Here is a 96,261-nt window from a genome sequence, read left to right as displayed (position 1 = left end):
CCCGCCCGTCGCCCCGCCCCCGCCCCCTCCGCGCGACAACATGCCGATGGGTGGCTACGGCGACCCCTACGCCTCCCCCGACCTGGAGCATGACGACCCGCCCCGGCGGACCCCCGTCCTCCTCGTCGCCGCCGGTGGCGTGCTCGCGGCCCTCGGCGTCATCGCCGCCGTGCTCTTCTGGCCCCAGAGCAACCCCCAGAGCGCCGCCAACACCCGCATCGTCCCCACCGAGGCCGTCACCACGACGGAAGCGGCCCCGGCCACCACCGAGGCCCCTCCGGAGCCCCAGCCCACGCACAACCAGCCCCCACCCCCCCCCCCGCCGGTCCGCACGACGACGACAACGCCGGTGCAGCCGACGACCCCCACCACCACGACGCCGACCACCACCCCGAAGCCGACCACCACGACGTCGCCGAAGCCGACCACACCCACCACGACCACCTCGGTGGTTGCGCAGCCGACGACCCCGTGACCCTGTGAGTGGCGATAGTCGCTATAGCGACTATCGCCACTCACGACCCCGCCGCCGTGCCTGGCACCAGCCGGCCGCACGTCTCGCGCCCTCCACGCGCTCCGCCGAGACCAACAGGAGTGCTGCCGGCGCGAAGCAGCACTCACGTAGGTCTCGGCGCGCGGCGGCCGGCGTTTCGCCGACGTCGGGACCAGGCCGCGTCGATCGTGAACGCAGCCAGTCCGTTGTCGAGCTCGGCGGCGGCCGGGGCATCGTCGCGGGCGCGCACTGCAACGTCCCCGCGTGAGTACTGCGCTCGTCGAGCAGCCTGCGGCACGTCCGCTGATCAGCGAAGGTGCGTGCCGGTCCCGGAAGGCACACGACAGGCCCGGCCGAACCTCTCGTCGACGCGGAGCAGCCCGAGCGCGATGCCCCGGCACCGCCAGGCGCGACCGGCGCGCACGCTTCAGCGTCACCGCGTGGGTTCCGACCTCGTCGGACAGCCTGCAGGACGATCGCTGACCCGCGAAGGTGCGCGCCGATCGTGCGACGCACGTGACGTGCCTCGATGCACGCCCCGGCCGGAGCACACGCATGTCGGCCCGCCTCGGGGCCCATCCCGACCCCGCGGAACCCTGAGCGACCCGCAGCACGGGCGCACACACTGCAGCGTCGCCACGCAGGTTCCGGGGTCGTCACGCAGCCTGCGGGACAGCCGCTGCCCCTCGAAGGTGCGCGACGATCGTGACACCCATGGCGGGCCCCGGCCGAACAAGCTGCAAACCGCCCCGAGGCTCACGCGCGAGCGGTGAGTCTCGTGGCCCGATCTCGCGGCGCCGGCTCGTGCGCGCACCTTGCAGCGTCACCACGCAGGTTCTGCAGTCGTCAAGCAGGCTGCAGGACGGCCGCTGACAAGCAAAAACGTGCCGGGCGTTGGAAGGCACGCGGTGCGCCCTGCAGAGGGGCCTGACCTGAGGTCGCACATTGGCATCGAAGCACGACGGCCTCTCGCCTCGCCGCACTCGGCGCGGACCAGCTCGGCACCGGCCAAATCCGGCCAGCTCGGCGCGGCCCAGCTCGGGCCGGCACTTCGCGGATGCGGCAGTCCGCCCGGTGCAACCTCACTGCTGCCCGACCCCGGAGGAGAGCAGCGTGGTTGCGCTGGAGTGGTGGGGCGATGCCTCGATCCGGGGCCCACTTTCGCCGAGGTCGGCACTGCGTCGATCAAGGTCGGCAGCAGTCTCGGGTCGAACTCGGCGAGAATTGTCCACCGCCGCGTGGGCCGAACACGAAAAAGGCTCTCGCACCGGAGTGCGAGAGCCTTTTTGTTGTAGCCCCGACGGGATTTGAACCCGCGCTACCGCCTTGAGAGGGCGGCGTCCTAGGCCGCTAGACGACGGGGCCAGGAACTTTCTCAGTATACATCTGGAAACTTCGGCGTTTCCGCTGGGGTACCAGGACTCGAACCTAGACTAACTGAACCAGAATCAGTCGTGCTGCCAATTACACCATACCCCAATGGGTCCGGTTCTCCGGGCCTTGCGGTTTCCCGCCGGCCCGGTTTCCCGTGCCCTGCGCAGAGAACTCTAGACCACGCCCCGAGCCCGCTCCAAACCGGCCCCCAGTCGCCGCATCGACCGCTCGCGCCCCAGCAGTTCCATGCTCTCGTAGAGCGGCGGGGAGACGGTCCGGCCGGAGACGGCGACCCGTACCGGGCCGAACGCCTTGCGCGGTTTGAGGCCCAGCCCGTCGACGAGTGAGGTCTTGAGGGACTCCTCGATCGCGGTGGCGGACCAGTCGTCGAGGGCGTTCAGGCCGGTCAGGGCCGCGTCGAGGACGGGGGCGGCGTCGGCACCGAGGTTCTTGGCGGCAGCGTCGTCGTCGACCGTGAAGCCGTCCTCGTCGACGAAGAGGAAGCGGAGCATGCGCGCGGCGTCGGACAGGACGACGCTGCGCTCCTGGACGAGCGGGGCGGCCGCGGCGAGCAGTTCGGCCTGGGCCGCGGTGGGCGTGCCACTGATCACACCCTCGGCCTCGAGGTAGGGAACGACGCGGGCGGCGAAGTCGTCGACGGCGAGAAGTCGCATGTGCGCGGAATTGATCGCCTCGGCCTTCTTCAGGTCGAAGCGGGCCGCATTCGAGGAGACGCGTGACACGTCGAATGCGGCGACCATCTGGTCGAGGGAGAAGACGTCGCGGTCCTCGGCGATGGACCAACCCAACAATGCGAGGTAGTTGAGCAGGCCTTCGGGCAGGAATCCGCGGTCGCGGTAGTGGAAGAGGTTCGACTCGGGGTCGCGCTTGGAGAGCTTGCGGGCGCCCTCCCCGGTGACGAGCGGCAGGTGCGCGTAGGTGGGGGCGCCGTTGCCGATGCCGACGCGCTGGAACGCCTCGAAGAGCGCGATCTGGCGTGGGGTGGACGAGAGGAGGTCCTCGCCGCGCAGGACGTGGGTGATGCCCATGAGGGCGTCGTCGAGCGGGTTTGTGAGGGGGTAGAGCGGGCTGCCGTCGCCGCGGGCGAGCACGAAGTCGGGGACGGTGCCGGCCTTGAACGTGACGTCGCCGCGGATGAGGTCGGAGAACGTGATGTCGCGGTCGGGCATCCGCAGCCGGTACACGGGCTTGCGACCCTCGGCGCGGAACGCCGCCTTCTGCTCCTCGGTCAGGTCGCGGTCGGCGTTGTCGTAGCCCAGCTTGGGGTCGCGGCCGGCGGCGCGGTGGCGGGCCTCGATCTCCTCGGCCGACGAGTAGGACTCGTAGACCTCACCGGCCTGGGTGAGGCGGCCGAGGGCGTCGCGGTAGAGGTCGTGGCGCTCGCTCTGCCGGTAGGGGCCGTGCTCGCCGCCGACCTCGGGGCCCTCGTCCCAGTCGAGCCCGAGCCAGCGCAGCGCGTCGAGCAGCGCGTTGTAGGACTCGACGCTGTCGCGTGCGGCGTCGGTGTCCTCGATCCGGAACACGAACGCGCCGCCGTGGTGGCGGGCGTGCGCCCAGTTGAACAGCGCGGTGCGGATGAGGCCGACGTGCGGCGTGCCGGTGGGCGACGGGCAGAACCGCACCCGGACCTGGGAGGGAGAGCTCACGAGGCCATCGTCTCGCACCCCTCGCGCCGACGCGGAACCGGGGATACAATTCAACGCATGGGGAAAAAAACGACCGTCGCCGTCGTCGGCGGCGGCCCCGCGGGAATGGTCCTGGGGCTGCTGCTCGCCCGCGCCGGGATCGAGGTCACCGTCCTGGAGAAGCACGCCGACTTCCTGCGCGACTTCCGCGGCGACACCGTCCACGCCTCCACGCTGACCCTGCTCGACGACCTCGGGCTCGGTGAGCGGTTCGCCGCGCTCCCCCAGCGCCGCCTCGACCGGGTCGCCGCCCAGCTCGACGGCGGGCTCGTCCAGATCGCCGACATGAGCCGGCTGCCCGGCGCCCACAAGCACGTCGCGCTGGTCCCGCAGTGGGACTTCCTCGACCTGCTCGCCGACGCCGCGGCCGAGGAGCCGTCGTTCACACTCGTCCGCGAGGCCGACGTCACGGGCCTGCTCGCCGAGCAGGGCCGGGTCACCGGGGTCCGGTGGACCGACCGCGCCACCGGGCAGGAGCAGGAGCTCACCGCAGCGCTGACCGTCGCCTGCGACGGCCGGCACTCGGCCGTGCGCGCCGCTGCAGGGCTGCGTACGCGCGGCTTCGGCGTCCCCATGGACGTCTGGTGGTTCCGGCTCCCCCGCCGTGCCGACGACGTCCCGGGCGGGCTGGGCCGTTTCACCGCCGGGCACTTCTGCGTCCTCATCGACCGCGGCGACTACTGGCAGTGCGCCTACATGATCCGCAAGGGCAGTGACGCGCAGCTGCGCGCCCAGGGCATCGGCGAGCTGCGTCGGCGGATGGTGGCGCTGGTGCCGTGGCTGGGCGACCGGGTCGACACCCTGGAGTCGTGGGACGAGGTCAAGCTGCTCGACGTGCGGCTCGACCGGCTGCGCCGCTGGTACGCGCGCGGCCTGCTGCTGATCGGCGACGCGGCGCACGCGATGTCGCCGGTCGGGGGCGTCGGCATCAACCTGGCGGTGGCCGACGCGGTGGCCGCGGCCCGGATCCTGGCGCCGGAGCTGCGCCGCGACGGGACGGCGTCGACGAGGGCGCTGCGGCGCGTCCAGCTGCGGCGCTGGTGGCCGACGGCGTTGGTGCAGGGCGGGCAGCGGCTCGCGCACCGCGCGGTGCTGGGCAAAGCACTCGACGCCGACCCGGCCACGCCTCCCCCGTCGACGGGACGGCTCCCGTTCCTGGTCCGGGTCGCGCAGCGGTTCCCGGTGCTGCAGGCCGTCCCGGCCCGCCTCGTGGCGATCGGTCCGCTGCCCGAGCGTGCTCCCGGGTGGGCACGGCGCGCGCCGGCCCGGGAGGCAGCCCGTTCTCTCCCCGACGGGGAAAGGACGGTCGGCGGGGACGGCGGCCGGTCGGCATGATGGCCGTGGAGCCCGCGGACACCGGAGTGCGCGGGTCGGTCCCAGGAGGTCTCGTGTCGTTCCAGCTCACCGCGCTCTACAACCATCCTGCCGACGCAGCAGCCTTCGACAGGCACTACGACGACGTGCACGCGCCGCTCGCGACGAAGCTCCCCGACCTGCGGAGCTTCACGGTGACCCGGCCGCAGCCCGGTCCCGACGGCGCCAAGCCCGACTACCACCTGGTCGCGGTGCTGGTGTGGGACTCGGCGGAGGCGATGGGCGCGTCCATGGCCAGCGACGCGGGCAAGGCCGCGGTCGCCGACCTGGAGAACTTCGCGGGCGCCGGCGTCACGATGCTGACCGGACCCTCCAGCACCGTGGTCTAGAGAACCGTCGACGGCGGCGGCACCCCGTACACGGGGTGCCGCCGCCGTCGTGTGTGCGGTCGGTCAGGCGGGCGCGGAGGCCTGGCGGCTGACGAGCGCGGCGAGCCGGTCGCCGATGGAACGGGTGTGGCTGTTGGCGCCGTGGTCGCGCGTCGCCAGGTCGAAGGCGACTGCGGCCTCGATGCGGCGGGCGGCGTCGCGGTTGCCGAGGTGGTCGAGCAGCAGCGCGACGGACAGGATCGCGGCCGTCGGGTCGGCGATGCCCTGCCCCGCGATGTCGGGGGCGCTGCCGTGGACGGGCTCGAACATGCTCGGGTTCTTGCCGCTGGCGTCGATGTTGCCGCTGGCCGCGAGCCCGATGCCACCGGTGACGGCGGCGGCCAGGTCGGTGAGGATGTCGCCGAACAGGTTGTCGGTGACGATCACGTCGTAGCGCGACGGGTCGGTGACGAGGTGGATCGTCGTCGAGTCGACGTGCTGGTAGGCGACGGTGACGTCGGGGTGCTCGAGCGAGACCTCCTCGACGATCCGCGACCACAGGGCGCCGGCGAAGGCCAGCACGTTGGTCTTGTGGACGAGCGTGAGGTGCTTGCGGGGGCGGCGCTCGGCGCGGGCGAAGGCGTCGCGCACGACGCGCTCGATGCCGAACGCGGTGTTGGTGCTGACCTCGGTGGCCACCTCGTGCGGGGTGTCCTTGCGCAGGATGCCGCCGGTGCCGACGTAGGGGCCCTCGGTGCCCTCGCGGACGACGACGAGGTCGATCTCCGGGTTGCCGGCGAGCGGGCCGCGGACTCCCGGGTAGAGCCGCGCGGGGCGCAGGTTCACGTGGTGGTCGAGCTCGAACCGCAGGCGCAGGAGCAGGCCGCGCTCGAGGATGCCGCTGGGCACCGAGGGGTCGCCGACGGCGCCGAGCAGGATCGCGTCGTGGCCGCGGAGCTCGGTGAGGACGGACTCGGGCAGCAGCTCGCCGGTGGAGTGCCACCGGGCGGCGCCCAGGTCGTACTGGGTCGTCTCCACTCCGGGGGAGACCTCGTCGAGGACCTTGAGCGCCTCGTCGATGACCTCCGGTCCGATGCCGTCGCCGGGAATGACCGCAAGGCGCATGTCAAAGGATCCTCTCTGCTTGGGGAGTCGCAGAACGCTACCCGTTGCGACACCGCCGGCCGGCCGTCGGCCACTCTTCCGGGGTCACCCGGGACGGTGATTCGGGCGCCCGCTGGGCGGCCGAACCGCGTAACCGGGCGCGCGACACGCCCCGAGCGGGTCTGATTGTCCGCCCGACGCATCGGACGGCGGCGACCGGGGTATCCCGGCCGCCGCCGTCCGTGGGTGTGCGCCCGCCCGTGGCGGGTCGGGCTCAGTCGAGCGAGATGAGCTTGATCGTCTGCGCGCCCACCGAGGCGCCGATCGGGTCGAGCACGGCCTGGTCGACGGAGCGGTCGATGCGCAGCAGCATGATCGCGTCGGCGCCGTCGGTGGTCTGGCTGATCTGGGCGGCCTCGATGTTCACCGCGGCCTCGCCGAGCAGCGACCCGACGCGGCCCATGACGCCCGGGCGGTCGGCGTACTCGAGCGCCAGGATCTCGCCCTCGGCGCGCAGGTCGAAGTGCCGTCCGTTGATCTCGACGAGCTTCTCGACCTGGCCGCGCCCGGTGAGCGTGCCGGAGACCGTGATGGCCTCGCCGTCGGGCATGGCGGCGCGCAGCTGGACGACGCTGCGGTGGTTGGCGCTCTCCGGGGCGGTGGTGAGCTCGACGGTGACGCCGCGCTCCGCCGCCAGGGCCGGCACGTTGACGAACGTGACCTGGTCGTCGACGACGCGGGTGAACACCCCGCGCAGCGCGGCCAGCGGCAGGACCGAGACGTCCTCGGACGACAGCTCGCCCGCGACGTCGACGGTGATCGACGTGGGCACGCGGCCCGCGAGGGCGTGCAGGACCGTGCCCATCTTCTGCACGAGCGGCAGGTATGGGCGGACCTCCTCGCCGACGGCGCCGTCGATCTGGACGTTGACGGCGTCGGGGACGAACTCGCCGGCCAGGGCGAGCTGGACCGACTTCGCGACGTCGGTGCCCGCGCGGTCCTGCGCCTCGTCGGTCGAGGCACCGAGGTGCGGGGTGACGACGACGTTCTCCAGCTCGAACAGCGGGCTGGAGGTCGTGGGCTCGGTGACGTAGACGTCGACGCCGGCGCCGCCGACGTGCCCGGAGCGGACGGCCTCGGCGAGGGCGGTCTCGTCGATCAGCCCACCGCGGGCCGCGTTGACGATGATCACGCCCTTCTTGGTGATCGCGAGCTGGTCCTTGCCGATGAGGCCCAGGGTCTCGGGGGTCTTCGGCAGGTGGATGGAGATGACGTCGGCGCGGCGGAGCACGTCGTCGAGCGACGCGAGCTCGATGCCGAGCTGGGCGGCGCGGGCGGGCGCGACGTAGGGGTCGTACGCGATGAGCGTGACGCCGAACGCGGCGAGGCGCTGCGCGACGAGCTGCCCGATCTTGCCCAGGCCGACGATGCCGACGGTCTTGCCGTTGAGCTCGACGCCGGTGTAGGCGCTGCGCTTCCACTGGCCCTGGCGCAGGGCGGCGTCGGCCGGCGGGATGTGGCGGGCCGCGGCGAACAGCAGCGCGATGGCGTGCTCGGCGGCGGACACGATGTTCGACGTCGGCGCGTTGACGACCATGACGCCGCGCGCGGTGGCGGCGGGGACGTCGACGTTGTCGAGTCCGACGCCCGCGCGGGCCACGACCTTCAGCCGGGTGGACGCGGCGAGGACCTCGGCGTCGACCTTCGTGGCGGAGCGGACGAGGAGCGCGTCGGCGTCGGCGACCGCGGACAGCAGCGCGGGCCGGTCCGTTCCGTCGACGTGGCGGATCTCGACGTCATCTCCGAGCAGCTCCACCGCGGACGGTGCGAGCTTCTCGGCGAGCAGAACGACTGGACGGGTGGCGGCGGTGCTCACGACGCTGCAGGTCTCCAAGATCGGTGTCGGTGGGCTACGGTGCCGATCCTAGATGCGCAGCTCGGCGCGGGTCTCCCCACCGTGAGCGGCGCGATAGACGGGTGCGCCGGAACCGGACGAAAAGGACCGCGGAGCGGAGCTCGCCGGAACCGTGGTTCCGGAGAACGGCAACCCGGCCGGCGGCGCTCAGACCGCGACGGCCGCCGCCCGGCCGGCGAGCAGCTCGAACGAGCGGTACCACGCCCCCCGGGCGACGACGGGGCTCGCGACGACCAGCTCGTCGATGCCCACGCGCGCGGCGAACTCCGTGAGGTAGTCCTCGACGACGTCCGGGGTGCCGACGGCGGTGTAGCGCATCATGTCCAGGATCTGGCGGCCCTGGGGCATGTCGATGGCCAGGGCGGCCTCCTCGTCGGTCAGCTCGTGGCCGCCACGGGACAGGAAGCGCTTGACCCGGTCGAGGCGGGCCACCCGCATCAGCTCGTCGGCGGTGGCGATGTCGTCGGCGGCGACGACGTTGACCCCGGCGAGCACGAGCGGCTCGGCCAGCTGCGCCGACGGGCGGAACTTCTCCCGGTACATCTCGACGGCCCGTTCCAGCTGCTCGGGCGCGAAGTGCGAGGCGAACGCGTAGGGCAGGCCGAGGATCGCGGCGACCTGCGCGCCGTAGAGCGAGGAGCCCAGCACGTACAGCGGGACGTTCGTGCCCTTGCCGGGGTAGGCGTCGACACCCGGGACCAGCGAGTGCTCACCGAGGAAACCCTGCAGCTCCTGGACGTCCTGCGGGAACGTCTCGGACGCGCCCGGGTCGCGGCGCAGCGCGCGGAACGTCGTCTGGTCGGTGCCGGGGGCGCGACCCAGGCCGAGCTCGATGCGGCCGGGGAACAGCTCGGCGAGGGTGCCGAACTGCTCGGCGACCTGCAGGGGCGAGTGGTTGGGCAGCATGATGCCGCCGGCGCCGAGGGTGATCCGCTCGGTGTGCGCGGCGACGTGCCCGATCAGCACACTCGTCGCCGACGACGCGATGGCGCGCATGTTGTGGTGCTCGGCGTACCAGATCCGCCGGTAGCCCCACGTCTCCGCCTTGCGGGCCAGCTCGACGCTCGCGTCCAGGCCGGCGCGGACCGACTCGCCCTGGGAGACGAGGGCGAGGTCGAGGATGGACAGGGGCGGCAGGGAGACGTCAGGCACACCGTGCCCAACGCCGCCCGGCGCGCATCTCTTCCGGGTGAGCCTCGTGAGTGGCGATGGTCGCTATGACGACCATCGCCACTCACAGGTCACTTGGCCTTCTCGCCGACCCAGCTCATCAGGCCGCGCAGCTTCTCGCCGACGACCTCGATGGGGTGCTCGGCACCCTCCTGCTGCAGGCGGGTGTAGTTCGGGCGGCCCGCCTCGTCCTCGGCGACCCACTCGGACGCGAAACGGCCGTCCTGGATCTCGGCGAGGATCTTCTTCATCTCCTCCTTGGTCGCGGCGTTGACGACGCGCGGACCGCGGGTGAGGTCGCCGTACTCGGCGGTGTCGGAGATGGAGAAGCGCTCGTTGGCGATGCCGCCCTCGTACATGAGGTCGACGATCAGCTTGAGCTCGTGCAGGCACTCGAAGTAGGCGATCTCCGGGGCGTAGCCCGCCTCGGTGAGCACCTCGAAACCGGTCTGGACCAGGGCGGCCGCGCCACCGCAGAGGACGGCCTGCTCACCGAACAGGTCGGTCTCGGTCTCCTCCTTGAAGGTGGTCTCGATGACGCCCGCGCGGGCGCCGCCGATCCCGGCCGCGTAGGACAGGGCGAGCGCCTTGGCGTTGCCGGTGGAGTCCTGCTCGACCGCGATCAGCGCGGGAACACCCTTGCCGTCGACGAACTGGCGGCGGACCAGGTGGCCCGGGCCCTTCGGGGCGACCATCGCGACGTCGACGTCGGCCGGCGGCTTGATCAGGTCGTAGCGGATGTTGAAGCCGTGCCCGAAGAAGATGGCGTCGCCGCTCTTCAGGTTGGGCGCGATGTCCTCGGCGTAGATGAAGCGCTGCTTCGTGTCCGGCGCCAGGATCATGATGAGGTCGGCCCACGCCGACGCCTCGGCCGGGGTGAGCACCTCCAGGCCCTCGTCGGCGGCCTTCTGCCGGCTCTTCGACCCCTCGGGCAGCCCGATCTTCACCTCGACGCCGGAGTCGCGCAGCGACAGCGCGTGCGCGTGCCCCTGGGAGCCGTAGCCGATCACGGCGACCTTGCGGCCCTGGATGATCGACAGGTCGGCGTCGTCGTCGTAGTAGATGTTCACGCTCATGACGGGTGGTACGTCCTCTCCGAGGGTGGGTTCGGGCAAGTCTCTAACGGACCGCGGCTGCGGTGATGGACCGGGGTCCGCGGCCGACCGCGACCATCCCCGACTTGACCATCTCGCGGATGCCGTACGGCTCCAGGATCCGAAGCAGCGCGGCGAGCTTGTCGACGGTGCCGGTGGCCTCGATGGTGAGCGCCTCGGGCGCCACGTCGACGACCTTGGCCCGGAACAGCTCGGCGGCCTCGAGCACCTGGCTGCGGATCGCGGCGTCGGCCCGCACCTTGACCAGCAGCAGCTCGCGCTGGACCGAGGCGCCGGGATCGAGCTCGACGATCTTGATGACGTTGACCAGCTTGTTGAGCTGCTTGGTCACCTGCTCCAGCGGCAGGTCCTCGACGGCGACGACGATCGTCATCCGCGAGACGCCCTCCTGCTCGGTCGGGCCGACCGCCAGGGAGATGATGTTGAAGCCGCGCCGGGAGAACAGGCCCGAGACGCGGGCCAGGACGCCGGGCTTGTCCTCGACGAGGACCGACAGCGTGTGGGTGTGCATCATCGCGCGTCGCCGCCGTTCGCGTCGTGGTCCTCGCCGTGCTCCAGGGCCCGCTCCACGACCTCGTCGATCGCGTCGACGCCCGCCGCGAGCTCGTCGCCCTCGAACAGGGGCCGGATGCCGCGGGCCGACATGACCTCGTCGTTGGACGTGCCGGCGGCGACCATCGGCCACACCTGCGCGTCGGCACCGACGGTGAAGTCGATGACGACGGGCCGGTCGTTGATCTCCATGGCCTGCTGGATGACCCGGTCGACCTCCTCCTTGGACTCCGCGCGCAGCCCGACGCAGCCCATGGCCTCGGCGAGCAGCTTGAAGTCGGGAATGCGGTGCTTGTGGGTGCCCAGGTCGGTGTTGGAGTACCGCTGCGAGTAGAAGAGGTTCTGCCACTGCCGGACCATGCCGAGGTTGCCGTTGTTGATCACGGCGACCTTGATCGGGATGTTCTCGATGGCGCAGGTGGCGAGCTCCTGGTTGGTCATCTGGAAGCAGCCGTCACCGTCGATGCACCACACGACGTCGTCGGGGCGGGCCATCTTCGCGCCCATCGCCGCGGGGACCGCGAAACCCATCGTCCCGAGGCCGCCCGAGTTGAGCCACGAACGCGGCTTCTCGTACTTGACGAACTGCGCCGCCCACATCTGGTGCTGGCCGACGCCCGCCGCGTACACGGCGTCGGGGCCGGCGATGGCGCCGATCCGCTCGATGACGTACTGCGGCGACAGCGAACCGTCGTCGGGCCAGTCGTAGCCCAGCGGGAACGTCTCGCGCAGCTGGTTCAGCCGCGCCCACCACGCGTCGAGATCGGCCCCGCCGTCGGCACCGCCGCCCTCGCGCTCGGCCCGCACCGCCTCCAGGAGGTCGACGATGACCTCCTTGCAGTCGCCGACGATCGGCACGTCCGCGCGGCGGTTCTTGGAGATCTCCGCCGGGTCGATGTCGGCGTGCACGACCGCGGCGTGCGGCGCGAACGACGACAGCTGACCGGTGACGCGGTCGTCGAACCGCGAGCCCAGCGCGACCAGCAGGTCGGCCTCCTGCAGCGCGGCGACGGCCGAGACCGTGCCGTGCATACCGGGCATCCCGACGTGCTGCGGGTGGCTGTCGGGGAACGCCCCGCGCGCCATCAGCGTCGTCACCACCGGGATGTTGGTCAGCTCGGCGAGCTCCAGCAGCTCGTCGGACGCCTCGGCCTTGAGCACGCCGCCACCGACGTAGAGCACGGGCCGCGACGCCGACGTCATCAGCTTGGCGGCCTCACGGATCTGCTTGCCGTGCGGCCGGGTCGTCGGCCGGTAACCGGGCAAGTTCATCTCCGGGGGCCACGAGAACGTCGTGTGCTCCTGCAGGACGTCCTTGGGGATGTCCACCAGCACCGGGCCGGGTCGGCCCGTCGACGCCAGGTGGAAGGCCTCGGCGATCGCGCGCGGGATCTCCGTCGCGTCGGTCACCAGCATGTTGTGCTTGGTCACCGGCATGGTGATGCCGGTGATGTCGGCCTCCTGGAAGGCATCCGTACCGATCAGCGGGCGGGACTGCTGACCGGTGATCGCCACCATCGGGATCGAGTCCATGTAGGCGTCGGCGATGGGGGTGACGAGGTTGGTCGCGCCCGGGCCCGACGTCGCCATGCAGACGCCCACACGGCCGGTGGCCTGCGCGTACCCGGTGGCCGCGTGCCCCGCGCCCTGCTCGTGACGGACCAGGACGTGCCGCACGCGCGTCGAGTCGAGCAGCGGGTCGTACGCGGGCAGGATCGTCCCGCCCGGGATACCGAACACGACGTCGCAGCCGATCTCCTCGAGCGAACGCACGAGCGACTGGGCCCCGGTCATCGGCTCCGGCCCGATGCGCGGGCCGGGCACCTCGGTGCGCACGCCGTCGGTCCGGGCCGGGGCGCCGGGACGTCCGGGTGGCGGCGCCGGTTTGGGTCCGGTGGCGCCGGAGCGGGGGGTGGCGGTGGTCATCGGTCAGCCTCGCTGCGTCGTGGTCTGGTCACTGCGGCTACTGCGGTCCGGACATGAAAAAACCCTCGCCGCCGTAGCGGAACGAGGGTGGCGCGTCGTCGTCCGAGAACTCGTGAGGAACTCAGGCGAGAACGCGCCTGCGAATTACGAGTACTCCGGAAACGAACATGTGCCGACGCTAGCACGGTGCGGCTGCGCATCGTGAGGCGCATCGTCAACCCGGGGCGAGCGTCACCCCGCCGGGTGCGACGATGGGGTGCGTGAACAGCACTCCCACGGAGGTGCCCGCGCGGGCGGTCTTCCGACCGGCACGGCTGGCCTACCTGTTCCCGGTGGCCCTCGCGGTGTTCGCGATCCCGGCCGCGTTCGGCGCGCCCTGGTTCTGGCTCATCTACCTGGTGCCGGTCGCGATCGTGTACTGGCTCGCCCGCACCCGCACGGTCGTCGACGCCGAGGCCGTGACCGTGCGGACGGCCTTCGGCGGCCGCCGCGTACCGTGGGAGTCGATCAGCTCCCTGCGTCTGCAGCCCGCCACCCGGTCCCGGGGTGCCCGCGTCAGCGCGGTGCTGGCCAGCGGCGGGGAGCTCCCGTTGCCCGCCGTGAACGTCCGTGACCTGTCCCAGCTCGCCGCCGTCAGCGGCGGCAGGCTGCCCGATCCGGCTGGAGAGTGAGCCGATGCCGGCCCTGCGTTCCCGTGTCACCACCCATGGCCGCAATGCCGCCGGTGCGCGTTCCCTGTGGCGCGCCACGGGGATGACCGACAGCGACTTCGGCAAGCCGATCGTCGCGATCGCCAACAGCTACACACAGTTCGTCCCCGGCCACGTCCACCTCAAGGACCTGGGCGACATCGTCGCCGAGGCCGTCCAGCAGGCCGGGGGCATCGCGCGCGAGTTCCACACGATCGCCGTCGACGACGGCATCGCGATGGGCCACGGCGGCATGCTCTACTCGCTGCCCAGCCGCGAGGTCATCTCCGACGCCGTCGAGTACATGGTCAACGGCCACGCCGCCGACGCGCTCGTCTGCATCTCCAACTGCGACAAGATCACCCCGGGCATGCTCAACGCCGCGATGCGGCTCAACATCCCCACGGTGTTCGTCTCGGGCGGGCCGATGGAGGCCGGCAAGGCCGTCGTCGTCGGTGGTGTCGCGCAGGCCCCGACCGACCTCATCACCGCCATCTCCGCGTCCGCCTCGTCCGAGGTCGACGAGGAGGGGCTGTCCGAGGTCGAGCGCTCCGCCTGCCCGACGTGCGGCTCCTGCTCGGGCATGTTCACCGCCAACTCCATGAACTGTCTCACCGAGGCCCTCGGACTTTCGTTGCCCGGCAACGGATCCACCCTCGCCACGCACGCCGCCCGGCGCGCGCTGTTCGAGCAGGCCGGGCGCACCGTCATGGAGCTGGCCACCCGCTGGTACCGCGACGACGACGCCTCCGCGCTGCCCCGCAACATCGCCACCCGCGCCGCGTTCGAGAACGCGATGGCCCTCGACGTCGCCATGGGCGGCTCCACCAACACGGTGCTGCACATCCTCGCCGCCGCGCAGGAGGGCGAGGTCGACTTCACCCTCGCCGACATCGACGCCATCTCCCGGCGCGTCCCCTGCCTGGCCAAGGTGTCGCCGAACTCCAGCTACCACATGGAGGACGTGCACCGCGCCGGCGGAATCCCCGCCATCCTGGGCGAGCTGTGGCGCGCAGGACTGCTCCAGGACGACGTGCACACCGTCCACTCCCCGTCGCTGCAGGAGTGGCTCGGCGAGTGGGACATCCGCGCCGAGTCCCCGTCCGAGCAGGCCGTCGAGCTCTACCACGCCGCCCCCGGCGGCGTCCGGACCACGACGGCGTTCTCCACGTCGAACCGCTGGTCCTCGCTCGACACCGACGCCGCGGGCGGCTGCATCCGCGACAAGGAGCACGCCTACACCGCCGACGGCGGTCTCGCCGTGCTCCGCGGCAACCTCGCGGAGAAGGGTGCCGTCATCAAGACCGCCGGCATCCCCGAGGACATCTGGCGCTTCGAGGGGCCCGCGCGGGTCGTCGAGAGCCAGGAGGAGGCCGTCTCGGTCATCCTCAACAAGGAGATCCAGCCCGGCGACGTCCTCGTCGTCCGCTACGAGGGTCCCGCCGGCGGGCCGGGGATGCAGGAGATGCTGCACCCCACCGCGTTCCTCAAGGGCGCGGGCCTGGGCGCCAAGTGCGCGCTGATCACCGACGGCCGGTTCTCCGGCGGGTCGAGCGGCATCTCCGTCGGCCACGTCTCCCCCGAGGCCGCCGCCGGCGGCACGATCGGGCTGGTCGAGAACGGCGACACGATCCTTCTCGACGTCCGCTCCCGCACCGTGGCGCTGCTCGTCGACGACGAGGTCCTCGCCGCCCGGCGGGCGAAGATGGAGGCGTCGGAGCGGCCGTGGCAGCCGGCCGACCGGCAGCGCCCGGTCTCGCAGGCCCTGCGCGCCTACGCCGCCCTGGCCACCTCGGCCGACACGGGCGCCGTCCGCTCGGTGCGCTGACCCCACTGCCCCTGTGAGCGGCGATAGTCGCTATAGCGACTATCGCCGCTCACAAGGCCTGTAGGCCGTTCGACGCCATCTCCGCCAGTTCCCGGACGCGGGCCGCACCCAGGTGGTCGGCCGCGAAGCCCAGGTAGGCGACGCCCATCGCGAGGTCGGACCAGCCGTCCTCGACCGGATCGCCCGTCGCGACGTCGGTGCCCTGCGCGCGCAGCACCGCGAGGTCGAAGCCGCAGGGCGCGACGCGTGCGTTGCCCCAGTCGATCAGCCTGCCGCCCACCACGTTCCCGCGGTGCGGGTCGCCGTGGGTGAGCGTGCGCGACACGGCGGTGGCGGCCCGGAGGGCGCGGGGGTCGTCGGCCCAGTCACGGACCTCCACGGCGAGTGATGCGAACGCGTGGTCCACGGCCGGGGCGATGCGCTGCAGGCACAGCTCACGCCACCACGCCGCATCGGCCACCGGAACCGTGCGGGGGCGCTTGCCGCGCCAGTGCGTGTGGACGCGGTCGAGCATCGTCAGGACGGCGGCGGGGACCGGCTCGTCGTCGGCGAGGGGTGGTCCGTCGTGGAACGGGACCACGACCCAGCCCGGGCCGGCGGCGATCAGGACGGGCTCGTCGAGGGTCGGGACGACCGCGACGGCCCGCAGCGCCGCCACCTCCCGCGCCGCGGCCGCCTTGACGACGACCGACGTGCCGTCGGAGAGGTCGACACGCTCCGCGCCGCGTTCCGACGCGTAGCCGCCGGCCAGCGCCCGGCGTGCGGTGACGGACACCGGCCCGCGCCGCCGGGCCAGGGCGGCGAGCCACGCCTCGTCGGCCGGGTGAGTCACCGACGCAGCGTCAGCATCACCACGAGGACGATCGCGACCGTGACGATCAGGCAGACGACCGCGTAGGGCATGGGGCGCCGCAACCAGGTCCGGCCGTTGTCGAGGGAGATCCGGCCGGCGCCGGCGAACATCAGCGTCGCCGCGCCCGCGCCCAGCAGGATGTCGAGCTCGATCGCGTCGGGCGCCTGCGCCGCGAAGAAGTAGACGGCGGGCACCTTGACCAGCAGCGCCACGACCTTGATGGCGAGCAGGCCCGCCGCCGCGAGCGGCGTGAACAGGCCGAGGACGACGAACGCGCCTGCGGCCAGCTCCACGATGCCCAGCGCCCAGGCGAGGCTGGTCTGCTGCGCGACGAACCCGTACGCCGCGAGGTTCTCCGCGGTCCGGGTGATGCCCAGACCGCCCCACATCCCGAAGACCTTCTGCGCGCCGTGGGCGAGGAACAGCCCACCGACGGCGAAACGCAGGATCAACAGCCCGATGTCCGCGGCGCCGTTCGAGGGGACCGGCCGCCGCTCGGGGCGGGTCGTCGACGTCGAGGGTTCGGAGTCGAAGGTCCCGTAGTCGATCGACCGGGTCGGTTCGCTCATGTGGCGCAACACTAGTCGCCGCAGGTCACCGGGGGGTCGAGCCGCGGCGGCGTGTCAGTAACCGTTCTCCACGAGGTTCGGCGGCCGCTCCCCGCGGACGAACGCCGCGATCTGCTCGACGGCGATCCCGTAGGCCCGGCGCATCGCGCCAGGGACGCTGCCGCCGACGTGCGGGGTGAGCAGCAGCCCGGGCGCCGACCACAGCGGGTGCCCCTCCGGCAGCGGCTCCGGGTCGGTGACGTCGACCGCCGCGCGGATGCGGCCCGTCGACAGCTCCGCGACGAGCGCATCGGTGTCGGCCACCGGGCCGCGCGCAGCGTTGACGAGGATCGCGCCGTCGGGCATCGCCGCGAGGAAGCGGGCGTCGATCAGGCCGCGGGTGTCGTCGGTCAGCGGGACGATGACGACGCAGGCGTCGAACCCCGGCAACAGGTCGTACACCTCGTCGATGCCGTGGACGCCGTCGCGGGCCCGGCGCCCGACGAGCGTCGTCGACACCCCGAACGGGGTCAGCCGGCTCACGGTCTGCGCCGCGACGTCACCTGCGCCGACGATCAGCACGCTCTTGCCGTCGAGCTCGTCGGTGCGGTGGTAGTCCCAGCGACCCTCGTCCTGCGCGCGCTGGAACACCGGGAAGTCGCGGTAGATCGCGAGCAGCACCCCGACGATCCACTCCGCCGTCGCGCCGCCGTGCGCGCCCTTGCAGTCCGACAGCGCCACACCCTCGGCCAGGTTGCCGACCCAGATCTCGGCGCCGGCCGTGAGGAGCTGCACCAGCCGCAGCTCGGGCATCTGCTCCGCCAGGCGCACGCCGCTGGCCGGGGAGAGGAAGGGCGGGATCAGGATCTCGGCCGTCGCGGCCTCGGGAGGGAGCGGGGCGTCGGGGTCGTAGTGGACCGGCCGCACGCCGGGCAGCTGCTCGAGGGCGGCGTGGCCCTCCTCGTCACAGACCAGGACGTCGATGTCAGGCACCTCGCCACGCTAAACCGCCGCGCCCCGTCGGTGGTCGGGCGGTGGCCGCACTCACGGGGGGATCACCGGTGCCGCCCTAACCTGGAGCCGTGTGGAGCAGGCGAGTCGTCGGTGGGCTGTTCCTCGCCGTGCTGCTCGCGTTCGTCGCCGGCTGCGCCGACTTCCCCGACGACGGGCAGCGCACGTGGCAGGACCAGGTCGAGAACTCCGGCGAGCTCGGCGGGCCACCGTCGGTGCAGCAGCCGCCCCCGCCCGGCGGGCCCGGCGGCGGCCAGAGCCCGCCGCCGCAGAGCGGCGCGCCGCAGCAGCCGGCGGGATGTGTCGACGCGGACCCGCAGGTCGTCGCCACCTGCCTCGCCCCCGTCTCCGCGATCGCGGTGCTCCCCGACGCCACCTCCGCGCTCGTCGCCGAACGCGACACCGGCCGGGTCCTGCGGGTCCAGCGCGGCACCGCTCCCCAGCTGATCGCGACGGTGCCCGTCGACGCCGCCGCCGGCGGGCTGTCCGGGCTCGTGCTCTCCCCCAGCTACGCCGAGGACGAGCTCGTCTACGCCCTCGCCTCGACCGGGTCCGACCAGCGGGTCGTGCGCATCGTCGCCGGTGAGGGGCCCAAACCTGTGCTCACCGGTATCCCCCGCGGCCCGGGCGGCGCGCTCGGGGTCGACCCGACGTCGGGGTACCTGCTGGTCGCCACGGGCGGCGCGAACTCCGACCCGGCCTCGCTCGCGGGCAAGGTCCTGCGTGTCGACACCCTCGGCCGCCCGGCCCCCGGCAACCCCGGCGGCAGCCCCGTCTACGCCTCCGGGCTGACCGACCCCCAGGGCATGTGCGCCGGCCCCGACGGCACCACCTGGGTCACCGACCGGGCCGCGGGCCGCGACGTCCTGCACCGCGTCGCGCCCGGTGCCCTCCCCGCCCCCGCGTGGACGTGGCCCGACCGGCCCGGTGTCGCCGGCTGCTCGGTCAACGCCGGGGTCCTCGTGGTGGCGCTCACCGGCGGCAAGTCGCTCTTCGCGCTGCGGCCCGGGGAGAACGGCACCTTCACCGGCGACCCGCAGACCCTGCTCGTCGACACCTACGGCCGCCTCTCCGCCGCCGCCCCGGGCCCCGACGGGCTGCTGTGGCTGGGGACCACCAACAAGGACGGCGGCGCGGGCGCGACCCCCAAGGCCGCCGACGACCGGGTGATCCGCATCCAGCCCCCGACAGGCGGCGGGGCGAGCCGGGCCTGATCCGCCCCGTCGGCCTCCTTTTTCGAACGAACGGCACAGTCGCGCAACTGAGTTGCGCGACTGTGCCGTTCGTTCGGGGTGGGAGGCTGCCCGGGTGACCCTTCCGCTCGTCGCCAACATCTCCCTGCTGTTCGCCGAGGTCCCCTACGAGCAGCGGTTCGCCCGCGCCGCGGCGGCCGGGTTCACCGCCGTCGAGACCTGGTGGCCGTGGCCGACGCCCGTCCCCCCGCCCGGGGGCGAGGACTTCCTCGTCGACGCACTGGAGTCCGCGGGGCTGCGGCTCGCCGGGCTCAACCTCTACGGCGGCGACCTCGGCGCGGGGGTCCGCGGCATCGCGTCCGACCCCTCGCTGCGAGCCGAGTTCGACGCCAACCTCGACGCCGTCGTCGCGATCGCCCGGCGCACCGGCTGCCCGGTGTTCAACACCCTCTACGGCCAGCGCCGACCCGACCTGCCCGACGCCGACCAGGACGCGGTCGCCGTCACCAACCTGACGACGGCCGCGCGCCGGCTCGGGGAGGTCGGCGGCACGTCGCTCGTCGAGGCCCTGGGCCGGGGGCTCAACGGCGCCTACCCGGTCGAGACGGCCGCCGACGCCGCGCGGGTCGTCGAGACCGTCCGTGGTGGCGGCGAGGAGGCGATCGGGTTCCTCTACGACACCTTCCACCTGACCACGAGCGGCGACGACCTGCTCGCCGCGATCGACGCGTACGCCGGGCTGATCGCGCACGTCCAGATCGCCGACGCCCCGGGCCGCGGGGAGCCCGGCACCGGGACCGTCGACGTCGCGGCCGTCGTGGACCGCTTGTGGGACAAGGGCTACCGGGGCGCGGTCGCCGCGGAGTACAAGCCCACGGTGCCGACGGAGGAGTCGCTGGGCTGGTTGGCCGGGGTGCGGCACCTGCAGCCGCTCGCGTAGCGCCGCCCCGGGCTGCACGCGGGAGCTGCGCGCCAGGTCAGGGGTCGTGAGTGGCAATAGTCGCGATAGCGACTATTGCCACTCACAGGGTTACGCGCCGCAGCGCTCGATGATCAGCTCGCGGACCCGCTTGGCGTCGGCCTGGCCCTTGGTGGCCTTCATGACCGCGCCGACGATCGCGCCGGCCGCCGCGACCTTGCCGCCGCGGATCTTCTCCGCGACGTCGGGCTGGGCGGCCAGCGCCTCGTCGACCGCGGCGATCAGCGCGCCGTCGTCGGAGACCACCGCGAGCCCTCGGGACGCGACGACCTCGTCCGGCTCGCCCTCACCCTCCAGGACACCGTCGACGACCTGGCGGGCCAGCTTGTTGTTCAGCTCCCCCGTCGTCACCAGCTCGATGACCCGGGCCAGCTGGGCCGGCGTGATCGGCAGCGCGTCGAGAGCGACACCGCGGGTGTTGGCCTGCTGCGACAGGTAGGACACCCACCACGAGCGGGCGTCGCCCGACGGCGCCCCGGCGTCGACGGTCGCGGCGACGAGGTCGAGCGCGTCGGCGTTGACCAGGTCGCGCAGCTCGGCGTCGGAGAGCTGCCACTCCTGCTGGATGCGGGCGCGCCGCTCCCACGGCAGCTCCGGCAGGGTGCCGCGCAGCTCCTCGACCCACTCGGCCGACGGCGCGATCGGGACCAGGTCGGGCTCCGGGAAGTACCGGTAGTCCTCGGAGGTCTCCTTGATCCGCCCCGACCGGGTGGTGGCGGTGTCCTCCTGGAAGTGGCGCGTCTCCTGGACGACCTTCTCCCCCGCGTCGAGGACGCCGGCGTGCCGGCTCATCTCGTAGCGGACGGCCCGCTCGACCGAGCGCAGCGAGTTCACGTTCTTCGTCTCGCTGCGGGTGCCCAGGATGCCGGACCCCTTGGGCGACAACGACAGGTTCACGTCGCAGCGCATCGAGCCCTGGTCCATGCGGACGTCGGACACGCCGAGCGAACGGATCAGGTCGCGCAGCGCGGTGACGTAGGCGCGGGCCACCTCGGGGGCGCGGGCGCCGGTGCCGGGGATCATCTTCGTGACGATCTCGATCAGCGGGACGCCGGCGCGGTTGTAGTCGAGCAGCGAGTACTCGGCGCCGTGGATGCGACCGGTCGCGCCGCCGACGTGCAGCGACTTCCCGGTGTCCTCCTCCATGTGCGCGCGCTCGATCTCGACGCGCACGCTCGTGCCGTCCTCCAGCGTCACGTCGAGGTGCCCGTCGACGGCGATGGGCTCGTCGTACTGCGACGTCTGGAAGTTCTTGGGCATGTCCGGGTAGAAGTAGTTCTTCCGCGCGAACCGGCCCCACGGCGCGATGCTGCAGTTGAGCGCGAGCCCGATGCGGATCGCGGCCTCGACCGCGGCCCGGTTGACCACCGGCAGCGAGCCGGGCAGACCCAGGCACGTCGGGCAGACCTGGGTGTTGGGCTCGGCGCCGAACGTCGTCGGGCAGCCGCAGAACATCTTGGTGTTCGTCGACAGCTCGACGTGCACCTCGAGCCCGAGCGTCGGGTCGTAGCGGTCGACGACGTCGTCGAAGTCGACCAGCGTCGGGGCGGTCATGGCTTCACCTCCGGGGTGCGGCTCGCGAACGGGCTGCCGTCGGCGGCGTCGCGGGCCGCCTCGTAGGCCGCGCCCACCCGGTACATGACGGCCTCGCCGAGGGCGGGGGCCATGATCTGCAGCCCCGTCGGCAGGCCGTCCTCGGCGGCGACGCCGCTGGGGACGGACATGGCGGCGGTCCCGGCCAGGTTGGTGGGGATCGTCGCCAGGTCGTTGAGGTACATGGCCAGCGGGTCGTCGACCTTGTCCCCGATGGGGAACGCCGTGGTCGGCGCGGTCGGCGACACGAGCACGTCGGCCTGGGCGAACGCGGCGGCGAAGTCGCGGCCGATCAGCGTCCGCACCTTCTGGGCCTGGCCGTAGTAGGCGTCGTAGTAGCCCGACGACAGCGCGTACGTGCCGAGGATGATGCGGCGCTTCACCTCGGGGCCGAAACCGGCCTCACGGGTGGCGGCCATGACCTCCTCCGCGGAGGCACCCTTGTCGACGCGCAGGCCGTAGCGCATGGCGTCGAACCGCGCGAGGTTCGACGACACCTCGCTCGGCAGGATCAGGTAGTACGCGGCGAGCCCGTACTGGAAGTGGGGCGCGCTGACCTCGACGACCTCCGCGCCCAGCTTCTCCAGCTCGCGCAGCGCCGCGTCGAAGTTCTCCTGCACACCGGCCTGGTAGCCCTCACCGGTCAGCTCGCGGACCACGCCGACGCGCACACCGCTCAGGTCGCCCTTCGCGCCGAGGCGGGCGGCCTCGACCACTGCCGGGACGGGGGCGTCGATCGACGTGGAGTCCATCGGGTCGTGCCCGCCGATGATCTCGTGCAGCAACGCCGCGTCGAGAACGGTGCGGGCGCACGGGCCGGCCTGGTCCAGCGACGACGCGCACGCCACCAACCCGTACCGCGACACCCCGCCGTAGGTGGGCTTCACACCGACCGTGCCGGTCATCGCCGCAGGCTGGCGGATCGAGCCGCCGGTGTCGGTACCGATCGCGAGCGGGGCCTCGAACGCCGCCAGCGCCGCCGCCGAACCACCGCCCGAGCCACCCGGGATGCGGTCGAGATCCCACGGGTTGCGCGTCGGGCCGTAAGCCGAGTACTCCGTCGACGAGCCCATGGCGAACTCGTCCATGTTCGTCTTGCCGAGGATCGTGATGCCCGCGGCGCGCAGCTTCGACGTGACCGTCGCGTCGTACGGCGGGCGCCAGCCCTCGAGGATCTTCGAGCCGACCGTCGTGGGCATGTCCGTCGTGGTCAGGACGTCCTTGAGCGCCAGCGGCACACCGGCCAGCGCCGACGCGGGAGCGGTCCCGGCGGCGAGCGACTCGTCGACCAGCGTGGCCGACGCCAGCGCCGCCTCCGCACCGACGTGCAGGAACGCGTGCACGTCCCCGTCGACCGCGGCGATCCGGTCGAGATGCGCCTGCGCGGCCTCGACGGCCGACACCTCGCGCACGTGGATCTTCTCCGCGAGCTCCGCCGCGGAGAGACGCGTCAGATCGTCGCTCATCGCTCCCCCTCGCTGACGCTCGGTCGGCACTGCGCGCAGGCGCTGTGTCGATGGTTCGCTCGCGTACGCTCGCTCACTGCTCCTCCCCGAGGATCTGCGGGACGCGGAAGCGGCCGTCCTCCGCCGCCGGGGCGCCGGACAGCGCCTGCTCCTGCGTGAGGCTGGGGCGGAGCTCGTCGGGCCGGAACACGTTCTCCAACGGCACGGAGTGCGACGTCGGCGGGATGTCCTCGGCCGCGACCTCACCCACCCGGGCGACCGCGCCGAGGATCACGTCGAGCTGACCGGCGAAGACGCCGAGCTCGTCGTCGGTCACGGCGAGGCGGGCCAGCCGCGCGAGGTGCGCGACCTCGTCACGGGTGATGGCCCCGCCCGACGACGGGGATTCGGGAGACATGTCCCTCCAGGGGTGAAGCGGTGGACGGCGCCCACGCGGGCTGCTCACGACGGCCGGCCCGCGGGCCGGCGCGCGGCGTCACGACCGGGCCTGATGCCGAGTCTAGGACCCCCGGTCGACGGGGCTTCCGCGCACCCGTGACCACCCGATCCACACACCCCGCGGTCACGACGACACGCTCGGTCACACGCGTCATGTCACGGTGGGTGCTGTGGGACCTCGCCGCGCCTGGCAGGATCGCCGGTGTGCCGCGTCGGCCGCCAACGGGGCACTGCTCCTCGGCGCGCGCGGCGTCCGCCCGGCCACCGGGGTCGTGCGGGCCAGGTGAGGAGGCGTGGCCGGGTGACGTTCTTGCTCCGCGTGGTACTGCCGGATCGACCGGGCAGTCTCGGAGCGGTCGCCTCCGCACTGGGTGAGGCCGGCGCCGACATACTCGGCGTCGACGTCGTCGAGCGCGTCGACGGGATCGCCGTCGACGACCTCACCGTCGAGCTCCCCTCCAGCCGACCGCCGGACGTACTCATCACCGCCGCCGAGTCGGTACGCGACGTGCAGGTCGAGTCGGTCCGCCCCTACTCCGGGCGGCTCGACACCCATCGCGAGCTGGAGCTCGTCGACCGCATCGCCGCCGAACCCGCCCACGGCCTGCAGCTGCTCGCCGAGGAGGTGCCGCGGCTGTTCCGCGCAGGCTGGTCGCTCGTCGCCGTCCGGGAGGGCACGCGGTCGTGGCGGCTCGCCGAGTCGTCGGCCGCCCCCGAGACCCGCGCGGGCGACCTGCCGTGGCTGCCGCTGGCCAAGGCCATCGTCATCGACCCCGACGAGCACTGGGTCCCCGAGCCCTGGCGCGCGCTCGACACCGAGCTCGCCGCCGCCCCTCTCGGGCCCGCCTCCGTGCAGCAGGTGCTCGTCGTCGGCAGGCCCGGCGGGCCCGCGTTCCGCCCGTCCGAGCTGGCGCGGCTGAGCCACCTCGCGGGCATCGTCACCTCGGTGCTGGGCGGCTAGGTGGACCGGCCCTGGGCGCACGTGCCCGGATGGGTCGGTCCGGCGCTGGCCCCCGACCTGCTCGCGGCCACCGACTCCATCATCGCCGCCGTCCGCGCCCAGGTCCCCGAGTACGCCCGCCCCCTCGAGGGTCGTTTCGGCGAACGCATCACCCGCGGCGTCACCGTCGCGCTGCGGCAGTTCGTCGCCCTCCTCGGCTCCGAGGCCGACCTGCCCGACACCCGCACCTACCACGACCTGGGCATCGTCGAGCACCGCGAGGGGCGCACCCTCGCCGCGCTGCAGGCGGCCTACCAGGTCGGCGCCCGGACCGTCTGGCAGGCCATCACCGCGGGCGAGAACGCCCGACGCCTCGAGCCCGACGTCGTGTTCGCCCTGGCCGAGGCCCTGTTCGGGTTCATCGAGCAGCTGTCCGCGGCCTCGGTCGTCGGGTGGGCGCACGCCGAGGCCACCGTCGCCGGGTCGCTGCGCGCACGCCGCCAGGAGCTCGTCGAACTGCTGCTGCAGACCCCGCCGCCCGCCTCCGCCGAGGTCGACCGCGCCGCCGCCGCCGCGAACTGGGCACTGCCCGCCGCGGTCGTCGCGATCGTCGTCGACGACGACGCCGTCGAGATCGCGGGCCGGCTGCCCGGGGCCGTCGGCGCCAGGATCGAACCCGGCGGAGTCGTCCTGCACGGCGCCCGCGACGACCTCGCCGACGTCGTGGCGCGGGCCGTCCGCGGCCGCCGCGCCGTCCTCGGACCCGCGGTCGCACCCGGCGACGTCGCCCGGTCCGTCGCCCGCGCCCGCGCCGCCTGGCCCCTGCACGCCGCGGGCGCCCTCGGCGACGCGCCCGTCGTCCGTGCCGACGACCATCTCGTCACGCTGCTGCTCACCGCCGACGCCGGCCTCACCGCCGACCTCTGCGACCGCGCCCTCGCCCCGCTGCGCGCCCTGCCCGCCGGGGCCGGCTCGCGGGCCGAGGAGACGCTGCGGGCGTGGCTCGACGCGCACGGCGACGTCACCGCCACCGCCGCGGCCCTGCACGTGCACCCGCAGACGGTCCGCTACCGGCTCGCGGGCCTGCGCGACGCGTTCGGCGACGCCCTCGACGACCCCCTGCGCCGCCTGGAGCTCACCCTCGCCCTGCGCGCCGTCCCTCCCCTGTGAGCTCCGGTCGCACCGACGTCGTTGCACGAACGGCACAGTCGCGCCATTGAGTTGCGCGACTGTGCCGTTCGTTCGCTTCCCCGGGCGGCCCCCCCGTTGTACGAACGGCCCTTTCCCGCAACTGAGTTGCGGGAAAGGGCCGTTCGTGCGATTCGAAGCTGAGGGGGTCAGGCCGCGCGGCGCGCCACCGCGGGCAGGCGGACGCCCGTGCGCGGGCGCAGCCTCCGGACCGGGGCGGGCGAGCCACCGTAGCGCTTGTGCCCACCCGGGAACGCGAGCCGGGCCAGGCGCCGCAACACCGTGGCGTACTGCCGCGGCAGCGACCCCGCGCTGTAGGGCAGCCCGTAGCGTCGGCACACGTCCTGGACCTGCGGCGCGATCTCCGCGTACCGGTTGCTCGGCACGTCCGGGAACAGATGGTGCTCGATCTGGTGGCTCAGGTTGCCGGTCATGATGTGGAACAACGGACCACCCGTGAGGTTCGCCGAGCCCAGCAGCTGCCGGATGTACCACTGCCCGCGGCTCTCGTTCTCCAGCCGCGCCTCGTCGAAGGTCTCGACGCCGTCCGGGAAGTGCCCGCAGAAGATCACCGCGTGCGACCACACGTTGCGCACCAGCGCAGCGGCGGCGTTCGCGGTCAGCGTCGACACCGCGCCGCGCCCCGACAGCAGCGGGAACAGGACGTAGTCCTTCGCGAGCTGTGTGCGGGCCTTTCGCCAGATCGTCTTCATCTCGGCCTTCGCGTCGTCCCAGGACTTGGTGCCCTCCTGGACGCGGTCGAACTCGATGTCGTAGATCGCGATGGCCCACTCGAAGAACGCCGAGAGCCCGATGTTGTAGATCGGCTGCAGCAGGTAGGCGGGATGCCACGGCTGCTCCGGGGTGACGCGCATGATCGCGTAGCCCAGGTCGCGGTCCTTGCCACGGACGTTGGTGAAGGTGTGGTGCTCGTAGTTGTGCGAGCGCTTCCACATCTGCGACGGCGACGCGTGGTCCCACTCCCACGTCGTGGAGTGGATGTCGGGGTCACGCATCCAGTCCCACTGTCCGTGCAGGATGTTGTGGCCAAGCTCCATGTTCTCCAGGATCTTGGCGACGGACAGCGCCGCCGTCCCGGCCACCCATGCCGCGGGGACGCGCGAGAACAGCAGCAGCGTCCGGCCCCCGGCCTCCAGGCCGCGCTGGACCCGTACGACGGTGCGGATGTAGTGGGCGTCGGCCTCGCCGAGACTGTCGACGACGCTCGCCCGGATCGCGTCGAGCTCGGCACCGAGGGCGTCGACCTGCTCCTCGGTCAGATGGGCGTCGGCGACGCCGGTCGTCGTGCGCACGGTGCTCCTACAGATCGATGGTGACGTCGCCGAGCGGGGCGGAGACGCAGGTGCGGACGGGTTGACCCGCCGTGTCGTGGGTGTCGCCGGTGAGCAGGTCGCGCACGGCGCCCGAGCGCAGCGGCCCGACGCACGTGTGGCAGATGCCCATCCGGCAACCCGCCGGCAGCAGCGCCCCCGCGGCCTCGCCCGCGGCCATCAACGGCTCGCCCTCGCCGGCGTCGGCGGTGATCCCGCTGGTCGCGAACGTGACGCGGCCACCGGTGCCGGTGGCGTCGTCCCAGGTCGGCGGGCGGAAACGTTCGACGTGCAGCGCCGACGGGTCGCCCACCCGCTCCCAGTGGTCGGTGAGGTCGTCGAGCATGTCGGCGGGCCCGCAGGCCCACGTGTGGCGGGCCGTCCAGTCGGGCACCAGGTCGGTGAGCGCGTCGGGGCACACCCGCCCCTGCGTCGCGGTGTGCCGTTCGACGAGCCGCATCCCGGTCCGCGCCGCGAGCGTCCGCAACTCGGGACCGAACACGACGTCGGCGGCGGTGCGGTCGCTGTGCACGTGCACGGCGCCGTCGAGCGCCGCCGGGTTGCGGGCAGCCAGCGTGCGCAGCATCCCCATGACCGGGGTGATGCCGCTACCGGCCGTCACGAACAGCAGCTTCTCGGGGGTGGCAGCGGGCAGCAGGAACTCACCCGACGGCTCCGAGATGCGCACCAGCGTCCCGGGCCTCGTCTGGTGCGCGAGTCGTGTCGAGACCAGGCCGCCCGGCACCGCCGTCACCGTGACCGCGAGCAGCGGGTCACCCGGGCGCGACGTGATCGAGTAGCTGCGCCACGTCCACACCCCGTCGACCTGCACACCCAGGCCCACGAACTGGCCGGGCCGGTGGGCCGGCAGGCGCGTCCCGGAGCGCAGCAGCAGCGTCGTGGCGTCCGCGGTCTCCCGGCGGACGTCGACGACCCGGGCCCCCGGCGCACGCCTCGACCGCAGCGGCCGCCACACCGACACGAAGTCCTCCGGCAGCAGCGGCGTCGTCAGCGCGCGGGCCGCGGCGAGCACACGCCGTGCGAGGGGAGCCATGTGACCGACGGTAGGGAGGCACGTCGGGCGGGGACCACGCCGTAGGCAACGGGGAGGTAACGGAAACTGTTGCAGGACCCACAACCCGCATTCCCGGCCGTGACGCAGCTCATCCATGCAGACGGGAACTACCGCCCTGACCTGCGGAAACCGTTCAGGGCCGGAAAGCCAGCGCGGAGCGGACCAGATCGTCGTTACCGGTCGCCAGCCACCCGTCGGGGCGCACCAGCACGTCCTCGAAGCCGATCCGCGTGTCCTTGCCCATCCGCAACGCGTACTCCAGGACGGGCCACGCCCCGTCCTCCTCGCCGTGCAGCATCACCGGCACCGGCAACGACCCGAGCGCCCGCAGAATCCGCACCGCCTCCGCGACCGCCGTCGCCGGATCCGACACCGTCGACTCCGCCAGCACCCGCACCGTCGACGGCGGGACCCCGTTCTGGCGCAGCGTCACCGCGTCGCCCATCGTCCAGACGCCGAGCTCCACGCCGATCCCCACCGACGCCGCCGCCTTGCAGACGTCCACCCAGCCCTTCTCGTGGACGTTCACCGAGCACACGTCCGGCCTGCCGTGGTCGAGCCGTCCCCAGGCCAGGACCGCGTCGATCCGCTTCTTGGGGTCGGGCTGGATCCAGCGGCCCGTCGTCACCCCGATCTCCATGTTCGGGACCTCGTGCCGGATCAGCGCCACCGCGTCGCCGACGTGCACCGGGTCGAGGGTCTCCTCGCCGTCGGGGTCGCGAGGATGCACATGCACGGCGGTGAGTCCGAGGCGGGCGACCGCGCGGGCGTCGCGCGCGAGGTGTCGGGCCTGGATGGGCAGCGCGGGGTGCGCGTCGGCCGGACGCGAGCCGTTGAGAACCGCCTGCAACACCCTGGACCCTCCCTCGTCAGCGCGAGCCTAGCGAGTGCCGGGCCGCCCGCGACGTGATCGAGCCGCGGCCCGACAGTCGATCACATCCCGGTGCCGCCGTCGCCGGGCCGCGCCGGGACGTTCGTGGACGTAACCGAACCGGTTCAGTCGCTGCGCCGGTTCGGGTGTGCGCTCCACCGACGCACGCGGCAACCCCACCGCGGCCGGGTCCCGTCCCGCCTGTCCTCCCGGACGGCCCGGCGCAACCTCACTGCTGTGTCCGCGCCCGCGGACGACCGTGGGGTTGCGCGCGAAGAACCGGCCGCAACCTCACTGCTGTCCCGGAGCCGTCCGAGGACCGTCAGGTTGCGCGCGGATCATCGGCCGCAACCTCACTGCTCCCCCCGGGCCGTGCAAGGACCGTCAGGTTGCGCGCGAAGAACCGGGCGCAACCTCACCGCTGTCCGCCCGCCCGTTCACGACCCTGAGGTTGCGGGTCAGTCGCTGGAGTCCGCCCTCGTCGCGACCTTCTCCGCTTCCTCCGGACCCGAGGCCAGCAGCACCCCGAGACCGGCCTCGTCGAGGATCGGGACGCCGAGTTCGAGGGCCTTGTCGTACTTCGAGCCGGGGGCGTCGCCCGCGACGAGGAAGGCCGTCTTCTTCGACACCGACCCGGCGGCGCGGCCGCCGCGGGCGGCGATGGCCTCCTTGGCCTCGTCGCGCGACCAGCCGGCCATCGACCCGGTGATGACGATCGACAAGCCTTCGAGGGTACGCGGGATGGACTCGTCGACCTCGTCGACGGTGCGCACGCCGGCCGCCCGCCACTTGGCGACGACGTCGCGGTGCCAGTCGACGGTGAACCAGTCGCGCAGGGCGGCCGCGATGGTCGGGCCCACGCCCTCTCCCCCGGCGATGGGGGCGAGCGCGGCGGCGACGGCCTTGGCCTTGGCGCGGGCGGCGTCGCGTTCGGCCTTGGCCGCTGCGACGGCGGCTTCCTCCTGCGCATCGGCCTGGTCCTCGGGAGAGACATCAGGCTCAGCCACGGGGACCTCGGGGTCGGCGTCGTCGGCCGAGCCGTCGGAGGTGATCTCCACCCCGGCCTTCTCGGTCTCCTCCGCCGCCCGGGCGGCGGCCTCCTCGATCGCCTCGAGTGATCCGAACTCACGCGCGAGGGCCTGCGCGGCGGTGGGCCCGACATGTCGGATCGACAGGCCCACGAGCACCCGCCACAGCGGTTGGTCCTTGGCCTTCTCGAGGTTCTCCAGCAGCTTGCGGCCGTTGGCGCTGAGCACGCCCGCCTTGGTGCGGAAGAGGTCGACCTGCAGCAGGTCCTCCTCCGTCAGCGAGAACACGTCGCCCTCGTCGGTGACCACACCCGCCTCGAGCAGTGCGGTCGCCGCCTTGTAGCCGAGCGCCTCGATGTCGAACGCGCCACGGCCCGCGATGTGGAACAGCCGCTCGCGCAGCTGGGCGGGGCAGGACCGGGCGTTGGGGCAGCGGATGTCGACGTCGCCGGCCTTCTGTCGGGCCAGCTCGGTGCCGCACTCGGGGCAGTGCGTCGGCATGACGAACTCGCGTTCGGTGCCGTCGCGGACGTCGATGATCGGGCCGAGGACCTCTGGGATGACGTCGCCCGCCTTGCGGATGACGACGCGGTCGCCGATGAGCACGCCCTTGCGCCGCACCTCGTCGGCGTTGTGCAGCGTCGCCAGGGAGACGGTCGATCCCGCGACGGTGACGGGCTCCATGAGCGCGAACGGCGTGACGCGCCCGGTGCGCCCGACGTTCACCTCGATCTTGAGGAGCTTCGTCGTGACCTCCTCGGGCGGGTACTTGAACGCGATCGCCCAGCGCGGCGCCCGCGAGGTGGAGCCGAGCCTGCGCTGCAGGGCCACCTCGTCGACCTTGACGACGACGCCGTCGATCTCGTGCTCGATGTCGTGGCGGTGCTCGCCCCAGTACTGGACGTGGGCGACGACCTGGTCGATCCCCTGCACGATCGTGGTGCGTTCGGAGACCGGCAACCCCCAGGTGCGCAACGCCTCGTAGGCGTGGGAGAGGCGGTCGGGGGCGAAGCCCTCGCGCTTGCCGAGGCCGTGGCAGATCAACCGCAGGTTTCGCGACGCGGTGACGCGCGGGTCCTTCTGCCGCAACGAGCCGGCGGCGGTGTTGCGCGGGTTGGCGAACGGCGGCTTGCCCGCCTCCACGAGGGAGGCGTTGAGCGCCTGGAAGTCCTCGAGGCGGAAGTACACCTCGCCGCGCACCTCGATCAGCTCCGGTACGGGGAACTCCGCGGTGCCGGTGAGCTGTTCGGGCACCTCGACGAGCGTGCGCATGTTGAGCGTGACGTCCTCGCCGGTGCGCCCGTCGCCGCGGGTGAGAGCCCGGACGAGCTTGCCCTGCTCGTACAACAGGTTCACGGCGAGCCCGTCGATCTTCAGCTCGCACAGGTAGTGGACGGCGTCGCCGACCTCCCGGCCGACGCGCTCGGCCCACGTGCGCAGGTCCTCGTCGCTGAACGCGTTGTCGAGGCTCTGCATGCGTTCGAGGTGGTCGTGCGCGGCGAACTCGGTGGCGAACCGGCTGCCGACCTTCTGCGTCGGCGAGTCGGGCGTGACCAGGTCCGGGTACTGCTCCTCCAGCGCCACCAGCTCACGCCACAGCTCGTCGAACTGGCCGTCGGACACCACCGGCGTGTCGAGCACGTAGTACCGGAACTGGTGGTCGGCGACCTCGGTGGCGAGCGCGGAGTGCCGCTCCCGGACCGCGTCGGGCGCGGGCTCGGGAGCGGTCCCGGCGGGGCTGTCGGTGCTCACCCGGGAGAGGTTAGTGGCGGGCACCGACAGTGGCGCGCATCAGAGCCCCAGGTCCGCGAGCCGATCCACCTGATCGGGGTCGGTCGCCCAGCAGTGACGGACGAGCGCGTCGACGCCGAGGTCCGCGAACGCCTTCGCCGCGCCCCGAACCGCCTCCGGCGACGTGGGCAGCCCCGCGGCCATCCGGTCGCCGTCCCCGGTGAACTCGTACTGGGCCGGCATCGACGACCGGGCAGCGTCGACGACGGCGGGAGGGCCGAGCGCGACGTCGACCTGCGCGACGTTGCGGGGCTCGCCCGACCGTCCCGCCGCCTCCCAGGAACGGGCGACCGTCTCGAACAACGGTCCCGCCCACGACTGCGGTGCAGCGCAGAGCAGCCCGTCGCCGAAGCGGGCGACCCGCGCGAGGGCGGCAGACATGAAGGCACCGAGAAGGATCTCGGGACGACGGCGCCGGGAGCGGCCCGACCGCCGTCTCCCCCGCCCCCGGCGCGCGCAGGTCAGGCCAGGAGCTCCCGGACGGCACCGATCAGGGTGACGACCGACCGCTCCGTGGCGGCGTGGCCCATCATGCCGATGCGCCAGGCGCGGCCGGCGAAGGCACCCAGCCCGCCGCCGACCTCGATGCCGTACTCGGCCAGCAGCCGCTTGCGCAGCGAGCCCTCGTCGAGACCGTTGGGCAGCGTCGTGGCCGTGAGCTGCGGCAGCCGGTTCGACTCGGGCGCGATCAGCCCGAAACCCAGCTCCGGCAGCGCCGACTGCAGCAGCCGGCCGATGCGGTCGTGGCGCGCCCACACCTGCTCGACGCCCTCCTCGAGCAGCCGGCCCAGGCCCGCGTGCAGCGAGTAGGCCAGCGTCGAGGACGCCGTGTGGTGGTAGGTGGGCGGGCTGGCGAGGAAGTACTCGTGCAGCAGACCGAGGTCGAGGTAGAACGACCGGACCGGGGTCTTGCGGGCCTTCATCCGGGCTACCGCGCGGGCGCCGAGCGTGACCGGCGCGAGGCCGGGAGGGGCGCCGAGGCACTTCTGCGACGCGGAGTACGACGCGTCGATCTGCCAGGCGTCGACCTCCAGCTGCGTGCCGCCGAGCGCGGTCACGGCGTCGACCAGCAGCAGCGTGTCGGTCGGCGCCAGGGCCGCGCCGACGGGCGCGACGTCGTTGCGCACACCCGTCGACGTCTCCGCGGCGACGACCGCGAGGACCGCGGCGTGCGGGGCGGCCTGTTGGGCGGCGATGAGGTCGGCCGGGTCGATCGGGGTGCCCCACGGGGCCTCCACCCGGACGACCTCTGCTCCGCCGCGGCGCGCGACCTCGCACAGCCGCTCGCCGAAGTAGCCGTTGACGCCGACGATGATCGTGTCGCCGACCTCCAGCAGCGAGGCGAGGCACGCCTCCATGCCGGAGGAGCCGGTGCCCGACACGGGCAGTGTCAGCTCGTTGGTGGTGCGGAAGACCTGTTGGAGCCGCTCGCGGATCTCGGCGATGACCGCGAGGTACTCGGGGTCGAGGTGACCGAGCACGGGGCGGGTGAGGGCTTCCATGGCCTCGGGGTACGGCTCGGAGGGGCCCGGGCCGAGCAGCAACCGATCTTCGTGCATGTGGCGGACGATACTCTCCGGCGAGCGGGGCCCGAGCCCCCGGAGCGTGGGAGCCGACGGGTGGTGTGCATGGTCGTGAGCTGCGACGACGGGCTCGTCCTGACCGGTGTGCACCACGAGAAACTTCTCGACGGGGAGCCGCTCGACGTGCCTGGTGTCGAGGACGAGCTCGCCGGCTGCCGCACGGTCGCCCACCTCGGGCTCGCCGTGTCCGCGAGCCGGGAACTCGCCTTCGACCTGCGCACGGCGATCCGCCTCTACGAGCGCGTCCCCCTCGGCGACGACGACGTGGCCCTCACCCTCGACGACCCCGTCCTCCTGGCGTGGCTGCTTCACCGCGGCGGAGCGGTGGAGGTCCTGGCCCCCTGATCCGACCCCTGTGAGCGGCGATAGCCGCTATGGCGACTATCGCCGCTCACGACCGTTCGTCGACGTCCTTGTCCCCCGTCGGGTCGAGGAAGGCCTCGCCCAGCTGCCGGCAGAGGCCGAGCGCGGTGCGGGCCCAGTCGGGGGTGGCGCCGGCGAGGCCGCAGGTGGGCGTCGGGACGGCCAGCTCGGCGAGGCGGTGGCGGGCGAAGCCGAGGCGGTCGGCGAGATCGAAGGCGCGCTGGGCGAGCGCGGGGATCTCGGGCGTCCGCGCAGGCGCGGTGGTCCGGACGAGCCCCAGCATGATCGGTGTGCCCGCGTCCCAGACCTCACCGACGGCGTCGAGCGCCGCCGGGAGCGCGGTGTCACCGGAGATGGCGCGGCGGGTGCCGTCGATCCCGACGGCCGCCGCACCCACCCCGGCCAACAACCGGAGGGGCGGGTCGTCGGCGCAGCAGTGCAGGACCACCGGCGACCCGAGCCCGGAGAAGGTGTCGACGAACTCGCGCAGCAGGTCGGCGGCGTCGATCTCGTCGATCGCCCGGACGGTGCCGTAGCCGGAGGCGGTGGGCAGGGAGCCGCGCAGGACGGCGGGCAGGGCGGGCTCGTCGAGCTGCACGACGACGCGAGCTCCGGACCGGGCGGCCACTTCGGCGACGTGACCGCGAAGGCCCTCGAGGAGGCTCGCGGCGAACTCGCGGACGGCGCCGCGGTCGGTGAGGACGCGGTGCCCGGCGTGGAGCTCGACGGTCGCGGCGAGCGTCCACGGGCCCGCGGCCTGCACCTTGACCCAGCCGGGGCGGATGGGGTCGCAGGCCTCGTCGAAGGCGTCGAGGTCGCCGCGCAGGAGGTCGACGGCACGGCGGTGGTCGCGGCCCGGGCGCTGGGTGACGCGGTAGCCGGTCGGGACGGTCTCGACGGCGAGGTCGACGAGCATCCCCGCGGTCCGCCCGACGATGTCGGCCCCGACGCCGCGTGCGGGCAGCTCTGGCACGAACGGCATGGCCCCGACCTCGCCGGCGACGATCGCGGCGGCCTCGCGGATGTCGGTGCCCGGCATGGAGCCGACGCCCGTCGCGATGCCGAGCGGCCAGTGCGGGAGGTCCTCGGGTTCGGCGTCCTCCTCCGGCGTGGTGACGACGATCCCGCCCCCGACCTGCGGCGGAGCCGGTGCACCGGGCACGGAGTCGGCCAACCCGGCGGCGGCGAGGGCGGCGGAGAGCGGGTCGGCGGGGGCGGGTGGGGCGACGCCGCCCAGTCCGGCCTTCGCCAGCGCCTCGGCGAGCGCGTCGGCGGCGGGGTCGCTCTCGGAAGTCATGGCCGACGGTCTATCAGATGGGCCCAGCTCAGGGCTCGTGAGTGGCGATAGTCGCGATAGCGACTATCGCCACTCACAGGAGGTGCAGCAGTTGGTCCGCCACGTGCTCGGCCAGCTCTTCCGCGGACAGGGACCCCGACGGGTCGTACCAGCGGCGCAGGTAGGCCAACGAGCCGAGAGCCAGGTATGTCCCGATCCGGGACCCGCCGCCGACCTCCGCCGCCACCTCGCGGAAGACCGCGGCGTGCTCGCGGGACAGCTCGCGGACGCGGGCGTCGAGAACGGGGTCGGGCAGGTGCATGAGGAACAGCGGGGCGAACGACGGGTAGTCGCGCAGCTCGACCAGCGCCTGGGAGACGAACAGCCGGCGCAGGCGGTCGACCGCAGGTCCGTCGGACGACGCGACCTCGCGCAGCCGGGCCACGACCTCGGCCGTCGCGTTCTGCACCGCCGCGAGGAAGAGGTCCTCCTTGGACGGGTAGTAGTGGTAGAGGCTGGCGCCGCGCATGTCGAGGCGCGCGGCGATCTCCTCCAGGCTCGCGCGTTCGTAGCCGCGCTCGGCGAACACCTCGGCGGCGACGCGCTCCATGAGTCGCTGCCGCTCGGCGCGCTTGCGGGCGACCCGCCCCACCGAAGCGGTCACACCGGCAGCCCCAGGCCGCGCGCGATCAGCATCCGCTGCACCTCCGAGGTCCCCTCGCCCACGGTGAGGATTCTCGCGTCCTGGTGGTGCCGTGTCGACGCGGTCTCCTCCATGAACCCGTACCCGCCGGCGAGCTGGGTCGCGGTGTAGCCGGCGGCGTTCGCGAGCTCGGACGCGACGAGCTTCGCGATCGCGGCCTCGCGCTCGATCGGGAGCCCGCGGTCGTACTTCCAGGCGCCGTCGTAGGTGAGCACGGTCGCGGTGCCGACGGCGGCCGCGATGTCCGCGACCTGGAACGCGACCCCCTGGTGCCCGCCCAGCGGCTTGCCCATCGAGGCGCGTTCCCCCACGAACCGCATGCTGTCGACGAGGCAGCCGCGCGCGACGCCGATGCTCATCGCGGCGATCGGCAGCCGCGCCCACGTCAGGAAGCGCAGCGCCTCCCGGTAGCCGCGGCCCTCGTCGCCGAGCAGGGCGTCGGCGGGCAGCCGGACGTCGTCAAAGTAGAGCGGATGGGTGTCCGACGAGCGCCACCCCTGCTTGGCGTACGCGGGCCCGACGGTGACGCCGGGGGCGTCGAGCGGGACGAGGAACGCCGAGACGGGCGGGCGGCCGGTGCCGGGGTCGTCGTCGGTGGCGGCGAACAGGATCACGTGGCGCGAGAACGGCGTGCCGGAGTTGGTGATGAACTGCTTGGCGCCGTTGATCACCCAGTCGTCGCCGACGCGGCGGGCCCGGGTGCCGATGTTGCCGGCGTCGGAGCCGCCGGAGGGTTCGGTGAGCCCGAAGGAGATGAAGGTCCGACCGGCGGCGGCGCCGGGGACGATCTCCTCGAGCAGGTCGGTGCGGTCGGCGGCCAGGTGCACGAGCAGCGCGACGCTGATGGCCTGGACGTGGACGGTGACGGCGAGGGAGGAGTCGACGGTGGCGATCTCCTCGGCGGCGAGGCAGGCGGAGCGGAGGTCGGCACCGGCGCCGCCGTACTCCTCGGGGGCGAGGAGCCCGAAGGCGCCGAGCTCCCCGGCGGCCTCCACGAGCTCAGGAGAGAAACGCGCCTCGACGTGGCGTTGCGCCGCGCCCGGGGCGACGACGTCGGAGCAGAACCGGCGGATCGTCTGCTGCCACTCGCGGTGCTCGTCGTCGAAGGCCCAGGGCACGTCGTAGATCGCGCCGGTCCGGAGCTCGTCCGTCATGAAGGTCCCCCCAGTACATGGACGACGGCACACGCCACGTCCGTCCCGACGATCCCGCCGAGGTTCTGTGCCATCGCGATCCGGGCGCCGTCGACCTGCCGGGCCCCGGCGCGGCCGGTGAGCTGGGTGTGCAGCTCGACCAGCTGTGCGACGCCCGTCGCGCCGATCGGGTGCCCGCGCGCGAGCAGCCCGCCGCTGGTGTTGACGGGCCGCGCGCCGCCGAGCCGGGTCGTCCCACCCTTCACCAGCGCGTCTTCGCTGCCCGGGTCGCACAGCTGCAGCTGCGCGTACAGCTCCAGCTCGCCGACGGCGGTGGCGTCGTGCAGCTCGACGAGATCGAGGTCGTCGGGTCCGAGCCCGGCCCGCTCGTAGGCGGACGCCGCCGCACGCGAGACCGCCGTCGGCATGGAGGCGTCGTCGCCGCGGCCGCTGGTCATGACCGACGCGTCGATGTGGACGGGCCCCGGGGTGGAGGACAGCACCACAGCCGCTGCCCCGTCCCCCATCGGCGCGCACATCCGCAGCCGCAGCGGCCCGACGATCGGCCGCGACGCCAGCACGTCGGCCGCGCCGAGCGGGGTCCGGTGCTGCGCCAAGGGGTTCAGCGCGCCGTGCGTGTGGTTCTTGGCCGCGATCTCGGCGAGCACGTCCTCGTCGAGATCGGAACGGTCGGCGTAGTGGTCCATGAAGATCGTGCGATCCGCGGGCGGCGAGGGGTGCAGGGCGTGCATCTCGGCGAGGTCCATCGAGGCGTCGAAGGCGCGGAAGGCCTTCTCGCGGTCGGGGTGCACGAGCTTCTCGTAGCCGACGACGAGCACCCGCCGGTACAGCCCGGCGACGATCGACTGCCACCCGAGATGCGCGGCCACCGCCCCGGAGGCGCACGCGTTCTCCGTGTTGACGACGGGCACCCCGCGGATCCCGGTGCCGCGCAACACGACCTGTCCGCGGACGGACTCCTGGCCGGTCATCAGCCCGTCGACCGCGTTGCCGACGACGACCGCGTCGACGTCCCGGGGTTCGAGGCCGGCGTCGTCGAGGGCGGCGGCGACGGCTTCCTCGACGAGGTCGCGCGGGGTGCGGTCGGGGTGGCGGCCGAACCGCGTCATGCCCGAGCCCTGGACCGAGACAGCGGTCATGCGCCGTGCACCCGCCGGTCGTGGCCGGCCCAGTGCGGCTCGCGCAGCACCTTGCGCTGCACCTTCCCGACGGGGCTCTTGGGCAGCGGCTCGGTCGTGACCTCGACGCGGCCGGGCTTCTTGTAGGAGCCGAGGCGCTGCCTCACGAGCTCGATCACGTCGTCGGGTTGCAGCGACGCGCCCGGCGCGACGACGCACACCGCCATCGGCGTCTCGCCCCACTTCTCGTGCGGCACACCGAACACGGCGACCTCGACGACGTCGGGATGGTCGTTGATCGCGCTCTCCAGCTCGGCGGGCCAGATGTTGAACCCACCGGAGACGATCATGTCGTCGGCGCGGTCGAGCACGTAGAGGTAGCCGTTGGTGTCGAGGCGGCCGATGTCGCCGGTGCGGATCCAGCCGTCGACGAGCCGGGTGCGGGTGTGGACGTGGCCGGGGTCGTCCCAGAACTCGCGCATCTGCCCCTCGCACTGCGCGTAGATCTCGCCCTCCGACCCCAGCGGCAGGACGGTCTCGCCGTCGGCGTCGCGGATCTCGATGCGCACGAAGGGGAGTACCCGTCCGGCGGCACGCAGCGGCGTCGAGCCGGGGACGTCGGAGAACCACTCGGCCGGGGTCATCTCGGTGAGCGGCACCGCCTCGGTCTGGCCGAACACCTGGTGCATGACCTCGCCGAACACGCGCCGACCGGCCTGCGCGGTGGCGTCGGTGATCGGGGCGCCGCCGACGAGCACGCACTGCAGCTTCGACCAGTCCCGTTGCGCAGCAGACGGTTCGGCGGTGAGCATCTGCACCATCGACGGCGGCGCGAACATGTGCGTGACGGCGTGCCGTTCCACCATGTCGAGCACCTTGAGCGCGTCGAAGGCGCCGAAGAGCAGGTTGGTGCTGCCGTGCAGCCACGCCGGCAGGAACAGGTAGCCCGAGGCGTGCGAGATCGGTCCCGCGTGCCCGACGACGCTGTCGAGCTGCAGCAGCGGGAGCCGGCAGTACCAGTTGCGGCAGTTCACGAGCCAGTCGTGCTGGGTGTAGCCGACGCCCTTGGGCCGGCCCGTGGTGCCCGCGGAGTGGCGGATGACGTACCAGTCGTCGTCACCGACGACGACGTGCGGGTCGTCGGCCGACTGCGACGCGAGCCGGTCCTCGTACGACGCGTCGCGCACGACGATGTGGCGCAGGCACTCCACCGACGCGTCGAGGCCCTTGACGCTGTCGGCGTAGGCGGCGTCGGTCAGGAGCACGACGGCGCCGGTCTGGCCGATCATGTGCGCGTGCGCCTCGGGTGAGTTGCGCGCGTAGAGCGGTACCCGGACGGCGCCGGCGATCGCGGCGGCGATGAACAGGTCGGCGGCGCCGAGGTTGTTGTCCTCCAGGCCCGCGACCCTGTCGCCGGGCTGCACGCCCAGCGCGATCAGGGCGTTGGCGAGCCGGACGCCGCGCTCCCAGGCCTCGCCGTAGGTGAGCGTGCGGTGCTCGTCGATCAGCGCGGTGCGGTCGCGGTGGAACGCGACGGACTGCCGCATCATGTCGGCCACGTACACGGTGGACCTCCTCGCCGACGCCGGTGTCGGTCCGTTCGAGCATGGCGCCGGTCACACAGAAGTTCAAGGCATGAGCAGAACTTCTGTCGACGACTCGTCCGCCTACGATCACCGGATGGCAAAGGGATACTGGGTCGTCGCATATCGGTGGGTCTCCGACCCGGACGCGCTCGCGAAGTACGGCGCCCAGGCGGGGCCGGTCGTCCTCGCCGAAGGAGGCCGTTTCGTCGTGCGCGGCGGGAAGGCCACCGGGCGGGAGCACGGCGCGGCCGAGCGCACCGTCGTCGTCGAGTTCCCGAGCTACGACGCGGCCGTCGCGGCCTACGAGAGCGACGCCTACCAGGCGGCCGTGCGCATCCTCGACGGCGTCGCCGAGCGCGACTTCCGGATCGTGGAGGGCCCGGAGTAGCGGTCACTTCTTGCGGCAGCGGGCGTCGAACAGGCAGTAGAGGCCGAACACGGCGAGGCCCGCCGCCAGCACCAGCAGCAGCGCCGGGCCGTAGGGCTGGGCGCCGAGCGTCCTGACGCCGGCGTCGAGCCCGACGGGCTGCGCCGGGTCGAACCGCACCGCCGCCCGCACGGTGAGCACGCCCGCGGTCAGGTACGCGCACCCGAGCGCGACCCAGCCGATGTGTCCGGCGAGCACCCCGAGCCGGCCGAGGCGCGGGCCGCAGCGCGACAGGTCCAGGTCGCGACGGAACCCGCCCCGCAGCCCGCGCCACACCGCGAACCCGGCCAGCACCGCGACCCCGACGCCGGCCGCGCCGACCAGCCACTGCCCGCCGGGCCACCGCAGGACCGTCGTCAGCACCGAGCCCTGCGACGACCCGCCCGACGCGATCTTCGCGGCCGACACGGCGAGCGTCGCGAAGATGCCCGCCTCGACGAGGTCGATCGCGCTGCGCAGCACCCGGCGCTTCGTGGGCAGCCGGCGATGGCCGAACACCACCTCGGCGAGCGTCCACAGCACCAGCGCCGCCAGACCGACGACCGCCAGCCACAGCGCGACCCGACCCACGCCGGTCTCCGCGACCGTCGCCAGCGCCCCGGTCTTGTCGGCGCGCTCGGCGTCACCGAACGCGACCTGCGCGGCCAGCGACGCGATGACCAGGTTCACCGCCCCGTAGGCGACGAGCCCGATGCGCCCGAGGATGCGCACGGGCCGGGACTCGACGACGTCCTCCGCCGTGTCGGCGGCGGAGTCGACCGTCGTCGACGCCGTGGTCGAAGCAGGGTCGGACACACGCCACCTCCAGAACCGGAGCGCAGCATGTCCCTTTCAGACGGTTCGCGCCACTCGTCCGAGTGACGACCTTTTGCCGAGTTCGACAGGAGACTGGCGCAACCGGGCTCCGCACCAGCGTGGTGTCGAACTCGGCGGGAGTTCCGCAGCGGGTCAGCGCGCGGCGGCGATGGTGGCGCTGCCGAGGACGACGTCGCCGTCCGGGTCGGGGCGGTAGAACGCCACCGACTGCCCCGGGGCCACGCCACGCAGCGCCTCCCCCAGCTCGACGCGCAACCCACCGTCGGCGGTCGGCCACGCCGTCGCCGGGGCCAGACCGCCGTGGGCGCGGACCTGCACGACACACCCGGTGGGCCCGTCGGGTGCGGAACCGCTGCCCCACACCGGCTCCTCCGCATCGATCTCGCGCACGTCGAGCGCCTCGGCGGGCCCCACGGTCACGGTGGCGGTGACGGGCTCGATGCCGAGGACGTAGCGGGGGCGGCCGTCGGCGGCGGGGCGGTCGACGCCGATGCCCTTGCGCTGGCCGACGGTGAAGCCGTGCACGCCGTCGTGGCCGCCGAGGACCTCACCGCTCGCGGCGTCGACGATCGGGCCGGGCCGGGCGCCGATGCGGTCGGCGAGGAAGGCGCGGGTGTCGCCGGAGGGGATGAAGCAGATGTCGTGGCTGTCGGGCTTGTCGGCGACGCGCAGCCCACGCTCGGCGGCCTCGGCCCTCACCTGCGCCTTGGGGGTGTCGCCGATCGGGAACAACGCGTGGGCGAGCTGGAACGGGGTGAGGACGGCGAGGACGTAGGACTGGTCCTTGCCGTCGTCGACGGCCCGGCGCAGCACGCCGTCGTGCAGGCGCGCGTAGTGACCGGTGCACACGGCGTCGAAGCCGAGGGCGAGGGCCTTGTCGAGCAGCGCGGCGAACTTGATGCGCTCGTTGCAGCGCACGCACGGGTTGGGGGTGCGACCCTCGGCGTAGGCGGCGACGAAGTCGTCGACGACCTCGGCGGAGAAGGGCGCGGCGAAGTCCCACACGTAGAACGGGATGTCGAGGACGTCGCAGGCGCGGCGGGCGTCGTCGGCGTCCTCGCGCGAGCAGCAACCCCGCGAGCCCGAGCGCAGCGCGTCGGGCGTCTCGGACAGCGCGAGGTGCACCCCGACGACGGCGTGGCCCGCCTCGACGGCACGCGCGGCCGCGACGGCCGAGTCGACGCCGCCGCTCATCGCCGCGAGGACCCTCATCGCGCGACGGCCTCCCGGTCGGACGCCCCGGGGCGGCGGTGGACAGCGGCGTTCTGCCCGGCGCGCCGTGCCCGCTCGACGACGGGGCCGATCGCGGAGGCGACGGCGTCGACGTCGCGTGCGGTGGAGGTGTGGCCCAGCGAGAAGCGCAGGGAGGCGCGGGCGGTGGCCGCATCGGCGCCCATGGCGAGCAGCACGTGGCTGGGCTGCGGGACACCCGCGGTGCACGCGGAACCGGTGGCGCACTCGATGCCGTGGGCGTCGAGCAGCATGATCAGGCTGTCGCCCTCGCAGCCGGGGAACGACAGGTGCGCGTTGCCGGGCAGCCGCGACGGGCCGCCGTCGATCTCCGCGGTTCCGGGGTCGCCGTTGAGGACGGCGTCGGGGACGGCGGCGGTGACGCGGGCGACGAGCTCGTCGCGCAGCGCGCCGATGGTGGCGGCGCGGCGGGCGGTGTCGGCGACCGCGATCTCGACGGCGGTGGCCAGTCCGATGACCGACGGGGTGTCGAGGGTGCCGGAGCGGACGTCGCGTTCCTGACCGCCGCCGTGCAGCAGCGGCGTGACGGCGACCTCGCGGCCGAGCAGCAGGACGCCGGCGCCGTAGGGGCCGCCGAGCTTGTGGCCGGTGAGGGTGAGCGCGTCGACGCCGGAGGCGCCGAAGTCGACCGGCAGGACGCCGACGGCCTGCACGGCGTCGGTGTGGAAGGGGACGTCGAACTCGTGGGCGACGGCGGCGAGCTCGCGGATGGGGTTGACCGTGCCGACCTCGTTGTTGGCCCACATGACCGACACCAGCGCGGCCGACCCGGGATCACGTTCCAGCGCGGCCCGCAGCGTCTCGGGCCGGACGCGGCCGTACCGGTCGACCTCCAGCAGTTCGACCTGGGCGCCCTCATGTGCGGCCAGCCACTCCGCGGAGTCGACGACGGCGTGGTGCTCCACCGCCGAGACGAGCACGCGGGTGCGGCGGGCGTCGGCGTCGTTGCGGGACCAGTACAGGCCCTTGACGGCGAGGTTGTCGCTCTCGGTGCCGCCGGTGGTGAGCACGACCTCGGACGGCCGGGCGCCGACGGACGCCGCGATCGCCTCGCGGGCCTCCTCGACGCGGCGGCGGGCGCGGCGGCCCGAGGAGTGCAGCGCCGAGGCGTTGCCGGTCGAGGCCATGGCCTCGGCCATCGCTGCCACGGCGGCGGGGAGCATCGGCGTCGTCGCCGCGTGATCCAGGTACGCCGCAGCGGCGTGGGTGCCGGCGGTGCCGGTCCGGTTCGCGTCGGTCACGGAGGTCACGAAGTCCTGCCCGTCCCTGTCGGTCGTCAGGGCGTCCAGGGTAATCGCCGTCCGTCGCATCCTCCCGCGGGGCGGGGTCACGCGGCGGTTGCCTCCGTGCGGGTCGGCTGCACCGCGGCCACGCTCGATCCGGACACCGGGGACGATACGGGACGCGCCACCGCACCGGTGACGACGCGGCGGGCGCGGGCGGCCAGCACCCGGCGGTCGTCCCCCGGGCCGGGTCGCAGCAGCGGGTGCAGGGTCAGTTCGCAGACCAGGCCGTCGAGGGCGAGGACGCGGCGCAGCGAGCCGGCGAGGGTCTCGTCGCCGACGAACGACGCCGCGGTGGTCGGCCTGCCGTCGGCGAGCCGCAGCTCGAGGGTGACGGGCCGGACGGCCGCTCCGGCGTCGACGGCGGCCTGGAACGGCGCACGGCGGAACGGGCCCGCGGCCGAGCCGCACCAGGTGGTGCCCTCGGGGAAGACGCCGACGACGGCCCCGGCGCGCAGGGCGTCGGCGGTCTCGTCGACGACGGCGGGCAGCGCGCGCAACCCCGCCCGGTCGACGAACAGTGCCCCGGTGCGGGCGGCGATCGCGCCCACGACGGGCCAGTCGCCGACCTCGCGCTTGGCGATCATCCGGACGGGCTGGACCGCACCGAGGGCGACGACGTCGATCCACGAGAGGTGGTTGGCGACGACGAGCGCGCCGCCGCCATCGGCAAAGGTGCTGCCGCCGTTGACCTGCAGCCGGATCCCGGCCGCGCGCAGGACGGCGCGGAAGATGCGGTAGGTGGCGGCGTCGGTGGCGCGGCGGCCGAACAGCGCGACCACCGGGAGGGCGAGCACCGCGGTGGCGACGACGGCGAGCAGCGCGGCGGCGCGGCGGGCGGAGCGCAGCCGCGCGGGCCGGGCCGCGGGCGGCAGACAGTCCTGCCCGCACGGCGAGTACGGGTGCCACGGGCTGCCGTCGCGCTCGGCGGCGCGCGGCACCCCGGGGTGGGTCGGGTGCTCGACGAAAGGCGGTCGCGGCCCGGGTTCACCGCCGCGCAGCGGGGCGATCACCGGTTCCGGGACGCCCGCGCCGTCGGTGACGTCGAGGTCCTGCGACCGACGATCACGGTCGCGGGTCGGCGCGCCCGTCGGCGGCACGGCCGGGGCGCTCACGCGACGTCGCCCAGGAAGTAGCGCAGGTAGCGCTGGTCGAGGCGCTGCATGTCGAGCAGGACGGCGAAGTCGGCGCAGTCGAAGTCGGGGTCGTGCGCGGGCGCGCCCCCGATCCAGGCGCCGAGGCGCAGGTAGCCGCGCAGCAGCGGCGGCATGCAGGCCCTGCCCGAGCGCGCGACCGGACCGGCGCGCCACGGGTTGCGCGGGGCCACCCGGTAGGGGTCGGGGGCGAGGTGTTCGGCCTTGACCCGCTCCCAGACGCCCGCGGCGAGCGCACCCTCGGCGTCCGATCCGGAACCCAGCGGGACGCTCGCGCAGCCGATGAGCCAACGGTTGCCGGTGAGCAGCATGTAGCGGGCGATCCCGGCCCACACCAGTCCGACGACGGCGCCGTCACGGTGGTCGGGGTGCACGCAGGAGCGGCCGGTCTCGACCAGCTCGGGACGCAGCCCGTCGAGCGCGGACAGGTCGAACTCGCCGTCGGCGTAGAGCGCGCCGGCCCCGCGGGCGCGGGCGGGCGGCAGCATCCGGTAGGTGCCGACGAGGCGGCCCGTCGCGTCCTCACGGACGACGAGGTGGTCGCAGAACTCGTCGAACCGGTCGACGTCGCAGCCCGGGACCGGACTGTGCAGGGTCGCGCCGAGCTCTCCCGCGAACACGTCGTGGCGCAGCTTCTGGGCCGCGCGCACCTCGTCGGCGTCGGTGGTCAGCAGCAGGGAGTAGCGGCCGGTCGGGGTCTCGGGGGTCGTGCCCAGCACCCGCGATGAGATCGAGGAGGTCACGCCCCGAATTGGACGGGTCGCAGGCGAACGGACGATCCGCTCCGCGGCGGCCGTCGGTTGGCGATCGGGTGAACTCCCCCGACAGCACGACGCCCCCGACCGAGGGCCGGGGGCGTCGTCGTGGCGAGCGTCAGGACTTGCGCTTGACGATCTCCTCCTGCAGCTGCGGTGCGACCTTGAACAGGTCGCCCACGACGCCGTAGTCGGCGATCTCGAAGATCGGCGCCTCGGCGTCCTTGTTGACGGCGATGATCGTCTTCGACGTCTGCATGCCGGCGCGGTGCTGGATCGCGCCGGAGATGCCGAGGGCGATGTAGAGCTGCGGCGACACGGTCTTACCGGTCTGCCCGACCTGGAACTGGTGCGGGTAGTAGCCGGAGTCGACCGCGGCGCGCGAGGCGCCGACGGCGGCACCGAGCGAGTCGGCCAGCTTCTCGACGAGCTCGAAGTTCTCCGCCGAGCCGACGCCACGGCCGCCGGAGACGACGACGCTAGCCTCGGTGAGCTCCGGGCGGTCGCCGCCGACGAGCGGCTCGCGCGCGGTGACGGTGGCCGAGCGGCCCGACGAGGCCGGGACCTCGACCGACTGCTCGGCGCCCGCGCCGTCGGCCTGCTCGATCTCGATCGAGCCGGGGCGCAGCGTGATGACCGGGTGGTCGGTGTTGGCCTTGGCCTCGGCGATGTAGGCGCCGCCGAACACGGAGTGGGTCACGCCGTCGGGCGAGACGCCGACCGCGTCGCCGAGCAGGGCGGAGTCGGTGCGGACGGCGAGCCGGCCCGCGATCTCCTTGCCGTCGGCCGACACCGAGATCAGCACCGCGGCCGGGTTCGCGGACTCGACCAGGGAGGCGAGCACCGCGACCTGCGGGGTGAGGAAGTCGGTGGAGTCGGTCTCGGCGACGTAGATCTTCGCCGCGCCGTGGGCCTTGAGGCCGTCGGCCAGCTTGCCCGCGGTGCCCGCGGCGCCGACGACGACCGCCGACGGCTCGCCGAGGCCGCGCGCGGCCGTCAGCAGCTCGTAGGTGCTCTTCTTGATCTCACCCTCGACGTGGTCGACGAGGACCAGGACCTCAGCCATGGGTTTCTCCTGTTCCTTCGCGGGGTCAGACGAGCTTCTGGGAGACCAGGTACGCGGCGATCTTCGAGCCGCCGTCGCCCTCGTCCTCGACCTTCTCGCCCGCGCTCTTCGGCGGCTTGGGCTGCGAGCTCGTGACCGTGGACAACGCGTTGGCCAGTCCGACCTGCGAGGCGTCGATGCCGGCGTCGGCCAGCGACAGCGTCGAGACGGGCTTCTTCTTGGCCGCCATGATCCCCTTGAACGACGGGTAGCGCGGCTCGTTGATCTTCTCGTTGACCGACACCAGCGCGGGCAGCTCGGCGGTCAGCTTGGTGACGCCGTCGTCGGTCTCGCGGGTGACGTTGACGCTGCCGCCCTCGACGGTGACCTCGCGGGCGTGGGTGAGCGCGGGCACGCCCAGCAGGTCGGCGACCATGGCCGGGACGGCGCCGGAGCGGCCGTCGGAGGCCTCGTTGCCGGCGAGCACGATGTCGTAGCCGCTGTCGACGGAGGAGATCAGCGTGGCCAGCGCCTTGGAGGTCTGGACCGCGCAGGAGCCGTGGAGCGCCTCGTCGGAGAGGTGGACGGCCTTGTCGGCGCCCATCGACAGCGCCTTGCGGATGGCGTCGGTGGCCCGGTCCGGACCCATGGCGACGACGGTCACCTCGGACCCGTCGTTGGCCTCCTTCAGCTGGAGGGCGGCCTCGACGGCGCGCTCGTTGATCTCGTCGAGCACGGCGTCGGTGGCCTCACGGTCCAGGGTGCCGTCCGAGCCGTCGAGCTTGCGTTCGGAGTAGGTGTCGGGCACCTGCTTGATCAGCACGACGATGTTCATCGGACCTCTTCGACCTCCTGCCGGTGCGAGAGCCGTGCCCGTGTGGTGCACGACCCGTACGTCGGACTCCGCCGCCCGGAACGACTCACGGGGCACGGTGTGAACTCTCCGCCGCCATTGTTACCGGCGGGTTCTGGACGGGCAAACGGTCGAGGGGTGAGAGTCCTCACGAATCAGTAAGACATTTGAGCTTTCACAGCGGTTAGACGGCTGTCACGATCCGGCGTCCGAGCCGGGCGTGGCGCACCCGTCAGCGGTACAACGGAGACCTCGCCGGGGCCGTTCCGGCGGACCGACGCAGGCGGGGGTGCCACGTGCTGGTGACCGGCTTCGACGACCGCACGGGCTGCGGATACGTGCTCCGGACGGGCCCGCACACCGCCGACGACGGGTCGGGCAGCACGCTCGTGGAGAACGCCGGCCTCACCGTGCTCGCCACCCCGGAGCTCGCCGTCGCGCTGCGCGACGCGCTGGCCCACAACCCCGTCGCGATGCTCGGGTGGTCGGGCCCGGAGGTGCCGCTCACGCTGGCCGACGACGTGCTGCTCGGCTGGCTCACCCACACCGTCGGAGGGGTCGTGACCGTCGAGGGCGCGCCTGGAGGATCCTCCTAAAGGGGGGTCGGCAGGGCCCACGCGCTTCGTCGCTTCCACGGGTGGTCGCTGCTGTGACCGGGCCGTCATCGTGGGTCGCGTCACAGCCGACCGACGACCCCCTGCGAGGTGCCCGGTGCGCGCCCGTCCCCCCACAACCACGTCGAAGCGGCGTCATCCTGTCGACGAGGTACTGCCCCCCGCGAAGCTCGCCGTGTACGGCTTCCAGCACGTGCTCGCCTTCTACGCCGGCGCCGTCATCGTGCCGATCCTGCTGGCCGGGGCCATCGGGCTGAGCGAGCGCGAGCTCATCCACCTCATCAACGCCGACCTGTTCACCTGCGGCATCGCCTCGATCATCCAGTCCGTCGGGTTCTGGAAGGTCGGCGTCCGGCTGCCGCTGCTCCAAGGCGTCACGTTCACCGCGGTGTCGCCGATGATCGCGATCGGGCTCGCCGCGGGCGGCGGCACCGACGGCCTGCTCGTCATCTACGGCTCGGTGATCGTCGCCGGCCTGTTCACGTTCCTCATCGCGCCCGTGTTCGGGAAGCTGATCCGGTTCTTCCCACCGGTCGTCACCGGGTCGGTCATCACGATCATCGGGCTCGCCCTGCTCCCCGTGGCCGCGGCCGACGCCGTCGGCGGGGCCGCCGACCCGCACCCCGAGGACTGGCGCAACCTCGCGTTCGCCCTCGGCACGCTGGCGCTGATCGTCGTCATCCAACGAGTGTTCCGCGGGTTCATGGCCACGGTCGCCGTCCTGATCGGGCTGGTCGCGGGCACCCTCGTCGCCTGGGCCACCGGGTTCGCCACGTTCTCCTCGGTCGCCGAGTCGTCCTGGTTCGGCGTCACGACGCCGTTCTTCTTCGGCATCCCCAAGTTCGGTCTCGCCGCGATCGTCTCGATGATCGTCGTCATGCTGATCACCGCCGTGGAGACGACCGGTGACGTGTTCGCGACCGGGGAGATCGTCGACAAGCGGGTCGGGCGCAACGACGTCACCCGCGCCCTGCGCGCCGACGGACTGGCCACCACGCTCGGCGGCGTCCTCAACTCGTTCCCGTACACGTGCTTCGCCGAGAACGTCGGCCTCGTCCGGCTGACCCGGGTGAAGAGCCGCTACGTCGTCGCCGCGGCCGGCGTGATCATGATCCTGATCGGGTTGGTGCCCAAGGCGGGCGCGGTCGTCGCGGGCATCCCGCACCCGGTGCTCGGCGGTGCCGCGCTGGCCATGTTCGCCACGGTCGCCGTCGTCGGGTTCCAGACGCTCTCGCGCGTCGACTTCCACGACCACCGCAACGTCGTCATCGTCGCCTCCAGCGTGGGCCTGGCCATGTTCGTGACGGCCCAGCCCGACGTCGCGAAGGCCCTGCCCGGCTGGGCACAGATCGTCTTCGGGTCCGGCATCACGCTGGGCAGCATCACCGCGATCGTGCTGAACATCGTGTTCCACCACATCGGACGCGGCCGCGGCCCGGCCGTCGCCGGCACGCCCGGCGAGGGCTCGGTCCGGCTCGAGGAGGTCAACCGGATGAGCCGCGACGAGTTCGTCGCGACGTTCGGCCGGCTGTTCCAGGGCGAGACCGCCGTCGTCGGGCACGCCTTCGACCGCAGGCCCTTCGCCGACACCGACGCCCTGCGCACGGCGTTCCAGGAGGCGCTGTTCGCCGCGCCGCGGGAGGAGCAGCGCGCGCTCATGGCCGAGTACCCGGACCTGGGCGGGCTCGACATCGACGAGGACTCCGAGCGCGACCAGTCCAGCGCCGGGCTGACGCGGCTCGCCGACGAGGACCAGCAGGAGTTCGAGACGCTCGCCGCCACCTACCGCGAACGGTTCGGCATCCCGCTCATCGTGTGCGTCCGCGACGCGCACAACCGCGACCACATCCTGCGCGACGGTGCCCTGCGGCTGACCAACTCGCCGGCCCAGGAGCACGCGGCGGCGCTCATCGAGATCGCGAAGGTGGCCAACCACCGGTTCGCCGACCTCGTCGCCGACGCCAACCCCATCCACAGTGCACGGACCTCGTGGACGCACTCGCGATGACTCTCCAGCTGTTCAACGACCTGTCCTCCGCGGAGGCCGAGCGCGTGCTGCTGGCGTGCTGCTCGGCCCCGCGCTGGGCCCGGGTCGTCGCCGCCCGGCGGCCCTTCCCGTCGGTCGACGCGTTGCAGGCCGCCGCCGCGGACGCGTTGCGCGACAGCGATCTCGACGACGCGCTCGACGGCCATCCCCGCATCGGGGACCGGGTCTCCTCCGGCGACTCGGCCCGGGAGCAGGCCGCGGTGTCGGCCGCGGGCGACGAGGTGCGCGACGCCCTGGCACTGGGCAACCGCGCCTACGAGGCCCGGTTCGGGCACGTGTACCTGGTGTGCGCCAGCGGGCGCAGCGCCGAGGACCTGTTGGCGACGTTGCAGGCGCGGCTGGCCAACGACCCCGCCACCGAGCGCAAGGTCGCCCTCGGGGAGCTGGCCGACATCAACCGGCTGCGTCTCGCCCGGCTGGTGGCGTCGTGAGCCTGTCGACGCACGTCCTCGACGCGGCCACGGGTGCTCCGGCGGCCGGCCTCACGGTCTCGCTCGACGGGGTCTCCCGTACGACCGATGCCGACGGCCGGGCCCGCTTCGACTCCGATGTGGCGCCCGGCACCCGGCGGCTGGTGTTCGACACCGGCGCCTGGTTCGGCGACCGGCCCCACTTCCACCCCGAGGTCGTCGTGACCTTCACCGTCACCGACCCGGCGGCACACCTGCACGTGCCGCTGCTGTTGTCCCCCTTCGCCTACTCGACCTACCGCGGGAGCTGACACCCATGACCATCACCCTGGGCACGAACCAGTACGGCAAGGCCGAGAACCGCGTCGTCCGCATCTACCGCGACAGCGCCCGCCACGAGATCCGCGACGTCACCGTGTCGACGTCGCTGCGCGGCGACTTCACCGCCGCCCACCTCGAGGGCGACCAGGCCCGGGTGCTGCCGACCGACACCCAGAAGAACACCTGCTACGCCTACGCCAAGGAGAAGGGCCTGCGCGAGATCGAGCGCTACGGCCTCGACCTGGCCCGGCACTTCGTCGGCGACGTCTCATCGGTGACGGGAGCCCGGGTCGCGGTGGACGAGCTGTTCTGGGACCGCGTCGAGGTCGGCGGGCAGGGTCACGACCACACCTGGGTACGGCGCGGCCCCGAGGTGCGCACCACCGTCGTCACCGTCGACGAGACCGGCGAGCGGGTCGTGTCGGGCCTTCGCGATCTCGTGCTGCTGAAGTCCACGGGTTCGGAGTTCGCGGGCTTCCTCACCGACGGGTACACGACCCTCGCCGAGACCCACGACCGGATCATGTCGACGTCGCTGGCCGCGACCTGGCGCTACTCGCGCACTTCGTTCGGGGACGGCGACCTGGACTGGGACAAGGTGTGGGGCGACGTGCGCCGCATCCTGCTGGAGCAGTTCGCGCTGGTGCACTCCAAAGCGCTGCAGCAGACGTTGTGGGAGATGGGCCGCGCCGCGCTCGAGGCGCACCCGGAGATCGCCGAGCTCTCGCTGTCGGCGCCGAACAAGCACCACTTCGTCGTCGATCTCTCGCCGTTCGGGCTGGAGAACCCGAACGAGGTCTTCCACGCGGCGGACCGGCCGTACGGCTTGATCGAGGCCACGGTCACGCGGTCCTGAGGTAGCGACGGCGGTCACTGCACGCCGTCCTCACCCGGACGGCGCAGGCGTGCCCTGATCGGACCAGAACCGTTCGGGAACGAGCGGTGAACGGGTGACACATCGCGGTCCACCCGTAACGTTGCGCGTACGTCCCACCGACCCTCACACCAGCCGTATCACGCGGCGACGGGCGAGGAGGGACCAGTCGTGGGCGACCGAACGGCGATCGGGGGCCGAGCGCGGCGGATCTCGCCTGCCGCGGTCGCGGTGTCCGCGCTGGTGGGCCTGGTGGTCGGGCAGTCGTTCGGCAACGCGCGCGCCCACCGTGGCGAGGCGCGGCTCGGCGCGATCCTCGACGACGCGGGCCGGCTCGACCTCGGGACGGGCCGGATCACCGACGCGGCGGGGCGCCCGCGCGGCATCGTCGACCTCGACGGGGCGGTGCGGGACCGCAGCGGCCGCCGGCTGGGTGTCTACGACGACGCCTCGGCGACCTTCCGCGACACCGCGGACCGCGCAGTCGCCGGGGTCGACGAACGGACGGGCCGCATCCGCCGCTGACCCGGTCCGCCGAGACCAACGCCAGTGCTGTTCCGGCGCGGCCGGGCAGCACTCCTGTTGGTCTCGGTGACGGAGCCGCTCTCGATGCAGCGGGTGATCGCATGCGCAACGGTCCCGCACCGATCCGGCACGGGCGGGGCGGGCGGCGCGGCAGGGTGCGCCCGTGCTGCTCGACGAGCCCTTCCGCGCGAGCGCGGCGATCGCCGCAGGGCTGGTGACCCGGCCGCAGCTGCGCGGGCCGCGATACCTGCGGCTGTTCCCCGACGTGTACGTCCACGTCGGCGATCGGCCTCCCGACCTGCTGCTGCGCTCGCTCGGTGCCGCGCGGCTGGTCGCCGGGCGCGGGGTACTCGGGGGCTGGTCGGCGGCGACGCTGCTCGGTGCCGACGCCGCTCCCCGCGACGCACCGGCCGAGGTCGTCGTGACACGGGAGCAGCGGACCCACCCGGGCCTGCTGGTCCGCCGCGGTGCGGTGCCGGCCGCCGAGACGTGGAGCGCCCACGGCTGCCCGGTCACCTCTCCCCTGCGCACGGCCTACGACCTCGCACGACGGCTCCCGCTCGTCGAGGCCGTCGTCGCGGTGGACGCCCTCGGGCGGGTGCCCGCGGCGCGATTCGTCCCGGCTGATCTCCTGGCTCGTAGGGAGATCGGCGCCCGGGGCTGTCGCCGGCTCGACCGCGTCGCCGAGCTCGCCGACCCGCGGGCGGAGTCCCCCATGGGGACGCGCACCCGGCTGATGCTGGTCCTCGCGGGGCTGCCGGCGCCGGAGGTGCAGTACGTGCTGCGCGAGGCGAACGGTCGGTTGGTCGCCCGCTTCGACCTCGCCTATCCCTCCGCTCGGCTGGCCATCGAGTACGACGGCGCGGGCCACGACGTGTTCGGGCAACGCGGCCTCGGCTACGACGACCGCCGCCGCGACCTGCGCACCGGCGCCCTCGGCTGGCGCACCATCCGCCTCACCGCGACGGACCTGGGTCCGCGCCGTGCGGAGGTGATCGCCGCCATCCGCGCCCACCTCCGCTCGCCGAGACCGACGTGAGTGCTGTTCTCGGTGTCTCGAGCAGCACTCCTGTTGGTCTCGGCGGGCGGGTGCGCGGGGTCAGCGGGCACGCAGGGCCAGGTAGACGTCGACGCGGTCGGTGAGCGTCGACAGGTCGCGCGCGGTGAGCTCCTCGACCCGCCCGATCCGGTACCGCACGGTGTTGACGTGCAGGTGCAGCCGCGCGGCGGTGCGGCTCCAGGACCCGGAGCAGTCGAGGAACGCCTCCAGCGTCTCGACGAGCCCGGCCCCGGTCCGGTCGTCGTAGGCGAGGACGGGGTCCAGGACGCTCGCGGCGAACGCCTGCCGCACCTCGTCGGGGACGGCGGCGAGCAGCGCGACGTGGGAGGTCACGTCGGCGGCGGCGACGACGTGCAGCAGGCCGGGGCGGCCGTGGGCGAGGTCGCGGGCGTGGTGGGCCTCGCGCAGCGCACCGGCGAGCGCCCCGGGTTCGGTGGGCCGGCTGGTGCCGACGACGAGCGGCGCGGGCAGCCCCGGTTCGAGCCGGCGCAGCGCGACGTCGTCGACGGGTCCCGGGACGACCGCGACCGCGGTCCCGTCGAGCACGCCGACGATGCCGGGGCAGTCCGCGTCGAGCAGGATCGCGCGCGCCGTCTCGGCCAGGTCGGGGCGTTCGGGGAAGCCGGCGACGACGACCGTCAGCGGCCCGGTCGCGCGCAAGCCGGCCTGGCGCAGCCGGACCGCGGTCTCGGGCCGGGCGCCCGCGCCACCGGCGAGGAGGGCGACGGCGTCGTCGGCGATCCCGGACGCGATCCGCTGCCCTTCGTTGCGGCGGGCGCGGTCGAGCGCGGCGATGGCGACCAGCTCGCCGACGGCGTCGGCGACCTCGGACTCCCAGCCGTCGAACCGGCCCTCGGCGGCGACGAACCACGAGGTCACCCGCGGGCCGGAGCCGACGGCGAGCAGCGAGCAGCCCTCCGCGACGGCGGGCAGCCGGGGGGCGGTGAGGTACGTCGAGACCAGTGCGTCGGGGTCGGGGACGGGTGGTCCCGCGACGAGGCGCCCACCGGCCGACAGCACCCGGCACCGCACGCCGGTCGCGTCGGAGACCTGGGCGACGAGCTCGTCGAGCCCCGCTCCCCCGGCGACGGCACTCAGCAGCTCGCGCTGGCGGCCGAGGGTGTGCGCGAGGCGGTCGCCGCGGGCGGCGGTGACGGCGCCGACGACGACCTCGGTCAGCGTCCCGAAGGACGTCTCCTCGGGGACGGCGATCAGCGGGACGTCGTGGCGGCGGCAGGCCTGCACGAGGTCGTCGGGGACGGTGTGGAAGACGGCCTCCCCCGCCGCGAGGGCGGCCGCCCCGGCCCCGGCGATCGCGGAGACGAACCGTTCGCTGTCGGTGGGGTCGTTGCGCCACACCAGCCCGCTGATGACGAGCTCGCCCCCGGACAGGTAGCGGGCGGGGTCGATGAGGTCGGTGGTGTAGACCCACCGGACGCCGCGGTCGAGATCGGCCTGCGCGCCGTGGAGCAGGCGCAGGTGCAGGCCGGGGTGCGCGAGCAGGTCACGCAGGAACATTGGAGGAACGTACAAGACCGGGGCGTGACGTGGGCCACCGATTCGTGGCGACGGCGAATTGTCCGCAGGTCACAGCCGGGCTGTACTCGACGGCATGGACTTCCTGGCACCGAGCACGTGGGCAGAGGCCCTCGCGGCGAAGGCGGAGCGGCCCGACGCGCTGCCGGTCGCCGGTGGCACCGACGTCATGGTGGAGATGAACTTCGACCACCGGCGTCCGGGTGCGCTGCTGGACCTGACGCGCGTCGCCCCACTCGGGGAGTGGGCGTTCGACGACGGCCGGGTCCGGCTCGGCGCCGGCGTCACGTATGCGCGGGTCATCGCCGAGCTGGGGTCGACACTGCCCGGCCTCGCCATGGCCTCGCGGACGGTCGGGTCGCCGCAGATCCGCAACCGCGGCACCGTCGGCGGAAACCTCGGCGCGGCGTCTCCCGCCGGTGACTCGCACCCGGCGCTGCTGGCCGCCGACGCGGTCGTCGAGGTCGAGTCGGCGGCGCGCGGGGTCCGGCACGTGCCGGTCGCCGACTTCTACACCGGTGTGAAGCGCAACGCCCTGGAGCAGGACGAGCTCATCTCAGCGGTGCTGATCGCGCCGCCCTCGGGACCGCAGCAGTTCTGCAAGATCGGTACCCGCAACGCGATGGTGATCGCGGTGTCCGCCTTCGGGTTCGCGCTGCACCCCGACCGCCGGGCGGTGGGGACGGGCATCGGTTCGGCCGCCCCCACACCGCGCCGGGCCACCGACGCGGCCGCGTTCCTCGCGGGCGAGCTGGAGGCCGCCGGGCTGTGGGAGTCGCGCGCCGCGCTGCCCGAGGGGCTGGCCGCGGAGTTCGGCCGCAAGGTTCGCGACGCCGCCGCCCCGATCGACGACGTGCGCGGCACCGCCGCGTACCGCCTGCACACGCTCTCGGTGATGGCGCGCCGCGCCGCCACCTGGGCCTGGGACGAGCACCGGAGGGCCGCCTGATGCGGATCGAACTGACGGTCAACGGCGAACGCCACGAGGCCGACGACGTGTGGGAGGGCGAGAGCCTGCTCTACGCGCTGCGCGAGCGGCTCGGCCTGCCGGGCTCGAAGAACGCCTGTGAGCAGGGCGAGTGCGGGTCCTGCACCGTCTACATGGACGGGGTGCCGGTGTGCTCGTGCCTGGTCGCGGCGGGCCAGGCGCAGGGGCGCGACGTCACGACGGTCGAGGGGCTCGCCGGCGACGACGGCCTCGACCCGGTGCAGCAGGCGTTCGTCGAGTGCGGCGCGGTGCAGTGCGGGTTCTGCACGCCGGGCTTCCTCGTCTCGACCCACGACCTGTTGGCGCGCAACCCGCGTCCGAGTGACCCCGAGATCCGGGAGGCGTTGGCGGGGAACCTGTGCCGGTGCACCGGCTACGAGAAGATCCTCGACGCGGTGCGGACGGCGGCACACTCATGATCATCGAAGGCGTACACGTCGTCACGGTGACGGGCTCGGAGTTCCGCGATGGCCACGTGGTCGTCGAGGGAAACCGGATCACCGCGGTCGGCCCTGGACCGGCGCCGGTTCCCGGAGAGCGGATCGACGCCCGCGGCTGCCTGCTCACCCCCGGCTTCGTCAACACCCACAACCACCTCTATCAGTGGGTCACCCGCGGCCTGGCCGTCGACGCCACGCTGTTCGAGTGGCTCACCACGCTCTACCCGGTGTGGGCGGGCATCGACGAGCACGCCGTGCACACCGGCGCCACCGGTGCCCTGGCCCAGCTGGCGCTGACCGGCTGCACCACCGCGGCCGACCACCACTACGTCTTCCCCCGCGAGGGCGGCGACGTGCTCGGCGCCGAGATCCGCGCCGCCGCCGACGTCGGCCTGCGCTTCCACGCCACCCGCGGCTCGATGGACCTGGGCCGCAAGGACGGCGGCCTGCCGCCCGACCATGTCGTCGAGGACCGCGACGCGATCCTCACCGCGTCGGCGGAGGCCGTGCGCCGCTGGCACGACCCGTCGCCGGACGCGATGCTGCGGATCGCGCTCGCGCCGTGCTCGCCGTTCTCGGTGACCGGTTCGTTGATGCGCGAGTCCGCTGACCTGGCGCGACGCCTCGGGGTGCTCATGCACACCCACCTCGCCGAGACCGTCGACGAGGAGGAGTTCTGCCGCGAGCGGTTCGGCTGCTCGCCGCTCGAGTACGTCGAGAGCCTCGGCTGGACCGGCGAGGACGTCTGGTTCGCCCACGGCATCCACTTCGACGACGCCGAGGTCAAGAAGGTCGGCGCCACCGGGAGCGGGGTGGCGCACTGCCCGTCGTCCAACGCGCGGCTCGGCGCCGGCATCTGCCGCACCCGCGATCTGCGCGACGCCGGGGCCCGGGTCGGGCTGGGTGTCGACGGCGCCGCCTCCAACGAGGCCGGCAGCCTCCTGGAGGAGGCCCGGCACGCGCTGCTGTTCGCCCGCGCGGTGGGCGGTCCGACGGCGCTGACGGTCCGCGACTCGTTGGAGCTGGCGACGATCGGCGGCGCCTCCGTGCTCGGCCGCGCGAACGAGATCGGGTCGATCGAACCGGGCAAGCTCGCCGACCTCGCGCTGTGGCGCATCGACGGCCTCGGCCACGCCGACGTCGCCGATCCCGTTGCGGCCCTTGTCCTCGGCAGCCCACCGCCGCTGGAGCTGCTGCTCGTCGACGGACGTCCGGTCGTGGAGCGCGACCGCGTCGTCACCGTCGACACCTCTGCTGTTGCGCGCGAGTGCGCCGCCGTACACGAGACCCTGTTGGAGAAGGCGTCATGACCTCGACCGAGACCCGCACCACCGGGAAGATCGGCGACTCCCCCCTTCGTCCCGACGGCACGCTCAAGGTCACCGGCGAGTTCGCCTACTCGTCCGACCTCTGGCACGACGACATGTGCTGGGGCGTCACGCTGCGCAGCCCGCACCCGCACGCCCGCATCCACGGCATCGACGTCTCCGCGGCGCTCGCCCTCCCCGGCGTCCACGCGGTGCTCACCCACGCAGATGTACCGGGACTGAACCGGGTCGGGCTGGAGCACCTCGACCAGCCCGCGCTCGCCGAGGACGTCGTCCGCTACCAGGGCGAACCCGTCGCCCTCGTCGCCGCCGACCACCCCGAGACGGCGCGCCGCGCCGCGAAGCGGATCGTCGTCGACTACGAGGAGCTGCCCGCGCTGACCGACCCGCGCCGGGCCCTCGACGAGGGTGTCCCGCAGGTCCAGCCCGGCGGGAACCTGGTGCGCGAGCTGACGATCCGCCGCGGCGACCCTGCGCCGCAGGCCCCGGTCGTCGTCGCGCTCGACTTCGAGGTCGGCATGCAGGACCAGGCCTTCCTCGGCCCGGAGTCCGGCCTCGCCGTGCCCGACGGCGAAGGCGGGCTCGACCTCTACGTCGCGACGCAGTGGCTCCACGTCGACCAGCAGCAGGTCTGCCGCGTGCTCGACCTGCCGCCCGACCGGGCCCGGCTGCACCTCGCCGGCGTCGGCGGCGCGTTCGGCGGCCGCGAGGACCTCTCGATCCACGTCCACGCCTGCCTGCTCGCCCTGCACACCGGCAAGCCGGTGAAGATGAGCTACGCCCGCGACGAGTCGTTCTTCGGCCACGTCCACCGGCACCCGGCGTGGCTGCGCTACGAGTTCGGCGCGTCCGAGGAGGGCAGGCTCGCCTACGCCAAGGCGGACATCCTGTTCGACGGCGGCGCCTACGCCTCGTCGACCACCGCCGTCGTCGGCAACGGCGGCACCCTGGGCCTGGGCCCGTACAACATCCCGTCCGTGACCGTCGACGCGCGCGGCGTCTACACCAACAACCCGCCCTGCGGGGCCATGCGCGGCTTCGGCTGCGTGCAGGCCGCGTTCGCCCACGAGGCCCTGATGGACGAGCTGGCCGACCGCGTCGGCGTCGACCGCGTCGAGATCCGGGCGCTCAACGGCATGCGCGACGGCGACCTCAACATCACCGGCCAGCTGATCGACTCCGCCGCGCCGGTCGCCGAGCTGATCCGCACCGTGCGCGACCTGCCGCTGCCCGCTTCGCCCGAAGGCGAGCGCGACATCCGCGACCTGCCCGGCGGCGCGTCGAACACCACGCACGGCGAGGGCGTCGTCCGCGGCATCGGGTACGCCGTCACGTACAAGAACGTCGGCTTCTCCGAGGGTTTCGACGACTACTCGACAGCCCGCGTCCGCCTGGAGCTGACCGGCGGCGAGCCCGTCGCGACCGTCCACACCGCGGCCGCGGAGGTCGGGCAGGGCCTGATCACCGTCGAGCAGCAGATCTGCCGCACCGAGCTGGGCGTCGACCGGGTCGTGGTGCACCCCAAGAACACCTTCGTCGGCTCCGGCGGGTCGACGTCGGCGTCGCGCCAGACCTACGTGACCGGTGGCGCGGTGAAGGCGGCGTGCGAGGCGGTCCGGGCGGCGGTCCTGCGTCTCGCGTCCGCCCGGCTCGGGGTCGGCGGCCTCCGTCTCGACGGCGACAAGATCGTCTCCGCGTCGGGCGAGGTGCTCGCCTCGCTCGCGGACGTGCTGGGCGCCGAGGCGGTCGAGGAGACGGTCGAGTGGCACCACCGGCCCACCGAGGAGATCGACCCCGAGACCGGCCAGGGCAACGCCCACGTCCAGTACGCCTTCTCCGCCCACCGCGCGGTCGTCGACGTCGACGTCGAGCTCGGCCTGGTCAAGGTCGTCGCGCTGGACACGGCCCAGGACGTCGGCAAGGCGATCAACCCCGACGCCGTCGTCGGCCAGATCCAGGGCGGCAGCGCCCAGGGCATGGGCCTGGCGCTGATGGAGGAGATCGTCGTGACCGACGGGAAGGTGCGCAACCCGTCGTTCACCGACTACCTGATCCCGACGATCCTCGACATGCCGCCTATGCAGGTGAAGGTCCTGGAGTACGCCGACCCGCACGCCCCCTACGGCGTCCGCGGCGTCGGCGAGCCCCCGACGATCTCGAGTGGCCCGGCAGTGGCCGCGGCGATCCGCGCGGCGACGGGCAAGGCCCTCCGCCGCGTCCCCGTCCGCCCGGAGCACATCACCCTGTGAGCGGCGATAGTCGCTATCGCGACTATCGCCGCTCACGACCCCTGACCTGCACGTTCGTCGTCCCGAGGGAGGACCCGAAGTGCCCCGCATGTTCCTGAACGGCACGGCGATGGCCGGCGGTGCCGATCACCACCTGGTCGGCGGCGCCCCGCTCGTCACCGCGACGACGACGGCGAAGCGCTACCGGTTCCACGCCGTCGGCGGGGCCTACCCGGCGCTGGAGGACGTGGGCCCGGACCAGGGCGCGGCCGTGCGGGGCGAGGTGTACGAGCTGTCCTACGAGCAGCTGCGCGAGGTACTCCTGCCCGGCGAACCGGCCGGGCTGGAGCTCGGGGTCATCGAGCTGGCCGACGGGAGCGGGTCGCTGGCGATGATCCTGCGGCGCTCGTGGGACGACGCGCCCGAGCTGACCGACATCTCCGACCTCGCGAGCTGGCGGGCCTTCAAGGAGCAGTCGTGATCGTCCTGCGGGCGCGGCGGGTTCTCGTCGACGGGGTGCTGCGGCCCGCCGCCGTGCTTGTCGACGGGTCGCGGATCGCCGCCGTCGGACCCCGTGACGTCGTCGTTCCGGGGGCGCAGGAGATCACGCTTGCCGACGACGAGGTGCTGCTGCCGGGGCTCGTCGACACCCACGTGCACGTCAACGAGCCCGGCCGCACCGAGTGGGAGGGCTTCGCGTCCGCGACCCGGGCGGCCGCGGCGGGCGGGGTGACGACGATCGTCGACATGCCGTTGAACTCTCTCCCGCCGACCATCGACGTGCCTGCTCTCGAGACGAAACGGGCAGCGGCGCAGGGACAATGCCACGTCGACGTCGCGTTCTGGGGCGGAGCCGTGCCGGGGAACGAGCGCGAGCTGCGCCCGCTGCACGAGGCCGGCGTCGTCGGGGTGAAGTGTTTCCTCGTCGACTCCGGGGTGCCCGAGTTCCCGCCGCTGCCCGATCCCCGCCCGGCGCTGCGCGCCCTCGCGGAGTTCGACGGGCTGCTCATCGCCCACGCCGAGGACGGCGCGCTCATCCGCCCGGCTTCCGGCCGTCGTTATGCGGACTTCGTCGCCTCCCGGCCCCGCGCGTCGGAGGACTCCGCGATCGCGTCGTTGTTGGCCGCCGCCCGCTCGACCGGCGCCCGGGTCCACGTGGTGCACCTCTCCTCGGCCGCCGCGCTGCCCCTGCTCGCGGCCGCCCGCGAGGACGGGGTGCGCGTCACCGTCGAGACCTGCCCGCACTACCTCGCGCTCACCGCCGAGGAGGTGCCCGACGGCGACACCCGATTCAAGTGCTGCCCGCCCGTGCGCGAGGCCGGAAACCGTGACGCTCTGTGGCAGGGACTCGTCGACGGCACGATCGACATGGTCGTGTCCGACCACTCCCCCTGCACCCCCGACCTCAAGCGCATCGAGGACGGCGACTTCGGCACCGCCTGGGGTGGGATCGCCTCCCTGCAGATCGGGCTTCCCGTCGTGTGGACCGAGGCGCGGGCGCGCGGGATCGCGTTGGCCGACGTCGTGACCTGGATGTCGCGGCGCCCCGCAGATCTCGTCGGTCTGACACACAAGGGGCGTATCGAACCCGGTGCCGACGCCGACCTCACCGTCTTCGCGCCCGACGCGACCTTCACCGTCGGGCCCCTGCACCACCGCAACCCGATCACCCCCTACGCGGGCCGGACGCTGCACGGCGCCGTCCGCGCGACCTGCCTGCGCGGCGCACCGATCACCGACGGTGACGCGCCGCGCGGCCGGCTCCTGAGCAGAGAGGACGCCCGTGTCTGACTTCCGGCTCCTGCCCAACCTGGCCCGCCGCGACGTCGGCGGCGCCGTCGTCTCCGCCAACGACGAGGCCTTCGCGACCCGCGAGAACCTCATCACCCCGGGCCCCGCCGTCTTCGACCCGTCGACGTTCGGGCCCAAGGGCAAGGTCTACGACGGCTGGGAGACCCGCCGCCGCCGCGAGCCCGGCCACGACGAGGCGCTGATCCGGCTCGGGGCGCCCGGGGTGGTGCGCGGGATCGTCGTCGACACGGCGTGGTTCACGGGCAACTACCCGCCCGAAGCAGCGGTCGACGGGCTCGTCGGCGAGACCTGGGTACCGCTCGTACGGCGCTCGCCGATCAAGGGCGACACCGAGAACGTCTTCGACGTGGCCTGCGACGAGCGCATCACCCACGTGCGGCTGCGCATCTTTCCCGACGGTGGGGTGGCGCGGCTGCGAGTACACGGTCACGCGCTCCCGGACCCCGCGCTCCTGGAAGCGCTCGGCACGGTCGACCTCGCCGCGATCGAGAACGGCGGCCGCGTCACGGCCTGCTCCAACCTCTTCTACAGCTCGCCGCAGAACCTGCTACTCCCCGGACCGGCGCGGAGCATGGGAGAAGGGTGGGAGACGGCGCGGCGTCGCGACGACGGCAACGACTGGGTCGAGCTCGCCCTCGCCGGGCCCGCGGTCGTGCGGGTCGCGGAGCTCGACACGAGCTGGTTCCTGCACAACGCTCCAGCGTCGGCGTCGCTGCGGGGCCGCCTCTCCGACTCCGAGGAGTGGCGGCCGCTGCTACCCCGCACACCCCTGGAGCCCGACACCCGGCACCGCGTCGTCCTCCCCGAGTCGGGTCCGGTGACGCAGGTCCGGATGGACGTCTTCCCCGACGGCGGGATGGCCCGCCTCCGCCTCCACGGCTCCTTCGCGTAGTCGCCGCGGCGGGTTGTTTTCCCGCAGGTCAGGCCTTGTGAGTGGCGATAGTCGCGATAGCGACTATCGCCACTCACAGGGGTACGGTCGGGCCGCAGGTGAGTCCGCGCTGCCGCAGCAGCGGCATGACGTTCGTTCCGAACGACAGGATCGACTGGCGGTTGGGCGCCCCGACGATCTGCACCTCGTCGCATCCGATGTTGACGAGCTCCTCGATGCGGTCCGCGATCTCCTCGTGGCTGCCGACGAACGCCGGGGGCATCCCCGACCGGACCAGCATCGGTCCGATCCAGAGGTTCGGGCCGACGACGGCTCGGCCGTCGTCGGAACCACTCCAGGCGCCCGTGAGCCGTTGCCGGGCGGCCGACCCGTTCACGCCCGCGGTCGTGAACGCCGAGCGGGCCGTGGCCAGCTCGGCCATGTCGACGCCGTCCATCATCGCGTCGGCCGCGGCCCACGCCTCGGCGCTCGTCTCCCGGCTGACGACGCCGAAGCAGAGCGCGGTACGGACGGTCCGACCCTGGTCGGCCGCGAACCGCCGCACCCGGTCCAGGCGCTCGGCCGTCATCTCGAGCGGCTCGACGTAGGACAGGTAGACGTCGGCGTGCTCGGCGGCGAAGCGTTGCGACTGTTCGGAGGAGCCGCCGTAGTAGATGGTCGGGGGCGGGGTGAAGGGCGCCACGGACGCCTCCCGGACCCGGTGGTAGTGCCCCTCGAACGTGAACGGCCGGCCGCTCCAGGCGCCCCGCATGATCGTCAGGAACTCGCCCGCCTGGTCGAGCCGCTCCGCCTTGTCGCTCCAGTCGCCGTAGCGCTGCGAGGTCGGTCCCGGAACCCCGGGCGTGACGTTGAGGAGCAACCTGCCGCCGGAGAAGCGCTGGAAGGTCGCGACCATCTGGGCCGCGAGCACCGGCGTGAGCAACCCGGGGCGGAAGGCGACCATGAACCCGAGGCGCCGGGTCGCTGTCATGAGCGCGGCGGCGGTGACCCACGCGTCCTCGCACGTGTGGCCGGTCGGCACCAGGACCGAGGTCACCCCCATCTCCTCGGCGGTCTGCGCGGTCGCGACGAGGTGCTCGAGGGTGGGGTCGACGTAGGTCGACCCCACGGTCGCGTCCGTGCGGGACACGCCGGGTCCCGCGTTGCGGGCGGTCGCGACGTGGTCGACGAAGCGTGCGGACTCGCCCGACGTCGGCACGTAGCCGTGGACGGCCAGGGACATCTGTGGACCTCCGGGTTCTGTCACGTCACGTAGGCTGCGGTGCGGTTCTCGACCGCACCGAAGACGACCGCGACGACGTAGCTGATCACCGCGAGCGCAACGACCACGGCGTAGTAGGCCGGGATGTCGAAGAAGCCCGACGCGTTCACGATCTGCGCGCCGAGACCTTCCGACGACAGGAACATCTCGCCGACGATCACCCCGATCAGTGCGCGCCCCGCCGCGATGCGCACGCCCCCGGACAGGGTGGCCAGCGACCCGGGCAGGACGATCCTGAGGAACCTGGCGGGCCGCGATGCCGTGTACACGGCGCCGACGCGCAGCAGCGCCGCATCGACCTCCTGGAAAGCGGTCACAGTGCTGGTGATCATGGTCGGCGTGGCGGTGACGACCCCCAGCGCGAGCACGCTCCAGAACCCGTACCCGAGCAGGACCACGAGGAACGCGAAGTAGGTGACGATCGGCACGCTGAGGGCGAGGCTGATCAGGGGCTCGACACTTCGGTGCACCGACGGCACCAGACCGGGTGTCGCGCCGAGCGCGATGCCGAGCAGCACCGCCAGCGCGAAGCAGACGACGAATGTCCCCGACGTGCGCAGCACGTGGTCGCCGAGCGAGCCCTCCGTGAGCCCGCGGACGACGGCGTCGAGCACCGCGGTGGGCGTCGGCAGGACGAACGGGTTGACCAGCCCCGGGTAGGTCAGCAGCGCCCACAGTCCGATGACGACCAGTGCCCCGGCCAGCTGGTGACGCAGCACTCTCGACCTGGTCACGACGCTCCTCCCAACCGCCGGTGCGCCGCCGAGATCCCCTGCACGACGACGGTCCCGACGGCCCCGATCACCAGCGCCGCGACGATGAGCCGGGACGGGTCGATACTGGTGCGCCCGAGCGCGATCCACCGGCCGAGACCCGCGACGGGGTTGAAGACCTCCGTGACGACGACGCCGAGCAGCGCCCGAGAGAACCCGAGCCGCAGCCCGAGCGCGAGGTGGGGCAGGCTCGCCGGGACGAGGATCTTCGTCCAGAGCGCGCTCCGTCCGAACGCCAGGCTCTGCGCCACCTGGATCATGGTCGGCGAGACCTGCCGGACGCCGGTCATCACGAACAACGCGATCGGCACGACGGCGGACAGGAACCCGATCACCGATTTCGCGACGCCCCCGACGCCGACCGCGAGGATCACGATGGGGATGAACGCGATTCGCGGCATGCTGTTGAGCACCACCAGCTGCCATTCGAACGTCCACCGCAGCCGTTCGCTGCGACCGAGGGCCAACCCGATCAGCTCGCCGACGACGATGGCGAACACCACCGCGACCAGCAGCGTGGCGAACGTGCTGACCGTGTCCCGCAGCAGCGCCCCCGACCCGAGCATCTCCCAGGCCGCGGCCACGACCCGGACCGGGCTGGAGAGCAGGCGCGGGTCGATCAGCCCGGTCCAGGCCCCCAGCTGCCACACGGCCAGCAGGACGAGGAGGACCGCGCCGGAGACCCACGGTCCGGGCCGGAGCCCCGCGAACCGGCGTCGGTCCGGGCGAGCGGGTGGGCCGGTGGCCGCGGACCGGTGAGGGGTGTCGACCGACCGCATCAGCGTCGCAGCTCCGGCACGAACGAACCGATGACCGCGGTCGGGTCCGTCGCGGTGATCTCGCCCTGGTCGATGGCGAACTGGGTGACGACGCGCATCGCCTCCTCGGAGTACCCGTCGCGGGCGAGCCCTTCGCGGTACTCCTTCATCGCCGCGAGGTGGTAGGGACGGTCGTCGGCCGAGATCGTGTAGTACTTCGACAGGACGTCGACGACCTGCTCGTCGCTGTGCTCGAGGATCCACTGCCGCGCGGCGCGGTCCGCCCGCACCAGGGCGGCGACGGTGTTGGGGCTCTTGTCGTAGAGGTCCTGGGTGACGGCGTAGACCTCGAGCGGGAACCGGTCCAGGCCGTAGTCGGCGATCTTGCCGATCTCGGACATGCCTTCCTGCTCCAACCGCTTCGCCGTGGCGGCGGTGGACGCGACGGCGTCGAGCTGCCCCGCGAGCAGCGCCTGGGCCCGGGCGGTGGTGTCGCCCGCTGCCTGGAACTTGAGGCTCTTCGGGTCGACGCCGTCCTTGCGCGCCATGTACTGCGCGAGCTGGTAGTCCATCCCGCCGATCGAGGACACCCCGACCACCCCACCTGCGGCGGCGACGGCCTGCCACGAGTCCAGCCCGGCCTTCCCGTAGTAGACGAACGACGGGGTCGAGTTCGACTCGGTGACGACGACGGGCTGCTGTGGGGTCCCGTGCAGGTTCAGCACCGACGCGAAGCCCAGCACGATCGCGTCCGCCTGCCCGCCGATCAGACCCTGCATCGCCGCGGGCGAGCCCTGGAACGGCAGCACCTCGACCGACAGGCCCTGGGCGGCGAACAGGCCTTCGCTCTCGGCGACGAACGTCGTCATCAGCCCTCCCGACAGGGCCGACGCACCGACGACGAGATCGGGCTTCTCGATCCCGTCGGCGGACGCCTCGGGAGCGCCGCCGCTCCCGCACGCGGCGACCGCGAGGAGCGCGACGAGCACCAGCGCCACGGACAGCCGGCCGGATCGAGCACGGATTCGGTTCACGTTTCCTCCTCGGCCTCACGGCCGGATGTCAGCGACGGGTCTGCAGGACGGCTTCCTCGGACCGGGTGACCTCCTCGGCCAGCTGGTCCCACACCTGGGCTCGGTAGCGCGCGAACTCGGCGCTGTTGCGCACCCGCTCGTCGCGGGGCCGTGGCAGGTCGACCGGAATCTCCGCCCGGACCGTTCCCGGCCGGAAGGTCATGACGAGGATCCGGTCGGACAGGTACACGGCCTCGTCGATGGAGTGCGTGACGAACAGGACCGTCTTGCGCTGCTGGGCCCAGATGTCGAGCAGGGACTGACCGATGCGGTCGCGGGTCTGGGCGTCGAGCGCGGCGAACGGCTCGTCCATCAGCAGCACCTGGGGGTCGACCGCCAGGGCCCGCGCGAGGCCCACCCGCTGCTTCATGCCGCCGGACAGCTGCCGGGGGTGGGCGTCGAGGAAGTCCCCGAGGCCCACCAGCTCCAGGTATCGGCGGGCGATGTGGGCGCGCTCGGCGCGCGGCACGCCCTTCGCCTCGAGCCCGAGCGCGACGTTGCCCGCGGCGCTGCGCCAGGGCAGCAGGCCGGCCTCCTGGAACACGACGGCACGGTCGAGGCCCGGGCCTGTCACGGTCCGGCCGTCGACGGAGATCGTGCCGCCGGACAGGCGGAGCAGACCCGCGATCGCGAGCAGCAGGGTGCTCTTCCCGCACCCGCTGGGGCCGAGGATGGAGACGAACTCTCCCGGCCGTGCCGTCAGGTCGACGCCGTCGAGCGCGAGCAGCGGCTCGAGGCCGTCGCGGGGATACGCGAGGGACCCACCGGATACCTCGATCAGTCCTACGGTGTCGGCGTCGATCGTCGGCCTCCTCGATCACGGTTCAGACTGAATGCGGAACACGGTATACGGAAATATGGCGGTGCCGAGCCGGCATGTCAACGGCCACCTGGTCAACGGAAGGACTGGAGCCCGGTCAGCGCCGCACCGACGACGAGGGTGTGGACCTCCTCGGTCCCCTCGTAGGTCAGCACCGACTCCAGGTTGTTCGCGTGCCGCAGCGGTGAGTACTCGCCGGAGATGCCGTTGCCGCCCAGGATCGTCCGGCTCTCGCGCGCGATCTCGACCGCGGTCCGGACGTTGTGGAGCTTGCCCGCGCTGATCTGCTCGGGCCGCAACCGGTCCGCGTCCTTGAGCCGAGCGAGGTGCAGCGCGAGCAGCAGCGCCGTGCTCAGCTCGACCGTCATGCCCGCCAGCTTGCGCTGCGTCAGCTGGAACCCGCTGACCGGACGACCGAACTGAACCCGGCTGTCCGCGTACGCGAGCGCGGCCTGCAGCGCGTCCCGCGCGGCGCCGACCGCCCCGAACACGATTCCGAAGCGCGCCTCGTCGAGGCAGGTCAACGGCGCGCGGAGCCCCTTCGCCCCGGGTAGTACCGCCGAGTCCGGCAGGCGCACGTCGTCGAAGAACAGCTCCGAGGTGACCGACGCGCGCAGCGAGAGCTTCCCGGTGATGTCACGGGTGACGAAACCGGGTGTCCCGCGCGGGACGACGAATCCGCGCACCCCGTCCTCGGTCGTGGCCCACACCGTCGCGACGTCGGCGATACCGCCGTTGGTGATCCACGTCTTCGACCCGCGCAGGACCCAGTCTCCCCCGCGGCGCTCGGCGCGGGTCCGGATGCCGGAAGGATCGGAGCCGGCGTCGGGCTCGGTCAGTCCGAAACACCCGATCGCGGCCCCCTTCGCCAGCTGTGGCAGCCACTCCTGCTTCTGCTCCTCCGAGCCGAACCGGTGCAGGGAGAACATCGAGAGCGAGCCCTGGACCGACACGAAGCTGCGCAGGCCCGAGTCGACGGCCTCGAGCTCCATGCAGGCCAGCCCGTAGGCCAGCGCACTGCTGCCCGCGCAGCCGTAGCCGTCGAGATGCATCCCCAGTACACCCAGCTCGCCCAGCCGCGGCACCAGCTCGCGTGGGAAGCGGTGGTTCTCGAAGCAGTCCGCGATCACCGGGCGCGCGTGGTCGGCGAGGACATCACGCACCGTCTGTTGGATCGCCCGCTCCTCGGCGGGGACGTCGGCGGGGACCTCGAGCAGATCCAGGGGATCGTTCAACGGGCTACGGACGGACACGTCATCTCCTCGAAGGCCGGCCGGGTCGGATCGACCGTGCGGGTCGATGCGGGTGCGAGGTCGCGCAGGATCGCGGCGACGTCGACATCGTCGGTGGACGATGCCGGCGACGCTGCGGGGCACCGCAGGGTCGGACCGGTGCCGGGGGCGGCCCTCAGGTACACGACGACCCCGCGCCCGGCGGCCGTGACCGCACGAACGGCGGCGTCGAGGTGCTCGCGACAGCCGCATGCCGACGAGCCGAACAGGTCTGCGGTGGGACATTCGCGATGGACGTGGACGGGCAGTGCCTCGGCGCCGCGGGTCTCCCCGAGGACGAGTGCGACGTGCGCGCGTCCGCCCGGGGCGGTGGCGTACCCATGCGCCCGGAACGGCGCGCCGACGACCGGGCACGCGACGTCGGCGAGCCGGCGGAGGCCGGGGGCACGTCCTCGCCGGTGGGAGACGAGCGTCCCGATCGTGACCATCGGCAGGCGCTCGGCGGCGGCGAATGCCGTGCCTGCCGCCCCACCGACACAGGCGCCGTCGGCGGCGTCGACCAGGTCGGCGAGCACGGCGGCGGGGGCCCGGCCGGCGAGCCGGACGAGGTCGAGCGCGGCTTCCGGACGACAACGCCTGCCGAGGAGGCCCCCGTCGGCCGTGGCGACGGGCATGACGTGGCCGGGTCTCGTGAAGTCGGACGCGACGGTGTGGGGCTCGGCGAGGAGCCGTATCGTGCGGCAGCGGTCCGCTGCCGAGATGCCCGTACCCACCCCTTCGCTGGCGTCGACGGTCACGGTGAAGGCCGGGCGGTCCCCTGCCGCATCGGGCTGCATTCTCGGCAACCGCAGCCGCTCGCACGTGGACGCGGTCAGCGCCACCGAGAGGCATCCCGACGAGCGCCGGACAGTCCACGCGACGAGTGCCGGGGTGACCGTCTCGGCCGCCATCACCAGCACGCATTCGCGTCGCGGGTCACGGTCGTCGACGAGCAGGACGGGTCGGCCCCGGCGAATGGCGTGGAGTGCCGGTTCGAGGTCATGGCCGGTCGCGGGCAGTACGGCGAGGCTCTGTCGGCTCACGTGGCCGCACCCCCCTCGTCCAGGAGGCCCCGCTCGCGCAGCAACGGGATGACGCCCTCGCCGAAGTGAGCGGACTCCTCGACGTCGGGGAACCCCGTGACCTGGAACTCGGTGACACCCAGGTCGTGGTACTCGGTGAGGCGGTCCGCGATGTCGGTGTGGCTGCCGACCAGCGCCGGTGGGCGGCCCGCGTGCACGAGCAACCCGCCCACCCAGAGGTTCGGCGAGATCTCCGCCGCGCCCGCGACGGACTCCATGCGACCGAGCAGCCGCGTCCGGGCCGCGGCGGCACCGGCCCCGCTGCGCCGGAACGCGGCCAGCGAGTCCCGTACCGACGCCTCGTCGACGTCGCCGAGCATGTGCTCGGCGACGTCCCACGCCTCGCGTGCGGTGTTGCGGGTGATCACCTGGAAGGACAGCGCGGTGCGCACGGTCCGTCCGTGCTCCGCGGCGAGGGTGCGAACGCGTTCCAACCGCGGCGCGGTCATGTCGGGCGGCTCGACGAAGGAGAGGTAGACGTCGGCGTGGCGCGCGGCGAAGGCCATCGACTCCTCCGACGATCCGCCGAAGTAGAAGGGTGGGATCGGGTCGGGAGCGGTGATCGAGGCACCTTCGACGCGGAAGTAGCGCCCGGCGAAGTCGAAGGGTTCCTCTCCCCAGGCGCCGCGCACGATGGTCAGGAACTCGCCGGCCTGGTCGAGACGCTCGGACTTGGACAGCCAGTCGCCGAACCGGTTCGACACCGGTCCGGGGACGCCGGGGGTCACGTTGAGCAGGAGCCGTCCCTGCGACAACCGCTGGAACGTGGACATCATCTGCGCGGCGAGCACCGGACCGACCAGTCCCGGCCGGAAGGCGACGAGATAGCCGAGGCTGCGCGTGCGGGACATGAGTGCGGATGCGGTGACCCACGCGTCTTCGAACGAGGTGCCGGTCGGGACCAGGGCGGCATGCGCCCCGGCCCGTTCCCAGGCGAGTGCGACCTGGGTCAGGTAGTCGAGCGTGGGGGCCCGGTAGCTCGGCCCGGTGTGCAGCGACGAGCGGCGGAACCCGACCCCCACGTTGCGCGCGGTCTGCGTGTGGTCGAGGAAGCGGCGGGCGTCGCCCGCGGTCGGCAGGTGACCGATGACTTGGATGCCCATTCCTGCATTCTGTACACCGTCTACTGTTTTGGCTAGGGTTGCTGCTCATGGTTCTCGTCGAGTCGAGCGCAGAACAACGGGAGTTCCTCCGGGCCGCCCGAGCGGGTACGCCGCTCTCCTACTGGGCCTCGCGCCGGCCCGAGGCCACCGCCGTCGTCGCCGGGGCGCAGCGGCGCACGTTCGCCCAGCTGGACCAGCAGGCCGACCGGATCGCCCGGGCCCTGCGCGCCCGAGGGCACCGCGCCGGCGACGGGATCGCGGCCCTGCTCGCCAACCGGCCCGACTCGGTGGCCGTCCTCGCCGCGGCGCAGCGAATCGGTGCGCGGCTCACCCCGATCAACTGGCACCTCAACCCCGAGGAGGTCCGTTACATCGTCGCCGACTGCGAGGCCCGAACCCTCGTGGCCGACTCGCGGTTCGCCCCGGCGGCGCTCCTGGCCGCCACGGTGCCCGCGGTGGCGGCCCGGCTCGCGATCGGCGGAGCGATCCCCGGGTTCGACGACCTCGGCGCTGCTGCCGCGGCCGAGTCGCCCGACCCCGTCGACGACCCACGACCCGGCACCACGATGCTGTACACCTCCGGCACGACCGGCCGGCCCAAAGGCGTGGTCAAACCGCCCCGCCACGTCGGCCCCGCGGCCATGACCGGTGACGGTGACTGGCCCGGCGCACCCTCGCCCCGGATCGTCGCCGGCCGGTCGCTGAGCCTGGTGACCGGACCGCTCTACCACGCGGCCCCGCTGTTCTTCTCACTCACGCACCCGATGACCGCAGGCGCCGGTGCAGTGCTGATGGAGCGCTTCGACGCCCGTGAGGCACTGCGGTTGATCGACGTGCACCGGATCACCCACTCACACATGGTGCCCACCATGTTCCGCCGCATGCTGACCCTGCCACCGGAGGTGCGGGCCCGCTTCGACGTGTCCTCGCTGGTGCACGTGTGGCACGGTGCCGCCGCCTGCCCCGTGGCCGACAAGCAGGCGATGATCGACTGGTGGGGCCCGGTGCTCGTCGAGTACTACTCCTCGACCGAGGGGCCCGCGACCTACGTCGGCAGCGAGGAGTGGCTGCGCAAGCCGGGCACGGTCGGGCGCCCCGTGCCCGCCGAACTGGTCCGCATTCTCGACGCGGACGGCCGTCCCGTCGCTCCCGGCGCTGTCGGGACGATCTGGATACGAACCTCCCCGGATCGGCGGTTCTCCTACTACCGCGACCCGGAGAAGACCGCACGCACCTACCAGGACGACTACTTCACCCTCGGTGACATCGGCAGGCTCGATGACGACGGCTACCTCTTCCTGACCGATCGCAGCGCCGACCTGATCATCTCGGGCGGGGTCAACATCTACCCCGCTGAGGTCGAGGCGGTGCTCGCCGCCCATCACGCGGTCGGTGACGTCGCGGTCGTCGGTGTGCCCGACGCCGAGTGGGGCGAGCGCGTCCTCGCCGTCGTCGAGCCCGTACCGGACGTCGCCGCCGGCCCCGAGCTGGCTGCCGAGCTCATCGCCTACTGCCGAGCGCGGATCGCCCACTTCAAGTGTCCACGTCACGTCGAGTTCGCGGACCTGGAACGCACCCAGACCGGGAAGCTGCCCAAGAACGCGATCCGGGAGCGCTACCGGTAGGACCGGCGCCGGCTACCCCAGGTCCCGGGGGTGGCCGGCGCCGGCGCTGCCGGCCGCGTCCTCGATCGCCGCGATGATGCCGTCGTAGGCCGTGCACCGACAGAGGTTGGACGCGACGACGTCGCGGATGCGAGCAGGGTCCGGCCGGGGTTCCTCGCGGAGCAGACCCGCGGCCAGCATGAGGAAGCCGGGTGTGCAGAAGCCGCACTGCAGGGCGCGGTGGCGGGAGAACGCCGCCTGCAACGGGTGCGGGTGCTCGGCCGTGCCGAGGCCCTCGACGGTCTCGATCTCGTGGCCGTCGGCCTGTCCGGCGAGGATCAGGCACGCTCGGGCCGGCAACCCGTCGACGAGCACCGTGCACGTTCCGCACACCCCGTGCTCGCACCCGACGTGGGTACCGGTCTGCCGCAGAACGAGCCGCAGGACGTCCACGAGCGTCCAGCGCAGGTCGACGTCGACCTCGTGGGCCACACCGTTGACCGTGAGCGTGATGTGCTCGGTCATGCCGCCCTGCCCTCCCGTGCCCGGCCGCCGACGTGGGTGAGGGCCCGTGTCACGAGCGTCGCGACAAGGCGTCGACGGTGGGCACTCGACGCGTGCGCGTCGCTCGGCGGGTCGACGGCGGCCGCCGCGGCGGCGGCCGCCGCGGCGACGACGTCGGGTGTGAGCGCGCGGCCGGCGAGCACGTCCTCGGCATCCGGGACCCGCACCGGTGTGGGCCCGACCCCGCCGAGGACGATCCGCGGTCGCCGGCACACACCGTCGGCCGGCTCCGCGGCCGCCGCCGCCGCGACGAGGGCGAAGTCGCCGTGCCGGGGTGCGTGTTCCACCAGCGACGCCGCGGCGCCGGTGCGCGGGAACGTGACGGCGGTGAGGACCTCGTCGGGGGCGATCGTGGTGGTGAAGAAACCCTGCAGGAGCCGGGTGAGCGGGACCCGGCGCTCGCCACGCCCGCTGCACAGCGTGGCCTCGGCGTCCAGCAGGACCGCGAGGATGCACCACTCCGCCGCGGGATCGCCGTGCGCGAGGCTGCCGCCGATCGTGCCCCGGCTCCGGATCGGCAGGTGCCCGATGAGGCTCGCCGTGCGGGGCAGGACCTCGAGCCCACGGAACGGCTCGGTGCCACCGGCACGCTCGATGCGCAGGTGGGTGGTCAGGGCGCCGAGCTCGAGGGAGCGGTCGCCGGACACGAGCGTGGCCCACGGCGTGACCGCGCCGATGTCGACCAGCACCGATGGCCGGGCCAGCCGGAAGTTCAGCAACGGGACGAGGCTCTGCCCACCCGCGATGACCTTCGCCTCGTCGCCGTACTCGGCCAGCAGCTCCACGGCCTCCTCGGGATCGTGCGCGCGCAGGTAGCGCAGCGGTGGCGGCTTCACGGCGACACCGGGTCCGGGGCCGCCGCCCGGATTGCGGGCGCGATCTCGGCCATCAGCGTCTCCAGGCGTTGCTCCCGGCCGCCCGAGAGCAGCGCGACCGTCAGCTGGGCAGGACGCAGCTGTGCGATGTCGGCGAGGCGCCGCGCGCAGGTCACGGGATCCCCGGCGACGGCGAGGGCGGTCGCGAGCTCGTCGCCGACCGCGTGTGCGTGGTCGGCGCGCACCGACAGGTGGGTGCCGAAGTCGTAGGCGCGCGCGGCGGCCTCCATCTCCGGCCGGTGCGCCTCCAGCGACGGCGGGAGGTCCGCCCAGGTCGACATCCACCGGGCCTTCGCCGAGGCCCACGACCGGACGTCGTCCACCGCCGACGACGCGTCGTCGCCGACCGACACCGTGACCCAGACGTCCACCGCGACCTCGGCGGGGTCGCGGCCGGCCTGTTCGGCGCCACGGGCGACGTGCGCGATCTGGGCGGCGATCAGGTCCCGGTCGGCGACCCCCATGACGATCACGCCGTCGGCCTCCGCCCCGGCCAGCTGCAGCATCCTGGGCTGGCTCGCCGACAGGTAGATCGGCGGCGGCTGCTCGGGCACGAACGGCATCCGCGCGGCGCCGCCGGGCAGCGTCGTCTCCTCGCCCCGCAGCAGCGCGCGCAGCTGCCGGATCCCGGTGCGCAGCTCCGCGATCCGCGACGGCCGCAGCCCGAGCGGGAACACCGCGCTGTCGCCCGCGCCGAGCCCGAGCAGAACCCGGCCAGGGGCCATCGACGCGAGCGTCGCGAACGTGTTGGCCAGGACCGTGACGTTGCGCGTCTGCAGGTTGGTCACGCCGGTGCCGAGCCGGACCCGCTCGGTCTCCCACGCCCCGACCGCGAGCGCGACGTAGGCGTCCTTCATCGCCATCTGCGAGTCGATGACCCACAGGTGGCCCACCCCGAGCCGCTCCGCGTGGCGGGCCAGCGTGACGAACCGCTGGACGTCCTCCCGTGGACTCACTCCGAGCGACAGCCCGATCTCCGTCACTGCTCCTCCTCCTCGACGACCTCGACCAGCACTCCGTGCGTCGAGGCCGGATGCACCCAGCCCAACGGTCGCGCCCCGGTGGGCGTCTCGTCCCGGACCACCCGCACCCCCCGTCCGGACAGGGTGGCCAATGTCTGCGGCAGGCTCGACGTCCCCAGCCGGACCTGGTAGACGCCCTCGCCGTGGCGGTCCAGGAAGCGCGCGAGGGGGGCGGAGTCGCTGACGGGGGACATCAGCTCCAGAAGGCACTGCCCGTCGGGGCGGCCCAGCTCGACCCAGCGCAGCCCGAGTCCGCGCGGGGACTGCTTCACCCCGCCCACGGGTTCCAGCCCCAACGCGCGGTAGCTCTCGACCGCGGCGTCGAGGTCGCGGACGGCCACCGACACCCGTAGCAGGCTCGTGAACACGGCGGCCTAGACCGGGGCGCCGCGCCGCATCGGCGCCCGCTCGTCGGTCCATCGCTTTCGTTTCTTCGCGTCGACGGCCACGTCGGCCACCAGCGTCGGTCCCTCGTGGGCGACGAAGGTGGCCCGCAGCCCGAACTCCTGCCGGAACCGGTCGGCCAGTACCGCGAGCGTTCCGGCGTCGGGTGGTCCGCCCACGGCCGCGACCACGATCTCCAGCTCCTCACGGCCGGTGCGCTCGTCGCTGTAGACCCGCGCCTGGTAGTCGGTCACCGGGTGCTGCAGGAGCAGCGCGTCGGCCGCCGACGGGACGACGTTGACGCCGCGGATCTTCGTCATCGCGTCGTAGCGGTCGATCCGGCCGCACCGCAGCCCCGGGTAGGGACGGCCGCACGGGCAGTCCCCCGCCCCCACCTTGACGACGCGGTCGCCGCTCGCGAACCGGACCAGCGGTGCCGCCGTCGATCCGAAGGGGGTGATCACCAGCTCGCCGTGCTCCCCCTCGCCGACCTCCTCACCCGTTGCCGGGTCGATCACCTCGTAGACGGCCAGGTGCGGCAGCACATGCAGGACGCCGAGCCCGTCGCCGTGGACGGCGCCCTCCTCGCAGCTCCAGGCGATCGCGCGCTGCGTCGAGCCGTACTGCTCGTGCAGCCGGGCGTCCCACACGGCCTCGCGCTCGCGGGCCCATGCCACCGAGAAGGGCTCCCCCGCGGTCATGATCGCCCGCACCCCGAGGTCGGCGGGCCGGACCCCCTCGGCCGCGGCCACGATCTCGAGCCGCATCAGGTACGACGGGCTGGCGACCAGGATGTCGGCGCCGATCTCACGCAGGTAGCGCAGCTTCTCCTCGGCCGGATAGGTGCCGACGGAGAGCCAGACCGCGCCGAGCCGGCGCACCGCGTCCTGGTACCACTGCCCGCCGGCCCTGGTGGTGACGGGCAGCGAGCTGAGCACGACGCTGCCGGGCCCCGCACCCGCCCAGGCGAAACCCGGCATCTCCATCTGCTGGATCAGGTCGAGGTCGTGCCCGGTGACGGGGTAGCGCTCGCGGCCCTGTCCGGACGTGCCGCTCGTCTCGACGACCTGCCGGACGTCGGCCGGCTCCGCCGTGGCACGACGACCGTAGGGGCCGTGCTCGGCGATGTCGGCCATCACGTCGCGTTTGGTCATCGTCGGCAGCTCACGCCACTGCTCGAGCGACCGGATCTCCCGGCGCGCCCCGAGCCGCGGCGCGAACCACTCGTTGCCCCAGACACCGCGGTCCAGGAACTCGTTCAGCCGGGCGAGCTGCAGACGTGCCAGCTCGGCCGGGGACATCGTCTCCGTGGCACGGTCGACGTACCGCCGCGAACCACCGCTCACCTGCGCGTCCTTTCCATGACCTCGTTCATCGGGCGAGCACCGTCACGACCGTCGCCGCGTTCTCCCCGCCGCCGCTGTTCTGTGAGACCGCCGTGCGGGGCGTCCGTTCGACCTGCCGGGCGCCCGCGCGGCCCGTCAGCTGCAGCACCAGCTCGACGATCTGCGCGGCACCCGTGGCGCCCAGCGGATGCCCACGGCTCAACAACCCGCCGTCGGTGTTGACGGGCATGTCGCCGGTGCCGGCCGTGCGCCCGGCCGCGGCCCACCGGGCGCCCTCACCCTCGGGGCACAGGCCCAGCGCCTCGGTCCGCAGGACCTCGCCGGGGGTGAAGGCGTCGTGCACCTGCGCGACGTCGACGTCGTCGGCACCGATGCCGGCCTCGGCGTATGCCGCGGTCGCGAGCCGCGCGGTCGTCGCGTCCCCGAGCCCGGCGTCCGGGTCCTGGGCACCCAGCTGGTTCTCGACGCGGCAGGACCGGACCCGGACCTGGGCGCCGTGCGCGCGCGGCCGTGCGCGCCGCACCACCAGTGCCGCGGCACCGTCACTGGTGGGACTGCACTGGAACCGGGTCAGCGGATCGGCCACGACCGGGGAACCGAGCACGTCGGCGAGGGTCACGTGCTGCTGGATGTGTGCGTTGGGGTTCAACAGACCGTGAGCCCTCGACTTGACCGCCACCGCTGCGAGGTCGGCGGGCTTCACGTCGTACCGGTCGAGATACCAGCTCGCCTTGAGCGCGTACTGCACCGGCTGCGCCTCGATGCCGAGCCGGTCGCCGAACGGGTCGTGCGGCCGGGCCGAGCGCAGCATGCCGCGCCCCATCTTCTCGAACCCGACGACGAGCACCTCGTCCCACTGGTCGGCACGCACGGCCGCCACGGCCAGTGACAGCGCCACGGAGCTGCTCGCGCACGCCGCGTCGACGTTGACGACCGGGGCGGTCACACCCGCCTCGAGGACGGCGGCCGTGCCGCCACCACTGGTCGCCAGCCCGTGGCCGCAGTACACGGCCCGCACGCGCGTGGTCTCCGATCCCGCCATCGAGAGGGCCTCGGCGACGGCGACGGCCACCATGTCGGCCGCACTCCGGTCCGGGAACCGGCCGAAGGGATGGAGCCCGACACCGGCGATCTCGACGTCGGTCACGAGCCCGCCACCGTGACCTGCAGGGCGCGTCGCCGCTCGTCTCCCTCGCCGACGTCGAACGCCGCCAGGGCGACGCGGTCGCCGTGGGCCGGGTCCTCGCCCTCGCGGACCGGGGCGGCCAGGACGGGGCCGTCGACCAGCCGGACGAGCGCGACGCCGAACGGGGGCCGCAGCGCGACGTCCGGACGCGTGGTGTGCACGACGGTCGACGCGACGACCGTCCCCACCGGGCGCAGCGTCACGACCTCGGTGGCCCGTCCGCAACGGACGCAGGCCACCCGGACGGGATGGACGGTGTGCCCGCACGCCGGGCAGCGGGCGCCGAGCAGGTCCCACCGATCGTCGTCGGTGACCCGCATACGGCGCGCGTCCAGCGGTGGTGCGGGCATCATGCGCCGGTCACGGGGATGTCGTAGACGCGCGCGGCGTTGAGGCCCAGGATCAGGTCGATCTCCTCGGTCGAGATCGACGAACCGAGTCGCGGTGCCCGCTGCGGCAGGTCGCGGAAGAAGTCGATCCACCGCGGCAGGTTCGTGCCGCCGCTGAACCGGCGTCCGCCGAAGTGGTCGGACCCGAAGAGGATCCGGTGGGCCCCGACCGCGTCGCGCATCGCGAGGACGGCGTGTGCGGTGGCGTCGGCGTCGATGTCGATGTCGTGGTTCCAGTTCGACAGCTCGAGGTAGGTCCCCGGGTGGCGTACCGCCATGTCCTTGGCCTCCGCCTCCCACCCACCGTGGCCGGCGTGGGCGAGGACGAGCACGAGCTCGGGGTGCTCCGCCTGGACGTCGTTGACGCCGTGCGGGTGGGCGAACCGCGTCCGCATCGGATAGCCGACCGGTGCGGAGTGCACGATCACCGGCACGCCGAGCTCCTGGCAGAGCTCCAGCAGCGGCTGACAGGCCTCGTCGTAGGGGTGGTATCCGCACGGCGGATAGAGCTTGTAGCCGCGGAACCGGTGGTCGACGATCAGCTTCTCGGTCATCTCCAGCGCGTTCGGCCGGCGCGGGTCGATGCCGACGACGCCGAAGAACCGTCCGGCGAGGCCGCCGACGTCGCCCGCCTGGATCGCCCGGTACGCCTCGTGGACGTCCTCGATCGGGACGTCCTGCTCGCCGAGCGCCCAGCCCCAGTCGAGCCCGATGACGACGGAGCTGTCGATGCCGACGCGGTCCATCTCGGCCCGGAGCAGCTCCCCGCCGGGGTCCACGAGCCCGTCCATGATCTTGCCCCGGACGATCTCGGGGTCGCGGCTGGGGAACGTCCTGGTCGCCCAGCGCCACGCGGTCGCGTCGTGCCACGCGGACGGCAGGAATCCGTGGTCGAACAGGTGCACGTGCGCATCGATGATCGGTGCCATGGCAGGCCTTTCTGTCACGAGGGGTCCGGCGCCGGTCGCGCCGGCGCCGGGCCCGGTGTGGTGATCGACCCGGCCGGGTCAGCCGCTCGCCTCCGTCAGCTGTGCGTCGTAGAAGAGGCGGTAGGGGCCGGCGAAGTCGCCGATGACTCCGGTGACACCGGCGCGGGTCACGAAGTTCTTGTCCGCGCGGACCACCGGGATGTGCGGCAGCTGGTCGACCAGGATCTGCTGGGCCTCGGTGAACGCCGCGGCACGGGTCGCCTGGTCGACGGAGCTGCGGCCCTTCACGATCGCGGCGTCGAACTGGGGGTTGTTGAAGAACGACGGGTTGTAGCCGTTCGGCGGCCGCTGGGAGCTGTGCAGCGTCGAGTACAGGACGCCGATGTCGGCGCTGCCGAAGCCCACGGAGGACATCCACAGCCCGAACTCCTGCTTGTCGCGAATCTTCAGGCCCTCGGTCGGGGACACCGGCTTGACGTGCATGACGATGCCGACCGCGCGCAGCTGCGACTCGAGGATCTCGAAGATCTTCGCCTGCTCGTTGTAGACGACGCCGTCGAACTCCAGGCGCTGCCCGTCCTTCTGCATGATGCCGTCGGGGCCGGGGGTCCAGCCCGCCGCGGCGAGGGTGGCCTTCGCCTTCTCGGGGTCGTAGCCGGGCACCTTGATGTCGGGCCGGCTGAACTCGATCTCCTCGGTGATGACGTTCTCGGTGGGCGTCGCGACGCCGAAGTAGACGGTCTTGTTGACCGCCTCGCGGTCGATGGCCATCGAGATGGCGCGGCGCACCTGGACGTCGGCGGTGATGCCCGACGCGGTGTTGACGTAGAGCCAGCCCGTCCCGCCCTGGTACTTCACCTTCGTCACGGTGAACTGCGGGTCGGACTCCAGGCTGACCTGGTCGGCTGCGGGCACGCCGTCCATGCCGTCGATCTCCCCGCTGCGCAGGGCGGCGAGGCGGGTCTGGGCGTCGCCGATGTAGCGGAAGACCATCCGGTCGACGTGGGGCGGGCCGCCCGCGGTCTTGGTGAACGACGGTCCCCACTTGTAGTCGGGGTTGCGCTCGACGGTCACGTGGTCGCCACGGACCCACTCGACGAACTTGAAGGGCCCGCTCCCGACGGGGTTCTCCCCGAACTTGTCGTGGCCGACCTGCTCCACGACGTGCTTGGGGACGATGCCGGTGTAGGCGCCCCGCGGGGTGGCGCGCATGAGGAAGTCGGGGTCGGGCTCGGTCGTCCTGATGACGACGGTCTTGTCGTCGACGACATCGGCACCCGCGTAGTTGCCACCGAGCAGGCTGCAGGCATAGGCATTGCCCGGGAGGTACTGCTTGTCACAGGTGCGGTCGTAGGAGTACGCGACGTCCTCGGCCGTGACGGGCGACCCGTCGTGGAAGGTCGCATCCTTGCGCAGGTGGAAGGTGAACGCCGTGGCGTCCGCGTTCGTCTCCCATTTCTCCGCGAGGACGCCGACGAGCTGACGGTTCGCGGGGTCGAGCGCGAGGAGGGGGTCGAAGATTGTCTGGAAGAGGGAGACGCACGCCGAGGTGCACTTGTAGTTCGGCTGGATGCTGAGGAAGTCCTCGGAGTCGGACGGCTTGTCGAAGGCCCAGGTGATCTGGCCACCCTCGACCCCCTCGGCCCCGTCACCGGCTCCGCTGCCGCCTCCGCACGCGCTCAGTGTCAGGGCGGCCACCGCGGCGACCGCTCCCAAGAGCCGCGCACGCCGGTTGCGGCGCACGGCCGTTCCCCCGGCGGACGGGTACGCGGACGATCTGTTCACGACCACTCCTCAATCCAGGACGTCGATGTCGGTGGATGCGCCGGTCTCGAACGGAGAAGGGTCCGGTTCCACGACGCGGACCACGTGGGGCCGTCGTCGGGCCGCCGCTCGCCGACCTCGCGGGCACGAGCCTGACACGGAAACGGGATACTGTCAATCGTATTCACAAACAGAATCTGCAGGTCAACGAGTCGCTTCTTCGTTTCGTTCCGAAAAACCCTCCGCACCCGAGGGTCCTCGACAGGCTCGTTCATCCGGGCGGCCGGCGAGCCGGGTCGCCGTTGCGGCGTGCCGCGGCGCCGTCCTCCGCCTCCCCGCGCAGACCCGCCCACTCCCGGCTGCCCCCGTCGAGGCCGAGCCGGTCGAGCACCCGGCGCACCGAGTGCTCGACGAGGTCCTCGACATCGCGGGGCGGATGGTAGAACGCGGGCACCGGCGGCGCGATCACCGCGCCGGCCTCCGCGGCCGCGGTCATCGCGCGCAGGTGCCCCAGATGCAGCGGGGTCTCACGCACCATGAGCACGAGGGGCCGCCCTTCCTTGAGCGTGACGTCGGCGGCGCGGCTCACCAGGTCCGCCGTGTCGCAGTAGGCGATCGCCGACAGCGTGCGGATGGAGCAGGGCGCGACGACCATGCCGACCGTCGCGAACGACCCGGACGCGATCGACGCACCGACGTCGGCCGGCCGGTGCACGACATCGGCGAGGGCATGGACGTCGGCCGGCGACAGCCCCGTCTCCTGTCGCAGCGTCAGCGCCCCGGAGCGCGACACCACCAGATGCGTCTCCAGGTCGTCCCGCTCGCGCAGGATGCGCAGCAGCGTCACGCCGTAGACCGATCCGCTCGCACCGGTCACCGCCACGACGACTCGACGCCGTCCGCCGACGTTCACCTCGCCGCCCCTCAGCTCGCCCGCTCGGCGATCTCCAGGTAGACGTCCCCGTCGCGCACGACGACCGGGAACGTGCGCAGCGCCTTGCGCGGGTTGGCCAGACAGGTGCCGGTCCGGACGTCGTACTCCCAGCCGTGCCAGGGGCAGGCGATCGTGTCCGGCGCGGGACTGAGGCTCTCGCGTACCTCCCCGCCCGGCATCACCTCGGCGTGCACCCGCGGCTCGACACGGCCCCAGCACACCGGGCCGCCCTGGTGCACGCACACGTTGGCGATCGCCGAGAACCCGTCACCGAGGTTGAAGACACCGATCGACCGGCCGTCGACCTCGACGATGCGCCGCTCACCAGGCGCGATGTCGGCGGTCGGCGCCACTCTGACCAGCCGGGTCGCCGGGGCGCTCACCGCGCCACCCCTGCCACCAGCGGGGACGTCTCCCGCTCCGGGGGCGTCCAGCCGTCGAAGCGGTAGACCGAGAGCGCGTTGTCCCCGAGGATCTTGCGTTTCCCCTCCTCGGAGACGAACGGCAGGGTCGTGATCGCCGACGGCCGGTCGTAGTCGAAGTGGGGATAGTCGGTCGCGAAGACGAGCCGGTCCTCGGCGTCGACCATGTCGAAGATGGCGGCCAGGTGCTCGTCGTTCTCCGGACGTTCCAGAGGCTGGGTCCCGAAGTAGAACGACCTGATGTACTCGCTGGGCAGCTTCGTGAGCAGCGGAGCCTCCGACCGCCGCTTCAGGTACGCCTCGTCGAGCCGGTACATGATCCCGGGCAGGTAGGCGATGCCCGACTCCTGGAAGATGAAGCGCAGGCTCGGGAACCGCTCGGGCAGCCCCTGCACGATCACGCTCACCAGGGTGGCGAGGTTGTGGAACAGGAAGCCCAGCGTGTAGGTCTCGATGAACTTCTGGAAGCCGTCGATCAGGAAATGGTCCAGGCCGGCACCCGACGCGTGGTAGACGATGGGCAGGCCGACCTCGGCGGACGCCTCGTAGATCGGGTCGTAGTGGATGTCGCCCAACGGTGGCTGGGCCCACTGGGTGATGAACGTGACCGAGGACATCCCGGGGGCGCGCCCGTACCGGCGCACCAGGTCGGCGGCCTTCGCCGGGTCCTGCGTCGGCACGATGACGGTCGAGAAGACACCCTTCGCCGGGTCGCACACCTTGTCGATCATGTACTCGGCGTAGCCCTGGCACAGCCCCACGGCGAGCTCACGCGAGTTCATGTTCGGCAGCGTCAGCATGAGGTTCGAGATCTGCACGGAGATGTCGACCCCGAGGAACTCCATGATCCGGGGGACCTCGTCGGGCTGTGTCCGCCGCGGGTTCGTCCCCGGTACGTCCCGGTCACGGTTGATCCGCCCGGACAGGTAGCGGTCACCCGTGCTGTTGGGAACGAGCCAACCCTGTGGCTGGTTGCGGATGCGCGAGCGGACGGGCTCGTCCAGGTAGTCCGCGAGGACCGTGTAGTCCTCCAGGTAGTGCGCGTCCACGTCGACGATCGTCATGATCCTCGCCTTCCGGTGGTGGGTGGAACTGGAGCGTCAGCCGGTACGCGCGAAACCGGCGGGCAGACCGCCGTCCGTCGCGGTCCAGACGCTCTTGGCATAGGTGTAGAGGTGGACGGCGTCCTCGGCGTTCTCCCGGCCGTAGCCCGAGAGCCCGACCCCGCCGAACGGCACGATGTCGGACAGGACGCGGTAGGTGTTGAGCCAGACCGTGCCCGCTCGGAGCCGCCGCGCCACCCGGTGTGCGCGCCCGACATCGCGGGTCCACACTCCGGCAGCCAGGCCGAACTCGGTGTCCGCGGCCTGGGCGAGCGCGTCGTCCTCGTCGCGGAACGGCGACACGGCGAGCACCGGGCCGAACACCTCCTTGCGGACGATGTCCATGCCGGGGTCGACGTCGACGAACAGGGTGGGCGGGACGTAGAACCCGCCGCTGCCGCTCGCCTCGACCGTGAGGCTGCCCTGGGCGCGGACGGTCGCGCCCTCGGCCCGCCCCGTCTCGATCATGGCGAGGGTCTTGTCGCGCTGCACGGCCGTCACCTGCGGTCCGATGTCCACCCCGGGCGCCCGCGGGTCCCCCGCCGTGAGCGCGCTCGTGCGCGCGGCGAGCTCGGTGACGACCGCGTCGTAGAGCGGCTCCTGGACCAGCAGCCGCGACCCGGCGATGCACATCTGCCCGCACGAGGCGTAGATGCCCATGACGATGCCGTCGATCGCGGTCGCGACATCGGCGTCGTCGAACAGCAGCTGTGGGGACTTCCCGCCCAGCTCCAGGGTGATCGGCGTGAGGTGCTGCGCCGCGGCCCGCGCGATCGCCCGCCCGGTGTCGTGGTGTCCCGTGAACACGATGAGCTTCGTCCGCGGATCGCCGACCAGGGCCCGGCCGACGTCCGCACCGCCGGTCAGGACGTCGGCCAGCCCCTCGGGCACGCCCGCCTCACGCATCAGCTCGAGCAGGCGCAGCGCCGTCAACGGGGTCTCGGCCGCCGGCTTGACCAGCACCGCGTTGCCGAAGGCCAGCGCGGGGGCGAACTTCTTGGCCGCGAACAGGAACGGCACGTTCCACGGGATGACGCCCGCGACGACGCCGAACGGGGTCCGCTCGGAGTAGACGTGGAACGCGTCGGAGACGGGGTAGGTGCGACCGTAGACCTTGTCGGGCCAGCCGCTGTAGTACAGGAAGCAGTTGGCCGCCCGCTCGGCCTCGCGACGCGTGTCGGCCATGAGCTTGCCGGTGTTGCGGCTCTCCAGCTCGGCCAGCTCGTCGAGGTGCTCGTGAACGAGCAGCCCGACGCGCCGCAGGACCTCCGCGCGCTGCTGCGGGGTCCGTCGCGCCCAGGCGGGCTGGGCGGCCGTGGCGTTGTCGAGGGCCCGGTCGACCGCGGCCGCGTCGAGATCGTCGATCTCCGCGATCCGCGCCCCGTCGATCGGTGACAGCACCGTGGTCATCGCTGGTCTCCTTCGGTCGTCATGCGGGCAGTGCCGCGATCTCGTCCGGTGCGAGCCCCAGCACCCGGGACAGGACGTCGTCGCGGTCCTGCCCCAGCAGCGGGGCGTGCCGCGTGATGCGGGGCCCGCCGGACCCGGTGTGGCGCACCGGGAGGCCGGGCAGCGCGACGTCCCCGAGGACGGGGTGGCCGGTGCCGGTCGCGAAGCCGCGAGCCCGCAGCTGCGGGTCGAGCGTCAGGTCCCGGCCGTCGTTGACCACACCCGCCGGGACGCCGTGCTGCTGCAGGACGCGCATCACGTCGGCGGCCGCGCGCTCCGCGGTCCAGCTCCCCAGCAGCGCCGGCACGTCGTCGGCGGCGCGCCCGGCCAGGCCGGGTACCGCCCGGTCGAGGCCGGCCCGGTGCTGCGCCGTCCACACCTCGACGGCGCACCAGCGGTCCTCGCCCGCACACCGGTACACCCCCGACGGTGCCGGCGGACCCAGCGTGGCGCGGCCCGGGTCACCGCCCGCCGCGGCCAGCGCGAGGGCCGGCCCGATCAGGCCCAGCACCGCGTCGAACTGGGCGAACTCCACGTACCGGCCCGCACCCGTGCGCTCGCGCTCCCGCAGGGCGCTGACGAGCACGAACGCCGCCTGCAGGCCCACGATGTAGTCGGGGTAGGAGGTCTGCGACCCCACCGGGTCGTGCACGTCGTCGCTCCACAGCGACGTCATCCCGCTGCACGCCATCAGGCTGGGCCCCAGGGCGACGGCGTCGCGCAGCGGTCCGCTGCGGCCGAAGCCCTGCAGGCTGACCATGACGAGGTCGGGCCGGCGGGCGGCGAGCTCGTCGTAGCCGAGTCCGAGCCGCTCGAGCACCCCGTAGCTGAAGTTCTCCACCACGGCGTCGCTGTGCGCCACGAGGTCGAGGACGGCCTCGCGCGCGGCCGGCTCCTTCAGGTCCAGGGTGACGGAGAGCTTGTTCTTGTTGTGGTCGGCGAAGGGCACCGACGCGTGGAGGTCGGCCTCCCCCTCCCGCAGCCGCCACATGTCCGGCCGCGCCGTCGACTCGATCTTGATCACCTCCGCGCCGTACAGCGCGAGCTGCAGCGTGCTGTAGGGGGCGGCGACGAAGTGCCCGAACTCGACGACGCGGACGTCGCGCAGCGGCCCCCACCCCAGGTGCGCCGCCGCGGTCACGTCCGTGCCCCGTCCACGAGCCGGGCGTGCGGGAGCGGCACACCGTCCGGCTCGACCGGCACCATCGTCACCTCGACGGACGCTCCGATGTCGTCGTCGGCGGGTTCGCGGCCGAGCACGCGGGCCAGGACCCGCACACCCTCGGCCAGCTCGACGTCGGCCAGCAGGATCGGCGCCTCGTCGGCGAACGCCTTGTTCAGCGGCACCCGCACCACGGTGAAACTGTGGAGCGTCCCGGCGCCGCCGGCCGTCTCCCACCGGAGCAGGTCGCTGCGGCAGCGCACGCACACCGGACGCGGGTAGTGCTGCGCCGCACCACATTCGCCGCATCGCTGCACGGCGAGCGTCCCGGCGCGGGCGCGCTCCCAGAACCCCTCGTCCCACGGAACGGGCCGTGGGCGCGGTCGCGTCACCGCCACGGGTCACTCCTCTCCAGCACCAGGCCCGCCGTGCAGGCGAGGTTGGTGCTGTGTGCGAGATGGCCGATGCCGGTCACGAGCCCGGCGCGGGCGTCGGGGACCTGCCGGCCCTCGGCACGCCCCTGGAGCTGGCGGATCGCCTCCACGACGCCGACGAAGCCGCCGGTGGACCGCGGCTGCCCGCAGGAGAGCTGTCCGCCACCGGTGTTGAGCGGGACGGTGCCGTCGAACGCCAGGTCGGTCTGCTCGACGAACGCCCCGCCCTTGCCCTTCTCCGCGAAGCCCAGGTCCTCCAGCTGCATGAGCACCGCGATCGGGTAGTCGTCGTAGAGCTGGACGAAGTCGAGGTCGTCGCGCGCGACGTCGCGGAACAGCCGCGGCGCCAGCGCCCGCACGCCCGTCGACAACCGGTCGGGCAGCGGGTCGCGCACCTGGTGGTTGACGTTCTCGGCCGCGGCGGCGACACGGACGGGCACGTGCGGCAGGTCGGGGGCGACGCGGTCGGCGGCGGCGAGCACGACCGCGGCCGAGCCGCTGCAGGGCATGACGCAGTCGAGCAGCCGGATCGGGTCGGCGATCAGCCGCGAGCCGATGTAGTCGGCCAGCCCCATCTCCTCGCGCAGCAGCGCGTTGGGGTTGGCCCGGGCGTGGCGGCGCTGGGTCACCGCGATCGTGCCGAGCTGTTCGAGCGTCGTGCCGTACTCGTGCATGTGCCGGCGCTGGATGAGGCCGAACATGCTGTTCGGGCCGCCGTAGCCGAGCGGGGCCACGTAGTTGCGCCGCGAGTAGTCGCCGATCGTGAGCACGCTGTCGTGGTCGAGGCGCGGGTCGCGGTTGCCGCCGCCGACGCACACCACGACGTCGACGTATCCCGCCTCGATCGCGTGCATCGCCCGGATCAGGCTGGTGACCGCGGCCGCGCCACCCTGGTCGCACTTGTCGATCCAGCCGAGCTCGAATCCCATCGCCTCGGCGAGGAACGGTGCGTCGTCCGGCACGGTCATCGTGCAGATCGCCAGGCCCTCGACGGCGGTGGCGGCGAGGTGCGCGTCGGCCAGTGCCGCCTCGATCGCCTGGCACATGAGCTGCACGGCGCTGTGCGGCGAGTTGCGCACGAAGGGCGTCTCGGCGATGCCGACGACCCGGGCCTCGCGGCTCACGACGCCACCCCGGCCCGCTCGACGGTGCGCCACGGCATCCGGGGACGCGTGACGCCGTTCGCGTGCACGAGCAGCCCACGGTCGTGGACGTGCGGCAACGCGACCACCTCTGCGGGGTCGAGGACGGCGACGATCGGGATGTGCCGGCGCTGCCCCGCCGCCACGACGTCGTCGCGCGTCTCGGCGGCGAAGAAGCGCGTGGCGATCTCGTCGATCACCGCGAGGTTCTCGGGACGCTTGCGGAACGCGATGTCCTGCCAGTGCGCTCCGGCCAGCTCGGGGGGCCGGCCGATCCAGTCGAGCCAGCGGTCCCACACGCCGCGCTCCTTCTGGGCGCCCACGAAGATGTGGACGTGTCCGTCGCGGCAGGGGTAGATCCGGCCCGGCGCGCACGCCCGGTGCTGGGAACCGTTGCGGGGCAGCACCACGGACCGTGCGCTGTAGGTGCTGTAGAGGTTCTCCTGGGCCGCGAGCACCTCGACCGCCGCGACCTCGATCCCGTCGCCGCCCCCGGCCCGCAACGCCACGACGGCGCTCAGCGCTGCCTGCGCGCCCGCGACGATCCACGCCTGCCCGGCGGGAGGGACGGCCGGCGCGACCCCCGGCCGGCCGCTGATCGCGAGGTATCCGCTGACCGCCATCAGGACGAGATCGCCCGCCCGGTGGTCCGCGTAGGGGCCGCTGCGCCCGAACGGGGTGATGTCGACGTGCACGACGTGCGCGGCGTGGCCGCGCACCGTGTGCGCGTCGAGACCGTCCGCGGCGGGGTCGTCGAGTCCCACGAGGACGATGTCGGCCGCGGCGACCAGCTCCGTCCGCCGCTCGGTGTCACCGATGTCGACCTCGACGATCTCCTTCGCCGCGTTCCACGACTCCCAGTGCAGGGACCGCCCGTCGGTCAGCAGCGGCGGCCGCTGCCGGGTCGGGCCGCCACCAGGCGGCTCCACCTTCAGCACGCGCGCGCCCATCCCTGCGAGCAACGCCCCGGCGGGCTCGACACGCTCGTCCCCGATCTCGAGCACAACGACGTCGTCCAGCACGGTCACTTCCTCCCGGTGGTGTTCGTCGGCGGGGTCATCGGCGGGGGTCATCGGCGCGGCAGCCCGAGGCCGCGCTGCGCGAGCAGCCCACGCTGGATGTCGTTGGTCCCGCCGGCGGTGATGTAGAACTGCGCCCGCCGGTAGAGCGCCTCGAGCCGGCCGCCGAGGACCCCGTCGGGGCCGGCCACCAGCCCGACCTCGCCGAGCAGGTCGAGCCCGACGGTGGCGAGCCGCAGCGCGAGCTCCGAGCGCGTCAGCTTGCAGACCGCGGCCTCGTCGAGGGTCATCGCCCCGTTCTGGTCGAGCCAGCAGGCGCGGTAGGACAGCAGCCGGGCCGCCTCCAGCTCGGCGCGGCAGTCGTGCAGGTCGGCGAGCCGGGCCGGTTCCAGCCGCCCGGCGTGCACCTCGGCCGTCGCGGCCACGTGGAGGTCGCGGTAGAGCCGGAACAGGCTGCCGACGAGCTGCGCGCTCGACAGGGAGCGCTCCAGCCCGAACGTCGTCTGTAGGTGCGCCCAGCCGTTGCCCTCGGTGCCGAGCAGCCGGTCGGCGGGCACCCGCACCCCGTCGTAGACCACGACGTTCACCCGCAGCCCCGCCACCGTGTGCAGCGGTCGCACCGAGAGCCCGGGCGCGTCGCCCGGCACCAGGAGCAGGCTGATGCCGGCGTACTTGCCGGCCGCCGGGTCGGTGCGGACGGCGGTGAGGATGCAGTCGGCGAGCTCCGCGCCGGAGATGAACACCTTCTCGCCGTCGACGACGTAGTGGTCGCCGTCGCGGACCGCCGTGGTGCGCAGCGCGGCCGCGTCGGATCCGGCCTCCGGCTCGGTCAGTGCGAAGGAGCCGAGCAGGTCGCCCGCCGCGATCCGGCCGAGGAACTCCGCACGCTGGTCGGGGCGTCCGTAGCTGATGATCGAGCCGCCGACGAAGACGGTGCTGCCGACGTAGCGCCCGAGCGGGGCGAGCGCCCGGCCCATCTCCTCGAAGAACACCGCCATGTCCACCGGGGTGCGTCCCTGCCCGCCGTACTCGCGTGGCCACTGGACCCCGATCCAGCCGTGGTCGGCGACGGCGCGGTGGAACTCGGGGACGAACGCCTCGATCGCGCCACCCGTGCGTCGCAACAGCTCCGGGGTGACCGCCTCCGCTGCGAAGGCACGCACCTCCTGGCGGAACGCCTCCTGCTCCGGGGTGAGGACGACGTCCATCTCGCCGACCGCCGCCGTGGGTTCGGCCGGGCTCGTCGTGGTGCTCACGTCGCCGTGAACCGGGCCGGGCGCTTCTCGACGAAGGCGCGCACACCCTCACGGGCGTCGTCGTTCTGCCGGTTGCGCAGCGAGATCAGCTGGTCCTGGACGAGCGCGTGCCGCAGCGGCAGGTCGTGGCCGCGGTAGGCGGCCTCCTTGACCGCCCGGACCGCGAGAGGCCCGTTGGTGCAGATCTGCTCCGCGAGCTCGACGGCCCGCTCGAGGTCCTGTCCGGCGGGCACGACCTCCTGCACCAGTCCGATCCGCAGCGCCTCCTGCGGCGACACCCACTCCCCCGTGAAGAGGATCTTGAGGGCGTCGCCGAACGCGAGGTGCCGCACGAGCCGCTGGATGCCACCGGCCCCCGGGATCAGACCGCGGCGGACCTCGGTGAGCCCGATCTTGGTGTCCTCCGCGGCGATGCGGATGTCGCAGGCCAGCGCGGTCTCGCAGCCCCCACCGGCGACGTGTCCGTGCAACGCGGCGATGATCGGCTTCCAGATCTCCAGGCCGTCGGGCCCGTTGAGGGTCGCGGGCAGCCGCCCGATCATGTTGGGCGCCCGGGACAGGTCCAGCCCGGTGGAGAACGCCCGCCCGGCCCCGGTGACCACGAGCACCCACGCGTCGTCGTCATCGCGGAAGGCTCGCAGCTCGCGGGCGAACAGACCGTGCCCGTCCGGGCTCAGGGCGTTGAGCTTCTCCGGCCGGTTCAGCGTGAGCACCCGGACGTGGCCGAGGTCGGAGCGCAGGACCTCCGCGGTCTGCTGCTGGTCGAGCGTGGTCAAGACGCCTCCCGTCGGGACTCCTCGGCGAGGCGCTGCGACGCGAGGCGTCCGTAGCAGCCGTCGAGGATCTGCGCGTACACGAAGTAGAGATGGACGTCGAACTCCAGCGTCAGCCCGTAGCCGCCGTGGACGATCGAGGCGGTGTAGGCGGCCTGCCGCAAGGCCTTGAGCGCCAGCCGGGCCGCCGCGGCCGAGGCGAGCCGGTGCGCCGCGGGGTCGGTGCGCACGGCCGCGGCACGCACGAGTTGCTCGGCCTGCCGGACGTGCAGCAGGGCGTCGGCGAGCTTGTGCTGCTGCGCCTGGAACGACCCGATCGGCCTGCCGAACTGGACCCGGTCGGTCGCGTACCGGGCGGCCGTCTCCAGGGCCCGCCGCGCGGCCCCGACGGCGAAGGCCGCGACGGCCGTCAGGGTGCGGCTCGTCGCGACGTCGAGCGCGGCGGCGACGTCGCCGTGGTCGATCACCCGGCCGCGGTCGAGCAGGGTCGCGGCCGGCAGGCGCGTCTCGTGGACGGGGAGGTGGTCGACGTAGGAACCGGCGGGGCGCGCGGTCCATTCCGCGCGCGGGACGAGGACGACCGCCAGGTCGCCCTCGTGACGGTCGGGCGGCAGCCAGACCGCGACGGCGACGTGCGTCGCGATCGGCAGCCACGGTGACCGCACGACGACGTCGGGGCCGGCCGTGTCGGCGGGCGGCAGCTCGACGGGGTGCGCGAGCGCGTGGAGCGGGGCCGCGACGATCCACGACCCGTCCGGGAGTCCCGCCGGGACGTCGCCGCCCTCGGTGGCCGCGAGCAGCTCGCCCGTGCAGATCGCGCTGTCGAACTGGGGGGTCCAGAGCAGCTCGGCCCCGAGCTGTTCGCACGCGAGCGCGCGGTCGAGCTGGTCCCCGGAACCGAGGCCGAGCCCGAGGAGACCGGCCGCACCCAGGGCCCGATAGCTCGTCGCCGCCGGCGCGGGGTCGGTACGCAGGCCGCGCACGTGGTCGAGCCCGCCGGCCCGGGCGGCCAGACCCCGCGCCCAGTCCACGAGGTCGGCCCGGTCGGTCGAGAGTCCGAAGTCCATGGTCATCGCTCCTTCCGGCCCCGGCGGGCCAGCCAGCCCGCCGCGACCAGGGCCAGCACGCCCCCGACGGCTGCTGCCGGTCGCCGACGGGCAGCCGATCCTGACCGGGCCGGTGGCGCGGCCGACGGTTCGGCGGGGGTCACGGGTGACGGCAGGAGCGGGGCGAGGTCGTCGGGGCGGATCGGCAGCGCCGTCACGCCCTGCGCCGCGGGGGCGCCGAGGGCGGCCGCGACAGCGTTGGCCACCGCTCCCCCGATGCCCTTGATCCCCGCCTCGCCCGCTCCCTTGACGCCCAGCGGGTTGCCCGGGACTCCGCCCAGCTCGACGACGTGCACGTCGATCGGTGGCATCTCGGCCGCCGTCGGCAGCAGGTAGTCCATGAAGGTCGCCCCGAGCGGCTGGCCCTGCGCGTCGAACGTGAGCGACTCCAGCAGGCTCCCGCCGAGGCCCATCGCGGCGCCCCCGGCGAGCTGGCTGTGCACGGCCGGCAGGTCGATCGCGCGCCCGACGTCGTAGCCGACCACCACCCGCTCGACGCTCACGGCGAGCGTTCCCGGGTCGACGGCGGCCACGGCCAGCGCGATGCCGAACCCGTGCGTCGGCTCCTCCATCGCGTGCCGGCCGACGGTCTCGATCGGGGCCAGCTCCTTCCACGCGATCGACCTGCTCCCGGCCTTGTACCCGTCCGGCGTGCGGACGAGCTGCGTCGCCGGACAGCTCAGCAGGGTGGCGGCGCGGGACTCGGCGACCTCCAGCAGCTGCGTGGCGGCGTGCACGGCGGCGCTGCCGACGAAGATCGTGGACCGCGAGGCGAACGTGCCGTTGCCGCCGGCGTGCGCGGTGCTGGCACCGGACTGCACCCGCACGTCGGTCGCGTCGACGTCGAGGGCGTCGGCGAGCACCCGGACGGCCATGTCCTCGAGACCCTGGCCGAACTCCGTCGCCGAGGTGCCCAGCACGAAGGTGCCGGACGTGTCGAGCTCGAGCCCCACCGTCTCCTCGCGGCCCATCCCGGAGTGGTCGACGAACAGCGCGTGACCGACCCCGACATGCTCGCCCGCGGCGCGGCGCCGCGCCACCTCGTCGACCATCGCCTCGTGCCCGCAGCGCCGCAGTACCTCGTCGAGCTGCGCCGGGTAGTCGCCGCTGTCGTAGGTGGCGGCGTGCACGCCGCCGTCACCCATGTCCACCGTGAGCGGGAGGTCGGCGGCCGGGACGAGGTTGCGGCGGCGCAGCTCCAGCGGGTCCAGGCCCAGCCGGCGGGCGACCATGTCGACCGCCCGTTCCATCACGAAGATCGCCTCTGCCGACGACGGGGCGCGCATGGTGCCCGACGGCGTCTTCGTGCTGGCGACGCTGCGGCACCGGGCCTCGAACGCGGTCCAGCGGTAGGGGCCCGGGAACGACCCGGCGAGGTTCTGCGGGAGCCGGGCACCGATCGGCCGCGGGTAGGCGCCGACGTCGATGGTGCCGTCGCTGCGGAACGCGAGCAACCGCCCGTCGCGCGAGGCGGCGATCGCGAAGCGGTGCCGGTGGTCGCGCGAGTGGTTGATCGTCATCAGGTGCTCGCGGCGGTCCTCGACCCATTTCACCGGACGGCCCGTGACCCGGGCGGCCCACGGCACCAGGAAGTCCTCGGGGTAGACCTCGCCGCGCACCCCGAACATCCCGCCGACGTCGACCCGGTGACAGATCACGCGGTCCGGATCGAGATCGAAGAAGCCGGCCACCGTGCGCCGGGTGAAGTGCACGAACTTGGTGGCACCCCAGATGTGCAGGAACCCGTCGGACCACTCGCAGACCAGCCCGCGGGTCTCCATCGGCAGGCCGGACTGACGCGCGACCCGGAAGTCGGCCTCGACGACGACGTCCGCGCCCGCGAAGGCGGCGTCCACGTCACCGTTGGTGGCCCTGAACTCGGCGATCTCGTTGTCGAGTCCGTCCTCCCACATCGGGGTCACGTCGTCCGGCCCGCCGACGGCGGGGAGCGGCTCGATCTCGACGTCGACCAGTTCGGCGGCGTCCTCGGCGTGATACGGGTCGTCGGCGACGACGGCCGCGACCGGCTCGCCGACGTAGCGGACCCGATCGGTCGCGAGTACCGGCTGCAGGCGGGCCGCCATCCTGGGCGTCTCGACCACGCGGATCGGGATCCGTGGGACCCGGTCCAGATCGGCGCCGGTCAGGACGACGCGCACGCCGGGCGCGGCGGCCGCGGCGGTCACGTCGACGGCGGTGATGCGTCCGTGTGCCAGCGGACTGCGCACGACCGAGAGCCACAGCTGCCCGTCCCGCACGACGTCGCCGACGTACGCGCCCGCACCGGTGAGCAGCCGGGCGTCCCCGCGCCGGAGCGCCCAGGCCCCGGCGCCGGGCACCCCCGTGTCGGCCGCAGTCATGTCGACGGCCGCGCGGCCGGTTCCCACACCGTGATCGGGACACCGGCGTTGGTGACATTCTCCACCGTGCGGTTGCCCGAGGACGTCGAGGGCAGGAAGTACCCGGCGCACCCGACGCACCGAATGCGGACCGTCCCGATGTCGCACATGCCGCTGTCGACGATGTTGCGCGCCCCGCAGTCCGGGCACTCCTCGTCGCGCATCCGCATGTCAGACCCCTTCCATCCGGTACGAGCCCAGTGGGAACTCCGCGATCGCGGCGTCGGGCACCCGCGCGGTGGGCGGCCGGACCGCACCCTGCGGCCAGGTCGCGTCGATCACCAGCCCGGTCGTGCCGGCGTAGCCCTGCTGGGACGGGTCGAGCAGGTGACCCTGGAGGTTGGGCAGGACGGCGATGTCGACGTCCGCACGGACGCGCGTCGACACGGCCCACATCACCTCCTGCGCGTCGAACACGTCGATGTCGTCGTCGACGACGATCACCTGCTTGAGCGTGTTCGCCGGCGCCATGACCGCCATCGCCGCGCGCATCGGCTGGCCGTCCGCGGTCTTGCGCATGCTGATGACGGCGGTGGTCGGCCCGCCACCGCGGAACCAGGCGACCTGTTCGACCTGGGGCACGGCCGTTCGCGCGGCGGCGAGGTGGCCGGCGTGGATCGACACGTGTGCGTTGAGGTGATCGGCGTACCCAGTGAAGATCCCGAGGACGACGGGGTCGTCGCGCCAGGTGACGGCGTCGACCTCCAGGACGTGCGAGAGCTTCTGCGGACCGAGGTAACGCATGAACTCCCCGAACGGTCCCTCGGCGGCTCGGCGGCCGGCCAGCAGCCGTCCCTCGACGACCACCTCCGCCTGAGCGGGCACCATCAGGTCCGCGCCGAAGGTGCGAGAGGGAACCATCTCCAGCGGTTCGCCGAGCAGTGCGCCCGCGACGGCGAACTCGTCGACCTCCAGCGGGGTCCGCGCGGCGGAGGCGAGGTGGAACGCCGGATGGTGGCCCAGCACCATGGCCACGGGCAGGTCGCGGCCGTCGTTCTCCGCCTCACGGTGCAGGCCCCAGAGCTGCCGCGGGGAGACGTGTACACCCATGTGGTCGCGGTCGAGGTACATCGCACGGTTCCAGGACAGGTTGTGTCCCCACCCGTTCGGCTTGCGGGACACCGTGATCGGGGTGAAGTAGGGCCCGCCGTCGTGCTCGACGTGACGGACGAACGGCAGCGCCTCGAGCCGGACGTCGGCCCCCGTCACGACGTGCTGCTGCACTGGTGCGTCCGCCACGACGACGGGGTCGCGCAGCTCCCGTTCACGGTCGAGGTAGCGCTCCAGCAGCTCGCGCCACGAACCCGCCGTGAGATCGAGGACGGTGCCGACGGCCTGCCGCGTCGCGTAGGCGTTGAACAGCAGCGAGAAGTTGCCGGGCCGCCCGTCGAGGGACCGGACCGCGGTGAAGTGGACCGGTGCCGGATCCGATTCCTCGATCTGGGCGAGCAGCGCCGTCACCTCGTACCCCATCGGGTTGACGAGGTCGTTGACGCGACGCAGGCCCGCCTCCTTCCCCGAGTCCGCCATCCATGAGCGGAGTGACTGCTTCATCGCACCCTCGTTCCGCGCTCGCACCGTCCCAGATTGAAGACGGTATCCCGTATTCCATGAGTCAAGTCTGGTGGACGACGACTGTCAAGCGGGTGCCGCGGCGTCACCCCCTCCCGCGACGGCCCCGCCCGGGTGAGGGGACGTGACGGCCGCGGTGACACGTCGCAGCAACGCCGTCCACGCCTGCGGCTCGGGGCTCGTCAGGCCGGCCCCCCTGTGCAGCAGCAGCCCGAAGTAGATCGCCCGGAAGAGCAGCAGGGCGGCCTCCGCATCCACGCCGTCGGCAAGACCGCCGTCGATCGCCGAGGACGCGACGAGCGGTTCGACCTTCTCCCGCCACGCCGCGTAGGCGTCGGCGACAGCAGCCGCCACGTCCGGCTCACGGCGCGCGGTCACGTAGGCCTCGAGCCGCATGGCTTCGGCATCGGTCAGCGGTCTGCCGATCGAGCGCGCCGGGTAGTCGAACAGCTCGGCGAGGCTCGCCGCCTCGGCGGCGATGTACCCGACCCGGGTGGAGCGACCGACGACCGCCTCGCGAAGGAGCTCGTTCTTGGACCGGAAGCGTCCGTACATCGCGCCGGTGGACAGCCCGGCCTCACGCACGATGTCCATCACCTTCGTGCCCGCATAGCCGTTTCGCGCGAACACCGCGGCCGCCGCCTGCAGCAGCCGTTCCCGCAGCTCGTCGTGTGGATCGTCGCCCCCGGCAGTATCAGTCACCGGCGAAGAATAGTTATTCTTGAGCGTGGCGGCAACGGCATCCAGCCGTCGCAGGGCAGTGCAATATCATTCTGCCGATGTGGAACGAGCGCGCCCGGACCGGTACCGAGCGATGAGCGCCCCCCGCGACGCCGACGGCCCTACAGGGCCGCGCCTGTCCCGCCGCCCGCTCGGTCAGCAGATCGCCGACCTCATCCGCAACGACGTGCTCTACGGGCGTCTGCGATCCGGCACGAAGCTCGGCCAGCAGCAGCTGTGCGAGCGCTACGGCACCAGCCGGATA

The 96,261-nt window shown here is 73.0% G+C and carries 90 protein-coding genes, 2 tRNA genes and 1 pseudogene; 27 read left to right on the top strand and 66 right to left on the bottom strand.

Annotated features, from left to right (window positions below):
- Positions 1 to 475: pseudogene (locus PSU4_RS10865) on the top strand (Hsp70 family protein); the annotation flags it as partial.
- A gap of 1,310 nt (positions 476 to 1,785) precedes the next feature.
- Here the strand turns inward: PSU4_RS10865 and PSU4_RS10860 are convergent.
- The 3 genes from PSU4_RS10860 to gltX form a co-directional block, all read right to left on the bottom strand.
- Positions 1,786 to 1,858: transfer RNA gene (locus PSU4_RS10860), tRNA-Glu, on the bottom strand.
- A gap of 42 nt (positions 1,859 to 1,900) precedes the next feature.
- Positions 1,901 to 1,972, bottom strand: a tRNA-Gln gene (locus PSU4_RS10855).
- A 68-nt stretch (positions 1,973 to 2,040) separates the two neighbouring features.
- Positions 2,041 to 3,534 (bottom strand): glutamate--tRNA ligase, encoded by a 1,494-nt coding sequence (gene gltX / locus PSU4_RS10850; RefSeq protein ID WP_147105883.1) that lies wholly within the window; start codon positions 3,532 to 3,534, stop codon positions 2,041 to 2,043.
- A 57-nt stretch (positions 3,535 to 3,591) separates the two neighbouring features.
- On the opposite strand from gltX, the gene PSU4_RS10845 reads away from it, so the two are divergent.
- Positions 3,592 to 4,908 carry an FAD-dependent oxidoreductase gene (locus PSU4_RS10845; protein ID WP_147105880.1) on the top strand — a complete coding sequence of 439 codons (1,317 nt, stop codon included), beginning with the start codon at positions 3,592 to 3,594 and terminating at the stop codon, positions 4,906 to 4,908.
- 53 nt (positions 4,909 to 4,961) lie between these two features.
- Positions 4,962 to 5,276, top strand: coding sequence for an EthD family reductase (locus tag PSU4_RS10840; RefSeq protein ID WP_147105877.1), 315 nt, complete (start codon positions 4,962 to 4,964; stop codon positions 5,274 to 5,276).
- A 63-nt stretch (positions 5,277 to 5,339) separates the two neighbouring features.
- Here the strand turns inward: PSU4_RS10840 and PSU4_RS10835 are convergent, their stop codons facing one another.
- The 6 genes from PSU4_RS10835 to PSU4_RS10810 form a co-directional block, all read right to left on the bottom strand.
- Positions 5,340 to 6,380 carry a 3-isopropylmalate dehydrogenase gene (locus PSU4_RS10835; RefSeq protein ID WP_147105874.1) on the bottom strand — a complete coding sequence of 347 codons (1,041 nt, stop codon included), beginning with the start codon at positions 6,378 to 6,380 and terminating at the stop codon, positions 5,340 to 5,342.
- A gap of 253 nt (positions 6,381 to 6,633) precedes the next feature.
- Positions 6,634 to 8,235: a phosphoglycerate dehydrogenase gene (gene serA, locus PSU4_RS10830; RefSeq protein ID WP_147105871.1), complete on the bottom strand. Its 1,602-nt coding sequence runs from the start codon at positions 8,233 to 8,235 to the stop codon at positions 6,634 to 6,636.
- A 186-nt stretch (positions 8,236 to 8,421) separates the two neighbouring features.
- Entirely contained in the window at positions 8,422 to 9,426 is a 1,005-nt protein-coding gene (locus PSU4_RS10825) for an LLM class flavin-dependent oxidoreductase (protein ID WP_186816873.1), read from the bottom strand.
- A gap of 89 nt (positions 9,427 to 9,515) precedes the next feature.
- Positions 9,516 to 10,520, bottom strand: coding sequence for a ketol-acid reductoisomerase (gene ilvC / locus PSU4_RS10820; RefSeq protein ID WP_147105868.1), 1,005 nt, complete (start codon positions 10,518 to 10,520; stop codon positions 9,516 to 9,518).
- Positions 10,521 to 10,563: 43 nt separating this feature from the next.
- Positions 10,564 to 11,070: an acetolactate synthase small subunit gene (gene ilvN / locus PSU4_RS10815; RefSeq protein WP_147105900.1), complete on the bottom strand. Its 507-nt coding sequence runs from the start codon at positions 11,068 to 11,070 to the stop codon at positions 10,564 to 10,566.
- Entirely contained in the window at positions 11,070 to 13,037 is a 1,968-nt protein-coding gene (locus PSU4_RS10810; RefSeq protein ID WP_147105866.1) for an acetolactate synthase large subunit, read from the bottom strand. The genes ilvN and PSU4_RS10810 overlap by 1 nt, the downstream gene beginning before the upstream one ends.
- A gap of 260 nt (positions 13,038 to 13,297) precedes the next feature.
- On the opposite strand from PSU4_RS10810, the gene PSU4_RS10805 reads away from it, so the two are divergent.
- Entirely contained in the window at positions 13,298 to 13,708 is a 411-nt protein-coding gene (locus PSU4_RS10805; protein ID WP_186816872.1) for a PH domain-containing protein, read from the top strand.
- Between the two features lie 4 nt (positions 13,709 to 13,712).
- The gene (ilvD, locus tag PSU4_RS10800; RefSeq protein ID WP_147105859.1) at positions 13,713 to 15,554 is read left to right on the top strand and encodes a dihydroxy-acid dehydratase; all 1,842 of its coding nucleotides are present in this window, start codon (positions 13,713 to 13,715) and stop codon (positions 15,552 to 15,554) included.
- A 49-nt stretch (positions 15,555 to 15,603) separates the two neighbouring features.
- Here ilvD and PSU4_RS10795 read toward each other — a convergent pair whose 3' ends face one another.
- The 3 genes from PSU4_RS10795 to PSU4_RS10785 are packed head-to-tail and all read right to left on the bottom strand — an operon-like array spanning position 15,604 to position 17,948.
- Positions 15,604 to 16,386, bottom strand: a complete 783-nt coding sequence (locus tag PSU4_RS10795; RefSeq protein WP_147105857.1) for a phosphotransferase — start codon at positions 16,384 to 16,386, stop codon at positions 15,604 to 15,606.
- Complete coding sequence (locus tag PSU4_RS10790; RefSeq protein WP_147105852.1) at positions 16,383 to 16,976, bottom strand: DoxX family protein; 594 nt, start codon at positions 16,974 to 16,976, stop codon at positions 16,383 to 16,385. Before PSU4_RS10790 ends, PSU4_RS10795 begins: the two co-directional genes overlap by 4 nt.
- Before the next feature lie 54 nt (positions 16,977 to 17,030).
- Positions 17,031 to 17,948: a 2-hydroxyacid dehydrogenase gene (locus PSU4_RS10785; RefSeq protein WP_147105849.1), complete on the bottom strand. Its 918-nt coding sequence runs from the start codon at positions 17,946 to 17,948 to the stop codon at positions 17,031 to 17,033.
- 89 nt (positions 17,949 to 18,037) lie between these two features.
- On the opposite strand from PSU4_RS10785, the gene PSU4_RS10780 reads away from it, so the two are divergent.
- Both PSU4_RS10780 and PSU4_RS10775 read left to right on the top strand, forming a co-directional pair.
- Positions 18,038 to 19,180, top strand: coding sequence for a PQQ-dependent sugar dehydrogenase (locus PSU4_RS10780; RefSeq protein WP_246115043.1), 1,143 nt, complete (start codon positions 18,038 to 18,040; stop codon positions 19,178 to 19,180).
- 94 nt (positions 19,181 to 19,274) lie between these two features.
- Positions 19,275 to 20,099, top strand: coding sequence for a hydroxypyruvate isomerase family protein (locus PSU4_RS10775; protein ID WP_147105846.1), 825 nt, complete (start codon positions 19,275 to 19,277; stop codon positions 20,097 to 20,099).
- 90 nt (positions 20,100 to 20,189) lie between these two features.
- Here PSU4_RS10775 and gatB read toward each other — a convergent pair whose 3' ends face one another.
- The 3 genes from gatB to gatC form a co-directional block, all read right to left on the bottom strand.
- Positions 20,190 to 21,692: an Asp-tRNA(Asn)/Glu-tRNA(Gln) amidotransferase subunit GatB gene (gene gatB, locus PSU4_RS10770; protein WP_147105843.1), complete on the bottom strand. Its 1,503-nt coding sequence runs from the start codon at positions 21,690 to 21,692 to the stop codon at positions 20,190 to 20,192.
- Positions 21,689 to 23,197, bottom strand: a complete 1,509-nt coding sequence (gene gatA / locus PSU4_RS10765; protein WP_147105840.1) for an Asp-tRNA(Asn)/Glu-tRNA(Gln) amidotransferase subunit GatA — start codon at positions 23,195 to 23,197, stop codon at positions 21,689 to 21,691. The genes gatB and gatA overlap by 4 nt, the downstream gene beginning before the upstream one ends.
- Before the next feature lie 73 nt (positions 23,198 to 23,270).
- A complete protein-coding gene (gatC, locus tag PSU4_RS10760; protein ID WP_147105836.1) occupies positions 23,271 to 23,594 on the bottom strand; it encodes an Asp-tRNA(Asn)/Glu-tRNA(Gln) amidotransferase subunit GatC in 324 nt (107 codons plus the stop codon).
- 342 nt (positions 23,595 to 23,936) lie between these two features.
- On the opposite strand from gatC, the gene PSU4_RS10755 reads away from it, so the two are divergent.
- The gene (locus tag PSU4_RS10755; RefSeq protein WP_147105834.1) at positions 23,937 to 24,596 is read left to right on the top strand and encodes an ACT domain-containing protein; all 660 of its coding nucleotides are present in this window, start codon (positions 23,937 to 23,939) and stop codon (positions 24,594 to 24,596) included.
- A 21-nt stretch (positions 24,597 to 24,617) separates the two neighbouring features.
- Positions 24,618 to 25,745 (top strand): helix-turn-helix domain-containing protein, encoded by a 1,128-nt coding sequence (locus PSU4_RS10750; protein WP_147105831.1) that lies wholly within the window; start codon positions 24,618 to 24,620, stop codon positions 25,743 to 25,745.
- A gap of 167 nt (positions 25,746 to 25,912) precedes the next feature.
- On the opposite strand, the gene PSU4_RS10745 is transcribed toward PSU4_RS10750, so the two are convergent.
- From PSU4_RS10745 to PSU4_RS10720, 6 genes are all read right to left on the bottom strand, one after another.
- On the bottom strand, positions 25,913 to 27,076 hold the full coding sequence (locus PSU4_RS10745; RefSeq protein ID WP_147105828.1) for a fatty acid desaturase family protein: 1,164 nt from the start codon (positions 27,074 to 27,076) through the stop codon (positions 25,913 to 25,915).
- Positions 27,077 to 27,083: 7 nt separating this feature from the next.
- Positions 27,084 to 28,148 (bottom strand): ferredoxin reductase, encoded by a 1,065-nt coding sequence (locus PSU4_RS10740; RefSeq protein ID WP_147105825.1) that lies wholly within the window; start codon positions 28,146 to 28,148, stop codon positions 27,084 to 27,086.
- 154 nt (positions 28,149 to 28,302) lie between these two features.
- Positions 28,303 to 29,022, bottom strand: coding sequence for a 3-keto-5-aminohexanoate cleavage protein (locus PSU4_RS10735; RefSeq protein WP_147105822.1), 720 nt, complete (start codon positions 29,020 to 29,022; stop codon positions 28,303 to 28,305).
- Positions 29,023 to 29,498: 476 nt separating this feature from the next.
- A complete protein-coding gene (gene ligA / locus PSU4_RS10730) occupies positions 29,499 to 31,820 on the bottom strand; it encodes an NAD-dependent DNA ligase LigA (RefSeq protein ID WP_246115042.1) in 2,322 nt (773 codons plus the stop codon).
- A 39-nt stretch (positions 31,821 to 31,859) separates the two neighbouring features.
- Complete coding sequence (locus PSU4_RS10725; RefSeq protein ID WP_147105815.1) at positions 31,860 to 32,240, bottom strand: LLM class flavin-dependent oxidoreductase; 381 nt, start codon at positions 32,238 to 32,240, stop codon at positions 31,860 to 31,862.
- An 80-nt stretch (positions 32,241 to 32,320) separates the two neighbouring features.
- Positions 32,321 to 33,418, bottom strand: a complete 1,098-nt coding sequence (locus PSU4_RS10720) for a pyridoxal-phosphate-dependent aminotransferase family protein (protein ID WP_147105812.1) — start codon at positions 33,416 to 33,418, stop codon at positions 32,321 to 32,323.
- A gap of 69 nt (positions 33,419 to 33,487) precedes the next feature.
- On the opposite strand from PSU4_RS10720, the gene PSU4_RS10715 reads away from it, so the two are divergent.
- Positions 33,488 to 33,787 (top strand): hypothetical protein, encoded by a 300-nt coding sequence (locus PSU4_RS10715; protein WP_147105809.1) that lies wholly within the window; start codon positions 33,488 to 33,490, stop codon positions 33,785 to 33,787.
- A gap of 46 nt (positions 33,788 to 33,833) precedes the next feature.
- On the opposite strand, the gene PSU4_RS10710 is transcribed toward PSU4_RS10715, so the two are convergent.
- From PSU4_RS10710 to PSU4_RS10690, 5 genes are all read right to left on the bottom strand, one after another.
- Positions 33,834 to 35,102, bottom strand: a complete 1,269-nt coding sequence (locus PSU4_RS10710; RefSeq protein WP_147105807.1) for a uroporphyrinogen decarboxylase/cobalamine-independent methonine synthase family protein — start codon at positions 35,100 to 35,102, stop codon at positions 33,834 to 33,836.
- Positions 35,103 to 35,175: 73 nt separating this feature from the next.
- The gene (locus PSU4_RS10705) at positions 35,176 to 35,745 is read right to left on the bottom strand and encodes a TetR/AcrR family transcriptional regulator (RefSeq protein ID WP_147105805.1); all 570 of its coding nucleotides are present in this window, start codon (positions 35,743 to 35,745) and stop codon (positions 35,176 to 35,178) included.
- Positions 35,742 to 36,938 carry an acyl-CoA dehydrogenase family protein gene (locus PSU4_RS10700; RefSeq protein ID WP_147105802.1) on the bottom strand — a complete coding sequence of 399 codons (1,197 nt, stop codon included), beginning with the start codon at positions 36,936 to 36,938 and terminating at the stop codon, positions 35,742 to 35,744. Before PSU4_RS10700 ends, PSU4_RS10705 begins: the two co-directional genes overlap by 4 nt.
- Positions 36,935 to 38,077 carry a thiolase family protein gene (locus PSU4_RS10695; protein WP_147105799.1) on the bottom strand — a complete coding sequence of 381 codons (1,143 nt, stop codon included), beginning with the start codon at positions 38,075 to 38,077 and terminating at the stop codon, positions 36,935 to 36,937. Before PSU4_RS10695 ends, PSU4_RS10700 begins: the two co-directional genes overlap by 4 nt.
- Positions 38,074 to 39,621: a class I adenylate-forming enzyme family protein gene (locus PSU4_RS10690; protein ID WP_147105796.1), complete on the bottom strand. Its 1,548-nt coding sequence runs from the start codon at positions 39,619 to 39,621 to the stop codon at positions 38,074 to 38,076. Before PSU4_RS10690 ends, PSU4_RS10695 begins: the two co-directional genes overlap by 4 nt.
- A 115-nt stretch (positions 39,622 to 39,736) precedes the next feature.
- On the opposite strand from PSU4_RS10690, the gene PSU4_RS10685 reads away from it, so the two are divergent.
- Positions 39,737 to 40,030, top strand: coding sequence for a DUF1330 domain-containing protein (locus tag PSU4_RS10685; RefSeq protein ID WP_147105793.1), 294 nt, complete (start codon positions 39,737 to 39,739; stop codon positions 40,028 to 40,030).
- A gap of 3 nt (positions 40,031 to 40,033) precedes the next feature.
- Here PSU4_RS10685 and PSU4_RS10680 read toward each other — a convergent pair whose 3' ends face one another.
- The 7 genes from PSU4_RS10680 to PSU4_RS10650 all read right to left on the bottom strand — a co-directional run bounded on the left by PSU4_RS10680 (position 40,034) and on the right by PSU4_RS10650 (position 47,208).
- Positions 40,034 to 40,864, bottom strand: a complete 831-nt coding sequence (locus tag PSU4_RS10680) for a DUF1206 domain-containing protein (RefSeq protein ID WP_147105790.1) — start codon at positions 40,862 to 40,864, stop codon at positions 40,034 to 40,036.
- A gap of 153 nt (positions 40,865 to 41,017) precedes the next feature.
- A complete protein-coding gene (mnmA, locus tag PSU4_RS10675) occupies positions 41,018 to 42,097 on the bottom strand; it encodes a tRNA 2-thiouridine(34) synthase MnmA (protein WP_147105787.1) in 1,080 nt (359 codons plus the stop codon).
- Complete coding sequence (locus PSU4_RS10670) at positions 42,094 to 43,386, bottom strand: cysteine desulfurase family protein (RefSeq protein ID WP_281290672.1); 1,293 nt, start codon at positions 43,384 to 43,386, stop codon at positions 42,094 to 42,096. Before PSU4_RS10670 ends, mnmA begins: the two co-directional genes overlap by 4 nt.
- 77 nt (positions 43,387 to 43,463) lie before the next feature.
- Positions 43,464 to 44,534, bottom strand: a complete 1,071-nt coding sequence (locus PSU4_RS10665; RefSeq protein WP_186816871.1) for a lysophospholipid acyltransferase family protein — start codon at positions 44,532 to 44,534, stop codon at positions 43,464 to 43,466.
- On the bottom strand, positions 44,531 to 45,316 hold the full coding sequence (locus tag PSU4_RS10660; protein ID WP_246115041.1) for a GNAT family N-acetyltransferase: 786 nt from the start codon (positions 45,314 to 45,316) through the stop codon (positions 44,531 to 44,533). The genes PSU4_RS10665 and PSU4_RS10660 overlap by 4 nt, the downstream gene beginning before the upstream one ends.
- Positions 45,317 to 45,446: 130 nt before the next feature.
- Positions 45,447 to 46,394: an electron transfer flavoprotein subunit alpha/FixB family protein gene (locus PSU4_RS10655; protein ID WP_147105781.1), complete on the bottom strand. Its 948-nt coding sequence runs from the start codon at positions 46,392 to 46,394 to the stop codon at positions 45,447 to 45,449.
- A gap of 25 nt (positions 46,395 to 46,419) precedes the next feature.
- Positions 46,420 to 47,208, bottom strand: coding sequence for an electron transfer flavoprotein subunit beta/FixA family protein (locus PSU4_RS10650; protein WP_147105779.1), 789 nt, complete (start codon positions 47,206 to 47,208; stop codon positions 46,420 to 46,422).
- Positions 47,209 to 47,522: 314 nt separating this feature from the next.
- Here PSU4_RS10650 and PSU4_RS10645 point away from each other — a divergent pair, with 314 nt between their 5' ends.
- From PSU4_RS10645 to PSU4_RS10615, 7 genes are all read left to right on the top strand, one after another.
- The gene (locus PSU4_RS10645; protein WP_147105776.1) at positions 47,523 to 47,822 is read left to right on the top strand and encodes a hypothetical protein; all 300 of its coding nucleotides are present in this window, start codon (positions 47,523 to 47,525) and stop codon (positions 47,820 to 47,822) included.
- Positions 47,823 to 47,937: 115 nt separating this feature from the next.
- Positions 47,938 to 49,848 carry a 2-oxo-4-hydroxy-4-carboxy-5-ureidoimidazoline decarboxylase gene (gene uraD / locus PSU4_RS10640; RefSeq protein WP_147105773.1) on the top strand — a complete coding sequence of 637 codons (1,911 nt, stop codon included), beginning with the start codon at positions 47,938 to 47,940 and terminating at the stop codon, positions 49,846 to 49,848.
- A complete protein-coding gene (gene uraD / locus PSU4_RS10635) occupies positions 49,845 to 50,318 on the top strand; it encodes a 2-oxo-4-hydroxy-4-carboxy-5-ureidoimidazoline decarboxylase (RefSeq protein ID WP_147105769.1) in 474 nt (157 codons plus the stop codon). Before uraD (PSU4_RS10640) ends, uraD (PSU4_RS10635) begins: the two co-directional genes overlap by 4 nt.
- The gene (gene uraH, locus PSU4_RS10630; RefSeq protein ID WP_147105766.1) at positions 50,315 to 50,608 is read left to right on the top strand and encodes a hydroxyisourate hydrolase; all 294 of its coding nucleotides are present in this window, start codon (positions 50,315 to 50,317) and stop codon (positions 50,606 to 50,608) included. Before uraD (PSU4_RS10635) ends, uraH begins: the two co-directional genes overlap by 4 nt.
- Positions 50,609 to 50,613: 5 nt before the next feature.
- A complete protein-coding gene (pucL, locus tag PSU4_RS10625) occupies positions 50,614 to 51,474 on the top strand; it encodes a factor-independent urate hydroxylase (protein ID WP_147105763.1) in 861 nt (286 codons plus the stop codon).
- A 189-nt stretch (positions 51,475 to 51,663) separates the two neighbouring features.
- The gene (locus PSU4_RS10620; protein WP_147105761.1) at positions 51,664 to 52,017 is read left to right on the top strand and encodes a hypothetical protein; all 354 of its coding nucleotides are present in this window, start codon (positions 51,664 to 51,666) and stop codon (positions 52,015 to 52,017) included.
- 163 nt (positions 52,018 to 52,180) lie between these two features.
- Positions 52,181 to 53,056, top strand: a complete 876-nt coding sequence (locus PSU4_RS10615; protein WP_147105758.1) for a type IV toxin-antitoxin system AbiEi family antitoxin — start codon at positions 52,181 to 52,183, stop codon at positions 53,054 to 53,056.
- A gap of 60 nt (positions 53,057 to 53,116) precedes the next feature.
- Here the strand turns inward: PSU4_RS10615 and PSU4_RS10610 are convergent, their stop codons facing one another.
- Complete coding sequence (locus tag PSU4_RS10610) at positions 53,117 to 54,595, bottom strand: PucR family transcriptional regulator (protein WP_147105755.1); 1,479 nt, start codon at positions 54,593 to 54,595, stop codon at positions 53,117 to 53,119.
- Between the two features lie 94 nt (positions 54,596 to 54,689).
- On the opposite strand from PSU4_RS10610, the gene PSU4_RS10605 reads away from it, so the two are divergent.
- The 7 genes from PSU4_RS10605 to alc all read left to right on the top strand — a co-directional run bounded on the left by PSU4_RS10605 (position 54,690) and on the right by alc (position 62,301).
- Positions 54,690 to 55,562, top strand: coding sequence for an FAD binding domain-containing protein (locus tag PSU4_RS10605; RefSeq protein ID WP_147105752.1), 873 nt, complete (start codon positions 54,690 to 54,692; stop codon positions 55,560 to 55,562).
- Positions 55,562 to 56,020 (top strand): (2Fe-2S)-binding protein, encoded by a 459-nt coding sequence (locus tag PSU4_RS10600; protein WP_147105750.1) that lies wholly within the window; start codon positions 55,562 to 55,564, stop codon positions 56,018 to 56,020. Before PSU4_RS10605 ends, PSU4_RS10600 begins: the two co-directional genes overlap by 1 nt.
- Complete coding sequence (locus PSU4_RS10595) at positions 56,017 to 57,351, top strand: 8-oxoguanine deaminase (protein WP_147105747.1); 1,335 nt, start codon at positions 56,017 to 56,019, stop codon at positions 57,349 to 57,351. Before PSU4_RS10600 ends, PSU4_RS10595 begins: the two co-directional genes overlap by 4 nt.
- A complete protein-coding gene (locus PSU4_RS10590) occupies positions 57,348 to 59,618 on the top strand; it encodes a xanthine dehydrogenase family protein molybdopterin-binding subunit (protein ID WP_147105744.1) in 2,271 nt (756 codons plus the stop codon). Before PSU4_RS10595 ends, PSU4_RS10590 begins: the two co-directional genes overlap by 4 nt.
- Before the next feature lie 88 nt (positions 59,619 to 59,706).
- Positions 59,707 to 60,078 (top strand): allophanate hydrolase-related protein, encoded by a 372-nt coding sequence (locus PSU4_RS10585; RefSeq protein WP_307724776.1) that lies wholly within the window; start codon positions 59,707 to 59,709, stop codon positions 60,076 to 60,078.
- Positions 60,075 to 61,388: an allantoinase AllB gene (gene allB, locus PSU4_RS10580; RefSeq protein ID WP_147105739.1), complete on the top strand. Its 1,314-nt coding sequence runs from the start codon at positions 60,075 to 60,077 to the stop codon at positions 61,386 to 61,388. The genes PSU4_RS10585 and allB overlap by 4 nt, the downstream gene beginning before the upstream one ends.
- Complete coding sequence (gene alc / locus PSU4_RS10575; protein ID WP_147105735.1) at positions 61,381 to 62,301, top strand: allantoicase; 921 nt, start codon at positions 61,381 to 61,383, stop codon at positions 62,299 to 62,301. Before allB ends, alc begins: the two co-directional genes overlap by 8 nt.
- Positions 62,302 to 62,374: 73 nt before the next feature.
- Here the strand turns inward: alc and PSU4_RS10570 are convergent, their stop codons facing one another.
- The 8 genes from PSU4_RS10570 to PSU4_RS10535 form a co-directional block, all read right to left on the bottom strand.
- Positions 62,375 to 63,523: an LLM class flavin-dependent oxidoreductase gene (locus PSU4_RS10570; RefSeq protein WP_147105732.1), complete on the bottom strand. Its 1,149-nt coding sequence runs from the start codon at positions 63,521 to 63,523 to the stop codon at positions 62,375 to 62,377.
- A 20-nt stretch (positions 63,524 to 63,543) separates the two neighbouring features.
- Entirely contained in the window at positions 63,544 to 64,296 is a 753-nt protein-coding gene (locus PSU4_RS10565; RefSeq protein WP_186816870.1) for an ABC transporter permease, read from the bottom strand.
- Positions 64,293 to 65,114, bottom strand: coding sequence for an ABC transporter permease (locus tag PSU4_RS10560; protein WP_147105726.1), 822 nt, complete (start codon positions 65,112 to 65,114; stop codon positions 64,293 to 64,295). The genes PSU4_RS10565 and PSU4_RS10560 overlap by 4 nt, the downstream gene beginning before the upstream one ends.
- Entirely contained in the window at positions 65,114 to 66,127 is a 1,014-nt protein-coding gene (locus PSU4_RS10555) for an ABC transporter substrate-binding protein (protein WP_147105723.1), read from the bottom strand. Before PSU4_RS10555 ends, PSU4_RS10560 begins: the two co-directional genes overlap by 1 nt.
- 28 nt (positions 66,128 to 66,155) lie before the next feature.
- A complete protein-coding gene (locus PSU4_RS10550; protein WP_281290673.1) occupies positions 66,156 to 66,893 on the bottom strand; it encodes an ABC transporter ATP-binding protein in 738 nt (245 codons plus the stop codon).
- Between the two features lie 167 nt (positions 66,894 to 67,060).
- The gene (locus tag PSU4_RS10545; protein ID WP_222596226.1) at positions 67,061 to 68,239 is read right to left on the bottom strand and encodes an acyl-CoA dehydrogenase family protein; all 1,179 of its coding nucleotides are present in this window, start codon (positions 68,237 to 68,239) and stop codon (positions 67,061 to 67,063) included.
- Positions 68,218 to 69,300, bottom strand: a complete 1,083-nt coding sequence (locus tag PSU4_RS31830; protein WP_222596224.1) for a 3,4-dihydroxy-2-butanone-4-phosphate synthase — start codon at positions 69,298 to 69,300, stop codon at positions 68,218 to 68,220. The genes PSU4_RS10545 and PSU4_RS31830 overlap by 22 nt, the downstream gene beginning before the upstream one ends.
- Positions 69,297 to 70,442 carry an LLM class flavin-dependent oxidoreductase gene (locus PSU4_RS10535; RefSeq protein WP_147105714.1) on the bottom strand — a complete coding sequence of 382 codons (1,146 nt, stop codon included), beginning with the start codon at positions 70,440 to 70,442 and terminating at the stop codon, positions 69,297 to 69,299. The genes PSU4_RS31830 and PSU4_RS10535 overlap by 4 nt, the downstream gene beginning before the upstream one ends.
- A 47-nt stretch (positions 70,443 to 70,489) precedes the next feature.
- Between PSU4_RS10535 and PSU4_RS10530 the strand changes: the two genes are divergently transcribed.
- The gene (locus PSU4_RS10530) at positions 70,490 to 72,067 is read left to right on the top strand and encodes an AMP-binding protein (RefSeq protein ID WP_147105711.1); all 1,578 of its coding nucleotides are present in this window, start codon (positions 70,490 to 70,492) and stop codon (positions 72,065 to 72,067) included.
- A 12-nt stretch (positions 72,068 to 72,079) separates the two neighbouring features.
- On the opposite strand, the gene PSU4_RS10525 is transcribed toward PSU4_RS10530, so the two are convergent.
- From PSU4_RS10525 to PSU4_RS10415, 24 genes are all read right to left on the bottom strand, one after another.
- Positions 72,080 to 72,571 (bottom strand): (2Fe-2S)-binding protein, encoded by a 492-nt coding sequence (locus PSU4_RS10525; protein ID WP_147105708.1) that lies wholly within the window; start codon positions 72,569 to 72,571, stop codon positions 72,080 to 72,082.
- Positions 72,568 to 73,446, bottom strand: coding sequence for an FAD binding domain-containing protein (locus PSU4_RS10520; RefSeq protein WP_147105705.1), 879 nt, complete (start codon positions 73,444 to 73,446; stop codon positions 72,568 to 72,570). Before PSU4_RS10520 ends, PSU4_RS10525 begins: the two co-directional genes overlap by 4 nt.
- The gene (locus tag PSU4_RS10515; RefSeq protein WP_186816869.1) at positions 73,443 to 74,468 is read right to left on the bottom strand and encodes an LLM class flavin-dependent oxidoreductase; all 1,026 of its coding nucleotides are present in this window, start codon (positions 74,466 to 74,468) and stop codon (positions 73,443 to 73,445) included. Before PSU4_RS10515 ends, PSU4_RS10520 begins: the two co-directional genes overlap by 4 nt.
- Positions 74,465 to 74,854, bottom strand: coding sequence for a VOC family protein (locus PSU4_RS10510; protein WP_186816868.1), 390 nt, complete (start codon positions 74,852 to 74,854; stop codon positions 74,465 to 74,467). Before PSU4_RS10510 ends, PSU4_RS10515 begins: the two co-directional genes overlap by 4 nt.
- Positions 74,855 to 74,881: 27 nt before the next feature.
- Positions 74,882 to 76,237, bottom strand: a complete 1,356-nt coding sequence (locus PSU4_RS10505) for a phenylacetate--CoA ligase family protein (protein ID WP_147105698.1) — start codon at positions 76,235 to 76,237, stop codon at positions 74,882 to 74,884.
- Positions 76,238 to 76,262: 25 nt separating this feature from the next.
- The gene (locus tag PSU4_RS10500) at positions 76,263 to 77,384 is read right to left on the bottom strand and encodes a thiolase family protein (RefSeq protein WP_186816867.1); all 1,122 of its coding nucleotides are present in this window, start codon (positions 77,382 to 77,384) and stop codon (positions 76,263 to 76,265) included.
- Positions 77,381 to 77,743 (bottom strand): Zn-ribbon domain-containing OB-fold protein, encoded by a 363-nt coding sequence (locus PSU4_RS31225; RefSeq protein WP_222596223.1) that lies wholly within the window; start codon positions 77,741 to 77,743, stop codon positions 77,381 to 77,383. The genes PSU4_RS10500 and PSU4_RS31225 overlap by 4 nt, the downstream gene beginning before the upstream one ends.
- Positions 77,744 to 77,772: 29 nt before the next feature.
- Complete coding sequence (locus PSU4_RS10495) at positions 77,773 to 78,741, bottom strand: amidohydrolase family protein (RefSeq protein WP_147105692.1); 969 nt, start codon at positions 78,739 to 78,741, stop codon at positions 77,773 to 77,775.
- 78 nt (positions 78,742 to 78,819) lie between these two features.
- Positions 78,820 to 80,526: an ABC transporter substrate-binding protein gene (locus PSU4_RS10490; RefSeq protein ID WP_186816865.1), complete on the bottom strand. Its 1,707-nt coding sequence runs from the start codon at positions 80,524 to 80,526 to the stop codon at positions 78,820 to 78,822.
- 250 nt (positions 80,527 to 80,776) lie between these two features.
- A complete protein-coding gene (locus PSU4_RS10485) occupies positions 80,777 to 81,418 on the bottom strand; it encodes a UbiX family flavin prenyltransferase (protein ID WP_147105685.1) in 642 nt (213 codons plus the stop codon).
- Positions 81,419 to 81,429: 11 nt separating this feature from the next.
- Positions 81,430 to 81,822 carry a Rieske (2Fe-2S) protein gene (locus PSU4_RS10480; RefSeq protein WP_147105682.1) on the bottom strand — a complete coding sequence of 131 codons (393 nt, stop codon included), beginning with the start codon at positions 81,820 to 81,822 and terminating at the stop codon, positions 81,430 to 81,432.
- On the bottom strand, positions 81,819 to 82,925 hold the full coding sequence (locus PSU4_RS10475; protein WP_147105679.1) for an amidohydrolase family protein: 1,107 nt from the start codon (positions 82,923 to 82,925) through the stop codon (positions 81,819 to 81,821). Before PSU4_RS10475 ends, PSU4_RS10480 begins: the two co-directional genes overlap by 4 nt.
- A 36-nt stretch (positions 82,926 to 82,961) precedes the next feature.
- Positions 82,962 to 84,374 carry an aldehyde dehydrogenase family protein gene (locus tag PSU4_RS10470; protein WP_147105677.1) on the bottom strand — a complete coding sequence of 471 codons (1,413 nt, stop codon included), beginning with the start codon at positions 84,372 to 84,374 and terminating at the stop codon, positions 82,962 to 82,964.
- Positions 84,375 to 84,393: 19 nt separating this feature from the next.
- Positions 84,394 to 85,554, bottom strand: coding sequence for a CaiB/BaiF CoA transferase family protein (locus tag PSU4_RS10465; protein ID WP_147105672.1), 1,161 nt, complete (start codon positions 85,552 to 85,554; stop codon positions 84,394 to 84,396).
- Positions 85,551 to 85,973 (bottom strand): Zn-ribbon domain-containing OB-fold protein, encoded by a 423-nt coding sequence (locus PSU4_RS10460; RefSeq protein ID WP_147105670.1) that lies wholly within the window; start codon positions 85,971 to 85,973, stop codon positions 85,551 to 85,553. Before PSU4_RS10460 ends, PSU4_RS10465 begins: the two co-directional genes overlap by 4 nt.
- Complete coding sequence (locus PSU4_RS10455; RefSeq protein WP_147105667.1) at positions 85,964 to 87,133, bottom strand: thiolase family protein; 1,170 nt, start codon at positions 87,131 to 87,133, stop codon at positions 85,964 to 85,966. Before PSU4_RS10455 ends, PSU4_RS10460 begins: the two co-directional genes overlap by 10 nt.
- A complete protein-coding gene (locus PSU4_RS10450; protein ID WP_147105664.1) occupies positions 87,130 to 88,224 on the bottom strand; it encodes a CoA transferase in 1,095 nt (364 codons plus the stop codon). The genes PSU4_RS10455 and PSU4_RS10450 overlap by 4 nt, the downstream gene beginning before the upstream one ends.
- The gene (locus PSU4_RS10445; RefSeq protein ID WP_147105661.1) at positions 88,221 to 89,426 is read right to left on the bottom strand and encodes an acyl-CoA dehydrogenase family protein; all 1,206 of its coding nucleotides are present in this window, start codon (positions 89,424 to 89,426) and stop codon (positions 88,221 to 88,223) included. The genes PSU4_RS10450 and PSU4_RS10445 overlap by 4 nt, the downstream gene beginning before the upstream one ends.
- The gene (locus tag PSU4_RS31220) at positions 89,423 to 90,202 is read right to left on the bottom strand and encodes an enoyl-CoA hydratase/isomerase family protein (RefSeq protein WP_186816864.1); all 780 of its coding nucleotides are present in this window, start codon (positions 90,200 to 90,202) and stop codon (positions 89,423 to 89,425) included. The genes PSU4_RS10445 and PSU4_RS31220 overlap by 4 nt, the downstream gene beginning before the upstream one ends.
- Positions 90,199 to 91,266, bottom strand: coding sequence for an acyl-CoA dehydrogenase family protein (locus PSU4_RS10435; protein ID WP_186816863.1), 1,068 nt, complete (start codon positions 91,264 to 91,266; stop codon positions 90,199 to 90,201). Before PSU4_RS10435 ends, PSU4_RS31220 begins: the two co-directional genes overlap by 4 nt.
- A 2-nt stretch (positions 91,267 to 91,268) precedes the next feature.
- Positions 91,269 to 93,665, bottom strand: a complete 2,397-nt coding sequence (locus PSU4_RS10430) for a xanthine dehydrogenase family protein molybdopterin-binding subunit (protein ID WP_147105652.1) — start codon at positions 93,663 to 93,665, stop codon at positions 91,269 to 91,271.
- A complete protein-coding gene (locus tag PSU4_RS10425; RefSeq protein WP_147105650.1) occupies positions 93,662 to 93,874 on the bottom strand; it encodes a hypothetical protein in 213 nt (70 codons plus the stop codon). Before PSU4_RS10425 ends, PSU4_RS10430 begins: the two co-directional genes overlap by 4 nt.
- Before the next feature lies 1 nt (position 93,875).
- Positions 93,876 to 95,258, bottom strand: coding sequence for a UbiD family decarboxylase (locus PSU4_RS10420; RefSeq protein WP_147105647.1), 1,383 nt, complete (start codon positions 95,256 to 95,258; stop codon positions 93,876 to 93,878).
- Between the two features lie 84 nt (positions 95,259 to 95,342).
- Positions 95,343 to 95,978, bottom strand: coding sequence for a TetR family transcriptional regulator (locus PSU4_RS10415; RefSeq protein WP_147105645.1), 636 nt, complete (start codon positions 95,976 to 95,978; stop codon positions 95,343 to 95,345).
- 112 nt (positions 95,979 to 96,090) lie between these two features.
- Between PSU4_RS10415 and PSU4_RS33010 the strand changes: the two genes are divergently transcribed.
- Positions 96,091 to 96,261: GntR family transcriptional regulator (locus PSU4_RS33010; protein WP_147105642.1), on the top strand; the 171-nt coding region annotated here is incomplete at its 3' end.

Source organism: Pseudonocardia sulfidoxydans NBRC 16205 (genome assembly GCF_007989085.1).
Taxonomy (GTDB): Bacteria; Actinomycetota; Actinomycetes; order Mycobacteriales; family Pseudonocardiaceae; genus Pseudonocardia; species Pseudonocardia sulfidoxydans.
Note: the sequence above shows the minus strand (reverse complement) of the source record. Positions and strands in the feature narration are given on the sequence as shown.

What these genes read in the sequence shown, in the direction of transcription:
- PSU4_RS10740 (WP_147105825.1), bottom strand. Translation starts at nt 28,148, where the DNA reads ATGGCTCCCCTCGCACGGCGTGTGCTCGCCGCGGCCCGCGCGCTGACG.
- PSU4_RS10610 (WP_147105755.1), bottom strand. Translation starts at nt 54,595, where the DNA reads ATGTTCCTGCGTGACCTGCTCGCGCACCCCGGCCTGCACCTGCGCCTG.
- ilvN (WP_147105900.1), bottom strand. Translation starts at nt 11,070, where the DNA reads ATGCACACCCACACGCTGTCGGTCCTCGTCGAGGACAAGCCCGGCGTC.
- PSU4_RS10470 (WP_147105677.1), bottom strand. Translation starts at nt 84,374, where the DNA reads ATGACCACGGTGCTGTCACCGATCGACGGGGCGCGGATCGCGGAGATC.
- PSU4_RS31225 (WP_222596223.1), bottom strand. Translation starts at nt 77,743, where the DNA reads ATGCGGGTCACCGACGACGATCGGTGGGACCTGCTCGGCGCCCGCTGC.
- PSU4_RS10570 (WP_147105732.1), bottom strand. Translation starts at nt 63,523, where the DNA reads ATGTCCCTGGCCGTCCACGGCTACGTGCCGACGTCGGGCGAGTCCGCA.
- PSU4_RS10535 (WP_147105714.1), bottom strand. Translation starts at nt 70,442, where the DNA reads ATGGGCATCCAAGTCATCGGTCACCTGCCGACCGCGGGCGACGCCCGC.
- PSU4_RS10710 (WP_147105807.1), bottom strand. Translation starts at nt 35,102, where the DNA reads ATGACTTCCGAGAGCGACCCCGCCGCCGACGCGCTCGCCGAGGCGCTG.
- PSU4_RS10430 (WP_147105652.1), bottom strand. Translation starts at nt 93,665, where the DNA reads ATGACTGCGGCCGACACGGGGGTGCCCGGCGCCGGGGCCTGGGCGCTC.
- PSU4_RS10420 (WP_147105647.1), bottom strand. Translation starts at nt 95,258, where the DNA reads ATGAAGCAGTCACTCCGCTCATGGATGGCGGACTCGGGGAAGGAGGCG.
- ilvC (WP_147105868.1), bottom strand. Translation starts at nt 10,520, where the DNA reads ATGAGCGTGAACATCTACTACGACGACGACGCCGACCTGTCGATCATC.
- PSU4_RS10425 (WP_147105650.1), bottom strand. Translation starts at nt 93,874, where the DNA reads ATGCGGATGCGCGACGAGGAGTGCCCGGACTGCGGGGCGCGCAACATC.
- PSU4_RS10585 (WP_307724776.1), top strand. Translation starts at nt 59,707, where the DNA reads ATGTTCCTGAACGGCACGGCGATGGCCGGCGGTGCCGATCACCACCTG.
- PSU4_RS10695 (WP_147105799.1), bottom strand. Translation starts at nt 38,077, where the DNA reads ATGACCGCTGTCTCGGTCCAGGGCTCGGGCATGACGCGGTTCGGCCGC.
- uraD (WP_147105769.1), top strand. Translation starts at nt 49,845, where the DNA reads ATGACTCTCCAGCTGTTCAACGACCTGTCCTCCGCGGAGGCCGAGCGC.
- gatB (WP_147105843.1), bottom strand. Translation starts at nt 21,692, where the DNA reads ATGACCGCCCCGACGCTGGTCGACTTCGACGACGTCGTCGACCGCTAC.
- PSU4_RS10590 (WP_147105744.1), top strand. Translation starts at nt 57,348, where the DNA reads ATGACCTCGACCGAGACCCGCACCACCGGGAAGATCGGCGACTCCCCC.
- PSU4_RS10650 (WP_147105779.1), bottom strand. Translation starts at nt 47,208, where the DNA reads ATGAACATCGTCGTGCTGATCAAGCAGGTGCCCGACACCTACTCCGAA.
- PSU4_RS10475 (WP_147105679.1), bottom strand. Translation starts at nt 82,925, where the DNA reads ATGACGATCGTCGACGTGGACGCGCACTACCTGGAGGACTACACGGTC.
- gatA (WP_147105840.1), bottom strand. Translation starts at nt 23,197, where the DNA reads ATGAGCGACGATCTGACGCGTCTCTCCGCGGCGGAGCTCGCGGAGAAG.
- PSU4_RS10605 (WP_147105752.1), top strand. Translation starts at nt 54,690, where the DNA reads ATGGACTTCCTGGCACCGAGCACGTGGGCAGAGGCCCTCGCGGCGAAG.
- PSU4_RS10810 (WP_147105866.1), bottom strand. Translation starts at nt 13,037, where the DNA reads ATGACCACCGCCACCCCCCGCTCCGGCGCCACCGGACCCAAACCGGCG.
- PSU4_RS10725 (WP_147105815.1), bottom strand. Translation starts at nt 32,240, where the DNA reads ATGTCTGCCGCCCTCGCGCGGGTCGCCCGCTTCGGCGACGGGCTGCTC.
- ilvD (WP_147105859.1), top strand. Translation starts at nt 13,713, where the DNA reads ATGCCGGCCCTGCGTTCCCGTGTCACCACCCATGGCCGCAATGCCGCC.
- PSU4_RS10525 (WP_147105708.1), bottom strand. Translation starts at nt 72,571, where the DNA reads ATGACCGAGCACATCACGCTCACGGTCAACGGTGTGGCCCACGAGGTC.
- PSU4_RS10720 (WP_147105812.1), bottom strand. Translation starts at nt 33,418, where the DNA reads ATGCACGAAGATCGGTTGCTGCTCGGCCCGGGCCCCTCCGAGCCGTAC.
- PSU4_RS10600 (WP_147105750.1), top strand. Translation starts at nt 55,562, where the DNA reads ATGCGGATCGAACTGACGGTCAACGGCGAACGCCACGAGGCCGACGAC.
- PSU4_RS10655 (WP_147105781.1), bottom strand. Translation starts at nt 46,394, where the DNA reads ATGGCTGAGGTCCTGGTCCTCGTCGACCACGTCGAGGGTGAGATCAAG.
- PSU4_RS10495 (WP_147105692.1), bottom strand. Translation starts at nt 78,741, where the DNA reads ATGGCACCGATCATCGATGCGCACGTGCACCTGTTCGACCACGGATTC.
- PSU4_RS10530 (WP_147105711.1), top strand. Translation starts at nt 70,490, where the DNA reads ATGGTTCTCGTCGAGTCGAGCGCAGAACAACGGGAGTTCCTCCGGGCC.
- pucL (WP_147105763.1), top strand. Translation starts at nt 50,614, where the DNA reads ATGACCATCACCCTGGGCACGAACCAGTACGGCAAGGCCGAGAACCGC.
- PSU4_RS10835 (WP_147105874.1), bottom strand. Translation starts at nt 6,380, where the DNA reads ATGCGCCTTGCGGTCATTCCCGGCGACGGCATCGGACCGGAGGTCATC.
- PSU4_RS10560 (WP_147105726.1), bottom strand. Translation starts at nt 65,114, where the DNA reads ATGCGGTCGGTCGACACCCCTCACCGGTCCGCGGCCACCGGCCCACCC.
- mnmA (WP_147105787.1), bottom strand. Translation starts at nt 42,097, where the DNA reads ATGAGGGTCCTCGCGGCGATGAGCGGCGGCGTCGACTCGGCCGTCGCG.
- PSU4_RS10790 (WP_147105852.1), bottom strand. Translation starts at nt 16,976, where the DNA reads ATGAGCGAACCGACCCGGTCGATCGACTACGGGACCTTCGACTCCGAA.
- gatC (WP_147105836.1), bottom strand. Translation starts at nt 23,594, where the DNA reads ATGTCTCCCGAATCCCCGTCGTCGGGCGGGGCCATCACCCGTGACGAG.
- PSU4_RS10715 (WP_147105809.1), top strand. Translation starts at nt 33,488, where the DNA reads ATGGTCGTGAGCTGCGACGACGGGCTCGTCCTGACCGGTGTGCACCAC.
- PSU4_RS10700 (WP_147105802.1), bottom strand. Translation starts at nt 36,938, where the DNA reads ATGACGGACGAGCTCCGGACCGGCGCGATCTACGACGTGCCCTGGGCC.
- PSU4_RS10685 (WP_147105793.1), top strand. Translation starts at nt 39,737, where the DNA reads ATGGCAAAGGGATACTGGGTCGTCGCATATCGGTGGGTCTCCGACCCG.
- PSU4_RS10450 (WP_147105664.1), bottom strand. Translation starts at nt 88,224, where the DNA reads ATGACCCCCGCCGATGACCCCGCCGACGAACACCACCGGGAGGAAGTG.
- PSU4_RS10845 (WP_147105880.1), top strand. Translation starts at nt 3,592, where the DNA reads ATGGGGAAAAAAACGACCGTCGCCGTCGTCGGCGGCGGCCCCGCGGGA.
- PSU4_RS10435 (WP_186816863.1), bottom strand. Translation starts at nt 91,266, where the DNA reads ATGGACTTCGGACTCTCGACCGACCGGGCCGACCTCGTGGACTGGGCG.
- PSU4_RS10595 (WP_147105747.1), top strand. Translation starts at nt 56,017, where the DNA reads ATGATCATCGAAGGCGTACACGTCGTCACGGTGACGGGCTCGGAGTTC.